The organism is Pseudomonas sp. NFACC24-1, from assembly GCF_900115235.1.
Taxonomy (GTDB): domain Bacteria; phylum Pseudomonadota; class Gammaproteobacteria; order Pseudomonadales; family Pseudomonadaceae; genus Aquipseudomonas; species Aquipseudomonas fluorescens_AA.
Genome location: NZ_FOVS01000011.1, coordinates 1 through 115,343, shown reverse-complemented (window position 1 = coordinate 115,343; position 115,343 = coordinate 1). Strand labels below are relative to the sequence as shown.

The 115,343-nt window shown below is 63.5% G+C and carries 70 protein-coding genes and 5 tRNA genes (1 of these 75 running past the window's edge); 32 read left to right on the top strand and 43 right to left on the bottom strand.

Features of this window, described 5'->3' with window-relative positions; all coding sequences use genetic code 11:
- Positions 1-1,493: the end of a PAS domain S-box protein gene (locus tag BM317_RS12625; protein WP_092167324.1), read on the top strand. 1,786 nt of this gene lie to the left of the window's left edge; only the last 1,493 of its 3,279 coding nucleotides appear in the window; its start codon lies off the left edge, out of view; it ends in the stop codon at positions 1,491-1,493.
- Between the two features lie 210 nt (positions 1,494-1,703).
- Here BM317_RS12625 and BM317_RS12620 read toward each other — a convergent pair whose 3' ends face one another.
- The 11 genes from BM317_RS12620 to uvrB all read right to left on the bottom strand — a co-directional run bounded on the left by BM317_RS12620 (position 1,704) and on the right by uvrB (position 9,947).
- On the bottom strand, positions 1,704-2,156 hold the full coding sequence (locus BM317_RS12620; RefSeq protein WP_053123476.1) for an Hsp20 family protein: 453 nt from the start codon (positions 2,154-2,156) through the stop codon (positions 1,704-1,706).
- 119 nt (positions 2,157-2,275) lie between these two features.
- Positions 2,276-3,235 carry a tRNA dihydrouridine synthase gene (locus tag BM317_RS12615; protein ID WP_092166931.1) on the bottom strand — a complete coding sequence of 320 codons (960 nt, stop codon included), beginning with the start codon at positions 3,233-3,235 and terminating at the stop codon, positions 2,276-2,278.
- 112 nt (positions 3,236-3,347) lie between these two features.
- Entirely contained in the window at positions 3,348-3,797 is a 450-nt protein-coding gene (locus BM317_RS12610; RefSeq protein ID WP_092474466.1) for an acyl-CoA thioesterase, read from the bottom strand.
- 85 nt (positions 3,798-3,882) lie between these two features.
- The gene (locus BM317_RS12605) at positions 3,883-4,716 is read right to left on the bottom strand and encodes an alpha/beta fold hydrolase (protein WP_092166926.1); all 834 of its coding nucleotides are present in this window, start codon (positions 4,714-4,716) and stop codon (positions 3,883-3,885) included.
- Between the two features lie 28 nt (positions 4,717-4,744).
- Positions 4,745-5,284: a TetR/AcrR family transcriptional regulator gene (locus tag BM317_RS12600; protein WP_058546579.1), complete on the bottom strand. Its 540-nt coding sequence runs from the start codon at positions 5,282-5,284 to the stop codon at positions 4,745-4,747.
- Between the two features lie 181 nt (positions 5,285-5,465).
- A tRNA-Glu gene (locus tag BM317_RS12595) sits at positions 5,466-5,541 on the bottom strand.
- A 75-nt stretch (positions 5,542-5,616) separates the two neighbouring features.
- Positions 5,617-5,692 (bottom strand) — tRNA-Ala (locus BM317_RS12590).
- Positions 5,693-5,745: 53 nt separating this feature from the next.
- Positions 5,746-5,821: transfer RNA gene (locus BM317_RS12585), tRNA-Glu, on the bottom strand.
- Between the two features lie 79 nt (positions 5,822-5,900).
- Positions 5,901-5,976 (bottom strand) — tRNA-Ala (locus tag BM317_RS12580).
- A gap of 248 nt (positions 5,977-6,224) precedes the next feature.
- On the bottom strand, positions 6,225-7,706 hold the full coding sequence (gene gltX, locus BM317_RS12575; RefSeq protein WP_041023763.1) for a glutamate--tRNA ligase: 1,482 nt from the start codon (positions 7,704-7,706) through the stop codon (positions 6,225-6,227).
- A 225-nt stretch (positions 7,707-7,931) separates the two neighbouring features.
- Positions 7,932-9,947 (bottom strand): excinuclease ABC subunit UvrB, encoded by a 2,016-nt coding sequence (gene uvrB, locus BM317_RS12570; RefSeq protein ID WP_092166923.1) that lies wholly within the window; start codon positions 9,945-9,947, stop codon positions 7,932-7,934.
- Between the two features lie 332 nt (positions 9,948-10,279).
- Here uvrB and BM317_RS12565 point away from each other — a divergent pair, with 332 nt between their 5' ends.
- Positions 10,280-11,476 (top strand): amino acid aminotransferase, encoded by a 1,197-nt coding sequence (locus BM317_RS12565; protein WP_092166921.1) that lies wholly within the window; start codon positions 10,280-10,282, stop codon positions 11,474-11,476.
- A gap of 257 nt (positions 11,477-11,733) precedes the next feature.
- Here the strand turns inward: BM317_RS12565 and BM317_RS12560 are convergent, their stop codons facing one another.
- Positions 11,734-11,961 carry a hypothetical protein gene (locus BM317_RS12560; protein ID WP_060741430.1) on the bottom strand — a complete coding sequence of 76 codons (228 nt, stop codon included), beginning with the start codon at positions 11,959-11,961 and terminating at the stop codon, positions 11,734-11,736.
- Positions 11,962-12,196: 235 nt separating this feature from the next.
- Here BM317_RS12560 and BM317_RS12555 point away from each other — a divergent pair.
- From BM317_RS12555 to BM317_RS12545, 3 genes are all read left to right on the top strand, one after another.
- Positions 12,197-12,272, top strand: a tRNA-Asn gene (locus BM317_RS12555).
- 247 nt (positions 12,273-12,519) lie between these two features.
- Positions 12,520-12,714, top strand: a complete 195-nt coding sequence (locus tag BM317_RS12550) for a hypothetical protein (protein WP_003203896.1) — start codon at positions 12,520-12,522, stop codon at positions 12,712-12,714.
- 89 nt (positions 12,715-12,803) lie between these two features.
- Positions 12,804-12,986 carry a hypothetical protein gene (locus BM317_RS12545; RefSeq protein WP_046063464.1) on the top strand — a complete coding sequence of 61 codons (183 nt, stop codon included), beginning with the start codon at positions 12,804-12,806 and terminating at the stop codon, positions 12,984-12,986.
- Here the strand turns inward: BM317_RS12545 and BM317_RS12540 are convergent.
- Positions 12,983-14,044, bottom strand: a complete 1,062-nt coding sequence (locus BM317_RS12540) for an AI-2E family transporter (RefSeq protein WP_060741429.1) — start codon at positions 14,042-14,044, stop codon at positions 12,983-12,985. The two genes, BM317_RS12545 and BM317_RS12540, sit on opposite strands and share 4 nt — an antisense overlap.
- 147 nt (positions 14,045-14,191) lie before the next feature.
- Between BM317_RS12540 and yegQ the strand changes: the two genes are divergently transcribed.
- Positions 14,192-15,529, top strand: coding sequence for a prephenate-dependent tRNA uridine(34) hydroxylase TrhP (gene yegQ, locus BM317_RS12535; protein ID WP_092166918.1), 1,338 nt, complete (start codon positions 14,192-14,194; stop codon positions 15,527-15,529).
- A gap of 283 nt (positions 15,530-15,812) precedes the next feature.
- Here yegQ and BM317_RS12530 read toward each other — a convergent pair whose 3' ends face one another.
- The 6 genes from BM317_RS12530 to BM317_RS12505 form a co-directional block, all read right to left on the bottom strand.
- The gene (locus BM317_RS12530) at positions 15,813-17,492 is read right to left on the bottom strand and encodes a methyl-accepting chemotaxis protein (protein ID WP_072407058.1); all 1,680 of its coding nucleotides are present in this window, start codon (positions 17,490-17,492) and stop codon (positions 15,813-15,815) included.
- 228 nt (positions 17,493-17,720) lie between these two features.
- Entirely contained in the window at positions 17,721-19,037 is a 1,317-nt protein-coding gene (locus BM317_RS12525) for a Na+/H+ antiporter family protein (RefSeq protein WP_170842294.1), read from the bottom strand.
- A 244-nt stretch (positions 19,038-19,281) separates the two neighbouring features.
- Complete coding sequence (locus BM317_RS12520) at positions 19,282-20,595, bottom strand: sensor histidine kinase (RefSeq protein ID WP_092166914.1); 1,314 nt, start codon at positions 20,593-20,595, stop codon at positions 19,282-19,284.
- Entirely contained in the window at positions 20,592-21,260 is a 669-nt protein-coding gene (locus BM317_RS12515) for a response regulator transcription factor (RefSeq protein ID WP_053123507.1), read from the bottom strand. Before BM317_RS12515 ends, BM317_RS12520 begins: the two co-directional genes overlap by 4 nt.
- Entirely contained in the window at positions 21,260-21,571 is a 312-nt protein-coding gene (locus tag BM317_RS12510) for a PepSY domain-containing protein (RefSeq protein ID WP_092166911.1), read from the bottom strand. Before BM317_RS12510 ends, BM317_RS12515 begins: the two co-directional genes overlap by 1 nt.
- Positions 21,571-21,879, bottom strand: coding sequence for a PepSY domain-containing protein (locus BM317_RS12505; protein ID WP_092166909.1), 309 nt, complete (start codon positions 21,877-21,879; stop codon positions 21,571-21,573). The genes BM317_RS12510 and BM317_RS12505 overlap by 1 nt, the downstream gene beginning before the upstream one ends.
- Before the next feature lie 233 nt (positions 21,880-22,112).
- Here BM317_RS12505 and BM317_RS12500 point away from each other — a divergent pair, with 233 nt between their 5' ends.
- The 5 genes from BM317_RS12500 (at position 22,113) to codA (ending at position 27,498) form a co-directional block, all read left to right on the top strand.
- Positions 22,113-23,192, top strand: a complete 1,080-nt coding sequence (locus BM317_RS12500; RefSeq protein WP_092166906.1) for a hypothetical protein — start codon at positions 22,113-22,115, stop codon at positions 23,190-23,192.
- Between the two features lie 84 nt (positions 23,193-23,276).
- Positions 23,277-23,633, top strand: a complete 357-nt coding sequence (gene queD, locus BM317_RS12495) for a 6-carboxytetrahydropterin synthase QueD (RefSeq protein WP_025212792.1) — start codon at positions 23,277-23,279, stop codon at positions 23,631-23,633.
- 229 nt (positions 23,634-23,862) lie between these two features.
- Positions 23,863-24,693: an alpha/beta fold hydrolase gene (locus BM317_RS12490; protein WP_092474464.1), complete on the top strand. Its 831-nt coding sequence runs from the start codon at positions 23,863-23,865 to the stop codon at positions 24,691-24,693.
- 273 nt (positions 24,694-24,966) lie between these two features.
- Entirely contained in the window at positions 24,967-26,238 is a 1,272-nt protein-coding gene (codB, locus tag BM317_RS12485; RefSeq protein ID WP_060741420.1) for a cytosine permease, read from the top strand.
- A 12-nt stretch (positions 26,239-26,250) separates the two neighbouring features.
- On the top strand, positions 26,251-27,498 hold the full coding sequence (gene codA / locus BM317_RS12480) for a cytosine deaminase (RefSeq protein WP_092166899.1): 1,248 nt from the start codon (positions 26,251-26,253) through the stop codon (positions 27,496-27,498).
- A gap of 200 nt (positions 27,499-27,698) precedes the next feature.
- On the opposite strand, the gene BM317_RS12475 is transcribed toward codA, so the two are convergent.
- The gene (locus BM317_RS12475) at positions 27,699-28,691 is read right to left on the bottom strand and encodes a diaminopimelate epimerase (RefSeq protein ID WP_092474462.1); all 993 of its coding nucleotides are present in this window, start codon (positions 28,689-28,691) and stop codon (positions 27,699-27,701) included.
- A 259-nt stretch (positions 28,692-28,950) separates the two neighbouring features.
- On the opposite strand from BM317_RS12475, the gene BM317_RS12470 reads away from it, so the two are divergent.
- The gene (locus BM317_RS12470; RefSeq protein WP_092474460.1) at positions 28,951-30,102 is read left to right on the top strand and encodes an MFS transporter; all 1,152 of its coding nucleotides are present in this window, start codon (positions 28,951-28,953) and stop codon (positions 30,100-30,102) included.
- A 216-nt stretch (positions 30,103-30,318) separates the two neighbouring features.
- Here the strand turns inward: BM317_RS12470 and BM317_RS12465 are convergent, their stop codons facing one another.
- The 4 genes from BM317_RS12465 to BM317_RS12450 all read right to left on the bottom strand — a co-directional run bounded on the left by BM317_RS12465 (position 30,319) and on the right by BM317_RS12450 (position 35,658).
- Positions 30,319-32,757, bottom strand: coding sequence for a TonB-dependent siderophore receptor (locus tag BM317_RS12465; RefSeq protein ID WP_092474457.1), 2,439 nt, complete (start codon positions 32,755-32,757; stop codon positions 30,319-30,321).
- 97 nt (positions 32,758-32,854) lie between these two features.
- Complete coding sequence (locus BM317_RS12460; RefSeq protein ID WP_092474455.1) at positions 32,855-33,838, bottom strand: FecR family protein; 984 nt, start codon at positions 33,836-33,838, stop codon at positions 32,855-32,857.
- A gap of 37 nt (positions 33,839-33,875) precedes the next feature.
- Entirely contained in the window at positions 33,876-34,376 is a 501-nt protein-coding gene (locus BM317_RS12455; protein ID WP_092166887.1) for a sigma-70 family RNA polymerase sigma factor, read from the bottom strand.
- Between the two features lie 136 nt (positions 34,377-34,512).
- Positions 34,513-35,658 (bottom strand): MFS transporter, encoded by a 1,146-nt coding sequence (locus BM317_RS12450; RefSeq protein ID WP_092474453.1) that lies wholly within the window; start codon positions 35,656-35,658, stop codon positions 34,513-34,515.
- 98 nt (positions 35,659-35,756) lie between these two features.
- Here BM317_RS12450 and BM317_RS12445 point away from each other — a divergent pair, with 98 nt between their 5' ends.
- Positions 35,757-36,521 (top strand): AraC family transcriptional regulator, encoded by a 765-nt coding sequence (locus tag BM317_RS12445; RefSeq protein ID WP_092166882.1) that lies wholly within the window; start codon positions 35,757-35,759, stop codon positions 36,519-36,521.
- Between the two features lie 12 nt (positions 36,522-36,533).
- Here BM317_RS12445 and BM317_RS12440 read toward each other — a convergent pair whose 3' ends face one another.
- The 8 genes from BM317_RS12440 to BM317_RS12405 form a co-directional block, all read right to left on the bottom strand.
- Complete coding sequence (locus tag BM317_RS12440; RefSeq protein ID WP_060741412.1) at positions 36,534-36,974, bottom strand: carboxymuconolactone decarboxylase family protein; 441 nt, start codon at positions 36,972-36,974, stop codon at positions 36,534-36,536.
- A gap of 177 nt (positions 36,975-37,151) precedes the next feature.
- Positions 37,152-38,594 (bottom strand): mechanosensitive ion channel family protein, encoded by a 1,443-nt coding sequence (locus tag BM317_RS12435; RefSeq protein WP_092166876.1) that lies wholly within the window; start codon positions 38,592-38,594, stop codon positions 37,152-37,154.
- A gap of 185 nt (positions 38,595-38,779) precedes the next feature.
- Positions 38,780-39,646: a pirin family protein gene (locus tag BM317_RS12430; RefSeq protein ID WP_092474451.1), complete on the bottom strand. Its 867-nt coding sequence runs from the start codon at positions 39,644-39,646 to the stop codon at positions 38,780-38,782.
- Between the two features lie 225 nt (positions 39,647-39,871).
- Positions 39,872-40,486, bottom strand: coding sequence for a response regulator transcription factor (locus BM317_RS12425; RefSeq protein ID WP_092474494.1), 615 nt, complete (start codon positions 40,484-40,486; stop codon positions 39,872-39,874).
- Positions 40,487-40,600: 114 nt separating this feature from the next.
- Complete coding sequence (locus BM317_RS12420; protein ID WP_092174170.1) at positions 40,601-41,035, bottom strand: PleD family two-component system response regulator; 435 nt, start codon at positions 41,033-41,035, stop codon at positions 40,601-40,603.
- Between the two features lie 285 nt (positions 41,036-41,320).
- Positions 41,321-44,527 (bottom strand): ATP-binding protein, encoded by a 3,207-nt coding sequence (locus BM317_RS12415; RefSeq protein WP_092474492.1) that lies wholly within the window; start codon positions 44,525-44,527, stop codon positions 41,321-41,323.
- Positions 44,528-44,849: 322 nt separating this feature from the next.
- Positions 44,850-46,184 (bottom strand): lysine N(6)-hydroxylase/L-ornithine N(5)-oxygenase family protein, encoded by a 1,335-nt coding sequence (locus BM317_RS12410; protein ID WP_092174167.1) that lies wholly within the window; start codon positions 46,182-46,184, stop codon positions 44,850-44,852.
- Positions 46,185-46,330: 146 nt separating this feature from the next.
- Positions 46,331-46,813: a sigma-70 family RNA polymerase sigma factor gene (locus tag BM317_RS12405; RefSeq protein ID WP_092174164.1), complete on the bottom strand. Its 483-nt coding sequence runs from the start codon at positions 46,811-46,813 to the stop codon at positions 46,331-46,333.
- 489 nt (positions 46,814-47,302) lie between these two features.
- Between BM317_RS12405 and BM317_RS12400 the strand changes: the two genes are divergently transcribed.
- From BM317_RS12400 to BM317_RS12385, 4 genes are all read left to right on the top strand, one after another.
- The gene (locus tag BM317_RS12400; protein WP_092474449.1) at positions 47,303-48,451 is read left to right on the top strand and encodes an efflux RND transporter periplasmic adaptor subunit; all 1,149 of its coding nucleotides are present in this window, start codon (positions 47,303-47,305) and stop codon (positions 48,449-48,451) included.
- Positions 48,452-50,422, top strand: a complete 1,971-nt coding sequence (locus tag BM317_RS12395) for a MacB family efflux pump subunit (protein ID WP_060741405.1) — start codon at positions 48,452-48,454, stop codon at positions 50,420-50,422.
- A 10-nt stretch (positions 50,423-50,432) separates the two neighbouring features.
- Positions 50,433-51,827: an efflux transporter outer membrane subunit gene (locus tag BM317_RS12390; RefSeq protein ID WP_092474447.1), complete on the top strand. Its 1,395-nt coding sequence runs from the start codon at positions 50,433-50,435 to the stop codon at positions 51,825-51,827.
- Positions 51,828-52,379: 552 nt separating this feature from the next.
- The gene (locus BM317_RS12385) at positions 52,380-52,706 is read left to right on the top strand and encodes a DUF6124 family protein (RefSeq protein WP_092474445.1); all 327 of its coding nucleotides are present in this window, start codon (positions 52,380-52,382) and stop codon (positions 52,704-52,706) included.
- Between the two features lie 190 nt (positions 52,707-52,896).
- Here the strand turns inward: BM317_RS12385 and BM317_RS12380 are convergent, their stop codons facing one another.
- Entirely contained in the window at positions 52,897-54,513 is a 1,617-nt protein-coding gene (locus tag BM317_RS12380) for a pyoverdine maturation tyrosinase PvdP (RefSeq protein ID WP_092474443.1), read from the bottom strand.
- 333 nt (positions 54,514-54,846) lie between these two features.
- Between BM317_RS12380 and pvdM the strand changes: the two genes are divergently transcribed.
- The 5 genes from pvdM to BM317_RS12355 all read left to right on the top strand — a co-directional run bounded on the left by pvdM (position 54,847) and on the right by BM317_RS12355 (position 63,015).
- On the top strand, positions 54,847-56,217 hold the full coding sequence (pvdM, locus tag BM317_RS12375) for a pyoverdine-tailoring dipeptidase-like protein PvdM (RefSeq protein WP_092474441.1): 1,371 nt from the start codon (positions 54,847-54,849) through the stop codon (positions 56,215-56,217).
- Positions 56,214-57,494, top strand: a complete 1,281-nt coding sequence (locus BM317_RS12370; RefSeq protein ID WP_092474439.1) for a pyoverdine-tailoring periplasmic protein PvdN — start codon at positions 56,214-56,216, stop codon at positions 57,492-57,494. Before pvdM ends, BM317_RS12370 begins: the two co-directional genes overlap by 4 nt.
- A gap of 33 nt (positions 57,495-57,527) precedes the next feature.
- Complete coding sequence (locus BM317_RS12365; RefSeq protein ID WP_092174142.1) at positions 57,528-58,403, top strand: dihydropyoverdine dehydrogenase; 876 nt, start codon at positions 57,528-57,530, stop codon at positions 58,401-58,403.
- Positions 58,404-58,810: 407 nt separating this feature from the next.
- A complete protein-coding gene (locus tag BM317_RS12360) occupies positions 58,811-60,460 on the top strand; it encodes a cyclic peptide export ABC transporter (RefSeq protein ID WP_092174139.1) in 1,650 nt (549 codons plus the stop codon).
- A gap of 104 nt (positions 60,461-60,564) precedes the next feature.
- Positions 60,565-63,015 (top strand): TonB-dependent siderophore receptor, encoded by a 2,451-nt coding sequence (locus BM317_RS12355; RefSeq protein ID WP_092174137.1) that lies wholly within the window; start codon positions 60,565-60,567, stop codon positions 63,013-63,015.
- 260 nt (positions 63,016-63,275) lie between these two features.
- Here the strand turns inward: BM317_RS12355 and BM317_RS12350 are convergent, their stop codons facing one another.
- The 5 genes from BM317_RS12350 to BM317_RS12330 form a co-directional block, all read right to left on the bottom strand.
- Positions 63,276-64,238 carry an alpha/beta hydrolase gene (locus BM317_RS12350; protein WP_092174135.1) on the bottom strand — a complete coding sequence of 321 codons (963 nt, stop codon included), beginning with the start codon at positions 64,236-64,238 and terminating at the stop codon, positions 63,276-63,278.
- A gap of 213 nt (positions 64,239-64,451) precedes the next feature.
- Positions 64,452-76,937, bottom strand: coding sequence for a non-ribosomal peptide synthase/polyketide synthase (locus BM317_RS12345; RefSeq protein WP_092474438.1), 12,486 nt, complete (start codon positions 76,935-76,937; stop codon positions 64,452-64,454).
- The gene (locus BM317_RS12340) at positions 76,937-88,015 is read right to left on the bottom strand and encodes a non-ribosomal peptide synthetase (protein ID WP_092474435.1); all 11,079 of its coding nucleotides are present in this window, start codon (positions 88,013-88,015) and stop codon (positions 76,937-76,939) included. The genes BM317_RS12345 and BM317_RS12340 overlap by 1 nt, the downstream gene beginning before the upstream one ends.
- A complete protein-coding gene (locus tag BM317_RS12335) occupies positions 88,016-100,576 on the bottom strand; it encodes a non-ribosomal peptide synthetase (protein WP_092474433.1) in 12,561 nt (4,186 codons plus the stop codon). It lies immediately after the preceding gene.
- Positions 100,577-100,867: 291 nt separating this feature from the next.
- Positions 100,868-101,602: a thioesterase II family protein gene (locus BM317_RS12330; RefSeq protein ID WP_060741391.1), complete on the bottom strand. Its 735-nt coding sequence runs from the start codon at positions 101,600-101,602 to the stop codon at positions 100,868-100,870.
- 143 nt (positions 101,603-101,745) lie between these two features.
- On the opposite strand from BM317_RS12330, the gene tam reads away from it, so the two are divergent.
- The 4 genes from tam (at position 101,746) to BM317_RS12310 (ending at position 106,635) form a co-directional block, all read left to right on the top strand.
- Positions 101,746-102,516 carry a trans-aconitate 2-methyltransferase gene (gene tam, locus BM317_RS12325; RefSeq protein ID WP_092474431.1) on the top strand — a complete coding sequence of 257 codons (771 nt, stop codon included), beginning with the start codon at positions 101,746-101,748 and terminating at the stop codon, positions 102,514-102,516.
- A 92-nt stretch (positions 102,517-102,608) separates the two neighbouring features.
- Positions 102,609-103,742 carry a cupin-like domain-containing protein gene (locus tag BM317_RS12320; protein ID WP_092174120.1) on the top strand — a complete coding sequence of 378 codons (1,134 nt, stop codon included), beginning with the start codon at positions 102,609-102,611 and terminating at the stop codon, positions 103,740-103,742.
- A gap of 276 nt (positions 103,743-104,018) precedes the next feature.
- Positions 104,019-104,819, top strand: a complete 801-nt coding sequence (locus tag BM317_RS12315) for an SDR family oxidoreductase (RefSeq protein ID WP_092474429.1) — start codon at positions 104,019-104,021, stop codon at positions 104,817-104,819.
- The gene (locus tag BM317_RS12310) at positions 104,812-106,635 is read left to right on the top strand and encodes a glycoside hydrolase family 15 protein (RefSeq protein WP_092474427.1); all 1,824 of its coding nucleotides are present in this window, start codon (positions 104,812-104,814) and stop codon (positions 106,633-106,635) included. Before BM317_RS12315 ends, BM317_RS12310 begins: the two co-directional genes overlap by 8 nt.
- Before the next feature lie 183 nt (positions 106,636-106,818).
- Here BM317_RS12310 and BM317_RS12305 read toward each other — a convergent pair whose 3' ends face one another.
- The gene (locus BM317_RS12305) at positions 106,819-107,184 is read right to left on the bottom strand and encodes a DUF6124 family protein (RefSeq protein WP_092174111.1); all 366 of its coding nucleotides are present in this window, start codon (positions 107,182-107,184) and stop codon (positions 106,819-106,821) included.
- A 622-nt stretch (positions 107,185-107,806) separates the two neighbouring features.
- Between BM317_RS12305 and BM317_RS12300 the strand changes: the two genes are divergently transcribed.
- Positions 107,807-108,184 (top strand): hypothetical protein, encoded by a 378-nt coding sequence (locus BM317_RS12300; RefSeq protein ID WP_092174108.1) that lies wholly within the window; start codon positions 107,807-107,809, stop codon positions 108,182-108,184.
- A gap of 28 nt (positions 108,185-108,212) precedes the next feature.
- Positions 108,213-109,115, top strand: a complete 903-nt coding sequence (locus BM317_RS12295; RefSeq protein ID WP_092174104.1) for an alpha/beta fold hydrolase — start codon at positions 108,213-108,215, stop codon at positions 109,113-109,115.
- Here BM317_RS12295 and BM317_RS12290 read toward each other — a convergent pair.
- Complete coding sequence (locus BM317_RS12290; RefSeq protein WP_092474425.1) at positions 109,084-110,076, bottom strand: GlxA family transcriptional regulator; 993 nt, start codon at positions 110,074-110,076, stop codon at positions 109,084-109,086. The two genes, BM317_RS12295 and BM317_RS12290, sit on opposite strands and share 32 nt — an antisense overlap.
- Before the next feature lie 98 nt (positions 110,077-110,174).
- Here BM317_RS12290 and inhA point away from each other — a divergent pair, with 98 nt between their 5' ends.
- Positions 110,175-110,861 (top strand): isonitrile hydratase, encoded by a 687-nt coding sequence (gene inhA / locus BM317_RS12285; RefSeq protein ID WP_092474423.1) that lies wholly within the window; start codon positions 110,175-110,177, stop codon positions 110,859-110,861.
- 71 nt (positions 110,862-110,932) lie between these two features.
- Here the strand turns inward: inhA and BM317_RS12280 are convergent, their stop codons facing one another.
- A complete protein-coding gene (locus BM317_RS12280) occupies positions 110,933-111,190 on the bottom strand; it encodes an Atu4866 domain-containing protein (RefSeq protein WP_060741379.1) in 258 nt (85 codons plus the stop codon).
- 26 nt (positions 111,191-111,216) lie between these two features.
- Positions 111,217-111,954: an SDR family oxidoreductase gene (locus BM317_RS12275; RefSeq protein WP_060741378.1), complete on the bottom strand. Its 738-nt coding sequence runs from the start codon at positions 111,952-111,954 to the stop codon at positions 111,217-111,219.
- A gap of 203 nt (positions 111,955-112,157) precedes the next feature.
- Between BM317_RS12275 and BM317_RS12270 the strand changes: the two genes are divergently transcribed.
- Both BM317_RS12270 and BM317_RS12265 read left to right on the top strand, forming a co-directional pair.
- Complete coding sequence (locus BM317_RS12270; RefSeq protein WP_092474421.1) at positions 112,158-113,105, top strand: AraC family transcriptional regulator; 948 nt, start codon at positions 112,158-112,160, stop codon at positions 113,103-113,105.
- 176 nt (positions 113,106-113,281) lie between these two features.
- The gene (locus BM317_RS12265) at positions 113,282-113,701 is read left to right on the top strand and encodes a hypothetical protein (protein ID WP_092474419.1); all 420 of its coding nucleotides are present in this window, start codon (positions 113,282-113,284) and stop codon (positions 113,699-113,701) included.
- Positions 113,702-114,166: 465 nt separating this feature from the next.
- On the opposite strand, the gene BM317_RS12260 is transcribed toward BM317_RS12265, so the two are convergent.
- On the bottom strand, positions 114,167-114,625 hold the full coding sequence (locus tag BM317_RS12260) for an SRPBCC family protein (protein WP_092174088.1): 459 nt from the start codon (positions 114,623-114,625) through the stop codon (positions 114,167-114,169).
- A gap of 153 nt (positions 114,626-114,778) precedes the next feature.
- On the opposite strand from BM317_RS12260, the gene BM317_RS12255 reads away from it, so the two are divergent.
- A complete protein-coding gene (locus tag BM317_RS12255; RefSeq protein WP_092174085.1) occupies positions 114,779-115,180 on the top strand; it encodes a lysozyme inhibitor LprI family protein in 402 nt (133 codons plus the stop codon).
- Positions 115,181-115,343 lie beyond the last annotated feature (163 nt).

The window sequence follows — 115,343 nt, the reverse complement described above, 5'->3', positions numbered from 1 at the left end:
CCGCCCTGCTGGCCGAATTGCAACTCAAGGGCCGCGTGCACCACCAGGAGATGCTCGGGCGCAATAAACGTGGGGAAATCCTCACGGTGGAGGTCTCGGTCGAGCCCATCACCCTCAATGAAACCGAGTGTCTGCTGCTGACAGCCCGAGACGTGAGCCTGCTGCGCAACGCCGAAGCCCAGATCCGCCACCTGGCCTACCACGACTCGCTGACCAACCTGCCCAACCGGGCCTTGCTGATGGACCGCCTGAGCCAGCAGATCGCCCTGCTCAAGCGTCACAACTTGCGTGGTGCCCTGCTGTTTCTCGACCTGGACCACTTCAAGCACATCAACGATTCCCTCGGTCACCCGGTGGGCGATACGGTGCTGAAAATCATCACCGCACGCCTGGAAGCCAGCGTACGCCTGGAAGACACCGTGGCGCGGCTGGGTGGCGATGAGTTCGTGGTGCTGCTCAGCGGCCTGGAGGGCTCGCGAAACGAGGTCAGCAAACAGGTTCAGGCCCTGGCCGACACCCTGCGCGAACTGCTCTCGGAACCGATGTTTCTCGATGGCCAGCGACTGCAGGTCACGCCGAGCATCGGTATCGCGTTGATCCCCGACCACGGTTCCACCCCTACCGATCTGCTCAAGCGCGCCGACATTGCGCTGTATCGCGCCAAGGACTCGGGACGCAACACCTCGCAGATGTTCCACACCACCATGCAAAAAGCCGCCAGCGAACGGTTGCGCATGGAAACCGACTTGCGCCTGGCCCTGGCCCGTGGCGAGTTCAGCGTGCATTTCCAGCCTCAGGTCGATGCCCGGGACAACCGCATCATCGGCGCCGAAGCCTTGGTGCGCTGGCATCACCCGGACCTCGGTGCCCAATCGCCCAACGAGTTCATCAAAGTGCTGGAGGACAGTGGCCTGATCCTCGAAGTCGGGACCTGGATCCTCGATGAAGCTTGCGACGGCTTCAAGCAACTGATCGCCAAGGGCAAGATCGATCCGCAGCGATTCAGCCTGTGCGTGAACATCAGCCCACGACAATTCCGCCAGAGCGACTTCGTCGAACGCATCGAAAGCAGCCTGGCCACCCACGGCCTGCCCTGCTCGCTGCTGAAACTGGAGATCACCGAAGGCATCGTGATCCAGAACCTGGACGACACCATCGCCAAGATGCGCCGGCTCAAGAAGCTGGGGGTGAGCTTCGCCATGGACGATTTCGGCACCGGTTATTCGTCGCTGACCTACCTCAAGCGCCTGCCGGTGGACACGCTGAAAATAGACCAGTCATTCGTGCGCGACGCCACCAGCGACCCCAACGACGCCGAAATCATCCGCGCCATCGTCGCCATGGCCCGCAGCCTCAACCTGGTGATGATCGCCGAAGGCGTGGAGACCCTGGAGCAGTTGCATTTTTTGCAAGGGCTTGATTGCCATTTGTACCAGGGTTACCTGCACAGCCGGCCGTTGCCGCTGGAGGCGTTTGAGCGGTTGTTGCCGTGACTGTGTGGCGAGGGGATTTATCCCCGCTGGGCTGCGAAGCAGCCCTAAAAGCAGTCGCCTCGGTGTGTCAGGCCTAAACAGCGTCGGCTGTTCTTTTTTGGGGCCGCTTCGCAGCCCAACGGGGATAAATCCCCTCGCCACAATGAGTCTTCCACTGATCTCCAGAATGAAGAAGGGCGCCATCTGGCGCCCTTCTTCAGTTGCGATGCATCAGTTTTGCAGCGCGGGTTGCTGCTGCGCACCGTTGATCGGGATGCGCTTGGCTTTCGCCTCTTCCGGAACCACTCGCAACAGGTCGATGCTCAACAGACCGTTACGCAGGCCGGCGGATTTGATCTCGATATGATCGGCCAACCGGAAGGACAGCTTGAACGCACGCTGGGCGATGCCCTGGTGCAGGAAGGTGACGCTGTCGTTGCTGGCTTCACGCTTGCCGCCACTGATGGTCAGCACACCTTTTTCCACTTGCAGGTCCAGGTCTTCTTCCTGGAACCCGGCGGCGGCGACCACGATGCGATACTCGTCATCACCATGTTTTTCCACGTTGTAGGGTGGATAGCTGCTGCCTGGTTCGTTGCGCAGGGCGGTTTCGAACAAGTCGTTGAAGCGATCGAAGCCTACCGAGGAACGGAACAGAGGGGCCAGCGAAAATGCAGTACTCATGATTCAAATCTCCTGAAAAATTCAGCAAGTTTTTTTGTCTCCGCGACCCGAATTCGGCATCGCGTAACCCCTATCTAGGGTCCGCCAAAAACTTTTCAAGAGGTTTTTTTGAATTTTTTTCAGGCCGCTTCGGTGCGCTGAACACCCAATAAATGCCCCACCGCGTCCAGGTCGGTTTCCCGGCGTAGCGCAGTAAACAGCTCCACCGCTTCGGGGTAATTGCGGGTCAGCATCGCCAGCCACTGCTTCAACCGGCCCGGGGCCTGGCGCGGTGTCAACTGCTCGACCACTTGCTGCCAAAAGTCATGGAGCATTGGCTGCAACTCGGCCCAAGACATCTCGACCACATCCTCGCCAGCCCGGGCGGCGGCGATCTGCCGGGCCAGATCAGGGCGGGAAACGAGGCCGCGACCGAGCATGATGTCTTCGACACCGCTGATTTCACGGCAACGGCGCCAGTCCTCCACACTCCAGATGTCGCCATTGGCGAACACCGGCACCTTGACCACCTCCTGCACACGGGGGATCCACTCCCAATGGGCCGGAGGCTTGTAGCCATCGACCTTGGTTCGCGCATGCACCACGATGTGCGCCGCGCCGCCTTCGGCCAACGCCGTGGCACAGACCAGCGCGCCGTCCGGGCTATCGAAACCCAGGCGCATCTTGGCGGTGACGGGGATGTGTTTCGGCACCGCGCGGCGCACGTGTTCGACGATTTCGTTGAGCAGTTCCGGTTCCTTGAGCAACACCGCCCCGCCCCGGGATTTATTCACGGTCTTGGCCGGGCAACCGAAATTGAGGTCGATCACCTCTGAGCCCAACTCGCACGCCAATGCCGCGTTTTCCGCCAGGCACACCGGATCGGAGCCGAGCAACTGCACCCGCAACGGCACACCGGCAGCGGTCTGGGCACCGGTCAGCAGCTCAGGGGCGAGCTTATGGAAATAGGCCGGCGTGAGCAGACGATCGTTGACGCGGATGAACTCGGTGACACACCAGTCGATACCGCCAACACGGGTCAGGACGTCCCGCAGGATGTTGTCGACCAACCCCTCCATGGGCGCCAGGGCAATTTGCATGGAAACACACACTCAACGAAAAAACGTGCGGCAGTTTACCGGATTTTGCCCCTGACATCGGAATTCACCATCAATCCCTGTGGGAGCTGAGCTTGCTCGCGATGGCGGTGGGTCAGTCCACGACGATGCCGGACGGCTCCAGGGCGGGGCCATACCCCTCGATGAACTCCTGCGGCATGCGCTTGGGCCGGCCAGTGGACAGTTCGATGCAGACGAAGGTGGTCTGGGCCCGCAGCAATGTGGCGTTGTCGCTGGGACGGACCAGCTGGAAATGCCGGGTCATTTTCAGGCGCTGGTCCCAGTCGACGATCCAGGTGGCCAATTGCAGTTCGTCGCCTTCATAGGCGGCCGCCAGGTAATCGATTTCATGCCGCACCACCGCCATGGCCCGGTCCAGGCGCCGATACTCCACCAGATCCAGGCCCAGGCGCTGGGAATGGCGCCAGGCACAGCGCTCGAGCCAGGTGACGTATACCGCGTTGTTGGCGTGGCCCAGCCCGTCGATGTCTTCGGCGTTGACCTGAAGATCAATGATGAATGGCGTTGCCCGATCCCAGCCCATGCCCCTCTCCCGGTCGAATTTGAATCGGGGCAGTGTAACGGATCCTAGCTCGACCGCCATCGCGGACAAGCCTTGCTCCCACAGGTCAAGCCGATTGCCGCGCTTGCAGACTGCGACCGGCCAACAGTGATAACACCCCATCAATGACACGAGGATCGGCCAGCACCCGCTGATGCCCGCCCTGTGGCAGTCGCAGCAGCCGACTGTCGAACCAGGCCTCATGAATCAATTGCGACTCCTTGACCGAGACCGATGTGTCGTCCTCGGCATGGACGATCAACCCCGGCACGTCCAGCTGGTAATGCGCCACATCCATCTTCGAGGCGGGCATGCCCACGTCGCTTTCCACCTGGCGAATGAAGGCCGAACGCGCCTTGGGCGGCAGGCCCATCATCCGGGAGAAACCGCGCAGCACTCCAAGAATGCGAGCGGGCGCGGCGATGCTGACCAGCGTCTCGGTACGCAACCCCAGCTGGACCGCCAGCATGGCGCTGGCGCCGCCCATGGAATGTCCGATCACCGCCTGCAACGGCGGCAGCTCGGCGGCGGCTTCGAGCATGGCCCTGGCGAACAACAGGACATTCGCCTCGCGACCCGGCGAACGACCGTGGGCCGGACCGTCCAGCGCCACGACCGTGTAACCAGCGCCCACCAGGGCCGTGATCAGCGCCGCGAACTGGGTCGGCCGCCCTTCCCAACCGTGCATCAACAAGACCGCCGGGCCTTTGCCCCAGCGCAAGGCCGAGAGACCGAAACGCAAGGTGATACGCTCGGACGTTGCCAGCATCGGCAGCTCCCAATCCCGCGGCGGCAAGTTTCGAGGACGCATGAACAGCGAACGCATCTGCTTCGCCACCAGGCGCGGAGCCACCCAGCCAAGCGTGCCATTGACACTACGTATCCAACTCAACCTGTCCATCGCTCATCTCCAGGGCTTGCGCCTCAGCTCAACGCACCGCCGACTTGGCGGCGCGCAACAAACGATCCGATAACTCTCCCGGGCCCAATGCCCGCGCCAGGGCCAAACCACCGACCATCAAGGCGATGTCGGCCAGGGCCTTGTCGGCGTCCTCCGGGCTGGCCGCCAATTGCGCGACCATCAACTCGATATGCTCATTGAGCACCTCACGAAACGCATCCGGCAGCCGCCCGAGCTCGCCGACCGACGCCGGAATCGGGCAGGCTTGCTCGGTGGAGTCGCGATGCTTTCGGGAAAGATAGAATGCGGCGACCAACGCACGCCGCTCTTCGCCTGTCAGCTCACCGTCCATATCGGCGATCAAGCCGCGGCGCCGATTGAGCAATTGCTTGAAGGCCTCCAGCATCAAGGCATCCTTGCTTTCGAAATGAGCGTAAAAGCCGCCTACCGTCAGCCCGGCCGCGCCCATCACCTCGCCCACACTCGGCTCCGCCGGCCCACGCTGGATCAACGCATCGCTGGCGGCCTTGAGAATGCGTTCACGGGTTTGTGCCTTTTTATCGCTCATCGTCGCCTCCGAATATTATGACTGAAATATTATCCATGTAATAATTTTCCGCAAGCGGAAAATTTCACCGCTGGTCAGAAGACTTTTTCAAAGGATAAGGGAATTGGCCAAACGCCAGACAAACAAAAGGGTCATTCAAGAATTGAATGACCCTTATAAAATCCCGCAGAGCGGGTAATCGTGGCGTCCCCTAGGGGACTCGAACCCCTGTTACCGCCGTGAAAGGGCGGTGTCCTAGGCCACTAGACGAAGGGGACACAAACCTTCTAACTTGATCAGCGCTGAGAACTGATCGATTCAAGGCCGGTGTGGCCAGACCTTGAACCTGTAATTGGTGGAGCTAGACGGGATCGAACCGTCGACCTCTTGCATGCCATGCAAGCGCTCTCCCAGCTGAGCTATAGCCCCGGATTTTTCGCCTCGCGGCGGAGCGACATTTTGCAACATCGCTTCTGTAAAACTGGCGTCCCCTAGGGGACTCGAACCCCTGTTACCGCCGTGAAAGGGCGGTGTCCTAGGCCACTAGACGAAGGGGACGCAAACCCTTCTATACAACTGATCAACGCTGAGTGTTGATCGCTTCAAGACCGGTGTGGCCAGGCCTTGAAGTGTAAATTGGTGGAGCTAGACGGGATCGAACCGTCGACCTCTTGCATGCCATGCAAGCGCTCTCCCAGCTGAGCTATAGCCCCTCATCGCTGAGGACGGGGCGAATCTTAAGGGCGTATCGGAGGTCTGTCAAATTTATTTTCAACAAATTTGAAAATTTTTTGCCGGGATAACAATCACTTACCACCCTCCCCAGTAAAACTGGGACTTCGCCTGTTTCGTAGGAGCTGACGAGCGAAGCGAGGCTGCGATCTTTTGATCTTTCGCTTGAGATTCAATTAGCTGGGGAAAGATCGCAGCCTCGCTTCGCTCGACAGCTCCTACAGGGCCATCAGGCGATCGCGCCCAACAGTTTTTCCCACTCCTTGTTCTCCTTCTTCGACACGCCACCGAGCAGATCGATGGCCTGGCGCAGGCGGAAACGGGTCAGGTCCGGCCCGAGAATTTCCATCGCATCAAGCACCGATACCGAGCTGGCCTGGCCGGTAATGGCGGCGAACATCAGCGGCATGGCGTCGCGCAGCTTCAACTCCAAGGACTCGACCACGGCCTGGATGGTCGCAGTGATGCTGTCCTTCTCCCACTGACGCAGGCTTTCGAGCTTCCAAAGGATCAGTTGCATCAACTGACGCACCTGGTCGCCGGAGAGCTTCTTGGACTCGAACAGCTTCGCGTCCGGCGTCACGCCACCGGCAAAGAAGAAGCCGGCCAGCGGGGCGATCTGACTGAAGGTCTCTACCCTGCCCTGCACATGGGGCGCGATCTTCATCATGTACTCAGGGTTCAACGCCCACTTCTGCACGCGTGCGGCGAACTCTTCCACCGGCAGGTCCCGCAGCCACTGGCCGTTGAGCCACGACAGCTTCTCGATGTCGAAGATCGGCCCCCCCAGGGAGACCCGCGACAGGTCGAAATGCTCGACCATTTCCTGCAGCGAGAACTTCTCGCGCTCGTCCGGCATCGACCAGCCCATGCGCCCCAGGTAATTGAGCATCGCCTCGGGCATGAAGCCCATGCGCTCGTAGAACGTCACCGAGGTCGGATTCTTGCGCTTGGACAGCTTGCTCTTGTCCGGGTTACGCAGCAGCGGCATGTAGCACAGCTGCGGTTGTTCCCAGCCGAAGTATTCGTAGAGCAGGATCAGTTTCGGCGCCGACGGCAGCCATTCCTCACCGCGCAATACGTGGGTGATGCCCATCAGATGATCGTCGACCACGTTGGCCAGGAAGTACGTCGGCAGGCCGTCGGTCTTCATCAGCACTTGCATGTCCATGCGATCCCACGGGATCTCGACATCGCCACGCAGCATGTCCGGCACCACGCAGACGCCTTCGCTCGGCACTTTCATGCGGATCACATGGGGCTCGCCGGCCGCCAGGCGACGGGCGACTTCTTCCTTGGACAGAAGCAGCGCCCGGCCGTCGTAGCGCGGGGTTTCGCCACGGGCCATTTGCTCGGCACGCATCTGGTCCAGCTCTTCGGCGGTGCAGAAACACGGGAACGCATGCCCCATGTCCACCAACTGCTGGCAATACTGCTTGTAGATGTCACCACGCTCGCTCTGGCGGTACGGACCGTGCGGGCCGCCGACGTCCGGGCCTTCGCTCCAGTCGATCCCCAACCAGCGCAAGGCATCGAAGATCTGTTGCTCGGACTCGCGAGTCGAACGCAACTGGTCGGTGTCCTCGATCCGCAGGATGAACTCGCCGCCATGCTGCTTGGCAAAGCAATAGTTGAACAAAGCGATGTAGGCGGTGCCGACATGGGGATCGCCAGTGGGCGAAGGCGCGATGCGGGTGCGGACGGTGGTCATGGCATGTCTCAAAAAGAATATGAAAAGCGAAGGTCAAACAGGGGGCGAATGGTAACAGGCGATGGCGGGCCGGCTCCAGTGAGAGCGGGATTTGTGTGGTCAGTCGTCAGACCGAGTTACCCCCATCGCGAGCAAGCTCGCTCCCACAGTTCGATCGAGCCACCCAATGATCCCCTGTGGGAGCGAGCTTGCTCGCGATGAGGCCCTTAAGGTCGCCACACAACCTCAGACGGTCAGCAACCGCTCCCGCAACTTGCCAATCTCATCACGCATTTGCGCTGCCGCTTCGAACTCCAGATCCCGGGCCAACTGGTACATCTTCTCTTCCAATTGACGGATACGCTTGGTGATCTCGCTCGGTGAGCGCAGTTCGGCCTCGTAGCGGGCGCTCTCTTCGGCCGCCTTGGCCATGCCCTTGCGTTTTTTGCTGCGTGAGCCTGGCACGGTGGCGCCTTCCATGATGTCGGCGACGTCCTTGAACACGCCCTTGGGGGTGATGCCATTGGCCAGGTTGAAAGCGATCTGCTTGTCGCGACGGCGCTCGGTCTCGCCGATGGCCCGCTCCATCGAGCCGGTGATGCGGTCAGCGTACAGAATCGCCCGACCGTTCAGGTTACGCGCCGCGCGACCGATGGTCTGGATCAACGAGCGTTCGGAGCGCAGGAAACCTTCCTTGTCGGCGTCGAGAATCGCCACCAGCGACACTTCCGGCATGTCCAGGCCTTCTCGCAGCAGGTTGATGCCCACCAGCACATCGAAGGTGCCCAGGCGCAGGTCGCGGATGATCTCGACCCGCTCCACCGTATCGATATCCGAATGCAGGTAACGCACTCGCACACCGTGGTCGGCCAGGTAATCGGTGAGGTCTTCGGCCATGCGCTTGGTCAGCGTGGTGACCAGCACCCGCTCCTCCACCGCCACGCGCTTGCTGATTTCCGAGAGCAGGTCATCGACCTGGGTCAGCGCCGGACGCACCTCGACTTGCGGGTCCACCAGCCCGGTCGGTCGCACCACTTGCTCGACCACCCGCCCGGCATGCTCGGCTTCGTAGTTGCCAGGGGTGGCCGAGACAAAAATCGTCTGCGGGCTCACGCTTTCCCATTCGTCGAAGCGCATCGGCCGGTTATCCAGCGCCGAGGGCAGGCGGAAGCCGTATTCCACCAGGGTTTCCTTGCGCGATCGGTCGCCTTTGTACATCGCGCCGACCTGGGGCACGCTGACGTGGGACTCGTCGATCACCAGCAAGGCATCGGCCGGCAGATAGTCATACAAGGTCGGCGGTGGCGCACCCGCCGGACGGCCCGACAGGTAGCGCGAGTAGTTTTCGATGCCGTTGCAGTAGCCCAGCTCCAGGATCATCTCCAGGTCGAAGCGGGTTCGCTGTTCCAGGCGCTGGGCTTCCACCAATTTGTTATTCGAACGCAGGTACTCCAGGCGCTCCTGCAACTCGGCCTTGATCCCCTCGATGGCGTCCAGCAGGGTTTCCCGGGGCGTCACGTAGTGGCTCTTGGGATAGAACGTAAAGCGCGGCAACTTGCGGATCACTTCGCCGGTCAGCGGATCGAACGCCGAGAGACTCTCCACCTCATCGTCGAACAGCTCGATGCGGATCGCTTCCAGGTCAGATTCCGCCGGGTAGATGTCGATCACATCGCCCCGCACCCGGAAGGTCGCCCGGGCGAAATCCATGTCGTTGCGGGTGTACTGCAAGTCCGCCAGGCGCCGCAGCAAGGCGCGCTGGTCGAGTTTGTCGCCGCGATCCACGTGCAGCACCATCTTCAGGTAGGTTTCCGGGCTGCCCAGGCCGTAGATGCACGACACCGTGGTGACGATGATCGCGTCCTTGCGCTCGAGCAGCGCCTTGGTCGCCGACAGTCGCATCTGTTCGATGTGGTCGTTGATCGAGGCGTCCTTCTCGATGAAGGTGTCCGACGATGGCACGTAGGCCTCGGGCTGGTAGTAGTCGTAGTAGGAAACGAAGTACTCCACGGCGTTGTTCGGGAAAAACGCCTTGAACTCACCGTACAACTGCGCCGCCAGGGTCTTGTTTGGCGCCAGGACCAGGGTCGGGCGCTGCACCTGGGCGATCACGTTGGCAATGCTGAAGGTCTTGCCCGAGCCGGTCACACCGAGCAACGTCTGGTGCGCCAGCCCGGCTTCGATGCCTTCGACCATCAGGCGGATGGCTTCCGGCTGATCGCCGGCGGGCTGGAAGCGGGTGACTAGCTGGAATTCAGACATGACATAACCTCTGGATTCACCCCTGTCGGCCAGCCGACAGGAACGAGAAAGACCGAAACGACTGATGTCGCCCGAGGAAAAAGCTGGGATGCACACAATGTGGAGGTGAATGCCTTCGCTTTCAAGACGAACGTCCTACACGCCTTGAAGGCTTTGACGCGGCGAAAGGACTAACGGTCGAAAAAAATCGAAAAAACTTAGCCTAAAAGCCGAATCGCCTGTCGCCGTGCCGGATGATGGCCTCTATACTAGCTCCCCGTTTGTGCACCGCTCTAGTGCATTCGGCTGGAGCGTCACACGTCCCCTCATTCTCCATTCAGAGCCGCGCACTAATGAGCCTGTTTTCCGCTGTCGAATTGGCACCCCGCGACCCCATCCTGGGCCTCAACGAAGCTTTCAACGCCGACACCCGTACCAATAAGGTCAACCTGGGTGTAGGTGTTTACTGCAACGAGGAGGGGCGCATTCCACTCCTGCGCGCCGTGGTCGAGGCCGAGACGATTCGCGTGGCTCAGCACGTTTCCCGTGGCTACCTGCCAATAGACGGCATTGCCGCCTACGACCAGGCTGTGCAGACCCTGCTGTTCGGCAAGGATTCGCCGCTGATCGCCTCCGGTCGCGTCATCACCACCCAGGCTGTGGGCGGCACAGGCGCACTGAAGATCGGTGCCGACTTCCTCAAGCAACTGCTGCCTGGCGCGGTCGTGGCCATCAGCGACCCGAGCTGGGAGAACCACCGCGCCCTGTTCGAAACCGCCGGCTTCCCGGTGCAGAACTACCGCTACTACGATGCCGCCACCCACGACGTGAACCGCAGCGGCCTGCTGGAAGACCTCAATGCCCTGCCCGATCGATCGATCGTTGTGCTGCACGCCTGCTGCCACAACCCGACCGGTGTGGACCTGAGCCCGGAAGACTGGAAAAACGTGCTGGCCGTGGTCAAGGCCAAGAACCACGTACCGTTCCTGGACATGGCCTACCAGGGCTTTGGCGCCGGTATCGACGAAGACGCGGCGGCCGTGCGCCTGTTCGCCGAATCGGGGCTGACCTTCTTTGCCTCCAGCTCGTTCTCCAAGTCGTTCTCGCTGTACGGCGAGCGCGTCGGCGCCCTGTCGATCGTCAGCGAATCGAAAGAAGAAAGCGCCCGTGTGCTGTCCCAGGTCAAGCGCGTGATCCGCACCAACTACTCCAACCCGCCCACCCATGGCGCCAGCATCGTCGCCGCCGTGCTCAACAGCCCGGAGCTGCGGGCGCAGTGGGAAGCCGAACTGGCCGAAATGCGCCTGCGCATTCGCGGCATGCGCGACCAGATGGTCGACATGCTGGCCAAGGCCGCCCCACAGCACGACTTCAGCTTCGTCGCCCGCCAGAGCGGGATGTTCTCCTACTCCGGCCTGAGCGTTGAACAAGTGACGCGCCTGCGCAACGAGTTCGGCATCTATGCCCTGGACACCGGCCGCATCTGCGTGGCCGCACTAAACCAGAACAACATCGATGCGGTGACCAAGGCCATCGTTCAGGTGATCTGAAGGTCGTTGGGATGAAGAACGGGAAGCCATGGCTTCCCGTTTTTTGTCTAAGCCTATGAAAACAGGCACACACCAGAACCTGTGGCGAGGGGATTTATCCCCGCCGGGTTGCGAAGCAGCCCCAAGGTGCTTGAAGTTATTAACCTGCTACATCCGTTGCTGATTTCAGGGCTGCTACGCAGCCCAGCGGGGATAAATCCCCTCGCCACAAAAAAGCATCCAGCCCCGCATTTCCTATACGAGCAAATGCATCGAGACTACAACTCCGTCGCCCGCTGGCTCGCCGCATCATCATAGATGACATACAACGACTCGGCCACCTGGCTCTTGATCGCCTTGGTACTTTCCAACCCCAGGACAAAACCCTCGGCCTTGCCCCCGGCACGGTTCAGTTCTTCGGCCGTGCTGGCCTGGGCGATGGCGTCGTACAGTTTCTCGGCGTGAGGCCCCACACCCTTGGGCAAACTGATCTGGGCGGTGCTCACAAACACACCTCGGCGCAACGGGCTGTGTGAAGTGGTAACAGGTGGTTCATGGCGCGTACCTCAATGTCGGCGAATGGCCGGCAGCGCATCCTGCCACTTCCGGGCAACCATGGTAGCCCTCTCCCGCCCTTGCGGTAACTGCCAATCGCTGATTGACCGTCAATGGGCACCGGGAATGCGCCGTCCGCCAATATACGCTTGACTTCTCTTTTCCAATCAGTAACATACGCGCCATTCCGCGATAGCTCAGTTGGTAGAGCAAGTGACTGTTAATCACTGGGTCCCTGGTTCGAGTCCAGGTCGTGGAGCCAGACAGCAACACCAAAAAGCCCCTGAATCGAAAGATCCAGGGGCTTTTTTGTGGGCGAAAAACAAGTGGATGGCCATATAAGTCTGGCCGAGGTCGCTGCCGGAACAATAATCCGGCGCCAAAAAGGCAATATGGTCCGGATCCTGCTTTCTTTTTCCGACAACCCAAGCTGTCACGTGAGCGTCATGACAGGGCCGCACACTCGCACTGTCCGCCAATAACAGCTTCAAAACAACAAGGACGAAGCTATGCCCACGCAAAATCCTCACCGCATTGTCGGCCTGTGCACCTCCAGCAAGGTGTACAACGTACTGACCGAACTCAAGCAACTGGAAGGCCACCGCAGCGCCAAGTTCCTTTCGCTGCTGGCGGAAAACCTGGTGCGCAAGGGCCTGCTCAACGAGCAGGAAGTGGTGCACATGCTCGATCTGGTCGTCGATTGAGCGGCATCGATTCCTACTATTGAGCCAGTTGATTTTCCGTCCCTCACCCTGAGCCGTAAGGTAGCCCCATCGATTGATGGAGGTTTCCCATGCCCAAGGTTCAAATCATGTCTGTCATTGGCAGCGCCGTCCCCGCCCCACTCCGGGAACTCGGGCTGCTGGCCTGCTGGTACCTGGTGCAGGACGGCGTGACCATCAGCGGTCCGCTGACTTCACTGCCCGCCGCCCAGGCACTGTCGCAACGCATCGGGCCCTATCTGTTGAGGGCCTAGGGCAACTGCACACGCGGCGTGCTTTCGACGAACAAGGCCCAGCAGGACATGAACAGCGCGGCGATCAGCGGCCCGATTACGAAGCCGTTGAGCCCGAACACCGCCAGCCCACCCAATGTCGAGACCAGCACCATGTAGTCGGGCATCTTGGTGTCCTTGCCCACCAGGATCGGCCGCAGGAAATTGTCCACCAGGCCGATCACGAACACCCCGAACAGCGTCAGCACCACGCCCTGCCAGATCGCCCCCGAGAGCAGGAAGTACACCGCCACCGGTGCCCAGACGAGGCCCGCCCCCACCGCCGGCAACAACGACAGGAACGCCATCAGCACCGCCCAGGGCAATACCGTCGGAATCCCCAGGATCCAGAAGATCAGCCCACCCAGCGCACCTTGGCTGATGGCGACCAGCAGGTTGCCTTTCACCGTGGCCCGTACCACCCGATTGAATTTCAACTGCAGGCGGCGCTTTTGATGTTCCCCCAAGGGAACGGCCATGCGCACTTTGCGCACCAGCTCCGCGCCGTCGCGCAGAAAGAAGAACAGCAGATAGATCATCACGAAGAAGCTGACCAGGAACTGAAAGGTGCCCTGGCCGAAACTGAAGGCCTGGGTGGCGAAGAACTCACTGCCCTGCATCGCGCTCTTGACGATCTTGTCGCGCAAGCCGTTCAGGTTGCCCAGGCCGAAGCGGTCCAGCAGGTGCTGGAAGTACGGCGGCAAGGCATCCTTGAAGCGGGCCAGGTAATCGGCAATGTCCAGCTCGCCGCTTTCCAGGCTCTTGTACAGCGCCGCGCCTTCCTGGACCAACAGCGTACTGATGATGATCACCGGCAAGATCGCGCAGACCACACAGATGCTCAACGTGACCAGCGAGGTGACATTGCGGTGCCAGCCGAACTTCAGCTGCAGGCGGCGCTGCATCGGCGCAAAGACGATACCCAGGATCACCGCCCAGAACACCGCACCGTAAAATGGCAGCAGAATCCAGATGAAGGCGACCGTGACCAGCACCAGGAGCAACATCTGGGCTTTGTTTTGCAACATCTTTCGATTCATCAGCTTTCCATGTCCAAAGGCGGGATACACATTAGTCCGCCAGGACTCGCCGGAGTGCCTTCACGTTTGCGCTGCACATTGATTCAGGTCAATAAGGCCCGGCCGGCCCTGGCGTACCCTCCCCGCTTTTTGCGACCTGACCCCACCATGACCCTTGCCGCCCCCGAACTGCTGGCGCCCGCCGGCACCCTGAAAAACATGCGCTATGCCTTCGCCTACGGTGCCGATGCAGTGTACGCCGGCCAGCCGCGCTACAGCCTGCGGGTGCGCAACAACGAATTCGACCACGCGAACCTGGCCTTGGGCATTGCCGAGGCCCAGGCCATGGGCAAGCGCTTCTACGTAGTGGTGAACATCGCCCCGCACAACGCCAAGCTGCGCACGTTCCTCAAGGACCTGGAGCCGGTGATTGCCATGGCGCCGGACGCATTGATCATGTCCGACCCGGGATTGATCATGCTGGTTCGCCGGCATTTCCCGCAGATGCCGATCCACCTGTCCGTGCAGGCCAACACCGTCAATTGGGCGAGCGTCGAGTTCTGGCAGCAGCAGGGCTTGAGCCGGATCATCTTGTCCCGGGAATTGTCCTTGGAGGAAATCGCCGAGATCCGCGAGCAGGTGCCGGCCATGGAGCTGGAAGTGTTCGTCCACGGCGCGCTGTGCATGGCCTACTCCGGGCGCTGCCTGCTTTCGGGCTATATGAACAAGCGTGATGCCAACCAGGGCAGTTGCACCAATGCCTGTCGCTGGAAGTACTCGGCGCAACCGGCGGTGGAAAACGCCGTGGGCGACATTGTGCAAACCTATCAACCCGAACCGACCCTGGGCCTCGGCGCGCCCACCGACCAGGTGTTCCTGCTCCAGGAAGCCAACCGCCCGGACGCCTCCCTGCCGGCCTTCGAGGACGAGCACGGCACCTACATCATGAATGCCAAGGACCTGCGGGCCGTGCAACACGTCGAACGCCTGGCCCGCATGGGCGTGCATTCGTTGAAGATCGAAGGCCGGACCAAGTCGCACTTCTATTGCGCCCGCACCACCCAGGTGTATCGCCGGGCCATCGATGACGCGGTGGCCGGTCGGGAATTCGATCGCAGCCTGATGACCGACCTGGAGTCCCTGGCCCAGCGCGGCTACACCGAAGGTTTTCTGAGGCGCCACGTGCACGACGAATACCAGAATTACCAGAACGGCAGCTCCGTCTCGGAGCGCCAGCAGTTCGTCGGCGAACTGACCGGCGAGCGGCGCGAACGCCTGGCCGAAGTACGGGTCAAGAACCGCTTCGGCCTGGGGGATCACATGGAACTGATGACCCCCAAGGGCAACTTTCACTTCGACCTGCACCAGTTGCAGAACATCAAGGGCCAGGGCATCGACGTGGCACCGGGGGATGGGCATGTGGTCTACCTGCCCATCCCGGATGCGGTGGATCTGCGGTTTGGGTTGTTGATGCGGGATGTGCGGGAGTTGCCTGCCGGATCATGAAACTGTGGCGAGGGGATTTATCCCCGTTGGGCTGCGAAGCAGCCCCAAAAAAAATCAAATACGGCTTACCTGATGCACAACGTAATCTACCTTGGGGCTACTTCGTAGCCCAACGGGGATAAATCCCCTCGCCACAATGGTGTATGACTTGAGTTGGCGGAACGACTTACCCGGCAGAAACTGCCGAAGGCTGCGATCCTTCTTTCCCGATAAGACCCGGTTGCCCAGGTGAAAACATCTGGATCGAGAGCGAAAGATCGCAGCCTTCGGCAGCTCCTGAGGGTCAGATCCGGAACTGCCCCACCAGTTGCCCCAGGCGCTGGCCCAGGTCGGCCAGGCTGCGGGAGGTCTGGGCGCCAAGTTGGGTTTCGTCGGCGACGCTGTCCACGGCCACGGCGATCTGATGCACGCTGCGGTTGATTTCCTCGGCCACCGCGGTCTGTTCTTCGGCGGCGCTGGCGATCTGGGCGTTCATCGAGTTGATGGTGCCGATCAGCTGCGCCATGGTGTCAAGGGAGGCGCCCGCCTCGTTGGCCCGCTCCGAGGTGCCATCGCCGGCCTCGCTGGAACGACGCATCGCTTCCACCGCCGCATGGGTGCCGGATTGCAGACGGTCGATCATGCCCTGGATTTCCTGGGTACTCTGCTGGGTCCGGCTGGCCAGAGCCCGCACTTCATCGGCTACCACCGCGAACCCACGCCCCGCCTCGCCGGCACGCGCGGCCTCGATGGCGGCGTTGAGGGCCAGCAGGTTGGTCTGCTCGGCGATCGAACGAATCACCCCGAGCACACTGACAATCGAGGCCACGTCCTGCTGCAGGCTGTCCAGAGACACGCCGCTGCTGCGGATATCGTTCACCAGCGCATGAATCTGCTGGATGCTGCCGGCCACCACACGCTTGGCGGACTGGCCTTCTTCGTCGGTCTGCTGGGCCGCGACGGCGGCGCCCTGGGCACTGCGGGCGACTTCCTGGGCAGCCGAGGACATCTCGTTGATCGCCGTGGCCACCTGATCGGTTTCGTGGCGCTGACGTTCCATGGCCTGCTCCGAGCGCTGGGCCTGCTCGGAAACTTGCGTCACCAGGCCGGTCAGTTGCGAAGTCATGTCGGTGATCTGCCGCACCAGGCCGTGGATCTTGTCGACGAAGCGGTTGAACGAACCGGCCAGTTGGCCCAGCTCGTCCTGGCTGGTGATGGTCAACCGACGGGTCAAGTCACCCTCGCCCGCGGCGATGTCGTCGAGGTTGTCCTTCATCAGGTGCAGGGGACGCAGGATCGTGTTGGCGAGCACCAGGCCCACCACCGCAATCACCAGCAACACCACCGCGGCGATCCCGACGATGCTCAAGATCACGCCTTGCAGGCGATCGTGGACCTTGGCCTCCACCAGTGCCACCTGGGCTTCGATACCGTCCAGGTTGACCGAGCTACCGACCGCGAGGTCCCACTTGGGCAGGTATTCGGTGTAGCCGAGCTTGGGCACCAAGTCCTTGCTGCCGGGCAGTGGCGAGCTGTATTCCAGATAATGCGTTCCGTCCTTGGCGACTTTCACCAGGTCACGGTTGACGTAGACACCGTTCGGGTCGCGGTTGTCCTTGAAACTCTTGCCCACGCCATCGGGGCTGTTGGCCTTGAACAGACGAATGGTCTCGGAGTCGTAACCGAAGAAGTAGCCATCCTTGCCATAGCTGATATTCGACAGCAGCTTGATCGCCTGGGCACGCGCTTCGTTATCGCCAGGCGCGGCGGCATCGTAGAGCGGCTTGATCGCGGTAAGGCCCACCGCCACGTAGTTCTGCAGCGTGGCCTTGGCCTCGCTGAGCAGGCGCTCACGGGTCTGCTGGACCTCTTTACCCGCTTGTTCCTTCAAGATGAAAGCCGTGGTCAGGCTGATGATCACGGCGGACAGCAATACCGGCAGTATCGCAAGGGACAGGACTTTAGCCTTCAGGCTCAGGCGCATGCTGTTCACTCTTGTTGGTTTTATTGGCGTGGTTAGCTGTATTAACGGCACCGCACGGCAAAACTGTAGGACAAGGTGAACGGTTCGTCGGCAGAGTCGTTGAATGCACGAGCCTCATCGCGAGCAAGCTCGCTCCCACAGTGGATCGGTGTGAACACAAGCATTGTGAACACCGCCGCACCCTGTGGGAGCGAGCTTGCTCGCGATTGAGGCGACTCGGTCTCGAGGCTACAACACCATCGCCGCCACCCAACCAAACGCCAGCAGCGGCAGGTTGTAGTGGATGAAGGTCGGGACCACAGTGTCCCAGATGTGATGGTGCTGGCCGTCGATGTTCAGGCCGGAGGTCGGGCCCAGGGTCGAGTCCGAGGCGGGCGAACCCGCATCGCCCAGGGCGCCGGCAGTGCCGACGATGCAGACGATCGCCAGCGGGCTGAAGCCCAGTTGCAGGCACAGCGGCACGAAAATCGTCGCCAGGATCGGCACCGTGGAAAACGACGAGCCGATGCCCATGGTCACCAGCAGCCCCACCAACAACATCATCAGCGCGCCGATGCCCTTGTTGTGGCCGATCCAGGCCGCCGAGGTCTCCACCAGGCTCTGGACTTCACCAGTGGCCTTCATCACTTCGGCGAAGCCTGAGGCGGCGATCATGATGAAACCGATCATCGCCATCATCTTCATGCCTTCGGTGAACAGGTCGTCGGTCTCACGCCAGCGCACCACACCCGATACCGAGAAAATCAGGAAGCCGGCCAGGGCGCCAATGATCATCGAGTCGACCAGGAGCTGGATGGCGAACGCCGCGACAATCGCCAGCCCCGCCACCAGCAGGGTCATGGGGTTGTAGCGCACCGCCACCTGCTCGACCCGGGCGATCCTCTTCAGGTCGTAGACGCGTTTCTTGCGGTAGCTGAACAACGACAGCAGCAGGCCGAACACCATGCCCAACGCCGGAATGCCCATGGCGTGGGTGACGTTGATGCCACTGACGTCCACGCCGCTGCGGGCGATGTTGGCCAGCAGGATCTCGTTGAGAAAGATATTGCCGAAGCCCACCGGCAGGAACATGTACGGCGTGATCAGGCCGAAGGTCATGACGCAGGCAATCAATCGACGGTCCAGTTGCAACTTGGTCAGCACATAGAGCAGCGGCGGCACCAGCAACGGGATAAAGGCGATATGGATTGGCAGGATGTTCTGCGAGGCGACCGCGACCGTTCCCAGCAGGCCGATCAGGACCCACTTGACGCCCGTGCCACCGGCGGCATCTTGGCGACCCACCAGGACCAGGGCTTTGTCCGCCAGGGCGTGGGCCATGCCGGACTTGGCGATCGCCACGGCGAACGCGCCGAGCAAGGCGTAGGAAAGCGCCACCGTCGCACCACCGCCAAGGCCGGCGTTGAACGCCTTGAGCGTCGCCTCGATGCCCAGGCCGCCGACCAGGCCACCCACCAATGCGCCGACAATCAGCGCGATTACCACATGCACGCGGGACAGGCTGAGCACCAGCATGACGCCAACCGCGGCAATTACTGCATTTATCATCGTTACCTCAAAGCACAGCGATGGAAAGCCACCGGACAAAAAGGTCGCGACTTTGCAGCAAGCGGCGGCAAGCTGCAAGGGCCGTGGGGCGGGTTTTCAAGTCTCGCAATATTGACTACCACCACCGCCCCCCTGTGGGAGCGAGCTTGCTCGCGATGGCGTCCGTTCAGCCACATAGATAGCCACCGATAGATTGTTGTCGCGAGCAAGCTCGCTCCCACAGGGGGGCGGTGCCATGAGATCAGCGTTTGGGCAGCTCGATGACGACCTTCAAGCCACCCCACTCGCTGTCGTCCAACGCCAGAATCCCGCCCCAGGTGTCGACGATGTCCCGCACGATGCCCAGGCCCAGGCCGTGTCCATCGGTCTGTTCATCCAACCGCGTGCCGCGGCTGAACACCTGGTCGCGGCGGTCCGCGGGGATGCCCGGGCCGTCGTCCTCCACGGCCAGGCTGAAACCCTCGGCCGTCTCGGTCATGGTCAGGCGGACCTCGGCATCGGCCCATTTGCAGGCGTTGTCCAGCAGGTTGCCCAACAATTCCAGCAAGTCTTCACGGTCCCAGGGCAGGTGCAGGCCTGGCGGGGCGACGTAGCTCAGGTGCAGGTGTTCACCGTGGATCATGTTCAGCGTGGCCAACAACCCCGGCAATTCGGCGTCGCAGTCCAGGTGCGCGCCGGGCAAGGCATCGCCGGACAGGCGGGCGCGGTTGAGTTCGCGGTTCAGGCGCTGGCGGACCTGCTCCAGTTGATCGAGCAACAGTTTGCGCAACTCGGGATACGGGTCGAGCTTCTCGTTCGACGCCAGGCTTTGCAGCACCGCCAGCGGGGTTTTCAAGGCATGGCCGAGGTTGCCCAAGGCATTGCGCGAACGCTTGAGGCTGTCTTCGGTGTGGGCCAGCAGATGGTTGATCTGCGTCACCAGCGGCTCCAACTCCCGTGGCACCTGCTCGTCGAGTTGCGAACGCTGCCCGCGCTGCAACTGGGCAATCTGCTCCCGGGCGCGGTCCAGGGGACGCAAGGCTCGGCGCACGGTGATGCGTTGCAGCAACAGAATCAGCAACAGCCCCGCCAACCCGAGCCCGAGGCCGATCTGTTGCATCCGGCGGAAGCTGTCACGCACGGGCGTGTAGTCCTGGGCCACGCTGATGGAAATCGCCTGGCCCAGGCGCCGATAGTCGGTGCGCAGTACCAGCAGCTTCTGGCCCTCTGGGCCCAGTTGCAGGTTGCTGTGCAGGCCGGGGTGGTCGAGCCGAGGCAATTCCTGGTCCCACAGGGAGCGGGAGCGCCAGTGCACATCGGCAAAATCGATGCGGAAATAATGCCCGGAAAACGGCCGCTGATAGGCCGGCGACAAGCGGCGCTCATCCAATTGCAAGCCCTGGGGGCCGCGCACCAGGGCCACCAGCAGGTTCTCGCTGTCGTTACGCAGCCCCGCTTCCAGGTAGCGCTGCAGGCCCAACTCGAACAACCACAGGCTGGTTTGCGCCAGGACCAGGCCGACCACCACCATCACACCGATCAGGCCCAGGCTCAGGCGCCGCTGGATGGATCTCACTGTGCCTGCCCGCCGAACAGGTAACCCTGGCCGCGACGGGTTTCGATCACGCTGCGCCCCAGCTTGCGCCGCAGGTGATTGACGTGGACTTCCAACACGTTGGAATCGCGCTCGGTCTCACCGTCGTACAGGTGTTCGGCGAGATGGCTTTTGGAAAGTATCTGCTCGGGATGCAGCATGAAATAGCGCAACAGGCGAAATTCGGCGGCCGTGAGCTGGATGTCGGTGCCGTCGCGGACCACGCATTGGCGGCTCTCGTCCAGGTGCAATCCGGCAGCCTTGAGCGTCGGCTGGTTGACCTGGCCATGGGAGCGGCGCAGCAGCGCCTGGATCCGCAGGTGCAGCTCCTCAGGATGAAAGGGTTTGGTCAGGTAGTCGTCGGCCCCGGCCTTGAGGCCTTCGATACGTTCGGCCCACGACCCGCGGGCAGTGAGGATCAGCACCGGCGTGGCCAGGCCGCCAGCGCGCCATTGGGCCAACACGTCGAGCCCCGGCACGCCCGGCAGGCCGAGATCGAGGATGATTAGGTCGTAGGGCTCGCTGCTGCCCTGGTACACCGCGTCGCGACCATCGGCCAGCCAGTCGACGGCATAGCCCTGGCGTGCAAGCCCGGCCATCAGTTCATCGGCCAGGGGCACGTGATCTTCCACCAGAAGCAGGCGCATCAGTCTTCCTTATCTTTGAGTAAACGGCCGGTCTTGGCCTCCAGGTCCAGTTCGCGCACGACGCCGTCGGTGTCCAGCAGCTCGACCTCATAAATATAGACGCCGTGTTTCTCCTCCAACTCGGCTTCCAGCAGTTTGGCGCCGGGGTGCAGGTCCAGCGCCTGTTGCAGCAGCTGTTCGAGCGGCAGGATCACGCCCTGCTGACGCAGTTGCAGGGCCTCGTCCTGATCCAGGTCCCGGGCCATGGCCAGAGAACAAAACGCCAGCAGCGCCAGCGCCCATCGACCATGGGCGCGTAGATTAAGCTTCATTACGTATCCTGATGATTCTTGAGTACCTCGCCGTTGACGGCATCCAATTCCAAGTCCCACTCGACGCCCTTGGCATCGCGCAAATCCACCTTGTAGAGGTACTTGCCGTACTCTTCCTCCAGCTCGGTGTCGGTTACGGTGGAACCGGGATGTTTGGCCAGGGCCTTGGCGTTGAGTTTTTCAAAGGACAGGATGGTACCAGCGTCTTGCAGTTTGCGGGCTTCGTCCGCGTTCAGGTCTCGTGCCTGAGCCAGGCTCGTACCTAGGGCCATGAGGGTCGCGATGAAAAAGGCAGTCAGGCGGTTCATGGGTTGTCTCCTTTTTTATAATCTTTCACGGGGGCGACTGTATCGGGGTGAACTTAACTGAAACTGAATCGCCATCATGGAACCCACATCAATAATGTGGGAGCGAGCTTGCTCGCGAAGGCGGTGGGCCAGCTTGCATCGATGCAGGATGTGCCGCCGCTATCGCGAGCAAGCTCGCTCCCACAGGGTTTTGTGTCGTTATAATCAGCCGCTTACCCGTATTCGAGACCGGTATGACCGCCATCCACATCAAGTTCCCCGCCCTCACCCTCAAGGCCGGCCCCCGTGCGTTCGGGCGGATTCGCCAGACCGGCCTGAACGCCGCCGACGTCGGTATCCTGCCCGGCGCCGCCGGTGGCCCCAAGGCCCTGGGCATCCAAGGGCTGGACCTGGCGCTGTTCGGCGAATGGCTGCCCGCCGCGCCCCGGGAACGCTCGCTGATCGGGGCCTCGGTGGGGGCCTGGCGCTTCGCCAGCGCCTGCCTGCCGGACGCCGCCGAAGGGATCCGGCGCCTGGGCACCTTGTACAACGAACAAAGCTTCGCCAAAGGCGTGACCATGGCCGGTGTCAGCCAGAGCTCGCAGCGCATGCTCGATGACTTGCTCGACGGCCGCGACACCTCGATCCTCGATAACCCGCGGTATCGGCTCAACATCATGGTCGTCAAGAGCCACGGCCTGCTCGCCCAGGATCATCGCGGCCGGCTGGGCCTGGGGCTGTCGTCGGTGATCGCCGACAACCTGCGGGGCCGTGCCCGGCTGTCGCGGCATTTCGAGCGGTTGATCATCCATGACCCGCGCCTGGCCCCGCCCCTGCATCCGCTGAATGACTTTCCGTCGCGTTTCGTGCCGTTGGCCGCCGGCAACCTGCGCCAGGCCCTGCTGGCGTCAGGCTCGATCCCGATGGTGATGGAAGGCGTGCGCGACCTGCCGGGCGCCGGTGCCGGCACCTACCGCGACGGCGGTCTGCTGGACTATCACCTCGACCTGCCCTACAGCGGCGAGGACATCGTGCTCTACCCGCATTTCACCGACCGGGTCATTCCCGGCTGGTTCGACAAGGGCCTGCCGTGGCGTCGGGGCAACGTCGACCGTCTGCAGGACGTGCTGTTGCTGGCACCGTCCCGGGAATACCTGGCACGCCTGCCCTACGGCAAACTGCCAGACCGCAACGACTTCAAGCGCTTCATGGGCGATGACCCGAGCCGCCGCAAATATTGGCGCACGGCGATGGACGAGAGCCGCCGGCTCGGCGACGAGTTCCTGGAGCTGACGGCCAACGGTGGCTTGGGCGAGCGTTTGCTGACCCTTTAGTCAGCACGGTCGCGCAACGCCGTTATCAAACTGATAAACTCCGCCGCCTGCCTCGCGACCGCTACCTTCAAAGAGCCCGAACCTGTGGAAATCTTCAAAGAATTTACCTTCGAATCCGCCCACCGCCTGCCCCACGTGCCGGAAGGCCACAAGTGCGGCCGCCTTCATGGCCACTCGTTCAAGGTGGCGATCCACCTGAGCGGCGATATCGACCCGCACACCGGCTGGATTCGCGACTTCTCGGAGATCAAGGCGATCTTCAAGCCCCTCTACGAGCGCCTGGACCACAACTACCTCAACGACATCCCCGGCCTGGAAAACCCCACCAGCGAAGTGTTGGCCAAGTGGATCTGGAACGAGTTGAAGCCGTTGCTGCCGGAGCTCAGTGCCATCCGCATCCATGAGACCTGCACCAGCGGTTGCATCTACCACGGCGAATAACCACTTTCCTTGCACCCGCTGGGCTGCGCTGTAGGAGCTGCCGAAGGCTGCGATCTTTTGATCTTTCGCTTGGGACTCAATTGTCTGGGGAAAGATCGCAGCCTCGCTTCGCTCGGCAGCTCCTACAGGTCCAGCGGGAGCAAGCTTCCTCGCAACAATCGGTTTTTCCAAAGTAAATGGCATTGGCCTATGCTTGCTCCCCTGAGCCATTTTCAGGGGAGTATCGAGCATGACCCACTGGCCGCTGGATCAAACCTACGACTTCAACGGACACCCCATCCGCTACGCCATCCACGGCGATGGTCCACCCTTGGTGTTTGTCCACGGCACGCCCTTCTCTTCCTACGTGTGGCACCGGATCGCCCCGCTGTTCTTCGCCACCCACCGGGTGCATTACTTCGACCTGCTGGGGTATGGCCAATCCGCGCAACCCGACGCCGACGTGTCCCTCGGCGTGCAAAACCTGTTGCTCGCACAATTGCTGGAGCATTGGCGCCTGGACTGCCCGGACGTGGTGGCCCATGACTTTGGCGGCGCCACGGCCCTGCGCACGCACCTGTTCAACGGCAAGAACTACCGCAGCCTGACCCTGATCGACCCTGTGGCGCTGTCGCCCTGGGGTTCGCCCTTTGTGCAGCATGTCCGCCAGCATGAAGCGGCCTTCAGCGGCCTGCCCGACTACATTCAGCGGGCCATCGTGCCCACCTATGTCCGCGGCGCGATCAAACGGGACATCCCGGACGACGAACTGGCGCCCTACGTGCGGCCATGGCTGGGCGAGACCGGCCAGGCGGCGTTCTACCGGCAGATCGCGCAGATGGACGAACGCTACACCCGTGAAGCCGAGGGCCTGTATCCGAACGTGCGCTGTCCGACCCAGATCCTGTGGGGCGAGGATGACCAGTGGATCCCCATCGAACGCGGCCGGGCCCTGCAACGGCTGATCCCGGGGGCACAATTTCACCCTGTTCCAAATGCCGGACACCTGGTTCAGGAAGACGCGCCGGAGGCCATCGTGGCGGCGCTGTTGCGGTTTCTGCCATTGTCCTCTTGCACCTGAAGAAACCGCATCCCTGTGGGAGCGGGCTTGCTCGCGAAGGGGGTGTATCAGCCAATATATTCGTACCTGACGCACCGCATTCGCGAGCAAGCCCGCTCCCACAGGGGATCTGCATGCGCAATGAGATCTGTGTTCCAACTTGAATCACTCGCGCACCGCTTTTGATCCCTGCGCCCACCCAATCCCCAGGATTGTCTATAAATAACCTCGCGATCACCCGCTTGGCACGGCCGCTGCACGCTTGCGACATCCCTCACCCGCAAGGACCGCCACATGACCCAGAACGATCCAGGCAATGACTATCCCCTGAGCGAAGTCCCGCTGCACGCCCGCAAGGGCCTGGCCTCCACGGCCATGGTGCTGCTGGGTTTCACCTTTTTCACCGCCACGATGTTTGCCGGAGGCAAGCTGGGGGTGGCGTTCGGTTTTGCCGAGATGCTCACCGTGATTGTGATTGGCAACCTGCTGTTGGGCCTCTATGCCGCCGGCCTGGGTTACATCGCTTTCAAGAGCGGGCTCAATTCGGTGTTGATGGGGCGTTTCTGTTTCGGCGAGGTGGGCAGCAAGCTCAGTGACTTGATCCTCGGGTTCACCCAGATCGGCTGGTACGCCTGGGGCACGGCGACCGCCGCCGTGGTGCTGGGCAAGTATTTCGAATTGAGCGAGAGCACCGTGCTCGGGTTGATGGTGCTGTTCGGCCTGGGGTTCTGCGCCACCGCCTACGTCGGTTATCGCGGGCTGGAAATCCTTTCGTACATCGCCGTACCAGCCATGATGTTGCTGCTGATGCTGTCGATGTGGGTGGCGACGGTGAAAGTCGGCGGCTTCGAAGGCTTGCTGGCGGTGGTGCCTACGAGCAGCCTCGATTGGTCCACCGCCATCACGCTGGTGTTCGGCACCTTCGTCAGCGGCGCGACCCAGGCCACCAATTGGACGCGGTTCTCCCGCTCGGCGAAGGTCGCGGTGCTGGCGAGCCTGATCGGCTTCTTCCTCGGCAACGGCCTGATGGTGCTGATCGGCGCCTACGGGGCCATCGTCTATCAGCAACCGGACGTGGTCGAAGTGTTGTTGCTGCAGGGCTTCGCCATGGCGGCGATGGCGATGCTGTTGCTCAACATCTGGAGCACCCAGGACAACACCATCTACAACTTCGCCGTGGCCGGTTGCAACCTGCTGCGCACCCGCCGGCGCAAGACCGTGACCCTCTGCGGCGCGGTGATCGGCACGCTGCTGGCCCTGTTGGGCATGTACGATCTGCTGGTGCCTTACCTGATTCTGCTGGGCACCGTCATCCCACCGATTGGCGGGGTGATCATGGCCGATTTCTTCTTCCGCTGGCGCGGCCGTTATCCACGCCTGGCCGAAGCCCGGTTGCCGGCGTTCAACTGGCCTGGGCTGTTTGCCTATGGGCTCGGCACGGTCGCCGCGTTCAATTCGCCGTGGGTCGCGCCACTGGTAGGAATCGCCACCGGCGCGCTAACGTATGTGCTATTGATCGGCGTAATGGGTATTCGCACCGCTGACGCACCTCTACAAGACCTATAAAGGATTTGCCCGATGCACATCATCAACGCCCGCCTGCGCAACCGCGAAGGCTTGCATGAACTGCACCTGGAAAACGGCCTGATCGCCAACATCGCCCGCCAGACCGAAGCCCCCAGCCTGGGCCCGGAAGACCTCGACGCCGGCGGCAACCTGGTGGTCCCGCCCTTCGTCGAACCGCACATCCACCTGGACGCCACCCTCACCGCCGGTGAACCGCGCTGGAACATGAGCGGCACGCTGTTCGAAGGCATCGAGTGCTGGGGCGAACGCAAGGCCACCATCACCCAGGAAGACACCAGCACCCGCGCCAAGAAAACCATCCAGGCCCTCGCCGCCCATGGCATCCAGCATGTGCGCACCCACGTCGACGTGACCGACCCAGAACTGACGGCCCTCAAGGCCATGCTGGAAGTGCGCGAGCAAAGCCGTCACCTGATCGACATGCAGATCGTTGCGTTTCCCCAGGAAGGCATCGAGTCCTACCGCAATGGCCGCGAACTGATGGAAGAGGCGATCCGCATGGGCGCCGACGTGGTGGGCGGCATTCCCCACTTCGAGTACACCCGCGACCAGGGCGTCAGCTCGGTGAAATTCCTCATGGACCTGGCCGAACGCACCGGTTGCCTGGTGGATGTGCATTGCGACGAAACCGACGACCCGCATTCGCGCTTTCTCGAAGTGCTCGCCGAAGAAGCCCGCAGCCGCGACATGGGCGCCCGCGTCACCGCCAGCCACACCACGGCCATGGGTTCCTACGACAACGCCTACTGCGCCAAGCTGTTCCGCCTGCTCGGGCATTCGGGCATCAGCTTTGTCTCTTGCCCGACCGAAAGCATTCACCTGCAGGGGCGTTTCGACACCTTCCCCAAACGCCGTGGGGTCACTCGGGTCAATGAACTGCTCGAAGCCGGGATGAACGTGTGTTTCGGCCAGGACTCCATCGTCGACCCGTGGTATCCCCTGGGCAACGGCAACATCCTGCGTGTGCTCGAAGCCGGGCTGCATATCTGCCACATGCTCGGCTACCGCAACCTGCAAAGCGCCCTGGACCTGGTCACCGACAACAGCGCCAAGGCCATGGCCCTGGGCGAGCGCTACGGGCTGGAGCCCGGCCGCCCGGCGAACCTGCTGATCCTGTCGGCGGACAGCGACTACGAAGTGATCCGCAGCCAGGGCTTGCCTCTCTACTCGATTCGCAATGGCGAAGTGCTGATGAAGCGGCAGATGCCGGTGGTGGAGTTTGCGCAGCAGCCCGGCTGATTTCCCTGTGGGCGAACTTGCTCGCGACGGCGGTGGGTCAGTTGCATTGATGTTGGATGTAGTGCCGCCATCGCGAGCAAGCTCGCTCCCACAAGGGGATCTTCAGCGGACATAAATGTTGAGTCCGACACAGGGCCCCTGTGGGAGCGAGCTTGCTCGCGATAGCGGTATAAGCCACACCACAAAACCTCCAGAAAGCCCTACGGCACAAGCCGCGCCGTACCAAACAACCTGACCCGCACCAACTCGCCCGCCGCTTCTTCCAGCAAAATCGGCGCCGTGCCGCCGGGCATCACCACCCTCACCACGCCCGCCTTCACCCAGCCCACCCGCCAGGCAGCACTGGCCACGGCGCTGGCGCTGGTGCCCGAGGATGCGGTGGGACCTTCGCCTCGCTCGAACACCCGGGCGGCGATTCGCCCTTCAGCTTCGAGCCAGGCCCATTGCAGGTTCACCCCCATCGGGCACGGCATTCCAGCCCCACCCGGAGGAGCATAAGCGATACGGGTCAGGCTCTGGCACAGCGCCGCAGCACGCATCTGCGAATTGCTCGGCAACGCCTCGGCTCCGTCCACCAGCGTCACGCAATGAGGGTTGCCAATGTTCACGAACTGGCTGTTGCCCCAGGCCGGGTTCAACCGTTCAAGCGCCGCCACACGGCTGACGTCGCACTGGTTGAACATCACACGCTTGACGTCCTGGGCACCGACGGCACCGGGCCCGAACAGCGGTTTGCCCAAGTCCAGCCAGAAGCCTTGGGCGCCTTCGAATTCAGCGGCGCGAACCGAGGTTTGCAGCGGTGACAAGCCGTCGGGTTTATCGTGATGGACCTGCAGCAAGCAATCACCGGTCCCTGCCATCAAGCCCTGCTCTTGCAAGGCCTGGGAGAAAATCGTCAGGCCATTGCCGCTGCGCTCGGCCAGTGTCCCATCGGTATTGACGATCAACAGATCAAAGGGCGGTTCACTCTGGAACGGGCCAATCAGCAACCCATCACTGCGATGCGCCTTGGCATCCGACGGCGCCTCATCCGGCGTCCAGGCGCAGAACGCGTGCACGGCCGCCGTTGCCCAGGCCTCGCGGGTCTGCGCGGCCTGGGCGGCCGACGGAGGCAGATCGATGCCATGGTCACGGACCTGCTGCGGTGAAACGACTCCATAGATATTGCCGCGCGCGTCGTAGAACGGTGCCATGCATCGGGTCCGGGGGAAGCCAGAAGGGCCGATAGTTTAGGCGAAGCCTGCTTCATACAGCCAAATCTTTGCGCCGTAACCTGTCAGGTTCGACAGATACGCAACTGTCTAGTGAACCCGTACAAGGACCAGTGACCCGCGGTGTCCAAGGAGGGGGCTGCAGGGCTTTGGCACCTTGGGGGTCGCGGTGCGGTCAGTGGATATGCAAGCATAGGCCCCTGCCTGCACCACCGCACTGCACGAAAGCCAAGGACGTTTCATGACTGCCATCACCCCCCCGCCCACCTTTGTCCCCGGACGCCTGGAACAGATGTCCACCCGCATCGCCTACCTCATCGCCGGCATCGGCATCGCCGCCTGGGCGCCGCTGGTGCCTTATGCCAAGGTGCGGGCGAACCTGGATGAGGGCACCCTCGGCTTGCTGCTGTTATGCCTGGGGGTCGGGTCGATCCTGGCGATGCCGATTTCCGGCGCGCTGGCGACGCGGTTCGGCTGCCGTCGGGTACTCAGCGGCGGCACGATTCTGATCTGCCTGGCATTGCCGTTGCTGGCGACGATGACTTCCCTGCCCTGGCTGGTGGCGGCGCTGTTCCTGTTTGGCGCCGGGCTCGGCACCGTGGACTCGACCGTGAACCTGCAGGCGGTGATCGTCGAGCGGGCCAGTGGCAAGACCATGATGTCGGGTTTCCACGGCATGTTCAGCCTCGGCGGGATCATTGGCGCGGCCGGCGTGAGCGCCCTGCTCGGCCTGGGGCTTTCGCCACTGGGGGCGACGCTGGTGGTCAATGGCGTGCTGCTGGTGGCGTTGTTCAAGGCGGCGCCGCACCTGTTGCCCTACGGCAGTGAAAGCTCGGGACCGGCGTTCGCCATTCCCCATGGCGTGGTGCTGTTTATCGGCATCCTCTGTTTCATCGTGTTCCTGGCCGAAGGCGCGGTGCTGGACTGGAGCGCCGTGTTCCTGACCACCGAGCGCGCGGTGGATACCGCCTATGCCGGGCTGGGTTATGCCGCCTTCGCGCTGACCATGACCGTCGGCCGCCTGACCGGCGACTCGGTGGTGCATCGCCTGGGTGCCAAACGCGTGATCATCTATGGCGGGTCGATCGCCACCGCGGGATTCCTGCTGGCGACCCTCGCCCCGATGTGGCAAGCGGCGCTGCTGGGGTATGCGTTGGTGGGTGCCGGGTGTTCGAACATCGTACCGGTGTTGTACACCGCCGTCGGCAAACAGACCCTGATGCCGGAAGCGATCGCCGTACCGGCCATCACCACCATCGGCTATGCCGGTATCCTCGCCGGTCCGGCGCTGATTGGCTTCGTCGCCCATGGCAGCAGCCTGAGCTTTGCGTTTGGGTTGATTGCGTTGTCGCTGGTGGCGGTTGCGGCCAGTGGCAAAGTGTTGAAGGTCTGATGCCTCCACACAACTCTTTGTAGGAAGGAGATTTATCTGTGACAAGGGGGGTTATCTGTGGCGAGGGGATTTATCCCCGCTGAGCTGCAAAGCAGCCCTGAAACCAGTCACCTCACTATGCCAGACAGACCGCATCGGCAGGATTTTGGGCTGCTGCGCAGCCCAGCGGGGATAAATCCCCTCGCCACAAGAATACGCGTCAACCCTGGGTTTTCATCAAAACCCCACACTCGCCTGCACAAAGAACGTACGCGGTGCGCCGACGTAAATGCCCGAGTTGTTGTCGCTGGAGCGGGTGTAGTACTGGTGATCGAACAGGTTTTTCACCCCGGCGCCGACCTTCAGGTTCGACAGCTGTGCACCGAAGTCATAGCCGGCGCGCACGTTCCAGAGCACGTAGCCCGGCATGTCGCCGTACTGTCCATCGGCGGTGCCATCGGTGATGTAGTCACCGCTGAAGCTGCCATCGGCGTTCACGTTGTTGCCCGGTGAACGCTGCTTGGACTGGGCAAAAGCGTCGAGGTTGTAGGTCCAGCGGTTGATCTCATAGCGCAGGCCCAGGTTGGCCACCTGGCGGGAATAGAACGGCAAGTCACGGCCCTTGAAGCTCGGGATCTCGCCTTCGTAAGTCGCGCGGGTGTAGGTAAAACCGGCGTTGGCGGTGAGGCCTTCGAGGCGTGGGTCGAGCGCGGCCATGTCGTAGTGCACCGAAGCCTCCAGCCCCTGGTGCTTGGTCGCGCCCATGTTGGTCCAACCCACGTCGTTGCTGATGTACTGCAACTCGTCGTCGAAGTCGATGTAGAACAGCGTCACTTCCCCGCCCCACACATCATCGTTGTACCGCGTGCCGATCTCATAGGTCTTGGCCTTTTCCGGGCTCAGGCCGTTGGCGGTGTTGTTGCCGTCGCCGCCCTGGCCGAGCTGGAAGTATTGCAGGCTGCCGAACGAGGTCTCGTAGTTGGCGAACAGCTTCCAGGCATCGGACAGGTGATACATCACGCTCAGGGCCGGCAGCGGTTCGTTGCTGTCGATGCTGCGGCGTTTCTCCTGCACGGGGCGGCCGGCGGTGTCGAGCACCGGGCGGTCGTGCCATTCGGTGCTGATGCTTTCGAAGCGGATGCCCGGGGTGATGGTCCACTGGCCGACATCGATCTTGTCATCGATATACACCGCGTGGGCTTCAGTGCCGCCGGTACGGTCCTGGTAGACGTGGCCATCGGCCCCCGGACGCACCACCGGTTCGTTATTGCGCAACGCCAGGCGGCTGGCCTCTTCGTGCATGCCTTCCTTGAGGTAGCGATAACCGACGCTGGCTTCCTGGGTGGTGGGGCCCAGGTCGAACACGTGGGACACCCGGGGTTCGATGCCGAAGGTGTAATAAGTGCGCGGGGAGGACACCAGGTTGCGCTGGTCCCGGGAGGCGATGGTGCTGCCACGGTAGCTGTCGGAGTAATAGGTCAGCACTTCGGCCTGGGTGCGCTCATTGATCTGGCGGATCCACTTGAACGACACATCCTTGCGCCGGCCACTGAAGTCGTCCCAATCGCGGTCGGACTGGTACGGGTCCGCGTCGTACTGGGCCTGGGTCAGGCCGCCGGGCATGTCGGCCTTGGCGTCGTAGTAGTGGAAGTTCAGCGAGAAGTCGTCGACATCGGTCGGCGCCCAATGGGTCTTGAGAATCACGTCGTCGATGTCGTTGCCGTTGTTGCTCTGGCGATACCCGTTGCCGTTGACGCCCGAATACAACAGTGCCACGCCCAGGCCGTTGTCAGCGGTGCCGCCGAGGAAGGCCGTGTCGATGTGCTTCCAGCCGCCGCGCTGGGAGGTTTCCAGGGTGGTGCCGATTTCACCGGTGGCTTTCTGCGGAATGGCACGGGTCACGAAGTTGATCACCCCACCGACGTTCTGCGGCCCATAGCGCACCGAGCCTGCGCCACGCACCACGTCGACGCTGTCCAGGTTGCCCATGGAAATCGGCGCCATGGACAGTTGCGGCTGGCCATAGGGCGCGAACGCCGCCGGTACGCCGTCGATCAACACCGTGGAGCGTGGCGACAAGCGCGAGGTCAGGCCGCGCACGCCGACGTTCAGGGAAATATCGCTGCCGCCGGTACCGTTGGCCTCTTGCACCTGCACCCCCGGCACCCGCCGCAGCACGTCGCCGACGTTCATGGCGCCCTGCTCCACCATCGCTTGGCGGCGGATCACCGTACGCGCACCGGGGTGGTTCTGCACCACTTCGGCGTTGGCATCGCCGAGCCAGTCACCGACCACCTGGATTTCAGTCGTCCCCAGCTCCAGCGGGCCGGCGTTGGACGCCGAAGGTGCTGGCAACACGGTCACCGAACCCTTATCGATCTGGTATTGCAGGCCGCTGCCCTGCAGCAATTGGCGCAAGGCCGCTTCCGGGGACAAGTTGCCGTCCACCGCCGACGCTTGTTTGCCGGCCACCGATTCGGCACTGAAGAACACTTGCAACGCGGTCTGCTGGGCGAGCTGGGTCAAGGCTTGCCCCAACGGTTGCGCCTGGATGTGAATGGCGGTGGCGGCCTGATCGGCGAACGCCTGGGGCACAGCGGCGCCGACCGCCAGGGTCAGGGCCCGGGCCAGCCAGCGTAAGTGGGTACGATTGTTGTTTTTGGCGGTTGTTTTCACGTCGAACCTTGTCCTGTTGATCGCAAGAATACGCGGCTGTTAATGCAAACCAGTTGCAGTTGGACAAGAAGACGAAGAACTCGGAAAAAACCTGAATCTATCGTGCGATTATTTCCTGGCTGCCGTCATCCAGGTTACGCACGGCCACCGGCAGGATGTTCGGCAGCGCCTTGAGCAGCGCCTCGGGGTCGTCGGCGCGGAACACGCTGGTCAGGCGCAGGTTGCCCACCGCCGCGCTGCCGACCCGCAGGGGCTGGGTGCGATAACGGGAGACTTCTTCAGCCACGTCCTTGAGCGGCGCGTCGTTGAACACCAGCTTGCCATGGCGCCAGGCGGTGAGCGCCTCGGTGTTGACCGTGTAAGGCGTGGCGACTTTGCCCTGGGCATCGATCTGGGTGCCTAGGCCTGCTGTCAGGCTGACCGACTGAGCCGGGGGCGCGGCGCGGCCCTGGACCTTGACGCCGCCCTGCGCCACCGCCACCCGGGTCTTGTCGGCATCGCGGCGCACATCGAAGCGCGTCCCGGTCACCGTCACCTGGCCGTTGCCCGCATTGACGGTGAATGGCCGGCCAGCATCGTGTTCGACGCTGAACAGGGCCTCGCCCTCGACCAGTTCCACCCGGCGCTGACGGTGTGCGAATTGAATACGCACCCGGCTGCGGCTGTTGAGGTCGATCACCGAACCGTCCGGCAAGGCGATATGCCGACGCTCGCCAAGGGCGGTGGCGTATTCGCCGCTGTAGTCGGTGGAAGAACTCAAACCGCTGAACAGCCCCAACCCCAGCGCCACCGCGAACAGTCCGGCGGCGACGGCATAGCGCAGCAGTGGCCGACGCCTGGGACGTTCGGCGGGAGGTTCGCACAGCGCTCGCAGGCGTTCCTTGGGCAGCAGGTCCGTGGCGCTCCAGATACCCTGGAGCAATTGAATTTCGTCACGGTGGTTGGCGTGTTCGTCCAGCCAGGCTTCGAAACGCTGGCGCTCCTCGACACTCATGGCGGGCGCTTGCAAACGCACGAACCATTGCGCCGCCGCATCGCGAACCCTGTCCTGCCCACACGGGCATTCACGGCTATCCATCATGGAAGGTCCTGTGGCTCAGGTGGAAGAAGACGATGGATCATTGGCCTGGTCCGTCCAGGCGATCGCGCAGATGCCGCAGGGTGCGGATCATATACTTTTCCACCATGTTTTTTGACAGGCCCAGGCGCTCGGCGATTTCCGCCTGGGTCAGGCCTTCGATCTTCTGCCAGACGAACACCGTGCGGCAGTTGGCCGGCAGCTCGGCAAGCGCCCGCTCGATCGAGTCCGCCAGTTGGATCGCGTGCATGAAGTGCTCCGGGTCGCCCGAAAACGACTGACCAGGTTCGATGACAGCCTCTTCCATGGCCCCCCGTCGATCTTCGCGCCGATAGCCATCCACTGCAATGTTGCGCGCGGTCTGATGCAAATAGGCCCGTGGCTGCTCGACCCCGCTCGAATCGGACTCAAGCACCCGCACGAAGGTGTCATGGGCCAGGTCCTCGGCCTGCTGGCGATTGCGCAGGCGACGGGTCCAGGTGCCGATCAACTCTTCGTAATGCTCGAAAAAGCCGGGTCTGCGGGGCAGCTTGGGGGTCATCGCGGCGCGCTGTGGAAACGGGGCATGAATAGTAATGGTTACTATTCATACGAAGCAAACCTATTACGGTGCCTGTCGTCCGAAGCTTTAAAGATGAGGATTAAGTCTATGTGGGAGCAAAGCTTGCTCCCACAGGTCAGATGGACTGGCCTCTAGCTGGACCAAGTCTGGCGCACGTCAAGCACACCGCCAGAACGCCACACAGGATCAAGGTCCAACCCAGCGCCTGAAACCAGGCGGCGAGCATCAACGCGCCGCCGATCAACAGGTAATAGAACAAGCCAAACAACGCACCAGCGGTGCCCATGCAGTCGCCATAGCGAACCAACGCGGCGCCCAGCACGTTGGGTATCGCCATGCCAAACGCCAGCACGATCAACAGCATCGCCACAACAAAACCACCACTGTCCAGCAAGACCTGAACGCTCGTCCCACCGATCAGCAGCGCCACTGCCGCCATCGCCGATAATCGGTCGCCGGCGACCCCCTGTGCCAGCAAGCGCTTGTTCAGCCAAGCCCCCAAGCCCGAGCCCAGTGCCAGGATCACGCCGCTGTAGCCAAACCACTCAGGGCTCAATCCAAGTCGTTCGAACTGGAACGGCGCGAGGTTGTAGTAACTGAACAGCGCGACGTTGAAGGCGGCGACCAGAAACGACGAGCGCCAGATGGATGGATCCTTGAGCACGCGCCATAGCGTCTTCAATAAGGGTTGTGCAGGGAGACGGGCCGGCAGGGTTTCGGGCAAGACTCGTGCGCACCACACCAGTAAAATCAATGACAACACCAATAGGCCGCCGAGTACGCCCTGGTAACCAAAGAGTCGTACCAGGCTGGCGCCACTGAACAAACCAATCGCCGGGCTGGCGGCGAGGGCAATACCGATCACTGAAAAAAACTGGCCCAGTTGCGCGCCTTGGTAGCGATCACGCAGGACCGTCTGGGTCACCACCGAACCGACTGCTGCCCCAAACGCGGCCAAGGCTTGAACGGCCAGCAGCGCATCGAAGGTGTCGACATTCAACCCCAGCGTCGTCGCTACAGTATACAAGGCCAACCCACTCAACATGGCGGGTCGACGACCGATGCGGTCACACAGCCGTCCCCACACCGCTACCCCCAGGGCGAACCCCAAGAAAAACGTGGATAACAACTGCGCGGCCATTTCTGCGCTGACGGCAAAACTCGCGCTGATGTCTGTCAACGCTGGGCTGTAGAGGGTCTGGGCAATTTGCGGAAACATCACCAAGGCAATCGCCAGGCAAAGGAAAGGTCGCGAAATCATGCAAGCCAAGCTCGTTCAAGGAAGGGCGACCAGTCTATGAAGACATGACTGTCGTATTATCCGAAGATCGACAAATAACCCTTGAAATCGGACAAGTTATGGCCTGGCTCGACGCTCATGCCCTATTCGACCCCGACCGCCACGACGCGCCGGTGATCGGTCTCGCGGCAACGCTGGATCACCATGACTCCGGCGTGCATCGACATCAGCGCGGGCAACTGCTGTTCACACGGCAGGGCTGCACACGTATTACCCTGGCGCAGCAGCTGTGCCTGCTGCCACCATCGCGAGCGGCCTGGATTCCGCCGTTGATCTCCCATCGTGCCGTGATGCAACAGAGCGTGGACTATCGATCGATTTACCTGACAGCATCGCTGTGCGCTGACTTGCCTTCACACGTGTGCATCATTGACGTATCACCATTGCTACGCGCCGTACTTGAGCCGATCACCGACGCAGCGTTCGACAGCGACTGGACACAAGGCCGTAACATGCATCTGCTGGGGTTGTGCCTGAATGAAATCCGCGAAGCACCTCAACAGCCGATGCTGCTGCCGCTGCCTCAGGACAAACGCCTGGCACCTCTGCTCGCGGCACTGCAGCATTTGCCGCCGACATTGAACGTACTGGAAGCGCAAATCGGGGCCAGTGGCCGGACCATTGGCCGAATCTTTCAAAGGGAAACCGGCATGGGTTATCAACAGTGGCGGCAACAATGGCGCCTGATGCGCGCCATTGAACTGCTCGCCACCGGCCGCAGCCTGAGTTACAGCGCTTTCGAATTAGGCTTTGCCAGCGACAGCGCCTTTATCGCCTTCTTCAAACAAATGACCGGCTTTACGCCAAAAGCCTACTTGGGTTGATTGCCGCCCGGCTTACGCCTCAGGCATCTTGCGAAAGCCCACCGCCAAGCGGTTCCAGCCATTGATGGCGTTGATCGCCACGGTCAGGTCGACCATTTCCTTGGGGCTGAAATGCTCGCTCAGCAGGGCATAGTCGGCGTCCGGCGCGTGGGTGTCGCTCAGGCGGGTCAGGGCTTCGGTCCAGGCCAGTGCGGCGCGTTCGCGGCCGGTGAAGAACGGCGCTTCGCGCCAGGCGGTCACGGCGTACAGGCGACGTTCGGTCTCGCCGCCCTTGCGGGCGTCGGCGGTGTGCATGTCGATGCAGAAGGCGCAGCCATTGATTTGCGAGGAACGCAGCTTGACCAGTTCCAGCAGGGACTTCTCCAGGCCCAGGTTCGAGGCGGCGTTTTCCAGGGCCAGCATGGCTTTGAAAGCGTCTGGGGAAGCGGTGTAGAAATCGATACGCGGTTGCATGGTGAACTCCAGAACAATGAGGTGTAGCGCTACGTTAGCCGTGCAGTGGCGCGGTACAAATAGCCAATTGTTGGGAAGTTCGGGTGGCCAATGGCGAACGCGTCGGGGTTTACCTGAAGGAGGGCTGGAGGCGCTTGCTCCCTCGCCACAGGGGACATGGGGACTTCAAGATAGGCTTCAGGCCCGGCTGCGCAGCCACTGCAGGAAGCGTTTCTTGGCGACGGGCTTGGGCAGTTCGCGGGTGAGGTTCTGGGCCAGGTGCATGCGCACGTCCAGCAGGTTTTTCATCGCGTCGTTGATGTCGCGACGGGCCTCGAGGCACGGCTTGAGGTAGCTGTTTTCGATGCGGTACAGGGTGCAGAACGTCTTGGCGGAAAAAGTCGCCAGGGCCGCCTGCTCGGCGACGATCCCGGCTTCGCCGATCACTTCCCCCGGCCCCATGCGTCCGCCCTCCAGTGGCTGGCCGTTGCGCATGAGGGTGACGCTGACCACCCCTGACTCGATGATGAACAGGTGATCGCTGACCTCCCCCGCCGCCAGGATCACATCGCCGGCGCGGAAGGTTTGCAGGGTCATGTTCTGGCTGAAGGTGTCTTTCTCATCCTGGCGCAGGGTGGAGAAAATGCTCGAGCTTTCCAGCAATGCCCGGGGCCGCGACACCGCCTGGGGCGTGGCGCTTTCACTGGTGGACAGCAGGCTCACGCCCGACGCCTGCAAATGCCGGAACGCCAGGTCGAACAACTGGTTGCGCACCGTGCGTTTCAGGGCCATGGAGGCGACAAACCCGCTGATTTCATATTCCGCCCCGCCGCTGCCGCTACTCTTGAGGGCAACGCTGGGGGCCGGGGTCGCGAGCAGGGAACGACAGCCGATCATGGCCCGTTCCAACGCGTCGATCACGGTTTGTGGCCGCGCGTGAGGGCTGACCTGGATGCTGATGGACAGGCCATGGACATCGCTGGGGCGACTGAAGTTGATGACCTTGGCCTTGGCCGCCAACGAGTTGGGAATCACCGCCATGCTGCCCTGGGCAGTCTGCAAGCGCGTGGCCCGCCAGTCGATGTCGGTGACCCGGCCTTCAGTGCCGTCGATGGAAATCCAATCATCGAGCTGATAGGGCTTGGTGGTGTTGAGCACAATCCCGGAGAACACGTCGCTGAGGGTGCTCTGCAAGGCCAGGCCGACGATGATCGCCATGGCGCCGGACGTGGCCAGCACGCCCTTGACCGGTAGATCCAGCACATAGGCCAATGCCGCGATAACGGCGATCAGGAAAATTACCGCACCGAGCAAATCCTGCAACAACCGCCCGGTGTGGCCGACCCGTTGCATCATCGCCGCCACGATCAGTACCGTCAGGGTTCGCGCGGCGAACAGCCACCAGGTGATCTGCAAACCGGTAGCGGCCAGGTGCCGCGGCACATCGTCGACCCACTGCGCCGGGACCATGGGGTTGAGGCCTTCGTTGAACAGCAGCACGCTGAACAACGAAAAAATCACCAGCCTTGCGCCGACTTTCCAATAGATCCGATCCGCACTGACCAGATGCCACATCAGTAGGTCGAACACCAGCAGCGCCAGGGCACAGAGCAGTGGGTGCTCGGAGATCAGAAACAGCATCGGGACAGCTCCAGGAGGGCGATTGGCGAAGATTGGCACAGATTGAACACGCTGTAGAGATCCCCGCAAAACTCCCTGTGGGAGCGGGCTTGCTCGCGAAGGCGGAGTGTCAGCGGGCATTTACTTCACTGACACACCGTCTTCGCGAGCAAGCCCGCTCCCACATTGGCCCTGCGTGACTAGCGTCAATCGTCCATCCGGCCAAAGCGCCCGGAGTGGAAATCATTGAAGGCCTGGTGGATTTCCTGTTCGCTGTTCATCACGAACGGACCATGGCCCACGATGGGTTCGTCGATCGGTTCGCCACTGAGCAGCAACACCACCGAGTCGTTATTGGCTTGCAGGCTCAATTGGTCGCCGGCCCGGTCGAACAGGGCCATCTGCCCGGCCTCGACCCGTTCGCGGCCATTGGCCTGGACCGAGCCCCGCAGCACCACCAAGGCGGTGTTGTGGCCTTCGTGCAGATCAAGGGTGAGGGTTTTCCCGGCATTCAAGCGGATGTCCCAAACGTCGATGGGGGTGAAGGTCCGTGCCGGGCCTTGATGCCCTTCGAAACTGCCGGCGATCAGGCGCAGGCTGCCGGCGCTGTCCTTCAGGGCAATGTTCGGAATGTCGCCCTTGAGGATCGTCTGGTAGCCGGCCGGGGCCATCTTGTCCTTGGCGGGCAGGTTGACCCACAGTTGGACCATTTCCATGAACCCGCCCTGGCGGGCAAACGCTTCGGAGTGGAACTCTTCGTGGATGATGCCGGAAGCGGCAGTCATCCATTGCACATCTCCGGGACCGATCTTGCCGCCGCTGCCGGTGGAATCACGGTGTTCCAGTTCGCCTTGGTAGACGATGGTTACGGTTTCGAACCCACGATGGGGATGCTGGCCGACGCCGCGACGCTCGCTGGTCGGCGTGAATTCGGTGGGAGCGGCATGGTCCAGTAGCAGGAACGGGCTGATGTGCTTGCCCAGGTTGTCGTAGGAAAACAGCGTGCGCACCTGGAAACCGTCGCCGACCCAATGGGGCCGTGGGCTGGTGTAGAGGCCGATGATTTTTTTCATGCCGTGTCTCCAAAATCAGGTACTGCGATTTAATGGACACAGCTTAAAACCCACCCCCTTGAAGCACTAGACGGCAAAAACCGGCCTTAGCGTTCCATTTGGAGAACGATCAAGAACCTGTGGGAGCGAGCTTGCTCGCGATGACAGTGTATCCGCCGAAGATGCATCGACAGGCGGACCGCTATCGCGAGCAAGCTCGCTCCCACAGGTTTGGGTGTCGCTCATTCAAAGGTGATTGCGCTTGGCAAACTCCGACAACCCCACCAAGGATTGCAGCCCCAGCTTTTCCAACAGACGGCTCTTGTAGGTGCTGACAGTTTTTGGACTCAGGAACAGGCTTTCAGCGATGTCCTTGCCGCGCATGCCCATGGCCAGCATGCGCAAGATGGACAGCTCGCGGGTGGAGAGGCTTTCCAGGGCTTGTTGTTCGCTGCGTTGCTGGAAATCCAGCCTGACGGGCATCTGGGGGAAATAGGCATAACCGGACTTCAACGCCTGGATGGCCTTGGTCAGTTCCTTGAGATCGCTTTTCTTGGTGACAAAGCCCCGGGCCCCGGCCGAGATGCAGCGGTTGCAGAAGTGCTGCGCATCCTGGGACGTGAACACCAGCACGCTGCATTCAGGAAACTGGGCCATGATCCAGACCAGCAGGTCCAGGCCATCGAAGCCGTTCATCACCAAATCCAGGATCACCAGGTCTGGTGCGCTCTCCTTGATAATGCCCCTGGCATCGGCCGCGCCGCTGGCGTCCCGGATGCGGGTGAACGCCTCATTCTGACAAATGAGCCGCAGCGCCCCTCTAATGACAGGGTGGTCATCCACGATCAACACGTCTTTCAAGGCAGCTCCCCAAAACAATACAAACGGCACCGGCGCCATGACCGCACCGGACTCTTGCACAAGTGCCAGGCCCTGCCACCTGTCAAACCTGACAGTACGGACCAACGGCCTGGTTCAGCGTCCATGACCCTGCCTGAGGGGGCGAACCCATGGTTGCAACGGCTCATGGATAGGAGGGTCGACCCGCTCCATCAGGCGTCTCAGTGACGCGAGATCAGGCAGTGGCGCCTGGCTCAGATGCACGTTTGATCGACTCGCCACAGGCACCGGCGACTGACTCGCCGGTTGCGCGTTGTAGATCATACCGTGACGAATCTGCGGGTTGTAGATCACAAAATCGTGCAGGTCCAACGCCCCACCCGCCAACGCCCCGTTGACGACAATCAGGTCGAACGGCTCGCTGCCGTACTCCACCAGCGTGAGCAGTTCCTGCAAATGGCTCACGGGGACAATCCGGTGGTAGCCCTGTTGGTTGAACAGACGCTCCAGCACGATTCGATAGGTCTGTTGTGGGTCGGCAATCAGGATACGAAGTGCTTTGTTCGGCATGGCAAGCTTTCCAATAGCAACGCGCCAGGTAGGCACCGGCTCAAGAACATTCAGGGCGCTCAGGCTAGAGGAAGCGTTTGAAGGGCGATGTAGGACTAATCCTAAAATAAGGACAGACACAGCCCCTATGGCGAGGGAATTTATCCCGCTCGGCGCTTTGGGCGTTGGCGAAGCCTGCGATCTTTTGATCGTTCGCTTGGGATTCAAGGGTCTTTGGAAAGATCGCAGCCTCGTTTCACTCGTCAGCTCCTACGGTTCATATAGTTCATATAGCTTCTATAGCGCCTATTCCTCCAGGTGGGTTTTCAGTCGTTCCGCCAGGTGCTCGATGGCTTGGCGAAGGTCTTCCACGGCTTCGGCGAGCAGCACCGTGTCGTTCCCTCGACAAGCGCTTTCCAGCGCCTCGCAGGCGGCGATCAGGCGTTGCGCCTGGATGATCCGCGCCCCGCCCTTGATCCGGTGCGCCAAGTCCGCCAGGCCCGGCAAGTCCTGTCGGGTGGCCAAGTCCAGCAGCCGCGCTTGATCTGCGGCATTGCTGCTGACCAGTTCCTCCAGCAACGCCCTGATAGCGCTCTTGTCGCCACCGGTCAGTTGCTCCAGCCCGGTCAGGTCGAGACCATCGCTGGACTGGGGCGCCCGCGCATCCGGCATGACCGAAGCCAGGCACGCATTGAGTGCCTTGAGGCCGATGGGCTTGAACAGGCAATCGTCCATCCCGGCTTCGGCGCAGCGCTGCTTTTCCTCGGGCTGGGCGTTGGCGGTGAACCCCAGGATCACCACCGGCGACAGGTTGCGATCGCGCTCTTCGGCGCGAATGGTACGGGCCAGTTCGTAGCCGCTCATCAAGGGCATGTTGCAGTCGGTGATGACCACATCGAAGTGTTCACTGCGCCAAGCCTGCAGACCCTCGACACCGTTCTGCGCCTCCCGGACACGATGGCCCAGGTAGCCCAATTGCTGGGACAGCAGCAAGCGGTTGGCCGGGTAGTCATCGACCACCAGGATACTCAGCGCCGGGACCGGCAGCAGCGCCTCGACCTCGGCAGGTGCCGCCGGCAGTGCATCGAGCAAGGGCAGGTCCAGCAGAACCTCGACCTGCGTACCCTCCCCCGGCACGCTGCGCAACACCAGGGTGCCGCCCATCATTTCGCACAACGTCCGGCTGATGACCAACCCCAGCCCGGAACCGCTGCGAGCCGATTGCGGGTGCTGGCCGGCCTGGGCAAAGGGGCTGAACAGGCGGCGCTGATCCTCGGGGGAAATACCGCAACCGGTGTCCTCCACCCGCAGGCAAAGTCCCAGGCGTTCGTGCCCAGGGGCCGGCTCGCCGCGCACACTCAGGCGCACTTCGCCCTGGTCGGTGAACTTGATGGCGTTGCTCAACAGATTCGAGACGATCTGCTTGAAACGCAATGGATCAATCAACACGTCGCGGTCGATCCCGGCATCCAGCCCCCAATGCAAGCGCAGGTGTTTCTGCCAGGCCAGGCCCTCGAAAATCCGCGCCACCGACTCGATCAACGTGTGCAGATTGGCCCGTTGCGGCGCCAGCGACAACTTGCCCGACTCGATGCGGGCGATGTCGAGGATGTCGCCGATCAGATCCAGCATGCCATGGGCCGCACCCGACGCGACTTCGATGGCGAATCGGTCGACGATGCCTTGGTCGGCTTTTTTCAGGGCCAGCTCCAGCAGGCCGATCACCGCATTCATCGGCGTGCGAATCTCATGGCTCATGGTCGCCACGAAGGTGGTCTTGGCCCGATTGGCCTCGTCGGCGCTTTCCTTGGCCACACGCAGCTGTTCCAACAGCCGTCGCAGATAAATGCCCCAGCCCAACGCTACCAGCAACAGCAACGCAGCAATGGCGAACCCCTGGAGAATCGTGGTGCGGTTGCGCAGCCAATAACTGTCGTCGATCACCACTTCACTGCGCCAGCGGTTGGTCAGCTCGTCCATTTCTTCCGGGGAAATACTCAACAGCGCCTTGTCCAGGATCGAGTAAAGCTCCAATGCGCCCCGGTTCGTCGCCAGGGCAATGTGCGCGGGCAAGGTGCCCACGGTGCTGGTGACTTGCAGCGTGTCGCGGTACTGACGAGAAATCATGTAGCGGGCGCTGATCAGCGGATTGATCGCAGCGTCTGCCGTGCCGGCGGCGACCATGGCCATGGCGTCCGCCGCATTCTGCGCCGCCACCAACTGCACGCGGGGGAACTGCTCCAGCAGGAACTCGCGCAGCACGTTGCCACGCACCAGCGCCACGCGCTTGCCCGCCATCTGGTCCAAGGTCAGCGCCTTGGCCCTGACCGGCACCACCAACACGAACGGATTCGTCAGGTACGGTCGGGTAAAGCGCAACTCGTCCTCGAGTTCGGCGCTGGGGATGGCGGTTGCCAGGACGTCGGCCTTGCCGCTCTTGATCTGCCCGATCAAATCATCAACCGAATCGCCCCGCTGCACATCGAATTTCAAACCGGTGCGCAAGCTGATCCGCGCCAGTACATCGGCGCCGATGCCGCGCAAATGGCCTTGCTCGTCGAAGAACGTCAGCGGCAGGAAGTTTTCATTGGCGGCGACTTTGATGCGTGGGTGGGCGTCCAGCCAACGCTGTTCGTTGACGCTGAAATGCAGCGCCTGCTGACCGGGCATGCTCGCCCCGCCGGCGCTCCAACGCCGCAGGATGATCATGCGTTCGCTGGCAGGAATGGCGTGCAGCGCGGCATTGACAATGCGCAACACGCGCCCATTGTCGCGACTGACCGCAAAGGCGAATGGCTGCACTTCCATACGCGAGAAATCGGCCAGTTGCACGTTGTTCAGGTAGTTCTTGCTGATCAGGTAGTTGGAACTGATCGAATCCCCCAGGTAGACGTCGGCCTGACCAAACGCCACGGCGCCGATGGCACTCAAGGTCGAGGGGAACAGTTGCAAGGAAGCCTCGGGATAAAACCCCTTGACCGTCTCTGGCGGCAAATAGTGATACAGCATGGCCACCCGCTTGCCCGCCAGGTCCGTGGGCAAGTCCTGGCTGTCGTCGATGCGCGCCACCAGGGTGGGCAGGTCATCGGCATAGGCCTGGGACATCGCCAGGTCCGGATCGGCAGCTTCGAAGCCGTTGGCGGTGCCGAGCAGGTCGATCTCACCGCCGCGCAGGGCCTGGAGCGCTTCGGCGTGGGACGGATAGCGCTGGACCTGCACCGTGACGTGCAAAAGTTGCCCCAGCAATTGCGCATAGTCGGCAGTCAGGCCTTCGTAGTCGCGACCATTGCCAGTGATGCTGAAAGGCGCATAGTCCGGCGCCGAGGCACCCAGCCGCAACGTGCCCTTCTGGCGCAGCCAGGCCCAGTCGGCAGCGTCCAGGGACACCGCATAGTCATCCACGTTGGAGCGCCCGAGCACCTGCAACGACTCAGGGGTCGCGCCTACCGGTAGCGCTACGCTCAATGAGCCCAGCAACAGCGCCACCAGGCCTGTGCGTAAAAGCAGCATCATCTGGTCAGGGTGTTTCGCTTGGCGTGGTCGGCCCGGCGCACCACCGACCTCAGTCAGGGTGACCGGTTGGGGGTTCAGACTGCCAATACGAGGGAACAGCGAACCGTCGATGCGCCTGTCCAACAGACGCATGACATGAGTGTAGGAAGTTTCTGAAGAATTTCCTGCGAGTGACCAGAGAGAGGACCTATGACCTGTGGGAGCGAGCTTGCTCGCGAAGGCGTAGTGTCAGCCACTTCAATATTGGCTGAACTGACGCCATCGCGAGCAAGCTCGCTCCCACAGGGGTTGCGTTGGCTGATGTGACTCGCTCCTACAGGGCCTATACAGCGGCCAACAGCATGTCGCGTACTGGACGAGCCTGTCCGCGATTGTTCCCATGCTCATAGAGCGAGCCGGCAATCTCATCGGCACGCACCGGCAGGATCGACAACAGCGTATCGCTCAGGCCATGGCTGGCCTGGCAGAAGCCCTGCATGTAGATCGCCGCCTTGCAGCGCTCGTCGGTAAGCAGCTTGTAGTTGCGATCCACCTCGAAATCCCCCAGGTACTGCGCCAGCGGCTCCAGCAGGGTGCGGTGCATCTGCCGCTCGTAACCGGTGGCCAGCACCACGGCGTCATAACGGCGTACCGTCAACTCGCCGGTGGCGTTGTTGCGCACCGCCAGTTCCACGCCGGCGGCGGTGGCCGTGGCCTTCTCCACCGTGGTGAGGGTGCGGAATGCATGACGGGCGATGCCAGAAACTTTCTGACGATAGAAAATCCCGTAGATACGCTCGATCAGGTCGATGTCCACCACCGAATAGTTGGTGTTGTGGTACTCGTTGACCAGGCGCTCGCGCTCGCTGTGGGGTTGCTGGAACACCAGGTCGGTGAACTCCGGCGAGAACACTTCGTTGACGAACGGGCTATCGTCCGCCGGCTTGAGGGCCGAGCCGCGCAGGATCATGTCGACCTGTACCGAAGGGAAGCTGTCGTTGAGGTCGATGAAGGCCTCGGCCGCGCTCTGCCCACCGCCGATGATGGCGATCTTCATCGGCTGGCCCTTCACGCACGGCTGACCCGCCATGCGTTCCAGGTACTGGGAATGGTGGAACACCCGCGCGTCATCCTTGAACGCCTTGAACGCGTCGGGAATGCGCGCGGTACCGCCGGCGCTGACCACCAGCGAGCGCGTGGTGCGGACCAACTCTTCGCCCTGGCCGTCGCGGGAAATCACCCGCAGCGCTTCGACCTGCTGGTTGTGCAGCACCGGTTCGATGCGCAGCACTTCCTCGCCATAGCGGCTCTGTGCGCTGAAGTGTCCGGCCACCCAGCGCAGATAGTCGTTGAACTCCATGCGGCACGGATAGAAGGTGCCGAGGTTGATGAAGTCCACCAGGCGGCCATGGTGCTTGAGGTAATTGACGAAGGAATACGGGCTGGTGGGGTTGCGCAGGGTCACCAGGTCCTTGAGGAAGGAAATCTGCAACTCGCTCTGGGTCACCAGGGTGTTGCCGTGCCAGCGATAGTCGGCCTGCTTGTCGAGGAACAGCACGTCCAGTTCACCCTGGACCGGCCCCCGCTCCTGCAGCGCGATGGCCAGCGCCAGGTTCGAAGGGCCGAAGCCAATGCCGATCAAGTCGTGAACGATGGGCGATGCAATTGCCTGTGTCATGTCCAGTGTCCTCTGGAAAAGCCCCTCAACAGGGCACGAAAAGCCTGGGGAACCTGACCGGCACTGAAGGCGCCGGCAAGTCGTCTGTTGAGAGGAACGAGGACAGTGAAAAAAAATTTACCGCCGGGTGACCGGCGACGATCGAATCAGGGCGCGTCCCACTGACGCACGCGAACGCGGCAGTGTTTCATGGCGTTGACGATGTGCTTTTCCACCAGTGCCCGGGAAATGCCCAGGCGCTCGGCGATTTGCGGGTGGGACAGGCCTTCGAGCTTGCGCAGCAGGAAACTCTCGCGGCACAGCGGCGGCAGCTCGGCCAGGGCCCGTTGCAGCATGTCCAGGCGCTGGCCATGGTCGAGACTGGTGTGGGGCGATGGCGTGAAGAAGCGCTCTTCGTTGTCCAGCACATCCAGGGATTCGACCTGGCGCAGGACGTTGCGTCGATGCCCGTCGATCACCAGGTTCAGCGCCGTGCGGTAGAGGAACGCCCGAGGCTGTTCGATGGGTGTGTCGCTGGCACGCTCCAGCACCCGCACATAGGCGTCATGCACCACATCCTCGGCCGCCTGGCGGTTGCCTAGCCTGGCGTTCAGGAAACACACCAGCTCGCGATAGTAGTTTTCCAACATGACTCCCGTGCGCAATGGCCGCGCCAGCTATCCCTGTGCCACTTCGGCATGCCTGAAAAGGGCATGGCACGATAATGGCAGATTCGATCGCGTAATTTATAGTAATTCTCATATAGATTTAAAGTGTTGGTTTGTATCGGGGTTGATTCGTTCAGTTGAAGAGGCGCCGGCCCTGGCTTTTGTGGCGAGGGGATTTATCCCCGCTGGGCTGCGAAGCGGCCCCAAACCAGTCCACTCAATACATCTGATACACCGAGGCGCTGGCTTTTTTTGGGGCTGCTTCGCAGCCCAACGGGGATAAATCCCCTCGCCACAGATAAATCCCCTCGCCACAACATCACCTGACTTGGCGATTGAGTTGTCCTCCCTTCAACCTGCTACCAAGTGTTTCAAGCCAGTAAATTCCCGTCCAAAGCGCTCGTTTACCAGAACAGCCCCCCGTCCCTGCCCTTCCTGGGACGGGCCCGATATCACCGGCCGGAACCCTGCATGAAACGTCCCCGCCCTACCCGACGCGCCTGGCTTCTCACCTTCGCCCTGCTTCCGGCCGTGGCCTTCGCCGCGTGGCAAGCGGTGGTGCCCAGCCGCGCGCCCCTGGTCACCGCGCCCGTCACCCGTGGCGATATCGAAAACAGCGTCACCGCCCTGGGCACCTTGCAACCGCGGCGTTATGTCGACGTCGGCGCCCAGGCGTCCGGGCAGATCCAGAAGATTCACGTGGAGGCCGGCGACGAGGTGCGCGAAGGCCAACTGCTGGTGGAAATCGACCCGTCCACGCAAAAGGCCAGGCTCGACGCCGGGCATTTTTCGATCGAGAACCTCAAGGCCCAGCTTCAGGAACAGCGCGCCCAGCACGACCTGGCGCAGCAAAAATTCCGCCGCCAGCAACAACTCAAGGCCGGCGGCGCCACCCGCGAGGAAGACGTGCAGACCGCCCAGGCCGAAGTGCGGGCGACCCAGGCGCGCATCGACATGTTCCAGGCCCAGATCCGCCAGGCCCAGGCCAGCCTGCGCAGTGACGAGGCCGAGCTGGGCTACACGCGCATCTACGCGCCCATGAGCGGCACCGTGGTCGCCGTCGGTGCCCGGGAAGGCCAGACCCTCAACGCCCAGCAGCAAACCCCACTGATCCTGCGCATCGCCCGGCTGTCGCCGATGACGGTCTGGGCCGAAGTCTCGGAAGCCGACATCGGCCACGTCAAGCCGGGCATGACCGCCTACTTCACCACCCTGGCCGGCGGCAGCCGGCGCTGGAGCAGTACGGTTCGCCAGATCCTCCCCGTGCCGCCGCGGCCGCTGGAGGCCAGCCAGGGCGGCAGCCCCACCGGAGGCCGCAGCGGCAGCGAGCGGGTGGTGCTCTACACCGTGTTGCTCGACGTCGACAACGCCGACCGCGCGCTGATGACCGACATGACCGCCCAGGTATTTTTCGTCGCCGCCCAGGCCAAGGACGTGCTGACCGTGCCCATCGCCGCCCTGCAGGAAGCCGGTCAGGTGCAGGTGCTGGCCGACAATGGCGACGTCCAGCCACGCACCGTTCGCACCGGCGTCAGCGATCGGCTGCGCACGCAGATTGTCGACGGCCTGCGCGAAGGCGACCGGGTGCTGATCGGCCCCGCCAGCGGCAGCGGAGGCTGAATGAGCACGCCCCTGATCGAACTGCGGGACATTCGCAAGGCCTACGGCGGTGGCGACAGCCCTCGGGTGGAGGTGCTGCGCGGCATCGATTTGTCCATTCACGCCGGGGAATTCCTGGCGATTGTCGGGGCGTCCGGCTCCGGTAAATCCACCCTGATGAACATCCTCGGCTGCCTCGACCGCCCCACCAGCGGTGAGTACCGTTTCGCCGGCGAAGACGTCGCCGGCCTGGGCAGTGACGAGCTGGCCTGGCTGCGGCGCGAAGCGTTCGGCTTCGTGTTCCAGGGCTATCACCTGATTCCTTCCGGCACCGCCCAGGAAAACGTCGAGATGCCGGCCATCTATGCCGGCACCTCGGCCGCTGAGCGCCACGCCCGGGCCAGCGCCCTGCTCGACCGCCTGGGCCTGGCCAGCCGCACTGGCAATCGTCCGCATCAGTTGTCCGGCGGCCAGCAGCAGCGGGTGTCGATTGCCCGGGCCTTGATGAACGGCGGCCACATCATCCTCGCCGACGAACCCACCGGCGCCCTCGACAGCCAGAGCGGCATCGAGGTCATGGCCTTGCTCGACGAACTGGCGAGCCAGGGCCACGTGGTGATCCTGATCACCCACGACCGCGAAGTGGCGGCCCGGGCCAAGCGCATCATCGAGATCCGCGATGGGCTGATCATCAGCGACAGCGCCCCCTCTTTGTCACACGAAGTGCACGCCAATCCCAAGGCCCTGCAAGCCGTGGACCTGCGCCAGCGCCTGAGCGCCGGCAGCGAACACAACGGCGCCTGGAAAGGCGAACTGGTGGACGCGGTACAGGCGGCGTGGCGGGTGATGTGGATCAATCGCTTTCGCACCGCCCTGACCTTGCTCGGCATTGTCATCGGCGTGGCCTCGGTGGTGGTGATGCTGGCCGTGGGCGAAGGCAGCAAACGCCAGGTCATGGCCCAGATGGGCGCGTTCGGCTCGAACATCATCTACCTCAACGGCAGCGCGCCCACGCCCCGAGCCGCCAAGGGCATCATCAGCGAATACGACCTGGCCGCCCTCGCCGACCTGCCCGAAGTGCAGCGCATCATGCCGGTCAACGGTGCCGAAGCCAGCGTGCGTTTCGGCAACCTCGACCACACCAGCTACGTCGGCGGCAACGACACGAATTTCCCGGCCATCTTCAATTGGCCGGTGGCCGAGGGCAGTTACTTCAGCGACGCCGATGAACGCGGCGCGGCGGCGGTGGCGGTGATCGGCCACAAGGTCCGGCAGAAACTGCTCAAGGACGTCGCCGACCCCATCGGCCGCTACATCCTGATCGAGAACATGCCATTCCAGGTGGTCGGCGTACTGGCGGAAAAAGGCGCCAGCTCCGGGGATTCGGACGCCGACAATCGCATCGCCGTGCCCTACTCCGCCGCCAGCGTGCGGTTGTTCGGCACGCGCCATCCCGAATACGTAGTGATCGCCGCCCGGGACGCGGGCAAGGTCAAGGAGGCCGAACAGGCGGTCTCCCGCACCCTGTTGCGCCTGCACGACGGCAAGCAGGATTTCGAGCTGACCAACAACGCCGCGATGATCCAGGCCGAGGCCCGCACCCAGGGCACGCTGTCGCTGATGCTCGGGGCCATTGCGGCGATTTCGCTGTTGGTGGGCGGCATCGGCGTGATGAACATCATGCTCATGACCGTGCGCGAGCGGACCCGGGAGATCGGTATCCGCATGGCCACCGGCGCCCGGCAGCGCGACATCCTGCGCCAGTTCCTCACCGAAGCGGTGATGCTCTCGGTGGTCGGCGGGCTCGCTGGTATCGGCCTGGCCCTGCTGGTGGGCGGTGCCTTATTGCTGGGCAAGATCGCCGTGGCCTTCGAATGGCTGGCAGTGTTCGGCGCCTTCGGCTGCGCCCTGGTCACCGGCGTTGTCTTCGGCTTCATGCCCGCCCGCAAGGCCGCCCGCCTCGACCCGGTCGCGGCCCTCACCAGTGAATGAACCCCACCCTATGAAAGCGCACCTGACCCTCCTGGCCGCCAGCCTGTTGCTGGCGGCCTGCGCCACCCCTGCGTCGGCACCGGACAGCGGCATCCAACCGCCACCGGCCTGGCAGCACCTCGATACGCCCAGCGCCCAAGCGGATAACCAGCAATGGTGGACGCACTTCGGCAGCCCGCCATTGAACCGCTTGATCGAACAGGCGCGCCGGGACAGCCACGACCTGGCCGCCGCCATGGCCCGGGTGCGCCAGGCCCAGGCCAGTGCGGTGATCGCCGGGGCGCCGTTGCTGCCAGCGGTCACGGCCGGGCTCAACGGCAATCGCCAGGAATTGTTGCACGGCAAAGGCTACAGCCAGCTGGACGTGGATCGGGACAACCGCACCATCGACTACTACGACGCCAACCTCAGCACCACCTATGAGCTGGACTTCTGGGGCGGCAAGCGGGCGGCCCGGGACAGCGCGCTGAGCACGTTGTCGGCCAGCCAGTTCGACCGGGCGACCGTGGAGTTGACCCTGCTCAGCGGCGTCGCCAACAGCTACACCCAGGCGCTGTCCCTGCGCGAACAACAGCGCATCGCCGAACAGAACCTGGACAACGCCCAGCGCGTGCTCGACCTGGTCCAGACCCGCTACGACGCCGGTAGCGCCACGGCCCTGGAACTGTCCCAGCAAAAAAGCCTGGTGGCGGCCCAACAACGCCGCGTGCCCCAAGTGCAGCAACAGGCCCGGGAGGCCGTGATCACCCTGGCAACGCTGCTGGGGCAACCGGTGCAGTCGATCAGGCTCGACGACGACAGCTTCGACCGCCTGAACTGGCCCGCCATCGACGCCGGCGTGCCCAGCGAACTGCTGCGCCGCCGCCCGGACATCGCCGCCGCCGAAGCGCGCCTCGCTGCCGCCCAGGCCGACATCACCGTGGCCCGCGCCGCCATGCTGCCCACCATGACCCTGGGCCTGAGCCTCGCCACCGGCGCCGACATCGCCGACCAGTTGCTACGCAACAACGTCTACAACCTCACCGCCGGCCTGGCCGCCCCGATCTTCAACAACGGCCGCCTGAGTGCCGAACGGGACAAAGCCACCGCCCGCCAGGAGGAACTGCTGGAGCTCTATCGCGCCGCCATCATCAACGGCTTCGCCGACGTCGAAAAAGCCCTGAACGGCATCCACGGCCTGGACCAGCAACGGCAATGGCAAAGCGAAGAACTGCACCAGGCCCAGACCGCCTTCGACATCGCCCAGCGCCGCTACCAGGCCGGCGCCGAAGATCTGCTCACCGTGCTGGAAACCCAACGCACGCTGTACGCCGCCCAGGACATGAACGTGCAGTTAAGGTTGGCGCGGGTACAGGCGAGCGTGGCGTTGTACAAGGCGTTGGGTGGGGGTTGGCGGGTGATGTAACGCCACCCCAGGTTCTCAAGCCAAGCCACACACACCTGTGGCGAGGGGATTTATCCCCGCTGGGCTGCGCAGCAGCCCCCAGAGCCGGCACCTCGGTGTATCAGGTGTATTGGGGGTAGCTGATTTGGGGCTGCTACGCAGCCCAGCGGGGATAAATCCCCTCGCCACAGATAATTCCCCGCCCAATAAAGGGTGTTCGGCTTTGGTTCTGTTTATCCGGCCATGTAGGACTCCCGAGTGAGGCTACATCGCCTTGCGCCGTTACCTACAACTGCGCCAGAATCCGCCGGCTTGTGCGCCTGGCTCGTGGCTTTTACTGTTTCCGGGTCGCTGATTTCAGCGATCGGGTTTGGTAGCCCGCGAGTCAACTAGGCGCAAGCGCCACCTCCTGCAGACGCTCTCTCGGTATATGTTTCATGGTGGCCGTGCGCAGGGCGTCTTCGGGCGCGCCGGGTTCCTAGTGCTCCGGTCTACCAACCCGCGTACGGCCGCCACCCAATCGTTTGGTAGCGATGGTGCCGGCTCCTGAAAATGAATACTAGGAGTTACGCCATGTTCAAGATCACCCCCAATCCTCCCGCAGACGATTCCAAAAAACTCGACGAAGCCGCCGACCGCGCCCTCGCCTTTTACCTCGACCCCAAACCCGAAAAACCCAACCCACCACCGGGCCAGTTGTTCACCGTGGCAGAAGGCGCGGACATGGAATGCCTGCTGGCCAACCTCAGCGAGACCCTCGCTTCGGTCAACGTCATGGCAAGCGAGCAGGCCTTTGAACTGGAAGGCCCGCGGCGCCATTTTGCGCTGGGCATCCAGCAAATGATCGAGCTGGCAGAACTGTTGGCAAACCGCGCCTTGGACATCGCCGCACCGCGCTAAACACCTTCATAACAACCTCAAGCCAAATGACACCTGTGGCGAGGGGATTTATCCCCGCTGGGCTGCGAAGCAGCCCCCAGAACCGGCACCTCGGTGTGTCAGGGGTATTGAGTGAGCCGGTTTGGGGCTGCTTCGCAGCCCAGCGGGGATAAATCCCCTCGCCACAACAGTGTTCATCCAGTCAGAAAGGTTAAACGGGCTTGCTCTTGAGATTGCGCGCATACCACGGCCGTTGCGGTACCCGGCGGAACAGTTCGGAGAGCTTTTTGTCATCGCTGCCAAAGGTAATGCGCAACGCCAGTTTCATGGTTTCCGGGTCCATCTCCACCGAGCGCCCGACCTGCAGTCCCGGCGTAGTGCTGCAACCGTGGGTGTCCGGGCCCAGCCAGGGGTCGGCGATTTCAACCCAGCGGCCCGGGGCGAACCAGGGCACGCCGTTGACCTCAAGCCGGCTCACTTCCCCCGGGTGGAAACGCTCGTGGGCGCGGAACCAGTCTTCGAGGCGGTCGTCGATCCAGCCGTGGAAGGCCCAGAACACCGGGCTCACGTGGGAAGAAAACGGATCGCCGAGAAAGTCATTCTCCGGGGCGTACCAGCGCTGGGCGAAGTCCGCCGGGTCGCGGGCGAACGGCACCGGGTGGCCGTTGGACGGGTCGCGCGGCACCGAGGCCCAGCGCATGTGCAGCCAGTCGTGCAGGCCCAGTTCCACTTCCGAACCAAACTGACCCAGGGTCAGTTTCGACAGGTAGCGCGGGTCGCGGTAGCGCGATTCCCAGACCTGGAAATTGCTGTGGTAGGTCTCGGCGGTCTTGATGTCGCTGACCCACTGGGCGTACTGCTCGTCGCCGTCGGCCAACCAGGTCGGCGGCAAGGACGTGCCATCGTGGTTATCGAGGTAGCGGGCGAACCCAAGGCGATCGCGTTCCAGCTCCGGTTGCGGCAAGGGAAAGCGCGGCCAAGACGGCAGCGCCTGGAACGATCGGGCGGTGCCGAGCATGTGCCGGTGCATGAAAAAGAAGTCCACGCCCGAGCCATTGCGATCCTTGCGCGGCCCGCGGGCATCACGCTCCCGGTCCCGTGGGCCGGGCTGCCAGCCGATGCCGCGCAGGGCATTGCGCTTGTCTTCGTTCAGGGTGTGCCATTTGTCCCGCGAGGCGTGCCAGAGCTGGTGGAACAGCCGATGCTCGGGCGACACCAGCCAGGCCAGCAGCGCCGGGCTCAGCGGCGTACGTTCCCGCGCCTCGGGGAAGCGCTGCTTGACGGCGATGAAGTGATTGTCCTGTTCAAGCAACGCCAAGGGACGGTCCAGGCGCAACACCCGGCCGCTGAGGGTGGCGCTGCCGGCATTGCCGAAACCGGCCCAGACTTCGTCCAGGGTCATGATGAATTCATAGTCCGGCGCGTCGTGCCGAGCCCCCATTAGCCGCCAGCTCAGTTGCTTCGGGTCGGTTCCGGCCAGGTCGCCCAACACCCGATAACGCGGCTCATCGGCACCGCGCAAACGTTCGGCGCTGTCGAGGTAACCCACCAGGCCACGGCCCCTCTGGCCGATATCGAGGAAGATCTGCAGATCGTCCTGCGGCAAGCCTTCGAGACCGGCGTCGCGGCCGGTGAAACGGATCGTCCAGATGCCCCGCAACGTATCGGCCCGGCGCTGGCCCGCCACGTCCGCCACGTCGAACGAGGCCTCGCCGGGGGTAATGGTCGGGTCCGGCCGGGTCAGTTCGCGATGCCCGTAATACACCGCAGGCACGGCGGCACCGGTCAGCGCCAGGCCTGCCATGAACCATCGTCGAGAAATCGTCATTGCCTTACCTGTGTCCAGCCCTGGAGCGGGCTTTATCCAAGCTAGAACGATGGGTGGGCTGACAAATTTATAGGGAGGCAGTGGAGGCCTCATCGCGAGCAGGCTCGCTCCCACAATGGATTTGAGTACATTCCCAAAAATCAGGTTGGTTTCAAGGCCGCCATCGCGAGCAAGCTCGCTCCCACAGGTTGAGCGCATTCCAAATTGTGGGAGCGAGCTTGCTCGCGATGGCAGCCTCGAGAGCGCCTAAATTTCCCGCCCGATCACTCGTTCTTCCCAGATAGCAAAGGCCCCGCGCCTGTCCTTCCAAGGCGAACCTGACTGAGATCGGCAATGACAACACCTCGTTCGAAAAAGGCTCTTTTCATCGGCCTGCCCCTGGCCCTGGCGTTGGCCGTCGGTGCGGGCGTCGCGGCCTGGGACCATTGGTGGCGGGACAACCCCGGCTACCCGGTCAAAGTGATGAAAGAGGCCAGGGAACTGCACGAACGCCTGCTGTCCTTCGACAGCCACATCACCGTGCCGCTGGATTTCGGCACCGCCGGCAATGAAGCCGACAAGGACGGCAGCGGCCAGTTCGACCTGGTGAAAGCCAACCGCGGCCATCTATCCGGCGCGGCCCTGACGGTGTTCGGCTGGCCGGAGTTGTGGAACGGGCCCAACGCGCCCCACAAGCCCACCGCCGGTTTTGTCGAGGAAGCGCGCAACCAGCAGGAAGTGCGCTACAAGATCATCACCGGCATGGTCCGGGACTTTCCCAACCAGGTCGCCATCGCCTACACCCCGGATGATTTCCGCCGTCTGCACGGCGAAGGCAAATTCGCGATTTTCATCAGCATGCTCAACGCCTATCCCCTGGGCCACGACCTGAGCCTGCTGGACCTGTGGACGGCGCGGGGCATGCGCATGTTCGGCTTCAGCTACATCGGCAACAACGACTGGGCCGACTCCTCCCGCCCGCTGCCGTTCTTCAACGACTCGCCCGATGCCCTGGGCGGCCTGTCGGACATCGGCAAGCAAGCGGTGACTCGCCTGAACGACCTGGGCGTGATCATCGACGTGTCGCAGATGTCGACCCTGGCCCTGGAGCAAGTCGCGCAACTGAGTCGCACGCCGCTGGTGGCCTCTCATTCGGCACCTCGGGCGATGGTGGACATACCGCGCAACCTCAGCGACAAGGAAATGCAACTGATCAAGGCCAGCGGCGGCGTGGTGCAGATCGTCGGTTTCTCCCAGTACCTGCGCCCGCTGACGCAAAAGACCCAGGACAGACTCAACGCCCTGCGCGAACGCTTCGACCTGCCGCCGCTGCCCAACCTGGCGATGGCGCTGATGCCCGGCGACCCGATCATCGCCGCCTGGCCGGAACAGAAGTTCGGCGAATACGCCGGCCAGCTCTACGGCATCCTCGAAGAAGAACCCAAGGCCAGCCTCAAGGACCTGGGGGACGCCATCGACTACACCGTGCGCAAGATCGGCATCGACCACGTCGGCATCAGCTCGGACTTCAACGAAGGCGGCGGCGTGAAAGGCTGGGAGAACGTCGGCGACATCCGCAACGTCACCGCCGAACTGCTGACCCGCGGCTACTCCGAAGCCGACATCGCCAAACTGTGGGGCGGCAATTTCCTGCGGGTCTGGGATCAGGTGCAGAAAGCCGCCTGCCCCGCCATCGCCTCGACCCAGAAGGCGGCCCAACCATGAATGAACGTCGCACCTTCCTGAAGCAGGCCGGGATCCTCGTCGCCGGCCTGCCCCTGGCCGCCAGCCTGCCCGCCACGGCCAGCACCGATCCACTGGCACCGCTGCCCAAGAACAAATGGGCGCAATTGCGCTCGCTGTTCAACCAGGACCCGGACTACCTGCACTTCTCCAACTTCCTCGTCACCACCCACCCGCGCCCGGTGCGCGAAGCCATCGACCGGCATCGCGCCGCCCTGGATAAAAACCCGGGGCTATTGATGGACTGGGACCTGGGCGTCACCGAAGAGCGAGAGGAAAACGTCCGCATCTGGGCCGGCCGCTACCTGCAAGCTTCGCCCAAGCAAATCGCCCTCACCGGCAGCACCACCGAAGGCCTGTCGATCATCTATGGCGGCGTCCACGTGGCGGCCGATCAGGAAATCCTCACCACCGCCCACGAACACTACGCCACCCACACCATTCTCGACCTGCGCACCCAACGCAGCGGCACCCGGGTGCGCAAGATCAAGCTGTTCGAGAACGCCCACGACGCCAGCCATGAACAGATCCTCACGGCCATCGACCGCAACATCCGCCCCGAAACCCGGGTGCTGGGCATGACCTGGGTGCATTCGGGCAGTGGCGTGAAGCTGCCGATCGACAAGATCGGCGCCCTGGTGGACAAGCACAACCAAGGCCGCAGCGATGAACAACGGATCATCTATGTGGTGGACGGCGTGCACGGTTTCGGCGTCGAAGACCTCAGCTTCCCCGCCATGAATTGCGACTTTTTCATTGCCGGCACCCACAAGTGGATGTTCGGCCCACGGGGCACCGGCTTGGTGTGCAGCCGCAGCGAAGAACTCAAGTACGTCACACCGATCATTCCGACCTTTTCCGAAGCCACGACGTTTTCCACCGTCATGACCCCGGGGGGCTATCACGCCTTCGAACATCGCTGGGCCGCCGACGAAGCGTTCAAGCTGCACCTGCAACTGGGCAAGGCCGAGGTGCAGGCACGGATCCACGCCCTCAACAGCTACCTGAAAAAACAGCTGGTGGCACAGCCACAGATCGAGCTGATCACCCCCATGAGCCCGGAGCTGTCCGCCGGCTTCACCTTCTTCCGGGTCAAGGGCCACGACAGCGACGAGGTCGCCGCCTACCTGATGAAGAACCGCGTGATCGCCGACGCCGTGCATCGCGATGCGGGACCGGTGGTGCGCACCGCGCCGGGGTTGCTCAACACCGAAGCCGAGATCGATCGCTTCATGGGGTTGCTGGGCAAAACGCTCTGAGCCGAACCTTTTTGACCTTATCGAGAGAGATGGATGAACAGTTTTTCGCTGAAGCTACTCCCGGCACTGACCCTCGCCGCCCTGCTGCCCTCCGGCGCCCAGGCATCACAACCGGGCCAGGTCTTTCGCGACTGCAAGGATTGCCCGGAAATGGTCGTGCTGCCCACCGGCACCTTCCAGATGGGCACCCCGGACGACGAAGTGGGACGCGAGCCCGACGAAGGCCCGCTGCACCCGGTGACGTTTGCCAAGCCCCTGGCGATCAGCCGCTTCCAGGTGCTCAAGGGCGAATGGTTCGCCTACCTGCGCGACACCGGCTACACCATGCCCGATGGCGATGAGCGTCCCGGTCGAGCGTGCAAGGCCGGCATCCCGGACTACCAGGGCAGCGACCCGCGCAAGCAATACACCGACCGGCACCCGGCGGTGTGCATGGACTTCGACGAAGCCAATGCCTACGTGGCGTGGCTGTCGAAAAAAACCGGCAAACAATACCGGCTGGTCAGCGAGTCCCTGCGCGAATACGCGGCACGCGGCGGCAGCACCGGGCCGTTCCCCTTCCCGTTCGATGAAGGCAAGGAGTACAGCATCGCCCAGCACGCCAACACCTACGGCGCGGCCGACGGCTACAACTTCACCGCCCCGGCCGGCAGCTTCGCGCCCAACGCCTTCGGCGTGTACGACATGCACGGCAACATCTACGAATGGACCGCCGATTGCTACAACGAAAACTATGTGGGCGCCCCGAGCGACGGCAGCGCCTGGCTGACCGGCAAGTGCGAATTCAAACGCATCCGCGGCAACGATTGGGGCGAGGCGCCGGTGTTCTCCCGCTCTGGCAACCGCAACGCGTTGGTGCCGGGCAATCGGGGGGACTGGATCGGTTTTCGGGTGGCGCGGGATATGTAATCAACGGACTCGCCCAAATACCTGTTTGGACCGGGGACATGGTTAACCCTGTGGTGAGGGGATTTAGCGAAACGTCGCACCGCCCCGCTGGGCTGCGAAGCAGCCCCCAAACAGGCAACACCGATCAGTCAGAAATAACGCGGTGGTTTCCATTGGGGCTGCTTCGCAGCCCAGCGGGGCGGTGCGACGTTTCGCTAAATCCCCTCGCCACAAGATGTGGTTCGACCCAGCGGGAGCAAGCTCCCTCGCCACAACGGCGCTCCTGAGGCAATCAGGTATTAAATCCCATCCCCCACCAATCGTTCTACAGGTGGGCGCGCCCCAACCCGGCGTGCCGCCGTCCTCCAGCCCATGCGGTGAATGCCCCGCGATGGCCTTCGCCCTTTTCATCTAGCAGGGAAACCTCCATGAGCCAACCAAAACGCGGGGTGATCAATGAATTGTTCACCCTGCTCAAACCCTTCCGGCTGATTGTCATCGGCGCCATCCTGCTGGGCATGGTCGGCGGCCTGAGCGTGACCGTGCTGCTGGCGACCATCAACCAGGTGCTGCACGCCGAAGGCGGGCTGAGCCCCACCGTGGTGGGCGTGTTCGCCGGGTTGTGCCTGCTGGCCCTGGTCAGTTCCATCTGTTCCGACATCGGCACCAACTACGTCGGCCAGAAGATCATCGCCAAACTGCGCAAGGAGCTGGGGGAAAAAGTCCTGTCGGCGCCCATCCAACAGATCGAACGCTACCGCAGCCATCGCCTGATCCCGGTGCTGACCCACGACGTCGACACCATCAGCGATTTCGCCTTCGCCTTCGCCCCCCTGGCCATTTCCCTGACCGTCACCCTCGGCTGCATGGGTTACCTGGCCATGCTGTCGTGGCCGATGTTCCTGATGATGGTCGTGGCGATTGTCATCGGCACCGTGGTCCAGTACATCGCCCGCGGTCGTGGGATCAAGGGCTTCATGGAGGCTCGCGATTCCGAGGACGAACTGCAGAAGCACTACAACGCCATCGCCGAAGGCGCCAAGGAACTGCGCATCCATCGCCCCCGGCGGCAACGCATGTTCGTCTCGGGCATCGAACACACCGCCGACAAGATCTGCGACACGCAGATTCGCTCGGTGAACATTTTCGTGATCGCCAAGACCTTCGGCTCGATGCTGTTCTTCGTGGTGATCGGCCTGGCCCTGGCCCTGCAATCGCTGTGGCCGAGCGCCGACAAGGCGGTGATGAGTGGTTTCGTACTGGTGTTGCTGTATATGAAAGGCCCGCTGGAACACCTGATCGGCACCCTGCCGATCGTCAGCCGCGCACAGATCGCCTTCCGCCGCATCGCCGAATTGTCGGCGCAGTTTTCATCCCCTGAACCGCACCTGTTGCTCAACGACCAGGGCCAGCCGAAAACCCCGGTGCAGACTCTGGAACTGAGCAATGTGGCCTACAGCTTCCCGGCGGTGGAAGGCGCCACGCCGTTCCGCCTGGGACCGGTGAACCTGAAGATCGACCAGGGCGACATCGTGTTCATCGTGGGTGAAAACGGTTGCGGCAAAACCACGCTGATCAAGCTGCTGTTGGGCCTGTACGCGCCGCAGCAAGGAGAAATCCGCCTCAACGACCACGTCGTGACAGCCGTGACCCGCGACGATTATCGCCAGTTGTTCACGACGATTTTTGCCGATTACTACCTGTTCGACGACATCGTCCAGGGCGACACCCATATCCCGGACGACGCCAATAAATACCTGCAACGCCTGGAGATCGCCCACAAGGTCAGCGTGCGCGACGGCGCCTTCACCACCACCGACCTGTCCACCGGCCAACGCAAGCGCCTGGCACTGGTCAATGCGTGGCTGGAAGAACGCCCGGTGCTGGTGTTCGACGAATGGGCCGCCGACCAGGACCCGACCTTCCGGCGGATTTTCTACACCGAGCTGCTGCCGGACCTCAAGCGCCTGGGCAAGACCATCATCGTGATTTCCCACGACGACCGTTACTTCGACGTGGCCGACCAATTGGTGCGCATGGAAGCCGGCCGGGTGGTCACCGAACTGCAATCGGCGTAAATAATCACGATTCTCATTCTGGTTTTTTCCGGGTCGTGCGTCCTAATTAAGAATTGATGACAACTACACCCCTATTAAAACTAAAACCTGCAAGAGTGAAACACATGCCAGCAACTCCGGGGATTCCACGTTTTACCAAGGCACTGATCATGCGCCGCCTGCTGCAACCAGGCTTCAGCGCCACCGCATTCAGCCTGGCCTTGGCCATGCCGTTCAGCGCACAGGTCCAGGCACAGGAAGTCGATCTCAACATTCCGGCGCAGTCGCTGGCGAGTGCCCTGCAGGCATTGAGCAATCAATCGAACATGCAAGTGCTCTACAGCGCCGATGATGTCCAGGGCCTGCGCAGCCAACCGGTCAGCGGCCGGTTGACACCAGCGCAAGCGTTGTCGCAGATGCTGGTGGGGACCGGCGTCATGTTCACCATCCAGGGCAACACGGTCAGCGTGCGCGCCAGGAAGGCAGGGGATTCGCTGGAACTGGGCGCTACGACCATCACCGGTAAATCCGCGGAAACCGCCTACGGCCCGGTGGACGGCTACGTCGCCACCCGCAGCGCCACCGGCACCAAGACCGACACGCCGATCCTGGAGATCCCGCAGACCATCAACGTGGTCACCGCCGAGCAGGTCGCCACCCAGGGCGCACGCAACCTGACCCAGGCCTTGCGCTACACGCCGGGCCTGAGCACCGGCGGCTTCACCGACCGCAACGCCATCGCCGACGAAATCACCAGCCGGGGTTTCTCGCCCACGCCGCTGTACCTCGACGGTGCCTACCTGCCCTATGCCGGCAGCCTCGGCGGCGCACCGCAAATCGACCCGTACACCCTGGAGCGCATCGAAGTGCTCAAGGGCCCGTCGTCGGTGCTGTACGGGCAGAACCAGCCCGGCGGCCTGATCAACATGGTCTCCAAGCGCCCGACCACGGAACAGCGCAGCCAGATCAAACTGGGCGCGGGCAGCTACAACCGGGTCAACGGCGCGTTCGACACCAGCGGCCCGATCGACGACCAGAAGGAATTCAGCTACCGCGTCATCGGCGTGGCGAAAAAAGGCAACCAACAGGTCGATCACACCCACAGCGAACGCATGCTGCTGGCTCCGAGCCTGACCTGGGCGCCCAACGACGACACCTCGCTGACCGTGCTGGCGCAGATCCAGCGCGACGACGGCCTGGAGGACTATCAGGCGCTGCCGCGGATCGGTTCCCTGGAGCGCGGCCCCAATGGCCAGCGGATCGACCGGGACTTCTTCTCCGGCGACACGCGGTGGAACGACTACAAGCGTGACCAGTTCATCCTGGGCTACGACTTCAGCCACAACATCACCGATGACCTGAAATTCCGCTCCACTGCGCGTTACACCGACGTGCGCGACCAGTACCGGGGCTTCTACCTGCGCAGCTTCGTCACCACTGGTGGCGTCACTGACCAGACCCAGGCCAACCGGGTAAAACTCGACTGGCAACAGCACAACACCGCGTACACCGTCGATAACAACGTGGAATACAAATTCAACACCGGCGCCCTGGAACACACCACCCTGGCGGGCGTGGACTATCGGCATTTCAACCGCAAGTACGATGGTTACAACGCCTACAACGTCGTGCCGATCGACCTGTACGGCAATAACAACAACTACGACACCGGCAGCGTAACCCCAACGCTGGACACCAAGTGGGACAACACCGTTCGCCAGACCGGCGTCTACCTGCAAGACCAGATCAAGCTGGACAAGTGGATCCTGACCGTGGGTGGCCGCCAGGACTGGGCCGAAGTGGACAACAAGGACCTGCTGGCGGGCACCGTTTCCTCACTGCGTGACAACAAGTTCACCGGCCGGATTGGCCTGACCTATGTCACCGATTTCGGCCTGGCGCCGTACATCAGCTACTCGGAATCCTTCCTGCCGACCACGGGCACGGACGCTAGCGGCGAAGCCTTCAAGCCGACAGAAGGCGAGCAATACGAAGTGGGTGTGAAGTACCAGCCGTTCGACAAGACGATGATTACCGCCTCGGTGTTCCAGATCAAACAGAAGAACCTGGTCACCGCCGACCCCGCCGATCCGCAGAACTCGATCCAGTCGGGCCAGGTGCGTTCACGGGGCGTTGAACTGGAAGTCAAATCCACCGTCGACAACATCGACGTCATGGCCGCCGCCACCTACCTCGACTCGTTCTACACCAAGGACAACTACGGCAACGAGGGCAACCGCAGCGAACAACAGGCGCCGTTCTCCGCCACGCTGTGGGTCGACTACCACTTCACCCAGGCCGTCCTCAATGGCCTGACCTTCGGCGCGGGCGCCCGTCACACCGGCCGCAAGCCGGGCGACGCGGCCAACTCGTTCGACGTACCGGCCTTCACCGTGTTCGACACCACCATCAGCTATGACATGGGCAAGGCCACCTCGAGCCTGCGTGGCGTCACCACCAGCCTGAACGTGCAGAACGTCTTCGACCGCGAGTATGTGTCCCACTGCAACTACTCGTTCGGCTGCTACTACGGCCAGGAACGCGTGGCGTCGCTGGACGTGACCTACGACTTCTAAACAACACCCCACAAAAAAACCGGGCCTGGCCCGGTTTTTTGTGCCTGCCAATCCTGAAACCCTGCCACAGAGGATGTGTGGCATGTGCAAATGCTGAGACCACCCCACAAGGGATCGGTGGCATGTGCAAATCCTGAGTCCCCCCTAAAACAACTGTGGGAGCGAGCTTGCTCGCGATGGCGGTGTATCAGTCACTTCACATGCTGGCTGACATACCGCTATCGCGAGCAAGCTCGCTCCCACAAGGGATTTGTGGTGACTCAGGCGGTGAGTGCAGTTCGCAAGGCTTGGCTCAATTGCGCGTACACCTCGTCAATCTCCGGCACCACGCTCTGCAAGCGCAGGTAGTCGTGGATCAGGCCGGTGTATTCGATCAGTTCCACGCTCACCCCCTGCGCCTGCATACGCCTGGCGTAGGCGCGGCCTTCGTCGAGCAGTGGGTCATGGCCGGCCAGGGCGATCAGGGCCGGGGCCAGGCCTGGGCAACCGGGCGCCAGCAATGGCGAGAAACGCCAGTCCAGGCGATCGGTGGGCTCATTGGCGTAATGCCGGTAGAACCACTCGAGGGTTTCGCTCTCCAGCAGATAGCCTTCGCCGAACAGCTCGGTGGACGGGCTGCTGGTGGACGCATCGGTCACCGGGTAACAGAGCAATTGAAAACACGGTTTGATCGCCAGGGAGGCCGGTTCCAGGGCCGCTTGCAGCGCAAGCACGGTCGCCAGTGTCGCGCCGACGCTGTCCCCGCCGAACGCCACGCGGCTGATGTCCAGGCCTTCGGCGCGGGCCTGTTGCGCAAGCCAGACCAGGGCGTCGGCGCCGTCGTTCAGCGGGGTCGGGAAGGTGTGCTCCGGGGCCAGGCGATAGCCCACCGACAACACCGCGCACGGTGTCCGGGCGCAGAATTCGCGGCAGACACCGTCGTGGGATGCCAGGCTGCCGACCACATAGCCGCCGCCGTGAAAATACACCAGCACCGGCAGCGCCTGGACCGAAGCCGTGGCGGGACGATACAGACGCAGCGCCAGCGTCGCGCCGTCACGGGCGGTGAATGCGTGAGTGGCGCACTGCACATCCGCCGGAGCATCCCAGCGCAATTGCCCGGTGGTGCGCTCGAACGCCTCGCGGGCCTGGGCCGGCGTCGACAGGTGAAACGGCCCGGGGCCGTCGGCCTGGCTTTCTTCGGCCAGGTCGAGGAAGGCGTTGAGTTCCGGATGCAAGGACATCGCAGGGGTTCCTTATGAAAAACCATGGGTAAAAGATGAGCCAGGACTGAAACCTCCCCCTGTGGCGAGGGGATTTATCCCCGCTGGGTCGCGAAGCGGCCCCAATCCTGTCGACTCGGTCAACCTGACATATCGCTTGTCAATTTATTGGGGCTGCTGCGCAGCCCAACGGGGATAAATCCCCTCGCCACAGGGCGATGCCCGGCTTGAGATTCAGGCCGCTTGCGCCACGCAGTGCTCGATCAACGCTTCGAGTTCCTCCTGGTACGCGCGCATCAATCCCTCGACGGTCTCGGCACGGTAGCGGCGGGTGCTGAAGATGCAGCGCAGCGCCAGCCGCCCGTCGTACACCTGCCCCACCACTTCCAGCCAGTTGCCCAGCGCGGCATGGGGGCTGTAGCAGCTGCCGTAGCTTTCCGCCGCCGGCACCAGCAACGCCTTGTCGTCGAAACTCTGGTCGAACTGCCCCAGGTAGTTGAACGTCACCCGTGCCTGGGGCGCGCGGCCCAGGGTGGCGGCCATCGGCTCGCCGCTCATGTAGCGCAACACGCCATAGCCCAATCCCTTGTTCGGCACCGCGGCCAACTGCCGTTGCACCGCCCGCACCGAGGTGCCGATGTCGGCTTCATGGCTCGGGGTCAGGCGCACCGGGAACATGCTGGTGAACCAGCCCAGGCTGCGGCTCAGGTCGATGTCCTTGACCAGGTCCTCGCGCCCATGCCCCTCCAGTTGGATCAGCACCGACGGCTGCTGGCTCCAGCGGCACAAGACCCGGCTCAGCGCCGCCAGCAGCACGTCGTTGATCTGCGTCTGGTAGACCGCCGGCACCTGTTTGAGCAACTGCTGGGTGTGCTGCTCCGACAGGCTCAAATGCGCCACCGATTGGTACTGCACCCGGTTCTTGCCCCGCAGGTTGTCACACGGCAACTCGCTGCCCGGCTGGTCGATCTGCTCCAGCCACCAGGCTTTTTCCGGCGCCGGATAGTCCCGCGCATAGGCTTGCAGGCCCTCGGCCCAGGCCCGGTAGCTGCTGGTGCGAATCGGCAGGTTCGGCGTCTGGCCGTCGCTGTAGGCCGCATAAGCCGTCTGCAAATCCTGCAGCAGCAAACGCCACGACACCGTGTCGATGACCAGGTGATGAATCACCATCAGCACACGAACTTCACCGCTGCCCAGGGTCACATGCGCCGTGCGCCACACGGGCCCGTTGTGCACATCAAGACTGCGTTGCACCTGTTCGGCGTACAACTCCAGTTCGGCTTCATCGGCCACGCTGTGCTGCCACAGCAAAGGCTCGTTGGCCCACTGGGCCTGCATCTCCTCCAGCGCCTGGTAATGCTGCAGGTGACGCCCGCCGACCTCACTGAAGCGCAGGCGCAAGGCATCGTGCTGCTGCATCATGCACCGCAAGGCCAATTCCAGTGCCGTCAGGTTCAACCCCTGGCGGGCCCGCAGCATCAACGCCTGGTTGTAATGATGGGGCTCGCTCATGCGCTGATCGAACCACCATTGCTGGATCGGAATCAGGTTGAACTGCCCTTCGGCGGCCACCTGGGTCAGGTCCTCGACCGTCACGGCATGGGTGTTCGAACGTTGGTCGAAAATCGCCTCGATGGTCTGGCCGCGCATCAGGTCCCGCAGCTTGAGCTCCATCTTCAGCTCCCCATGGTTGCGCACCCGCGAGACCACTTGCAGGCTGAGGATCGAGTCCCCACCCAACTCGAAGAAATTGTCGGTGATGCCCACCCGCTCGACTTGCAACACATCAGCCCAGACCTCGGCCAACAGTTGCTCATCGCGGTTACGCCCCGGCACATACTCGGCCCCCTTGAACTCCGGCTCCGGCAAGGCCTGGCGATCGAGCTTGCCGTTCGGGGTGACCGGCAACGCCTCCAGGCAGATGACCTGGGCCGGCACCATGTAATCCGGCAATTGCGCCCGCAGCTCGGCCTTGAGCCGATCGCCGATGGCCACGCCGTCGGGGGTGACCACGTAGCCGATCAGTTGCTTGCCCGACGCACTGTCGCGGGCGATCACCACCGCATCGCTGACGTCGTCCAGTTGCCGCAGGCTGGCCTCCACTTCTCCCAGTTCGATGCGGAAACCCCGCACCTTGATCTGGTGGTCGATACGGCCGACGTAATCGAGCACCCCGTCGACGCGCTGGCGTACCAGGTCGCCGCTGCGGTACAGGCGATCGCCCGGCTGGCCGAACGGGTCCGGCACGAAGCGCTCGGCACTCAGGTCCGGGCGGCGGTGATAACCACGGGCGATGCCCGCGCCACCGATGTACAACTCGCCGGCAATGCCCGGCGGCAACGGGTTGAGGTTGTCGTCCAGCACATACAAGGCGCGCTCACCCACCGCACGCCCGATCGGCGCGTAGGCGGCTTCGCAACGTTCGCTGGCCGGCACCTTCCACAGCATCGGCGTGACCACGGTTTCAGTCGGGCCGTAGCCGTTGGTGAAGAATTGCGGACGCAACGCCGCCTTCACTTGCTCGAAGGTCTGGTCCGGCACCGCATCGCCGCCGAAGCAGTACACCCGCACCGGCGGCGGTGCCAACTGGCTGTTGGCGGCGTATTCGGCCAGTTGCTTGAGGTAGGCCGGCGGGAAGCAGGCGATGGTAATGCCGTGGCGGTGCAAGGCGTCGAAGGTCTGCTCCGGCGTCCACAGCGCGCCGTCGCGAATCACCAGGGTGCCGCCGCTGAACAGCGTGCTCAGCCAGCGCTCATGGGCGCCGTCGAAGGCGAACGACATGAAATGCAGTTCGCGGGTGTGTTCGTCCATGTCGTACAGCCCGGCGATGGCCTGGCAATGCATGCTCATCGGCCCGTGCGCCACGGCGACGCCTTTGGGGCGACCGGTGGAGCCCGAGGTGTAGATCAGGTAGGCCAGGTTGCCGCCGAGCAAACCGCTGTGGGGCGGCAAATCACTGTAGCCGCGACTATCGAAACCGTCGATGACCAGGCGCGCCAGACCGTCGAGATCCGGCAGGCGCGCCTGCACCCGGCTGTGGGTCAGCAACAGCGCCATGGCCGAATCTTCGATCATGAACGCCAGGCGCTCGGGTGGATAATCGATGTCCAGCGGCACATACGCCGAACCGCTTTTCATCACCGCCAGCAGCGTCACGACCATGTCCACCGAACGCTCCAGGGCCACGCCGACCACCACTTCCGGGCCGGCGCCGAGCTCGATCAAACGGTGGGCCAGGCGGTTGGCCCGGCGCTCCAGTTCGCCATAGTCCAGCGAGTCGTCGCCACACACCAGCGCCGTGGCCTGCGGACGCGACTGGGCATGCCGGCCAATCAGCTCCGGCAGCAACTGCGCCTGATAGCAACCGTTCGGCGCCGCGCTCCAGTGTGCGAAGGCCCGCCACTGTTCCGGCGACAAGCGCTGCAGGTTGCCCAGGCACACGTGGGGCGCATCGATCATCGCTTCCAGGGTGTCTTCCAGGGTGCGGCGGATTCGCTCCACCGCGTCGACGCTGAAGGCATTGCGCAGGAACAGGTACTCGATGGACAGTGTTTCACCCAGGTTGACCGCCAGGTCCATCGGGAAGTTGGTCACGTCATGATTGCGTGACTCGCCGAAGCTCAGGCCGGTGTCCTGCTGGTCGCCCAGGCGTTCGTCGATGGGGTAGTTCTCGAACACGATGATACTGTCGAACAAGCCCTGCCCGCCCAGGCCCGACCAGCGCTGGATGTCCGCCAGTGGCGCATGGGAATGCTCACGCAGGTCCAGGTTGTAGGCCTGCAACTGTTGCAGCCATTGATCCAGCGGCTGCTCGGGGTCCAGGGTCTGGATCACCGGCAAGGTGTTGATGAACAGGCCGAGGATGTTGTCGGCGTTGACCAGCCCCGCCGGACGCCCGGCGACGGTGGCGCCGAAGACCACGGTGTTCTGCCCGGTGAAGCGTTGCAGCAACAGCAGCCACGCCCCTTGGATCAAGGTATTGGGTGTGATCTGCAAGGCGCGGCAGGCCTGTTGCAGGCGAGCGGTCTGTGCCACGTCCCAGCGCGAATACAGCGCCTCGTGCCCCGGCAATGCCTCGACATGCCGCGGGAACATCGCCTGGTTAAGGGAAGTCGCCTGTTCCAAGGTGTCGAGGCGGCTGCGCCAGAAACGTTCCAGCGCGCCCTGGTCCTGGCGTTGCAGCCATTCGATGAACTCGCGGTAGCGACCATTGCGGCTGGGCACCTGCCCATGGGCGTAGAACTGCAACACCTCACCGAACAACCGCGAACTGCTCCAGCCGTCCATGAGGATGTGATGGCAGGTCCAGATCATCTGGTAGCGATCGTCTTCCAGGCGCAGCAACAACACCCGTTGCAAAGGCGCGCGGCTCAGGTCGAAACCGGCCAGGTAGTCGGCGGTCGCCCGGGCGCTGATCGCCTGCTCGCTGATGTCCTGTCCACGCCAGTCTTCAATCTGCAACGGCAACTCAACCTGGCGATGGACGATTTGCACTGGCGCGCTCAAGCCATCCTGCCAGTGGAAACTGGTGCGCAGGATGTCTTCGCGCTCGATCACCGACGTCCAGGCCCGGGCGAAACGCTCGGAGTCCAGGCCATGCACCGGCAGGCTGATCTGGTTGATGTACAAGCCGGAGCTGTCGTCGGCCAGGGTGTGGAACAGCATGCCGTCCTGCATCGGCGACAGCGGATAGATGTCCTCCACCTGCGCCACGGGCACCGGCAGGCCATTGAGTTGCGCCTGGCTCAGGCGCGCCAGAGGGAAGTCCGAAGGTGTCAGGCCCAAGTGCCCGTCGGTGCAGCAGTGATCGATCAGTTGTTGCAACGCCACGGCGTAGGCATCGGCCAACGACTGGAGCGTGGCCGCGTCGAAAACATCGCCACTGAAGGTCCAGTCGAGGGACAACTGGCCGTTGAAGATCCGGCCGTCGATGGTCAGCCAGTTGCCCAGGGCCACGTCATCGCCGTGGCCTGCGCCACTGCCCTCCTCGCTCGGCACGAACAGCGCCTGCTCATCGAAGCTCTGGTCAAACTGCCCCAGGTAGTTGAAGGTGATGCGCGCTGGCGGCAGTTTTGCCAGGCGCTGCTGGACCGCTTCGGCCCCCAGGTAACGCAGGACGCCGTAGCCCAGGCCCTTGTTCGGCACCGCCCGCAGTTGTTCCTTGATCCGCTTGATCGACTCGGCGGGGTCGCCGGCCGGCGTCAGCAACACCGGGAACAGGCTGGTGAACCAACCGACGGTGCGGCTCAGGTCGATGCCCTCGAACAGTTCTTCGCGGCCATGGCCTTCGAGCTGCACCAGGCAGGCCGGTTGCCCGGTCCATTGGCAGACCACTTGCGCCAGGGCGCTGAGCAGCAAATCGTTGACCTGGGTGCGATAGGCCGTCGGCGCCTGCTTGAGCAAACGCTGGGTCTGGGTGGCATCCAGGCGTGTGCTCACCGAACGGCCATGGGCCGCGGCCTGGCTGCCCTCGGGACGGGCCCGTGGCAACGGCGGCAGGGGCTGGTCCAGTTGCCCGACCCAGTAATCCAGTTCCTTGTTCAGGGCTTCGCTGTGGGCGTAGTCCTGCAACTGAGCGGCCCAGGCCTTGAACGCCGTGGACTTGCCCGGCAAGGCCGGCGCCTGGTTCGCCCGCAGTTGGCGGTAGACGTTTTGCAGGTCTTCCAGCAGCACCCGCCACGACACGCCGTCCATGACCAGGTGATGAATCGCCAGGTGCAGGCGCGAACTGCCGTCCTGCACCGCGATCAGGCTGCAGCGCAGCAACGGGCCGTGTTGCAGGTCGAGGCTGCGTTGGGCCTGGTCGGCGATGGCGATGATCTCGGCGGCGTCCTGCGCGGTGCGCTGCCAGATCTCCAGCGGCTGTTTATCCACGGCCTGATGGCTGGCGTGCCAGCGACCATCGTCGGCCTCGGTGAACCGCAGGCGCAAGGCATCGTGATGGGCCACCACGTGCTGGAGGGCCTGTTGCAGGTGGGCAATGTCCAAGGGTTCGCGCGGGGTCAGCAGGACCGATTGGTTCCAGTGGTCGCGGTGCGGGATATCACTGGCGAAGAACCAATGCTGCATCGGCACCAGCAGGCTGTCGCCGGTGACCGGGCCTTGGTCGATCACGCCTTCATCGGTCGCCGTGGCGACCCGCGCCAGGGCCTGGATGTTCTGGTGCAGGAACAGGTCCTTGGGGGTCAGGCCGATGCCTTGGGCACGCGCCCGGCTGACCACCTGGATCGAGTTGATCGAGTCGCCACCCAGGGCGAAGAAGTTGTCGGCAGTGCCCACTCGCTCGACGCCGAGCACCCCTTGCCAGATGTCCACCAGTGCCCGCTCGATGGCGTTGACCGGTGCCGTGAAGGCTTCCTGGCGCTCGGCCAGGTCCGGTGCCGGCAGCGCCTTGCGGTCGAGTTTGCCGTTCGGGCTCAGCGGCATGTGTTCCAGGCGGGTCAGGTGCGTCGGCACCATGTGCTCCGGCAGGTTCAGGCGCAAATGGGCCAGCAGCGCTTCGCGCAACAGCGGCCAGTCGCTGGCCTCGCCGGCCTGGGCGACCACGTAGCCGCTCAGCACCTTGCCGCTGCGGCTGTCCTGGGCCACCACCACCGCTTCTCGCACCGCTGCATGTTCAAGCAGGCGCGCTTCGATCTCACCCAATTCGATACGGAACCCGCGGACCTTCACCTGGTGGTCGATCCGACCGACATAGTCGATCACCCCGTCCGGGCGATAGCGCGCCAGGTCACCGGTGCGGTACAGCCGCTCGCCGGCCACGAAAGGGCTGGCGACGAAACGCTCGGCAGTCAGTTCGGGACGGCGGTGATAACCGCGGGCCAGGCCCTGGCCGCTGAGGTACAGCTCGCCGTTGACGCCGCTCGGCACCGGGTTGAGTTCATCGTCGAGGATGTAGGTCATCAGGTTGGCAATCGGCTCGCCAATCGGCACCGCATCGCGCCCTTCGTCGCGGCAGGTCCAATGGGTCACGTCGATGGCCGCTTCGGTCGGACCGTACAGGTTATACAGCCGGGCATTGGGCAACTTGGCGAACACCTGCTGCTGGGCATCCACCGGCAGGGCTTCGCCGCTGCAGACGATGCGGGTCAGACGGGTGCACCGGCTGACGTTGGCATCCAGCACGAACGCCTGCAGCATCGACGGCACGAAATGCAGGGTGGTGATGCTTTCCCGTTCGATCAGGCTGACCAGCTTCTGCGGATCGCGATGATCGCCCGGTGCCGCGACGACCAGGCGCACGCCGGTCATCAACGGCCAGAAGAACTCCCAGACCGACACGTCGAAACTGAACGGCGTCTTCTGCAAGACACTGTCGCCGGCCTCCAGGCCATAGGCCTGTTGCATCCAGCACAAGCGGTTGGTCAGGGCGCCGTGGCTGTTGCCGGCGCCCTTGGGTTTGCCAGTGGAGCCGGAGGTGTAGATCACATAGGCCAGGTTCTGGGCAACGGCCCGGGCAGGCGGATTGTCGGTGGCCTTGTCCCGCAACCAGTCGTCATCCCCATCCAGCACCAACGTGGTGACACCGCCCCCTCCTGTGGGAGCGAGCTTGCTCGCGATGAGGCCCTCACCTTCAACATCAATATTGACTGAACCACCGCTATCGCGAGCAAGCTCGCTCCCACAGGTCAGCAGCAGCTCGATGCCGCTGTCCTCGATCATGTAGGCCAGGCGTTCCGGCGGGTATTCCGGGTCCAACGGCACGTAGGCGCCACCGGCCTTGAGGATCGCCAGCAGCCCGACCACCATTTCCACGCTGCGCTGCACCGAGATGCCCACCAGCACATCCGGGCCGACGCCGCGCTCGATCAAGGCGTGGGCCAACTGGTTGGCGCGGGCGTTGAGCTGGGCATAGCTCAGCGACTGCCCTGCGAACACCAGCGCCTCGGCGTGGGGGTCGCGCTCGACCTGGGCTTCGATCAAATGATGAACCGGAAGATGGTTCGGGTAGTCGGCGTAGGTGCGGTTCCAGTCCTCGACGATCAGGCGCCGCTGCGCCCCGTCCAGCATCGGCAGCTCGGCGATGCGCTGGGTCGGGTTGGCGACGATGGCGCGCAACAGGTTCAGCCAGTGCTCACCCAGGCGGGCGATGGTGCTCGGCTCGAACAGGTCGCTGGCGTAAGTCAGCGCGGCGCTGAGGCCATCGGCGTACTCGAAGGTGTCCAGGGTCAGGTCGAACTGGGCGGTGCCCGAGTCCCAGGTCAGTTGCTCCAGGCTCAGGCCCGGCAACGCCGACAGGTCCCGGCGGGCATCGCTGGCATGGTTGAACATCACCTGGAACAGTGGCGTGTGGCTCAGGTTGCGTGCCGGCTCTAGCCGTTCCACCAGTTGTTCGAACGGCAGGTCCTGATGGGCCTGGGCGCCGAGGGCCCGTTGCTTGACCTGATCGAGCAACTGGTCGAATCGCAGGTTGCCGTCGATGTCGGCCTTGAGCACTTGGGTGTTGACGAAGAAGCCCAGCAGACGCTCGGTTTCCACCCGGTTACGGTTGGCGATCGGCACGCCGACGCGGATGTCGTCCTGCCCGCTGTAGCGGTGCAGCAAGGTCTGGAAGCCGGCGAGCAAGAGCATGAACAGCGTGCTGTTGTGCTGCTGGGCCAGGCCCTTGAGGCCTTCGGCCAGGGCCGGTTCGATGACGATGGGCAGCCGTGCCCCACGATAGCTTTGCTGGGCCGGACGCGGATGGTCGGTCGGCAGTTCGAGAATCGGTTGCTCGCCGTCCAACTGCTCGATCCAGTAGTCGAGTTGACGCTGCTGCTCCCCTGCCGCCAGCCACTGCCGCTGCCAGTGGCCATAGTCGGCGTACTGGATCGGCAGTGGCGCCAGCGTCACCGGCTGGCCCTGGCTGAAACCTGCGTACAACTGCAGCAGGTCGTCGACCATGATCTGCATCGACCAGGCATCGGACACGATGTGGTGCTGGGTCAGGATCAGCACATGGTGCTCAGCGCCCAGTTGCAGCCACTTGACCCGCAGCAACGGACCGCGCTGCAAATCGAACGGTTGCCGGGTCTCGGCTTCGATCAAGCCGCGCAAGGCATGTTCATCGACGCCGGCTTCGAGCGATTCCACCGCCAGGGCCAACGGCGCTGGTTCGTCGATCACTTGCAGAGGACGCTCATGGTCGAGCACGAAGCGGGTACGCAGGCTCTCGTGACGCGCCACCAGTGCATCGAAGCTCTGTTGCAGCGCCGCACGGTCGAGGGCGCCGCGCAAACGCAGGGCCGCCGGAATGTGATAGGCGCTGCTGGTGGGGTCCAGTTGCCAGAGGAACCACTGCCGTTGCTGGGCGAACGAGAGCGCCAGCGGCTGGTCGCGAGGAATGCGTGGGATGCCCGGTTCATCGTGGGCCGATGCCGTGCCCATGGCCTCGACAAACGCCCGCAGGCTGTTATGGGCGAACAACAGGCGCAACGGCACCTGGATATTCAGTTGCTGGCGAATCCGCGACATCACCTGGGTGGCGAGCAAGGAATGGCCGCCCAGTTCAAAGAAATTGTCGTCCAGGCCCACCCGCGGCACCTTGAGGATGTCGGCCCAGATCGTCGCCACCGCCTGCTGCACGGGTGTCTGCGGCGCGACATAGGTTTTCTGCCACTGGCTGGCATCGGGCTTGGGCAACTGCTTGCGATCCAGCTTGCCGTTGGGCGTCAGCGGGAAGCGTGGCAACACCACCATGTGCGCCGGCACCATGTAGTCGGGCAGGTTGACCTTGAGCCGGGCCGTGAGGCTGTCGCGCAGGGCGCTCTGGGCGCCGGCGTCCAGGTCATTCAGTTCGGCGGTTGGAACGATGTACGCCACCAGCGCCTGGCCGCCCGGTGCCTCCTGGGCCAGCACCGCCGCTTCGCGCACGCTGTCCTGTTCCAGCAGGCGCGCTTCGATTTCGCCCAGCTCGATGCGGAACCCGCGAATCTTCACCTGATGGTCGATGCGCCCGAGGTATTCGAGGATGCCGTCGGCCCGCTGGCGCGCCAGGTCACCGGTGCGATACAGGCGCTCGCCGGCGACAAACGGATGGGGCACGAAACGTTCGGCGGTCAGCGCCGGACGCTGGAAATAACCACGGGCCAGACCCTGGCCGCCGATCAGCAATTCACCGGCCACGCCATAGGGCACCGGCATCAGGTCGGCGCCGACGATGTACAGCGCCGTGTTGTCGATGGGCCCGCCCAGCCAGGGTTGCGCGGCCTGGCTTTGCAACGGGTGCAAGGCCGACCAGATGGTGGTTTCCGTCGGGCCGTAGAGGTTCCACACTTCACCGCCGAGGGCGAGCATGCGCACGGCCAGTTCCTGGGGCAGCGCCTCGCCACCGCACAGGCATTTGCAGCCGCGCAAACCCTGGGCGTGCTCGTTGTCCAGCAACATGCGCCAGGTCGACGGCGTGGCCTGCACCACGTTGACCTGCTCGGCCGCGATCAGCGCCAACACCGCGTACGGGTCCTGGGCGACGTGCTGGCCGGTCAGCACGATGCACGCGCCGACCATCAGCGGCACGTAGATTTCCAGGCCGAAAATATCGAACGAGAACGTGGTCAGCGACAACGCCCGGTCCTGGGCCGTCATGCCCGGCGCCTGGGCCATGCTCGCGACGAAGTTGGTCAGCGCGCCGTGGCGCACCATCACACCCTTGGGCTTGCCGGTGGAGCCGGAGGTGTAGATCGCGTAGGCCAGGTGCTCCGCATCCAGGCGCGGCGCCGGCGCGTCGCAGGCATAGCCGTCGAGCCAGTCACCCTCCTGGTCCAACACCAACGTATTCACACCACCGCCCCCTGTAGGAGCGAGCTTGCTCGCGATGAGGCCCTCACCGCCAACATCAATATTGACTGAACCACCGCTATCGCGAGCAAGCTCGCTCCCACAGGACAGCGGTAGCTGGTCGAGCAGCGAACTTTGGGTCAGCAGCAGCTCGATGCCGCTGTCTTCGATCATGTAGGCCAGGCGGTCCTGGGGGAACGCCGGGTCCAGCGGCAGGTAGGCGCCGCCGGCCTTGAGGATCGCCAGCAGGCCTACCAGCATGTGCGCGCTGCGTTCCACGGCAATGCCGACCAGGACATCCGGGCCCACGCCGAGGCTTTGCAGCTTGCCCGCCAACTGATTGGCCCGGGCATTGAGTTGGCCGTAGCTCCAGCGCTCGCCGTCGATCACCAGCGCCGGGGCGTCCGGGGTGCAGGCCGCTTGTCTTTCGAACAGTTGATGAACAAAACCCGCCTCGGGCGCCGGCGTCGGGCTGCGCTGGCCGTTGTCGAGCTGGGCCTGGCGCTCGACCGCGTCGAGCAACGGCAATTCACCGATGCGCTGCGCCGGGTCGGCCACGATCGCCCGCAACAGGTTCTGCCAATGCCCGGCCAGGCGCGCAATCGTCTCGGCGCCAAACAGGTCGGTGGCATAGATCAGCCCTGCCGAAAGCCCTTCACTGTGCTCCACGGTTTCCAGGGTCAGGTCGAATTGCGCCGTGTGCGAATCCCAGCGCAGTTCCTCGACTTTCAACGCTCCGACCGGCCCCTCGCCCGCCGGGCCTTGGGTCCGGTGGTTGAACATCACTTGGAACAGCGGGCTGTGGCTCAGGTTGCGCTCAGGCTGCAACGCCTCGACCAGTTGCTCGAACGGCAGCTCCTGATGAGCCTGGGCGCCCAGGGCTGTCTGCTTCACTTGTTGCAGCAAGGCGCCAAACGAATCCTGGCTCTGGACATCGCTGTCCAGTACCTGGGTGTTGACGAAAAAGCCGATCAGGCGCTCGGTCTCGACCCGGTTGCGGTTGGCCGTCGGCACGCCGACGCGAATATCGTTCTGGCCGCTGTAGCGATGCAGCAGCGCCTGGAACGAGGCCAGCAGGAGCATGAACAGGCTGACGCCTTCACGCTGGGCCATGTGCTTGAGATCGCCGGCCAGTACCGCGTCGATGGCCAGTTCCAGCCGCGCGCCGCGATAGCTCATCACCGCCGGACGCGGGAAGTCGGTCGGCAGTTCCAACACGGGTTGCTGGCCGCCCAGGCGTGCGGTCCAGTATGCCAACTGACGCTCGCGCTCACCCGCTTCCATCCAGTGCCGCTGCCAGATGGCGTAGTCGGTGTACTGGATCGGCAGCGCCGGCAATTGCGGCGCGCGGCCCTGGCTGAAGGCGGCGTAGCCGTTGACCAGTTCCTCGACCATCACCTGCATCGACCAGCCATCGGCCACGATGTGGTGCAAGGTCACGATCAGCACATGATCATCCGCCGCCAACCGCAGCAGGCGCGTGCGCAGCAGCGGCCCCTGTTGCAGGTCGAAGAGCTGGCGGGTTTCCCCTTCGATCAACTGGCGCAGCTGCGTCTCGTCCGGCAACCGTTCCAGGGTGTCTGCCTGCAAACGCACCGGCGCCGCCGCGTGCACCTGCTGCACCACCTGCTCGCCATGGGTCTGGAAGGTGGTGCGCAGGCTCTCGTGCCGGGCCACCAACGCGGTGAAACTCTGCTCCAGCGCAGCGATGTCCAGCGGCCCGCGCAAGCGCAGGGCCGTGGGCATGTGGTAGGCCGCGCTCTCGGGGTCCAACTGCCACAGGAACCATTGGCGCTCCTGGGCAAACGACAACGACAGTGTGTCGAACTCGGCACTGACAGGCGGGATCGGCAGGTTCGCCGGGGAAACGTTCTCTTCGAGCATCTTCTGCAAGTACAAGCGACGTTTTTCCAGCGGCAGCGTTATGAAGCGCCTGGCAATACGTTGTGCGACAGCGGTGTCCATCAAACCTCCTCAAATTCATCGAGCAGCGCTTCAAGCTTGCTCAATTTCGACGTACTCATGGGTTCGCCGGCAGGCTCGAGTTGCGCCACGAACGCGCCGAGTACCGGGAATTGGAAAATCAGTTGCGGGGTCAAGGTCAGGCCCAGCTCCAGTTGCAGGCGCGAGACCACGCTCACCACCAGCAGCGAATGCCCGCCCAGCTCGAAGAAGTCGTCGCCCAGCCCGACCTGCTCGACCTTGAGCACGTCTTGCCAGATGGCCGCGACCCGGCATTCGAGGTCGCTCTGCGGTGCCAGGTATGCCGGCTGCAGGGCACGGGTGTCCGGTGCCGGCAAGGCCTTGCGATCAAGCTTGCCGTTGGGGGTCAGCGGCAAGCGGTCGAGGAACACCCAATGGGTCGGCACCATGAAGTCCGGCACCTGGGCCGCCAGTCGCGCCTTGAGCCGGTCGCCCAGGCTGCCCTGGTCAAGAGGGCTGTCCTGGCCGACCAGATAGGCCACCAGGTTCGGCCCGCTCACGTCGTCCCGCGCCAGCACCACCGCATCGCGCACATCGGCATCGGCCTGCAGGCGCGCTTCGATTTCCCCCAGTTCGATACGCAGGCCACGGATCTTCACTTGATGGTCGATCCGGCCGAGGTACTCGATCACCCCGTCGGCGCCATAACGGGCCAGGTCACCGGTGCGATACAGGCGGCCGCCCGGGGCTGGCGCGAACGGATCGGGAATGAAGCGCTCGGCGCTCAGTGCCGGTCGTTGGTGGTAACCACGGGCCAGGGAATCACCGGCGATGTGCAACTCGCCGACGGCGCCCACGGCGCAAGGCTGTAGCGCCGCGTCCAGCACGTAGGTGCGCACGTTATCGATGGGACGGCCAATGGCGATGATCCGCTCGGCGTCGTCTTCGCTGCCGCGCACCACCGCATGGCTGCTGGTGTCGATGGTCGCTTCGGTCGGGCCATACAGGTTGCGCAGTTCGCCATCGAACAGCGCCATGACCTGGCGCGACAGGTGCACGCTGAGGGCTTCGCCACCGCACAGCAGCAGGCGCAAGGAGGCCAGTTGCGCGCGGGTCGCCAGTGGCAGCAAGGCCTGCAACAGCGAGGGCGCCATTTGCAGCACGCTGATGCGCCACCGCGCCACGTCGGCCCAGAGGGTGGTCAGGTCGAGGTTCAGGTGCGGGCTGGCGAGCACCAGTTGCGCGCCACTCATCAACGGCAGCCAGAACTCCCAGACCGAGGCATCGAAACTGATCGCGGTTTTTTGCAGGACGCGGTCGGCGGCCGTCAGTTTCAGGCAACCCTGCATCCACGCCATGTGGTTGCTCAGGGCGGCATGGCGAAGGGTCACGCCCTTGGGCTTGCCGGTGGAGCCGGAGGTGTAGATCACATAAGCGAGGTGATCGCCGTCGATGGCCACGCCAGGGTCGCGCTCGCTGTAGCCGGCCAGCCATTGCCCGGGCTGATCCAACAGCAGCGCGGCCACGGCAGCGTCGCCGAACAGCGGCAGCACATCGGTCTCGGTGAGCAGCAAGGCGATGCCGCTGTCCTCGACCATGTACGCCAGGCGATCCCGGGGATAGGCCGGGTCCAGTGGCACGTAGGCGCCGCCGGCCTTGAGCACCGCCAGCAAGCCGACGACCATCTGCACGCTGCGCGACAGCGCCAGGCCCACCAGCACGTCGGGGCCGATGCCGCGCTCGATCAAGCCATGGGCCAGGCGATTGGCCCGGGCATTGAGCTGGGCGTAGGTGAGCGTCTCCTGCTCGCTGACCAGGGCGACCGCGTCGGGGGTGCTTCGGACCTGGGCCTCGATCCATTGATGGATCGGGCGCCGAGGCGGCTCCAACACCGAGGTGGCGTTCCAGTCGTGCAGCAGCCTCGCGCGGGCCACCGTGTCCAGCAATTGGATGTCGCCCACGCAACCGCCGGCCGGCAGGCTCACCATCTGCGCGAGCACGTGTGCCACCTGCTCAGCCAGGCGCTCGACGGTGTGTGTAGGGAAAGCAGCATGGGCATAGGTGAAGTGCAGGCTCAGGATGTCAGTTAGATTGACGGCCAGGGTCAACGGGAAATTAGTCTGTTCCTGGCTGGCCACGCTGCCGAAGCTCAAGCCCGAGGGCGCCTGCTCTTGCAGGGCTTGGGACACGGGGTAGTTTTCGAACACCAGCAAGGTGTCGAACAGACCGTCACCGCCCTGCCCGGCCCAGCGCTGGATCTCGAACAGCGGCGTGTGCTCGTGCTCGCGCAAGGCCACGTTCTGGCCCTGGATCTGTTGCAGCAGTGCGCTCAGCGCTTGCTCCGGGCGCGGGCTGGCGATCACCGGCAAGGTGTTGATGAACAGGCCGATCTGCTGCTCAACCCCCTTGAGCTCGCTCGGACGTCCCGACACGGTGGCGCCGAAGGCCACGGTGGCGTGCCCGGTGTAGTGCTGCAGCAGCAACAGCCAGGTCGCCTGGACGACGGTGTTGAGGGTGACTTTCTGCTGGCGGGCGAACTCGCTCAAGCGTTGGGTCTGCTGGGGCGTCAGGTCGTGATAGTGGCTGGCGTGGCTGCTTTCCGACGTCGATTGCAGCGGCGCGACACGGGGCTCGGCCAGACGGGTCGGCGCCTCCAGGCTGTGCAATTGCCCCAGCCAGAAGGTTTCGCTGGCCTGGGCGTCGCGGCCTTGCAGCCAGGCGATGTAGTCCCGATAGCGCCCGGCCGGGCGTGGCAAGGCCTGGCCGTCGTAGCGTTGCAGCACCTCGCCGAGCAACTGGGAGTTGCTCCAGCCGTCCATCAAGATGTGGTGATGGGTGTAGATCAGGTGATATCGCTGCTCAGCGGTACGCACCAGCACCAGGCGCAGCAACGGTGCGCAGGCCAGATCGAAACCCTGCTCGCGTTCGGCGTCCGCCAGTTCGGCCAGGGCCTGGCCGACATCGGTGCGGGCGCTCCAGTCCAGCGAGGTGAACGGCACGCGCACCTGCTTGTGCACCACTTGCACCGGGCGCTCGCTGCCCTGCCAGATAAAACTGCTGCGCAGGCTGTCATGGGCATCGACCGCCGCTTGCCAGGCCGCCTCGAAACGCCGTGGGTCGAGGCCTTCGATGTCCAGGCACATCTGGTTGATGTACTGGCCGCTGCCCGCTTCGTACAGGCTGTGGAACAACATGCCCTGCTGCATCGGCGCCAGCGGGTAAAGGTCTTCCACCCCGCGTGCCGACAACGCCAGGCCATCGAGTTGTGCCTGGGTCAAGCCGGCCAGGGGGAAATCCGCCGGCGTCATGCCCTGGCTCGTCGGGTCGCAGCAATGGGCGATCAACAGCGCCAGCTCACGTGCGTAGTCATCGGCCAAGCCCTGGATGGTCGCCGGCTCGAACTGTTGCGCACTGAACGTCCAGCCCAACCGCAGTGCGCCATCGAACACCTGGCCATTGAGCGTCAGCCAATTGCCCAGGGCGGTCAGCGGGCTCTGCTCGTCGCCGGCGCTTTCGCTGGCCGGGCTGAACAAGGCGCCTTGGGCCTGATCGAAACTGCCGTCGAACTGACCAAGGTAATTGAAGGTGATGCGCGGCACCGGCAACGCCTCCAGGGCCGCCCGACTGGCGTCGTCGCCCAGGTAACGCAGGGCACCGAAGCCCACGCCTTTGTCGGGAATCGTCCGCAGCCCTTGCTTGATCGACTTGATCGAATCCGCCAGTTCCACCGCCGGCGACAACCGGACCGGGAACAGGCTGGTGAACCACCCCACCGTGCGGGTCAGGTCGACATTGGCGAATAGCTCTTCGCGACCATGGCCTTCGAGCTGGAGCAACAGGCTGTCGTGGCCGGTCCAGCGGCAGATCACCCGGGCCAGGGCCGTGAGCAACAGGTCGTTGACCTGGGTGCGATAGGCCGCTGGCGCCTCTTGCAGCAACTGCCGGGTCAAGTGCGCATCCAGCCGCGTGTGAACGGTGACGGCCTCGCGATTTTGCCCGATCGCCTCGGGGTCGAGGCACGGCAGGTCGGTCGGCGCGTCGCGCAGCTGCCCTTGCCAGTAGGTCAATTGCCGCTGCAGTTGCGCGCTGCGCGCATGGGCCTGCAACTGCTCGGCAAACACCTTGACCGAACTGGTCTTGGCCGGCAGTTGCAGCGCTTGGCCGGCGAGCAGTTGCTGGTAGGCAGTTTGCAGGTCGTCGAACAGAATCCGCCACGACACGCCGTCCACCGCCAGGTGATGAACCACCAGCAACAGGCGCTGGCTGCCATCGGCCAAGGTCGCCAGGACGCCGCGCAACAGCGGCCCGGCGTGCAGGTCGAGACTGCGCTGGGCCTGATTGGCGAGGGTTTCCAGCGCCCTGGCATCGGCCACCTCACGCTGCCACAGCAAACCCTTGCCCGCCCAAGCCTGTTGTTGCGCCGCCACCTCACGGTGCTCGGCGCGCCAACCTTCGGCGGTTTCATTGAAGGACAAACGCAAGGCGTCGTGGTGCAGCACCAACGCCTGCAAGGCCTGCTCCACCACGGACGCTTGCAACGGGCTGGCCGGTTTCAGCAGCACCGACTGGTTGTAGTGGTGACGCTCGGCAATCGCCTCGGCGAAAAACGCCTGCTGGATCGGCAACAGTGGCGTCGACCCTTGGCTCGGCGCCTGATCGATGCCCGGTGCCTGTCCCCCGGTCTGGGCGACGCTCGCCAGCGTCTGTACGGTCTGGTGCTGGAACAAATCCTTGGGAGTAAAACGGATGCCCGCCTGACGGGCGCGGCTGACCACCTGGATGGAGACAATCGAGTCGCCGCCCAGCTCGAAGAAGTTATCGCTAAGCCCTACCCGCTCCACCTTGAGCACGTCCTGCCAGATCGCCGCGATCTGTTGCTCCAGCTCACTTTGCGGCGCCACGTAGTCCTGCTGGACCTGGCTGGCGTCGGCGGTCGGCAAGGCCTTGCGGTCGAGCTTGCCGTTGGCGGTCAGTGGCCATTGCTCGAGGAACAGCAGGTGCGTCGGCACCATGTAGTCCGGCAGGTCGGCCTTGAGCTGGGCCTTGATCTGCTCACGCAGGCCGGCGGCGTCTTCGGTGGCGTGGGCCGGGATGACGTAAGCCACCAGTTGCTGGCCGCTCGGCCCTTCCTGGGCCAATACCAGCGTTTCGCGCACCGACGCCAGGGCGTTCAGGCGCGCTTCGATTTCGCCCAGTTCGATGCGGAACCCGCGGATCTTCACTTGATGGTCGATGCGACCGACGTACTCGATCACGCCATCGCTGCGGTACTGCGCCAGGTCGCCGGTGCGGTACAAGCGTGCGCCGCTTGCGCCGAACGGATCGGGGATGAACCGCAACGCAGTGAGGTCGCCACGGTTCAAATAGCCACGGGCCAGACCGGCACGACCGACGTACAGCTCACCGATGCAGCCTTTCGGCACCGGATTCAAATCACCGTCCAGCAGGTACCACGACAGGTCGGCAATCGGCTCGCCAATCGGGCTGCTGGCGTCCTGTTCCAGGTCCGCCAGCGACAGCGGACGGTAGGTCACGTGCACGGTGGTTTCGGTGATGCCGTACATGTTGATCAATTGCGGGGCTGCGTCGCCGTACTTGTCGAACCACGGGCGCAGAGTCTTGACGTCGAGCGCCTCGCCGCCGAACACCACGTAGCGCAGGGCGTTGGCCCGATCATCGGCGCAAGCCTCGTGCATCAATTGCTTGAATGCCGAGGGCGTCTGGTTGAGTACCGTCACCCCGGCCTCACAGAGCAGTTCGTGGAACTGCTGCGGTGAACGGCTGATGTCGTAGGGCACGATCAACAACTCGCCGCCGTGCAGCAACGCACCAAAAATTTCCCAGACCGAGAAGTCGAACGCGTAGGAATGGAACAGGCTCCAGACATCTTCCGCGCCAAAGTTGAACCACGGCTCGGTGGCCTCGAACAGGCGCAGCACGTTGTGGTGCGGCAGCAAGGTGCCCTTCGGGTTGCCGGTGGAACCGGAGGTGTAGATCACGTAGGCGAGGTTCGCCGCGTCCATCACTACGTGCGGATCACTGTCGGTGAAGGCGCTGACGTCGGCGTCCAACAGCAGCGTCTGCACGCCATCCGGCACCGGCAACTGATCGACCAGGGCCGCTTGGGTCAGCAACAGTTGAATGCCGCTGTCCTGCATCATGTAGGCCAAACGATCCTGGGGATAAGTCGGGTCCAGTGGCACATAGGCACCGCCAGCCTTGAGGATCGCCAGCAGGCCCACCAGCATGTCGAAACCGCGCTCGGCGGCCAATCCCACCAGCACATCCGGGCCAACACCGTGGGCGATCAACTGATGGGCGCGGCGGTTGGCCTGGGCGTTGAGCTCGCCGTAGGTCAGGGTTTGGGCGTTGCAACGCAGAGCAACGGCATCAGGACGCAAGCGCGCCTGTTCGGCAATGCGCTGATGCAGGCAGGCCTCGCCTGGGAAGCTGTTCGGCGCCGGGTTCCATTGGGCGATGTGTTGCTGTTGCTCGGCAGCCGTCAGCAGCGGCAGTTCACCGATGCGCTGGCGCGGATCGGCGACGATGCCGTGCAGCAGGTTCAGCCAGTGATCGGCCAGGCGTTGCACAGTACTGGCGTCGAACAAGTCAGTGGCATAGGTCAGCGCCGCACCGAGTTCACCCTCGGCTTCCAGGGTGTCGAGGGTCAGGTCGAACTGGGCGGTCTGGCTTTCCCAGTCCTGGGCCTTGATGACCAGCCCGGGCAACGCCGGCAATGCCTGGCGAGCAACGCTCTGGTGGTTGTACAGCACCTGGAACAACGGGCTGTGGCTCAAGTTTCGCTCAGGCCGCAGCGCCTCGACCAGTTGCTCGAACGGCAGGTCCTGATGGGCCTCGGCGCCGATGGCCGCCTGTTTGACCTGCGCCAGCAACGCACTGAAGCGCTGCTGCGGATCGACCTCGGCCTTGAGCACCTGGGTGTTGACGAAAAAGCCGATCAGCCCTTCGGTTTCCACCCGGTTGCGGTTGGCGATGGGCACGCCGACACGAATGTCCGACTGGCCGCTGTAGCGATGCAGCAAGGCCTGGAACGACGCCAGCAAGACCATGAACAACGTGCTGCCTTCGCGCTGGGCCAGTTGTCGCAGCTGTTGGCCCAGGGCCTGGGGCAGGTCGATAGCCAGGCGTGCACCGGCAAAGCTCTGCCGGGTCGGGCGCGGCCGGTCGGTGGGCAGCGCCAGCAACGGCTGCTCGCCCCCCAGCACATCGGTCCAGTACGCCAGTTGCCGTTCCCGTTCGCCGGCGTCCATCCACTGACGCTGCCACACCGCGTAATCGGCATACTGGATCGGCAGCTCGGCCAATGCCGGGGACTCACCCTGGCTGTACGCGGCATAACCCTGGATCAGTTCCTGCACCAGCAATTGCATCGACCAGCCATCGGAGACGATGTGGTGTTGGGTCAGCACCAGCACATGCTCGTCGGCCGCCACCCGCAGCAGGCCGACCCGCAGCAGCGGGCCGTTTTGCAGGTCGAATGGCTGGGCGATCTGCTGGCGGACAAAGGCCTGGATCTGTTCATTGCCGCCGTCGAGAATCTGCGGAATCACCACCGGGTTCATCTGCCCGTGAATGACTTGGAACGCTTGCTCATCGACCTGGACGAAGGTGGTGCGCAGGCTCTCATGGCGCTGCACCAGGGCGGCGAAACTCTGTTGCAAGGCCTGCAGGTCCAGGGCGCCCTGAATCCGCAGCGCCGTCGGAATGTGGTACGCCGCGCTGTGGGGCTCCATCTGCCAGAGGAACCACTGACGTTGCTGAGCGTAGGACAGTGGCCGTTGCGCCGGGTCCCGGGAAAGACGCGGGATGCTCGCCGGCCGCGCCACGTCGCTGTCCACCAGAGCGGCCACACAGGCCTCAAGGCTGGCGTTCTCGAACAGCTGGCGCAGTTGCAGGTTCAGGCCGAGGGCCTGGCGAATGCGCGAGACCATCTGTGTCGCCAGCAGCGAATGGCCGCCCAGCTCGAAGAAGTTATCGCTAAGCCCTACCCGCTCCACCTTGAGCACGTCCTGCCAGATCGCCGCGATCTGTTGCTCCAGCTCACTTTGCGGCGCCACGTAGTCCTGCTGGACCTGGCTGGCGTCGGCGGTCGGCAAGGCCTTGCGGTCGAGCTTGCCGTTGGCGGTCAGTGGCCATTGCTCGAGGAACAGCAGGTGCGTCGGCACCATGTAGTCCGGCAGGTCGGCCTTGAGCTGGGCCTTGATCCGGTCACGCAAACCGGCTTGCCCCTCGCGGGGATCTGCCGGGATCACATAGCCCACCAGTTGCTGGCCGCTCGGCCCTTCCTGGGCCAATACCAGCGTTTCGCGCACCGACGCCAGGGCGTTCAGGCGCGCTTCGATTTCGCCCAGTTCGATGCGGAACCCGCGGATTTTCACTTGATGGTCGATGCGACCGACGTACTCGATCACGCCATCGCTGCGGTACTGCGCCAGGTCGCCGGTGCGGTACAAGCGTGCGCCGCTGTCGCCGAACGGATCGGGGATGAAGCGCAACGCAGTGAGGTCGCCACGGTTCAAATAGCCACGGGCCAGGCCGGCGCGACCGACGTACAGCTCACCGATGCAGCCTTTCGGCACGGGGTTGAGGTCGCCATCCAGCAGGTACCACGACAGGTCGGCAATCGGCTCGCCGATGGGGCTGCTGGCGTCCTGTTCCAGGTCCGCCAGCGACAGCGGACGGTAGGTCACGTGCACGGTGGTTTCGGTGATGCCGTACATGTTGATCAGTTGCGGAGCCGCGTCGCCGTACTTGTCGAACCACGGGCGCAGGACCTTGACATCCAGGGCCTCGCCGCCGAACACCACGTAGCGCAGGGCGTTGGCTCGGTCATCAGCGCAAGCCTCGTGCATCAATTGCTTGAATGCCGACGGCGTCTGGTTGAGCACGGTCACCCCGGCCTCACAGAGCAGTTCGTGGAACTGCTGCGGCGAACGGCTGATGTCGTAGGGCACGATCAACAGTTCGCCGCCGTGGAGCAGCGCACCAAAAATCTCCCACACCGAGAAGTCGAACGCGTAGGAATGGAACAGGCTCCAGACATCTTCCGCGCCAAAGTTGAACCACGGCTCGGTGGCCTCGAACAGGCGCAGCACGTTGTGGTGCGGCAGCAAGGTGCCCTTGGGGTTGCCGGTGGAACCGGAGGTGTAGATCACGTAGGCGAGGTTCGCCGCGTCCATCACTACGTGCGGATCACTGTCGGCAAAGGCGCTGACATCGGCGTCCAGCAGCAGCGTCTGCACGCCATCCGGCACCGGCAATTGATGGACCAGGGCCGCTTGGGTCAGCAGCAAGCGGATGCCGCTGTCCTGCATCATGTAGGCCAGACGATCCTGGGGATAAGTCGGGTCCAGCGGCACATAGGCACCGCCGGCCTTGAGGATCGCCAGCAAGCCCACCAGCATGTCGAAACCGCGCTCGGCGGCCAGCCCCACCAGCACATCCGGGCCAACACCGTGGGCGATCAACTGATGGGCGCGGCGGTTGGCCTGGGCGTTGAGCTCGCCGTAGGTCAGGGTTTGGGCGTTGCAACGCAGAGCAACGGCATCAGGACGCAAGCGCGCCTGTTCGGCAATGCGCTGATGCAGGCAGGCCTCGCCCGGGAAGCTGCGCGGCGCCGGGTTCCATTGGGCGATGTGTTGCTGTTGCTCGGCGGCCGTCAGCAGCGGCAGTTCACCGATACGTTGGCGGGGATCGGCGACGATGCCGTGCAGCAGGTTCAGCCAGTGTTCGGCCATGTGTTGCACGGTGCTGGCGTCGAACAGGTCGGTGGCGTAGCTCAGGGACGCGGCCAGCTCACCGTCGGTCTCGTGGGTGTCGAGGGTCAAGTCGAACTGGGCGGTGTGGGAACGCCAATCCAGGCTCTCGACCTGCAACCCCGGCAGTTGCAGGGCTTGAGCCACGCCGCTGCTCTGGTGGTTGAACATCACTTGGAACAGCGGGCTGTGGCTCGCCTGTCGCTGCGGTGCCAGTGCCTGCACCAGTTGCTCGAACGGCAGGTCTTGATGGGCTTGCGCCCCCAGCGAAGCCTGCTTGACCTGGGCCAGCAATTGCTCGAACGGCAAGTCGCCCCGCACCTGGGCATTGAGCACCTGGGTGTTGACGAAAAAGCCGATCAGGCCCTCGGTTTCTGGGCGGTTGCGGTTGGCGACCGGTACACCGACGCGGATGTCCGACTGGCCGCTATAGCGGTGCAACAAGGCCTGGAACGAAGCCAGCAAGACCATGAACAACGTCGAGGCTTCGCGCTGGGCCAGGTGTTTCAGGCCCTGGGTCAGCCCGGCGTCGAAGCGCAGGTCCAGGCGTGCGCCGCGATGGCTCTGCACCGCCGGGCGCGGGCGGTCCGTCGGCAACGGCAGGACTTCGCCGCCATCGCCCAGCCGTTCGGTCCAGTAGGCCAGTTGCCGCTCCAGCTCACCGGCCTCCATCCATTTGCGCTGCCAGATCGCATAGTCGGCGTACTGGATCGGCAAGGCTGCCAGGGTCGGCGCCTGACCGCTGCGGTGGGCGGCATAGAGCTGGACCAGGTCGTTGACCATGATCCGAGCGGACGCGCCATCGCAAATGATGTGGTGCTGGGTCAGCACCAGCACATGGTCGTCGGCGGCCAGTTGCAGCAGCTTGACCCGCAGCAGTGGCCCTTGCTGCAGGTCGAACAGCCCGGCGATTTCGTCATCGATCAGGGCTGTGAGCGCGGACTCGTCCAACACCACCACCGGTTCGATCGCCAGGCTCAAACGCCCCTGCACCACTTGTCGGGGCCCTTGTGCGCTGTCGACGAACACCGTGCGCAGCACGTCGTGACGGGCCAGCAAGGCGTCGAAGCTGCGTTGCAGCGCAGGCAGGTCGAGGGCGCCGCGCAGGCGCAGCGCCGTGGGCACATGGTAGGCGGCGCTGTGGCGGTCCAGTTGCCAGAGGAACCACTGGCGTTCCTGGGCGCAGGACAGGTCGAGGGTCTCGAACTCGTCGCGCATCGCCGGGATCGGCAACGTCGCCAGGCTCATGTTTTTGCTGTGCAGCTTGTGCAGGAACGCTTGCCGTTGGGCGAGCGGTAAACGGATGAATCGCTGAACCAGAGACAGGTTATCGAGCTGAGTCATTCAAAGGGTCTCCAGGTCTGCCAGGAAGTCATGCATCTCACTCAGGTCTGCACTGGAGTGAGGCGTCAGGTGGGCCGCCAGTTGTGCGGCGTAGTCGGCCAGGGACGTGGTGCTGAACAGCAAGTCCAGGGGCACCGCGGCGCCCTGTTCCATTTGCAGGCGCGCCGTCGCTTGCGTCGCCAGCAGGGAATGCCCACCCAGTTCAAAGAAGTTGTCGTCGCGCCCTACCCGTTCGAGCTTGAGCACGTCTTGCCAGATGTCGGCGATGCCCTGTTCGAGCGTGCCCTGTGGCGCCACGTAGGCACGCAGCAGTTTCTGGGCGTCCGGCAGCGGCAGGGCCTTGCGGTCGAGCTTGCCGTTGGGGGTCAACGGGAAACGTTCGAGCAGCAGCCAGTGCGCCGGCATCATGTAGTCGGGCAGCAAGGGCGCGAGCTGCGCCTTGAGGGCTTCGCGCAGGGCCGTGGGTTCGGCAGTCTCTGGATCGGTGGCCACCAGGTACGCCACCAACTGCAGGCCGCCCGGCCCGGGTTGTGGCACCACCACGGCTTCGCGGATCGCTTCCTGGGCCAGCAGGCAGGCTTCGATTTCCCCCAATTCGATGCGGAAGCCGCGGATCTTCACCTGATGGTCGACCCGACCGATGTACTCGATCACGCCGTCGCCACGCTGGCGCGCCAGGTCGCCGGTGCGGTACACCCGCGCGCCATTGCCGAACGGGTCCGGCAGGAATCGCTCGGCGGTCAGCGCCGCCCGGTGGTGGTAACCCCGGGCCAGGCCGTCGCCGCCAATCAACAGTTCGCCGATCAGCCCGACCGGGTTCGGCGCGAAGTGATCGCCGACGATGTACAGCGACGTGTTGGCGATCGGTCGGCCGAGGTACGGCACGCGTTGCTCTTGAGTCAAGCGGTAGGCCGCCGACCAGATGGTGGTTTCGGTCGGGCCATACAGGTTCCAGACCTCGCCGGCGACGTCGAGCAACCGCTCGGCCAGATCCTCGGCCAACGCCTCGCCACCGCACAGGCATTTGCGCCCGGCCAACAAACCGGACGCCGGGTGGTCGAGCAACATGCGCCAGGTCGAGGGCGTGGCCTGGACCACACTGACCTGTTGCCGGTCGATGGTCTTGAGCAGCGCTTCGGGGTCGTGGGCACTCTGCTTGTCCACCAGCACCACGCAGGCACCGCTCAACAGCGCGCCGTAGAGTTCCAGGCCGAAGATGTCGAACGAGAACGTGGTCAGCGACAGCACCCGGTCACGGGCGGCGATGCCCGGTTCACGGGCCATGCTGGCGACAAAGTTCACCAGCGCTTCATGACGCACCATCACGCCCTTGGGCTTGCCGGTGGAACCCGAGGTGTAGATGGCGTAGGCCAGGTGCTCCGCATCCAAGCGCGTCGCCGGCGCCTCGCCGGCATAACCGCCGAGCCAGCCCCTCTCCTGATCCAACACCAATGTCTTGACGCCAACCCCACCCCCTGTGGGAGCGAGCTTGCTCGCGATAGCGTCGGCACACTCGACATCATCATCGACTGAACCACCGCCATCGCGAGCAAGCTCGCTCCCACAGGACAGTGGTAGCTGGTTGAGCAGCGAACTTTGGGTCAGCAGCAGCTCGATGCCGCTGTCTTCGATCATGTAGGCCAAGCGATCCTGGGGGAACGCCGGGTCCAGCGGCAGGTAGGCGCCACCGGCCTTGAGGATCGCCAGCAAGGCGACAATCATGTCCACCCCACGCTCCAGCGCCACACCGACCAACCGATCGGGCCCCACGCCCTGTTCGATCAAGCGATGGGCCAGGCGGTTGGCCCGGACATCGAGTTCGGCATAGCTCAGCACCTGATCGGCGAACACCAGCGCCGTGGCATCCGGCGTCTGCCGGGCCTGGGCCTCGAACAGCCGATGGACGCAACGCGCCTGGGGATATTCCGCCGTGGTGGCGTTCCAGCCTTGCACGTGCTGGCGGGTTTCGCCCTCGTCGAGCACGCTCAGTTCGCCCAGGGGCCGTTGCCCGGCGTCGATCATTTGCAGCAGCAAGCGTTGCAGGTGCACGCCGATCTGCTCGACCGAGGCCTCGGTGAAACGCGCGCACTGGTAGCTGAACTGCACTGCCAGCTCGGCACCGAGGCTGACCAGCAGGGTCAGCGGGTAGTTGGTCTGTTCCAGGTTGTCCACTGCACCGAAACGCAAGCCTTCAGGCGCACCGTGTGCCAAGGCTTCGGAAATCGGGTAGTTCTCGAATACCAGGATGTTGTCGAACAAGGCTTCGCCGCCCAGTCCGGCCCAGCGCTGGATGTCGAACAGCGCCGTGTGCTCGAACTCGCGCAAGGCCAGGTTCTGCGCCTGGACGCTGTGCAGCCAGTCGCCCAGGTCCTGTTCCGGACGCGGGCTTGCAATGACCGGCAAGGTGTTGATGAACAGGCCGATCTGGCCCTCGACGCCCACCAGGTCCGCCGGCCGCCCCGCTACCGTCGCGCCGAACGCCACACTGGCCTTGCCGGTGTAGCGTTGCAACAGCAACAGCCAGGCCGCTTGCACCAGGGTGTTGACGGTGACTTTAGCCTGGCGGGCGAACTCGGCCAGGCGTTGGGTCTGCATCCCATCCAACTGCATGCGGTGATGGCCGTACAGCTTCGCCGAGACGTCCTGTGCCGGGCGCGCAAAAACCTGGGCCAGGCGCACCGGCTCATCCAGCGTGCGCAACTGTTGCGTCCAGAATCCTTCGCCGAGGCTCGCGTCCTGGCGTTGCAGCCAGGCGATGTAATCGCGATAACGGCCAGTCGGGCGGGCCACGCTGTCGCCGCGGTAATGCTGCAACACTTCGCCGAGCAACTGCGCGCTGCTCCAGCCATCCATCAGGATGTGATGGTTGGTGTAGATCAGGTGATGCCGATCCGTGCCGGTGCGCACCAGCACCAGGCGCATCAACGGCGCCTGGGTCAGGTCCACACCTTGGGCCCGTTCTTCATCGGCGAGGGTTTGCAAGGCGTCGTCGATATCCGTCCGCCCGCTCCAGTCGAGCACACGGAACGGCACCTCGACCTGACGCTGGACGATTTGCACCGGCTGCTCCAGGTCGCCCTGCCAGAAAAACCCGGTACGCAGAATGTCGTGGACATCGACCACCGCCTGCCAGGCGGCGCGGAAACGCTGGGGATCGACGCCCTCCACGTCGAGGCGCATCTGGTTGATGTAATCGCCACTGCCCTGGCCGAGCAAGGAATGAAACAGCATGCCCTGTTGCATCGGCGACAGCGGGTAGATGTCGTCGACAGCCTGAGGGTCTCGGACCAATGTGTCCAATTGCGCCTGGGACAGCCGCGCCAGCGGGAAGTCCGACGGCGTCACGCCACGGTGCTGGCTGTCGCAGCAATGGTGGATGAGCGCGGTGAGTTCTTGCAGGTAGTCATCGGCCAGGCGCTGGATGGTCGCGACGTTGAACAGGTCGCCGCTGAAGGTCCAGCTCAAGTCCAGCTCGCCGCCGAAGACTTTGCCGTCCAGCGCCAGTGGACTGCCCAGCGGGCCCTGCATGTTCAGCTCTTCACCGCCATGCTCGGCGGTGGGCACGAACAGGGCATCGTCAGCCGCCGCGAAACTGCCGTCGAACTGGCCGAGGTAGTTGAAGGTCAGTTGCGGCGTCGGCAAGGCCTGCAACGCTTGCCGCGCCGGCGCATCGCCCAGGTGCGCCAGGGCGCCGAAACCGATGCCCTTGTGGGGGATGGCGCGCAGTTGTTCCTTGATCTGCTTCAGCGAAGCACCGAGCTCGGCAGCGGGTGTCAAACGGGCCGGGAACAGGCTGGTGAACCAGCCGACCGTGCGGGTCAGGTCGATGTGTTCGAACAGTTCTTCACGACCGTGGCCTTCGAGTTGCACCAGCACACTGTCGCCGCCGGTCCAGCGCACCATCACCCGCGCCAGGGCGGTGAGCAACAGGTCATTGACCTGGGTGCGATAGGCCGCCGGGGCTTGCTGCAACAGTTGCCGGGTGAGGGACTTGTCCAGTGACGTGCGGACAGTCATGGCCTGAGCCTGTTGCTGACCGCCCTGGGGGTTATCCCATGGCAACGCCGTGGAGGCGCCTTGCAACTGCTGCTGCCAGAAACCCAGTTCGGCCTGCAGGGATGCGCTGTGGGCATAGCCCTGCAACGCTTCGGTCCAGGCCTGGATCGCGCTGGTCTTGGCCGGCAACTGCACGGTGGCGCCGATCAGTGCCTGCCGATAGGCCGTCTGCAAGTCTTCGACGAGGATCCGCCAGGACACCCCGTCGACCACCAGGTGATGCACGATCAGCAGCAAACGCTGGGTGCCATCGGCGAGGTTCGCCAGCACCGCGCGGATCAGCGAGCCGCCGTCCAGTTGCAGGCTGCGCTGGGCCTGATCGCCCAGGACTTGCAGCGCGGCGAGATCGGCGACGTCGGCTTGCCAGACAATCCCGTCGGCCACCCCGTCACGGTAGCGCGCCGTCCAGCCTGCGGCCTGCTCGATGAAGGCCAGGCGCAGGCTGTCGTGGTGCGCGACCAGGGCATCCAAGGCCTGCTCCAGCGCCTGGGCATCCAGCGCTTGGGTCGGCTTGAGCATCACCGACTGGTTCCAGTGATGACGGTCAGGAATCGCCTGGGCGAAGAACCACTGGTGAATCGGCAGCAGCGCCGTTTCGCCGGTGACCGGTCGTTGGTCGATCGCTTGTAGCGCTGCGCCCGTCTGGGCCACCGCCGCCAGCGCCTCGATGGTCTGGTGCTGGAACAAGTCCTTGGGAGTGAAGTGGATACCGGCCTGGCGAGCGCGGCTGACCACCTGGATCGAGACGATGGAATCGCCGCCCAGTTCGAAGAAGTTATCCCGCAGGCCCACTTGCGCGAGCTTGAGCACGTCCTGCCAGATCGACACCAGTTGCTGTTCCAACGGGCTGCGCGGTGCCACGTAGGTTCGCTGCAATTGGCTGACGTCGGGCTTGGGCAGGTTCTTGCGGTCGAGCTTGCCGTTGGGGGTCAGCGGCAGGCGTTCGAGCAGCAGCAGATAGGCCGGAACCATGTGCGCCGGCAAAGTCGCCTTGAGCTGGTCACGCAAGTGCTCGGCGAAAGCCTCACCCACGGACTCATCGGCCACCACATAGGCAACCAGACGCTTGCCGCTGCCAGCAGCCCCTTCCTGGGCCACCACCACCGCTTCGCGAACGCCGTCGAGGGCTTGCAGGCTGGCTTCGACTTCACCCAGTTCGATGCGGAAGCCGCGGATCTTCACCTGGTTGTCGATACGGTCCAGGTAATCGAAGGTGCCATCGACGCGTTGGCGCACCAGATCGCCGGTACGGTAGAGCAAGCCGCCACTGCGGCTGAACGGGTCGGCGACAAACCGTTCGGCCGTCAGGCCCGGACGGTTCAGGTAGCCCCGCGCCAGCCCGGTGCCGCCCAGGTAAAGTTCTCCGGCCATGCCCTGGGGCAACAGGTTCAAGTCAGCGTCGAGCACGTAGGCGCTGCGGTCGCCGATGCGGCTGCCGATGGGTGCATAGGCGGCGCCACATGCCACGTCGCGGCCGGCCTTCCAGATCAACGGGGTGACCACGGTTTCGGTCGGGCCGTAACCGTTGATGATGAAGTCCGGATCGAGGGCGCGCTTGACCCGTTCGAAACTGGCGTTGGGCACCGCATCGCCGCCGAAGCAGTAGATGCGCACTTTCGGCGGGTGGCCCTCGCGCTCGGCGTGCTCGGCCAGTTGTTGCAGGTACACCGGCGGGAACGCCACCACGGTCACGCCGTGCTCGCGCATCGCGTTGTAGGTCTGCTCCGGCGTCCACAGGCTGTCGTCGCGAATCAGCAGTGAAGCACCATGGGTCAGGCTGGTGAGCCAGCGCTCATGGGCACCGTCGAAGGCGAAGGACATGAAGTGGAACTCGCAATCGCTGCCCTGCATTTCATAGCGCTCACCGATGGCCTGGCAGTGCATCGCCAGCGGACCGTGGGCCACGCTCACGCCTTTGGGGTTGCCGGTGGAACCGGAGGTGTAGATCACGTAGGCCAGGTTCTGCGGATCGACCTGAACGGACGGCGCCTCCAGAGGTTGCCGGCTCAAGTCCAGACGATCGAGTTCCAGCACCTGGGCGGCGCCGTCCAGGGGCAACTGCGCCGACACCCGGGAGTCGGTGAGCAACAACGCCAGCCCCGAATCCTCGATCAGGTACGCCAGGCGTTCCCGTGGGTAACTGGTGTCCAGCGGCACATAGGCCGCGCCGGCCTTGAGCACCGCCAACAGCGCGACGATCACCCCTTCGCTGCGCGGCAGGGCCACGCCAACCCGGGTTTCCGGGGCCACGCCACGGGCAATCAAGGCGTGGGCCAACTGGTTGGCGCGTCGGTCGAGGTCGCCATAGCTGAAACGCTGGCCGTCGAAGATCACCGCCGTGGCGTGGGGCTTGAGCGCCGCCAGATCGGCGATGCGCTGATGCACCGCGATGTCGGTCGGGTACGGCTGCGGATGGTTGGCGGCTTGTTGCCGGGCCTGTTCCTCGGCACTGACCAAGGCGATTTGCCCGAGGTTGCGCGCCGCCGACTCGGCGAAGCGTTCCAACAACTGCAACAGCTGCGTGCTGATGCCGTCGATGGCCGCCGGGCTGAAATGCGCCCGGTCGAAACTGTAGTGCAGCGCCAGCGTCTCGCCGAGGGTCACCGCCACGCTCAACGGGTAATGGGTTTGCTCCAGGTGGCTGACTTCACCAAACACCGCGCCCTGATCGACGCCTTCTGCCAGGGCCTGGGCAATCGGGTAGTTCTCGAATACCAGAATGTTGTCGAACAGCGCGTCGCCGCCCTGGCCGGCCCAGCGCTGGATGTCCGCCAACGGCGTGTGCTCGAACTCCCGCAGGCTCAGGTTCTGTGCCTGCACGGCTTGCAGCCAGGCACCGACCGACTGGTCCGGACGTGGCGCGGCGATCACCGGCAAGGTGTTGATGAACAGGCCAACCTGTTGCTCGATGCCCGGCAGATCCGCCGGACGCCCGGCCACGGTGGCACCGAAGGCGACGCTGTCATGGCCGGTGTAGCGTTGCAGCAGCAACAGCCACGCCGCTTGCACCAGGGTGTTGAGGGTGACTTTCTGTTGGCGGGCGAACTGCTCCAGGGCCTGGGTGCGGGTCGCGTCCAGGGTCTGGAAGTGATCGCCATGGCCGCTGTGGATTTCGCTGGCGGACATGACGCGCGCCAACCGCGTCGGCTCTTGCAGGGTGGCCAACTGACCGATCCAGAACGTCTCGCTCAGTTGAGCGTCCTGGCGTTGCAGCCAGGCGATATAGTCGCGGTAACGTCCGACATTGGCCTTGGGCAAGCGACCGCTGTAGCGCTGCAAGACTTCACCCAGCAATTGGGCATTGCTCCAGCCGTCCATCAGGATGTGGTGATGGGTGTAGATCAAGTGCCAGCGCTCGGCCTCGGTCTGCACCAGCACCAGGCGCAGCAACGGTGCCCGGGCCAGGTCGAAGCCCTGACGGCGCTCGGCGTCGGCACATTCATTCAGGGCCTCGGCGAGGTGATCGTGCCCGCGCCAATCGAGGACCGTGAAGGGCAACTCGACCTGGCGATGGACGATCTGCAACGGTTGCTCGAGATCGCCCTGCCAGACAAAACCACTGCGCAGGATGTCCTGGGCGTCGAGGGTGGCCTGCCAGGCGTCGGCGAAGCGCTGTGGATCGAGGCCCTGCACGTCCACGCGCAACTGGTTGATGTATTCCCCTGCCGCCTGCTCGTACAAGGTGTGGAACAGCAAGCCCTGCTGCATGGGTGACAGCGGATAGAGGTCGTCCAACTGCCCGGCGGCCACCGGCAGGCTGTCGAGTTGCGCCTGGCTGATGCGGGCCAGGGGGAAATCCGATGGCGTGGCCTGTGGCGTTTCCTGCGCGCAGCAGTGTTCGATCAACGCCCTCAGTTCAGCGAGGTAGTCAGCGGCCAATGTCTCGATGGTCTGCTGTTTGAACATCCGCTCGCTGAATCCCCAGTTCAGGGACAGCTCGCCGCCATAGACCTGGCCTTCCACCGTCAACCAATTCGCCAGCGGTGCCCGGGCATGTTGCGCCGCGCCACTGCCTTCGCCAGAGGGAACAAACAGCGCGCCGTCGTCGAACTGCCGATCGAACTGGCCCAGGTAGTTGAAGGTGATGCGCGGCGCCGGCATGGCCGCCAGTTCGGCACGCACCGCCGGTTCGCCGAGGTAGCGCAGCACGCCATAACCCAGGCCCTTGTCCGGCACGGCGCGCAGTTGTTCCTTGATGGCCTTGACCGACGCACTCAATGCCGGCGCCGGGCTGAGGCTGACCGGGAACAGGCTGGTGAACCAGCCGACGGTGCGGGTCAGATCAACGCCATCGAACAGCGCTTCACGGCCATGGCCTTCGAGCTGGATCAGCGTGCTGTCCTGGCCGGTCCAGCGGCACACCGTACGAGCCAGGGCCGTCAGCAGCAGGTCATTGACCTGGGTGCGGTAGGCCTTGGGCGCCTGTTGCAGCAGTTGGCGGGTCTGTTCGGCGTCCAGCCGCACTTGCACCTTGCGCTCGTCACACGCCAGCAGCAGGCGCTCGGGGTAATCGCACGGCAAGCCGTTGCCGGCCGGCGCATGACCCTGGGCACGCCAGTAATCGAGACTGCCCATGAACGTTTGCAGATGCCCGTGCAGGTGCGCGGCCCATTGTCCATAAGCGCTGGTCTTGGCCGGCACCTGGATCGCCTGGCCGGCCTGCAGTTGGCGGTAGAACTGCTGCAGATCGTCCAGCAGCACGCGCCAGGAAACACCGTCCACCACCAGGTGATGGATCGCCAGCAACAAGCGCTGGCTGCCGTCGACCATGTCCACCAGCAACGCCCGCAACAGTGGCCCGTCTTCCAGGTCGAGGCTGCGCTGGGCGTCGTCGCACAGAGCGTTGAGTTGTTCGAGCGACGTCGCCTGGCGCTGCCACAACACACTGGCCGCCGACGGCTCGGCATAGGCTTGCTGCCATTGGCCGTTCACCTGGGTAAAGCGCAAGCGCAGGCTGTCATGATGCTCGGCCAAGCGGGCCAGAGCCGAGGCCAATGCCACGGCATCGAGGTGTTCGCCCGGCACCAGCAGCAGTGACTGGTTCCAGTGTTGCCGCTCGGGAATGTCGCGCTCGAAGAACCACTGCTGCACCGGCGTCAACGGCACCGCGCCGCGTGCCAGGCCCTGATCGATCGCCTGGCTGTCGCCGTGGCGCGCTACGAGCGCCAGGCTGCGCAGGGTCTGGTGCTGGAACAGGGCCTTGGGATTGAGCACGATCCCGGCTTGCCGCGCACGGCTGACCACTTGCATGGCGACGATGGAATCACCGCCCAGCTCGAAGAAGTTGTCTTCCAGGCCGATGCTGTCGAGGTTCAGCACGTCCTGCCAGATCGCCGCCAGGGCTTTTTCCATGGGGCTGTGGGGCGCAACGAATTCACGCTGCTGCTCGCTGCCGTCAATGGCCGGCAACGCCTTGCGGTCGAGCTTGCCGTTGGGGGTCAGCGGCAGTTGCGGGAGGAACACCAGATAGGCCGGCACCATGTAGTCCGGCAGGTGTTCGCGCAGGGCAGCCTTGAGGGTTTCGCGCAACTGCACCTGGGCGTCGGCCTCGGTCAGCACCGCGGCCTCGCGCGGGACGATGAAAGCCACCAGTTGCTGGCCGTGCTCGCCATCCTGGGCCAGCACCGCCAATTCGCGCACCTGGGGTTGTTGCAGCAGGCGCGCTTCGATTTCCCCCAGTTCGATACGGAAGCCGCGGACCTTGACCTGATGGTCGATGCGACCGACGTATTGCAAGGCTCCGTCGGCCTGGTAGCGGGTCAGGTCGCCGGTGCGGTACAGGCGTTCGCCGGTTGTGGAAAACGGGTTGGGCACGTATTTCTCGGCGGTCATCGCGGCACGGCCGAGGTAACCACGGGTGATGCCCGCGCCACTCAGGTACAGCTCCGCCGAGACGCCTTGGGGCACCGGTTGCAGGTCGGCGTCCAGCAGATAGCTGGCGGTGTGCTTGAGGGGCCGACCGATGTTCGCCGTGCCGCCGGCGGTGCGCCGGGTCCAGGTGGAATAGGTGGTGTCTTCCGAGGGGCCGTAGAGGTCGTAGACATGCTCTATCCCTTGTGGGAGCGAGCTTGCTCGCGATGGCGCCCCGTCAGTTGGTCCATGGGGGGCTGACCCGCCGCTATCGCGAGCAAGCTCGCTCCCACAGGAAGGGTGTTGTGGGTAAAGCGCATCCACCAGGCTTTGCTTCAGTGGCTCACCAGCGAGGTTGATGATGCGCACGCTGGCCGGGATCTCGCCGCTGCGCTGCAACGCGGCAATCGCCGAGGGCACCGTGTTGATCAGTCGCACCTGATCCCGGGCCGGCAATTGCGGCAACTCCAGGGCATTGCGGGCGATGATCAGCGAGCCGCCGTTGGCCAGGGTCACGAACAGTTCCCACACCGACAAATCGAAGCACACCGACGTGGAGGCGAGTACGCCCTGGATGTCGTCGCGGCTGTAGACCGATCGGGACCAATCGATCAGCGCCAGCACGTTGCGATGGGCAATCGCCACGCCCTTGGGTTGACCGGTAGAGCCGGAGGTGTAGATCACGTAGGCGAGGTTGTCTGGCGTGACGTGGGTGCTCGGTGCATCGAGTGGGTACTGCCCCAGCTCGATCCGATCCAGCATCAGCACGGCGGTTTCGGCCGGCACGTCCAGCGTCGCCGCCACTGCCTGTTCGGTCAGCAAGACCCGGGCGCGGCTGTCGTCGAGCATGTAGGCCACGCGCTCGGCCGGGTAGTCCGGGTCCAGCGGCACGTAGGCGCCGCCGGCCTTGAGCACCGCCAGCAAGGCGATCAGCAGGTGCTCGGAGCGCGGCATCGCCACGCCCACGCGCACTTCCGGGCCCACGCCCAATTCGATGAGTTTATGGGCCAGGCGATTGGCGCGGCCGTCGAGTTCGCTGTAGCTCAGTCGGATGTTGGCGAAGGTCACCGCCAGTGCATTCGGCGCAGCCTGGGCCTGGCGGGCGATCATCTGGTGGATGCACAGCGCCTGGTCGAACGGCGCATCCACCGGGTTCCAGTCATGGATCAGGCGCTGGTACTCATCGGCTTCCAGCAGTGGCAACTCACCGACGAGCGCGTGGCTGTCGGCGACCATGCCGTGCAGCAGCCGTGTCCAGTGCCGGGCCATGCGCTCGACCGTGGCGGCATCAAACAGATCGTTGGCGTAGGTCAGCGCCGCATGCAGTTTGCCGGCCTTTTCCCAGGTGTCGAGAGTCAGGTCGAACTGCGTGGTGCGGCTCTGCCATTCCAGCATCGACAACTCCAGCCCCGACGCCGTGCGGAGGCTGGCGATGTCGGCCACTTGTGGCTGGTGGTTGTACATCACCTGGAACAGCGGTGTATGGCTGAGGCTGCGCTCCAGTTTCAGGGCTTCCACCAACCGTTCGAACGGCAGGTCCTGATGGGCCTGGGCACCTAGGGCGGCTTCCTTGACCGTGCGTAGCAACTCATCGACACGGGTCTGGCCGCCGAGCTCGGTGCGCAATACCTGGGTGTTGACGAAGAAGCCGATCAGCCCTTCGGTTTCGGCGCGGTTGCGGTTGGCGATGGGCACGCCGACGCGGATATCGGTGTGGCCGGTGTAGCGATGCAGCAGCACGTTGAAGGCGCCAAGCAGGAGCATGAACAGGGTGATGTTGTGCTGCTGGGCGGTGGCGCGCAGTTGCTCGGCCAGTGCCGGCTCCACCGCGAACTCAAAGCGCGTGCCGCGATAGCTGGGCATCGCCGGGCGTGGGTGATCGATGGGCAGTTCCAGCACGGGATGCTCATCGCCCAATTGCGCCTGCCAGTATTCGAGTTGACGCGCCTGCTCGCCAGCTTCCAGCCAGCGGCGTTGCCACAGGGCGTAGTCGCTGTACTGGATCGGCAAATCGGCCAGTTGCGGCGCCACGCCTGCTTCATGGGCGTCGTAGCAGCGGATGAACTCGTCGATCAGTACGTTCATCGACCAGCCGTCGGAGACGATGTGGTGCAAGGTCAGCAGCAGCACATGTTCCTGCTCATCGAGGGTGAGCAATTCAACCCTCAGCAACGGACCGCTGGACAGGTCGAAAGGCTGCATCGATTGCGCTTCGGCAGCCTGGCGCACCGCCTGCTCGCGCTCGGCCGCCGGCAAGGCGCTGAAGTCCTGGCGCTTGATCGCCAGCGCTGCGTTGGACGGGACTTGCAGCAGGCTGTCATCGGCCTGGCGCTGAAACACTGTGCGCAGGGTTTCATGACGGGCCACCAGGCTGGCGAAGGCTTGCTCCAGGGCCGGCAGGCTCAACGCACCCTTGAGCCGCACCGCGCCCGGCAGGTTGTAGGCGCCGCTGCCCGGCTCCAGTTGCCAGAGAAACCACATGCGCTGCTGGGCATAGGACAACGCTTGGCGATCCTCGGCCTCGACACCCCGGGGAATGGGGAAATCGCTGAACTCCACGCCCTCCTTGTCCAACGCGGCCAGGAACATCCGGCGCTTTTCCAGGGGCAACCCGATAAACCGGCGAGCAAGTTTCAAGGCGTCTTCAGCATTCATTTCTGGGGTATCCGGAATCAGTGGGCACAAGGCACAAAGGCAAGTCGTCCCTATGAAACGAATGCAAACCGGAAAAATTAGCGTTTGGGAATTTGTGTCAGGAAGAGCATCCCGACATGCAATAGACCGCCCACAGTGTGGCGAGGGGATTTATCCCCGCTGGGCTGCGCAGCAGCCCTAAAGGCTGCCAACTCGCTGTGCCAGGTTAATTGAGTTGTCTTCTTGGGCGGGGGCTGCTGCGCAGCTCAGCGGGGATAAATCCCCTCGCCACAACAGCAGGTTATTTGTGCCTCAGGCGCTGATGGCCAACCCATGCCGCCGATGATGCACGCTCAACTGATCCTTGATCAGCCGCAGCACCTTGGCCTCGTGCTCATGAATGAAGAAGTGCCCGCCCGCCAGCATGTCCACCGAGAAGCTGCCCGTGGTTTCCTGGCGCCAGCCCATCAGTTGCTCCGTGGTGGCCTTGTCGGTCGTGCCGCCGAACACGTGCACCGGGCAGTCGAGCAGTGGCCGTTGCCGCGGCTGGAAACGTCCGCACAGCAAAAAGTCGGCCCGCAGGATCGGCAGGGTCAGGGCCATCAGCTCTTCATTGGCCAGGATCTCCTCGCTCGTGCCGTTGAGGGTGCGCAACTGCTCGATCAACTCAGCGTCGGTTTTCGCCTTGGCGAAACCGCGGTCGTAGTCGGCCCGCATCGTCGGCGCCGCAGTGCCGGAAGCAAACAGCGCCACCGGTTCCGGACTGCCGAGTTCACGCAGGGCATGGGCGATTTCGCAGGCCAGCAGCGCGCCCAGGCTGTGGCCGAACAAGGCGTACGGGGCCTGGAGCGTCGGGTACAGCTCCCGCGCCAATTGCATCGCCAACGGGCCCATGTCGGTGTGCAGCGGCTCGTCGAAGCGCGCCCCGCGTCCCGGCAACTCCACCGGTTGCACATGCAGCCATTGCGGCAACTTGCGCCGCCAGCGGCTGTACACCATCGCGCTGGCGCCGGAATAAGGCAGGCACAGCAGGGTCAGTTGGGTCACTGCGGTTTTCTCCGATCGGTCGTGTAGGAAAGATAACGAGATCGTAACCCACAAAATTAGTCAAAACCGTTACGTTCGCTCCATCTTCCCCGTCCGACCTTATACTGGCGACCTCGACTCACTCCACCGCACAGGAGAACGCCATGGGCTGGTCCGCCAAGCAATACGTCACCTTCGAACAGGAACGCACCCGTCCGTCCCGGGACCTGCTCGCCGCCATTCCCCCCACACAGGCCCGTTCGGTGATCGACCTGGGGTGTGGCCCGGGCAACTCCACCGAACTGTTGGTGGAACATTTCAGCGGCGCCACGGTGCGCGGCCTGGACAGTTCCAGCGACATGGTCGACGCCGCCCGCAAACGCTTGCCCGCCGTGGCGTTCGACACTGCGGACATCGGCCAATGGGATGAACCCGGGCCGTTCGACGTGATCTTCGCCAACGCCGTGCTGCAATGGCTGCCCGACCACGCCACCCTGCTGCCCTCGCTGATCGGCAAGCTCGCCCCCGGTGGCAGCCTGGCGATCCAGATGCCCGACACCCTGCACCAACCCTCCCACCGCTTGATGCGGGAAATCGCCGCCAACGGTCCCTGGGCCAGCCAACTGGCCGGGGCGGCGGATTCGCGTACCGAGGTGGAGGATCCCAGCACCTATTACTCGATCCTCAAGCCCCATTGCAGCCGCGTCGATGTGTGGCGCACCACCTACCATCACCCCTTGGCCGGCGGCGCCGCAGGCGTGGTGGAATGGTTCAAGGGCAGCGGCTTGCGGCCGTTTCTCGAGCCGCTGGACCAGGCGCAACGCGAGCAGTACCTGGCGCACTATCTCAAGGCGATCGAGCAGGCTTATCCAGCCCTGGACGATGGGACCGTGCTGCTGCCGTTTCCCCGGGTGTTCATGGTCGCGACGCGCTAGGGCGAGGGTCGATGACGCAGCGACGAGGGCCTAAATTTCTGCTCCGGGCCCTCGTTACCTGCTAAGACCAAAAACCCGCAAGAGTGACCGCCGTGGACCTGCAAACCATCCTGGGCAAGCTGTTCGCCAATGCCGGCGCCGTTGGTATCGAAGGCGTCTTCCAATTCGTGTTCGGCCCGCACCAGGCGTACTGGTCCGAGGTCAAGGCCAGCAGCCGCACCGAGGCTGGCCGCCACACCAGCCCCGACGTCACCATCGAGGTGGCGGAGAAGGACTTCCTCGGGATCATGGCCGGCATGGCCAATGTGGAAGAACTGTTCGCCAGCGGTCGCCTGAAGATCGGCGGCAACATGGGCCTGGCGACGTTACTGCCGCAGATCATCGACCATGCCCGGCATGGCGGTGGCGTGGTGGAAAAGGTCGACATGAACAAACGCTACCCCACCCCGCCGCGCTTCAGCGAAAAACTCACCGCCAGCCTGCCGACCCAACGCAGCGTGCAACGACGGCCTCGCAGCGGGCTGTCGGTGCAGGAATTTCGTGCCCAGTACCTGCCCCACGGCATTCCGCTGGTCATCAGCGATGCCTTGCAGGACTGGCCGTTGTTCAAGCTCAGCCGCGAAGAATCCCTGGTGCATTTTGCCGAACTGCAAGGCATCACCCGCCACGGCGACTACGTGAAAAAGACCTTCTCCACCGAGCGGGACTTTCGCTCCACGTCCATGGCCGACTTCATCGCCTCCCTCGACAGCCCGGCGGCCAAAGGCGCCGACGGCGAACCACCGGCCTACATGGGCAACAACATCCTGCCGGCGCGGCTGATGGAGCAGATCAAGCTTCCGCCCTACTTCGACCCGTCGCTGTTCATCCCTCCGCGCATCTGGATCGGCCCCAAGGGCACCTTGACGCCGCTGCACCGCGACGACACCGACAACCTGTTCGCCCAGGTCTGGGGCCAGAAAATCTTCACCCTCGCCGCGCCTCACCACCGCGAAGCCCTGGGCACCTGGTCCACGGCCCCCCAAGGCGGGCTGGACGGCTGCGATTTCAACCCGGACGCGCCGGACTACCAACGCTTCCCCCACGCCCGGGACGTGACCTTCATGCGCGTGACATTGGAGGCTGGGGATTTGCTGTTTTTGCCGGAAGGCTGGTTCCATCAGGTGGAGTCGGTGTCGACGTCGTTGTCGGTGAATTTCTGGGTGAATTCAGGGCGCGGGTGGTAAGAGCCGAACATCGCGCTCGCGGCGAGGGATTTATCTGTGGCGAGGGGATTTATCCCCGCTGGGCTGCGCAGCAGCCCCAAAACCTGGCAACGGTGGTGTGTCAGGCGGTTTGAGGGGGCCGCTTCGCGCCACAGCGGGGATAAATCCCCTCGCCACAGATTTTGTGTTCGACATGGGTGGCGTGTTCAGTGGATTGTGAAGATCGCTTCACCCAAATGAACTCTGCGCAACTCACGCCAGTCAGCAGGTAAGGCCCTCCATTCAAGGTGCTAGACCATGCAGATATCCCTCGCCCGACAGGTTGCCCTGGTCACCGGCGCCAGCTCCGGCATTGGCGCAGGCTCGGCCAGGGCGTTGGCCGACGCGGGTGCCGCAGTGGTGCTCAACTACCACTCCAGCGCCGGCCCGGCGCAAGACCTGGCCCGTGAAATCAACGCCAACGGCGGCCGCGCCATCGCCGTGGGTGCCGATGTGTCGAAGGAACACGAGGTCGAGCAGTTGTTCGCCCAAACCCTCGAAGCCTTTGGCACGCTGGACATTCTGGTGGCCAATTCCGGCCTGCAAAAAGACGCCGCCGCCGTCGACATGAGCCTGGAGGACTGGAACACCGTGATCGGCACCAACCTCACCGGCCAGTTCCTCTGTGCCCGCGCCGCCCTGCGGATCTTCAATCGCCAGGGCATTCGCCAGGGCGTGTCCCGGGCCGCGGGCAAGATCATCCACATGAGTTCGGTGCACCAGCGCATTCCCTGGGCCGGCCACGTCAATTACGCCGCGTCCAAGGGCGGTGTCGATCTGCTGATGCAGAGCCTGGCCCAGGAAACCAGCCACCAGCGCATCCGCATCAACAGCATCGCCCCCGGTGCCATCCGCACGGCGATCAATCGCGAAGCCACCGAGGGCGAGCAGGAGCAAAAGCTGCTGGAGCTGATTCCCTACGGTCGCGTCGGCAATGTGGAGGACGTTGCCAACGCGGTGGTCTGGCTGGCCTCGGACTTGTCCGATTATGTGGTGGGCACCACGCTGTTCATCGATGGCGGGATGAGCCTTTATCCGGGGTTTCGTGGCAATGGCTGATCATGACGAACCGCAAAGCCCCATCGAGAACCACGGCATCATTGGCGACATGCGCACCGCCGCGCTGGTCAATGATCGCGGCAGTGTCGATTTTTTCTGCTGGCCGGAATTCGACAGCCCGTCGATCTTCTGCTCGCTGCTGGACACTGCGCAAGCAGGCATCTTCCAGCTCGCGCCAGACCTGCCGGATGCCCGTCGCCAACAAATCTACCTGCCCGACACCAACGTCCTGCAAACCCGCTGGCTGAGCGACGGCGCCGTGGTGGAAATCACCGACCTGCTGCCCATCGGCGACAGCGAGGATGATCTGCCGGTGTTGATCCGCCGTGTGGGCATGACCATCGGCAGCGCGACGTTTCGCCTGCGCTGTGCGGTACGCCACGACTATGCCCGGGCCGCCACCACGGCGCGCCAGGACGGTGCCCACATCTGTTTCGAGGCGCCGGGACAACCGAGCCTGCGCTTGTGCGCCGACCAACCCATGACGCTGGACGGGAACGCAGCGGTGGCCGAGTTCACCCTTACGCAAGGCCAGAGCGCCGAGTTCCTGCTGGGTGGCATCGACGACCCACGCCTTCAGGACGACGTCAGCACGATCTGCCTGGAGCGGACCCTGGCGTTCTGGCGCGGCTGGATCGGCCAATCCAACTATCGCGGACGCTGGCGGGAAATGGTCAATCGCTCGGCCCTGGCGCTGAAACTGCTGACCTCACGCAAGCACGGCGCCATCCTGGCCGCCGCCACCTTCGGCCTGCCGGAAACCCGCGGCGGCGAGCGCAACTGGGATTATCGCTACACCTGGATCCGCGACGCTTCGTTCACGGTCTACGCGTTCATGCGCCTGGGCTTCGTCGAAGAAGCCAACGCCTATATGCGCTGGTTGCGCGGGCGGGTCAGCGACTGCTGTGACCAGCCGACCAAGCTCAACATCCTCTACGGCCTGGACGGCAGGCTGGAGCTGCCGGAAACCGAGCTGCCGCACCTGAGCGGTTTCGGTGGTGCGCAGCCAGTGCGTATCGGCAACCTGGCCTACCAGCAGGTGCAATTGGATATTTTCGGCGAACTGATGGATGCGGTGTACCTGGTCAACAAATACGGCGAAGCCATCTCCCATCAAGGCTGGAAACACACCGTCGACGTGGTCGACCAGGTGTGCGAGGTCTGGCAGGACAAAGACGTGGGCATCTGGGAAATGCGCGGCGACACGCAGCACTTCCTGCATTCGCGACTGATGTGCTGGGTCGCCGTGGACCGCGCCATCCGCCTGGCCGAAAAGCGCTCCCTGCCCGCCCCGTTCGCCCGCTGGGACGAGACTCGCCAGGCCATCTACCAAGACATCTGGACGAATTTCTGGAACGAGGAGCACCAGCATTTCGTCCAGCGCCTGGGCAGCACCGCCCTCGACGGCTCGATGCTGTTGATGCCCCTGGTGCGTTTCGTCAGCGCCCGCGACCCGCGCTGGCTCTCGACGCTCGATGCCATCGAAAAACACCTGGTGCGCGACGGCATGGTCTATCGCTACCGCAACGACGACAGCCCCGTCGACGGCCTCAGCGGCATCGAAGGCTCATTCGCGGCCTGCTCGTTCTGGTACGTCGAATGCCTGGCCCGCGCCGGCCGCGTGGAAAAAGCCCAGCTGGAATTCGAACAACTGCTGCGTTACGCCAACCCGCTGGGGCTGTACGCCGAAGAATTCGACAGCCACGGCTACCACCTGGGCAACACGCCCCAGGCCTTGACCCATCTGGCGTTGATCAGCGCGGCGAGTTTTCTGGACCGCAAGTTGAGCGGGGAGAAGAATCATTGGCAGCCGTGAGTCGGGCTGCCCTGGTTTTAGAGAGAACAGATCCTTGTGGCGAGGGGATTTATCCCCGCTGGGCTGCGCAGCAGGCCCAAAAACCAACACCCAGTGTGTCAGGTTATTGGGTTGTCTGTTTGGGGGCCGCTTCGCAGCCGAGCGGGGATAAATCCCCTCGCCACAGGGAAAGCGGTGTGCTGGCTACCGCGCTGAGTCGGCCAATTCGATGTCATCCAACGCACGGTTTGCCAGCAACCTGGCCAGCTCGATCAACTGCTGAATCCCCAGTGCCACATGCCGCCGGGAACCCTCCAGCTCGAATCCCAGGTCACTGACCAGCGCATCGGCCGAGGCCAGGGTTTCGCTGAGGCTGGTCAGCACCGACTCGGTGTTTAGCCCGGGGACCACGGTGAACACCTGGCCGTCCTGGGTATCGGGTTTGGCTGGGGTGGGAGACAAGTGAATGTTCAACGCCCGGTCGGCGGCTTCGCGGAGTTTTTTTGTGTCGAGGGTGGTGTAGGCAGAAAGGTCTTCGGCGCGTGGGGGGTTGGGGGTGATCTTGACCATTGTGAAACTCCTGACTTGAAGTTGAGCTCACTCACCTCGTGACCAAACGAGGGTGGTGGGCGGTACGCAGGTTGGTCAACCGGGAAGTCAGGCACCCGGCGCACTCGAAAGTGCCCCGCGCACAGCCCACCGCAAAGCATACCGACAAGCACACAAAAAAGCGCCGACATGCTGAGGTTGGCGCGTGTGCGCCTGACATTGGACGGGTGACCAAACCCGGTCGCTGATTTTGCAGCGACGAGCAAAGCCTATCCCCACCCCTTCCGAACCGACAACCGACGCGACTCGTCGGAAAATTCCGGTTCACTTATTTTTTTGTAGGAACATCGCACCACTGTGTTGGGGGATTTATCTGTGGCGAGGGGATTTATCCCCGCTGGGCTGCGCAGCAGCCCCTCAAAAGAACAACCTCAATTAACCTGACAGACCGAGTTGCCAGATTTTGGGGCTGCTTCGCAGCCCAGCGGGGATAAATCCCCTCGCCACAGAAGCAATCGCCACAATTCGCCCATTTATCGTTACGCCCCCTTTCGAGTTGCCAGCCCCGCCAACCCCTCCTAAGATCGATGCTCTCACGGGTGCAGCGGAGCTGCCCGATAAAAACCCGACTCAAGGACCTGACATGACCCATATCAAACGCCCCATCACCACCCCACCCCGAACAGGCCTGACCCGCGAGGACCTCTGGGAAGGCCAGGACCGGGGCCTGATCAAGTGCTGGGAGATCGGCCGCGACCGGGCGATGAAGTTTCCCGAACTGGCGCAACGTTGCCTGGCCGGTGAATTGCCGGTGCTGGGTTGGAAAGGTGGCGTCAGCCGCAGCCTGAAGAAAAACGAAAAATTCGGTTGCCTCAAGTACCTCGCCCAATGGCAGGGTCTGCGCGGTGAGGACCTGGACATCGACATGACCCAGGAGCGCACCTTGACCTGTTCCAACACGAACATGATCGTGACGTTTACCCCGGATCGGGCCAAATACGTCAACCAGGAACCTGCCTGAACGCAACCGCACACTGCCGGAGGCCGACATGAACCTTGAGCCCAGGATCGACTTCGCCGTCACGCCGTTGCTGCGCATCGCCTACGAAGAACACGGCCCCGCCGGCGGCGCCCCCATCATCCTGCTGCACGGTTTTCCTTACGACCCCAGGGCGTTCGATGAAGTCGCGCCGGCCCTGGCCCAGCGTGGCTACCGGGTCATCGTGCCCTACCTGCGCGGCTACGGCCCGACCCACTTCAACAACCCGGCCATCATGCGTTCCGGCCAGCAAGCGGCGTTGGCCCAGGACCTGCTGGACCTGATGCACGTACTCTCCATCCCCCAAGCGGCGCTGTGCGGCTACGACTGGGGCGGTCGGGCGGCGTGTATCGTCGCGGCCCTGTGGCCCGAGCGCGTGCGCTGCCTGGTGACCGGCGATGGCTACAACTTGCAGGACATTCCGCGCTCCACACAACCGCTGGACCCGGAAACCGAACATCGCCTGTGGTACCAGTATTACTTCCACACGGCCCGGGGCGTCGAGGGCCTGACCCGGAACCGGCGCGAACTGTGTGGCTTGCTCTGGCGCCTGTGGTCACCGACCTGGACACGGGGCGCCGAACTGTACCCCCTCAGCGCCGCGTCGTTCGATAACCCGGACTTCGTCGACGTGGTGATCCACTCCTACCGTCATCGCTTCATGTACGCGCCGGGCGACCCGACGCTGGAGTGGATGGAGGAACGGCTGGCGGCACAACCGGCCATCAGCGTGCCGAGCATTTCCCTGTGCGGCGCCGATGACGGCGTGGGGCCCGCGTCGGAACACGATGAAGACGTCGAGCATTTCACGGGGTTCTATGAGCGCCGAGTGCTGCCCGGTGTTGGCCACAACATTCCCCAGGAAGCCCCCGCGGCCACGCTCAAGGCATTGCTGGATCTGCTTGAGGGCTGACGGCGAATCGCTCGCGATAGGCCTGGGGCGTCACGCCCATGGCCCGCAGGAAACTGCGGCGCAGGGTTTCTTCGCTGCCGAAGCCACATTGCACCGCCACCCGCTTGATCGACACCGCCGTGTCGGCCAGCAGGCGGCGAGCGGTTTCCACGCGAATCAACTCCACGGCCCGCGCCGGGGTCTGACCGGTCTCGGCGCGGTAGTGCCGTACAAAGCTGCGTTCGCTCATACCCACCTCGGCGGCCAGGCTCGACAGGGCCAGGTCGCGGGTGAGGTTTTCGGCGATCCAGGCATGCAGGTCATCAAAGCGACTGCCTTGCTTTTGTAGCGACAAGGTCACGCTGAACTGCGATTGGCCGCCAGGGCGCTTGAGGAACACCACCAGGTGCCGGGCGACCTCCAGCGCCACCGCACGGCCCAGGTCCTCCTCGACCAGCGCCAGGGCCAGGTCGATGCCGGCCGTGACCCCGGCCGAGGTCCAGACCGGACCGTCGTTGATGAAAATCGGGTTGGGTTCGACCCGCAATTGCGGATGCTCCTCGGCCAGTTGTTCGCAGCGGGTCCAGTGCGTCACCACGCGCCGTCCATCCAGCCAACCGCTGGCGGCCAGCAGGAACGCCCCGGTGCACACCGACGCCACCCGGCGCGAACGCAGGCCATGATCCTTGACCCAGGCCACCAGCGCCGGGTCCTTCGCCGCTTCGTACACGCCCCAGCCTCCGGCGATCAACAGCGTGTCGCTGCCTTCGCTCGGCAGCGGCTCGGCCATCAGCGCCAAGCCTGCCGAGGACATCACCGCCCCACCGCCCACGGCGATGACCGTCGGCGTGTACGGCAGCGGCAGGCCTTGCTGGCGGGCCAGGTCGTTGGCCGATGCGAAGACCTGCAAGGGCCCGGTGACATCGAGCACTTGCACATTGGCGAAGGCCAGGACATGAACGGTTTTCGGTGGCTTGGGCATATTGGCGTGATTCGTGGGCTTATTGGCGTATACGCCAGAGCCTACGGATCTAAAGTAAAACCGTCCACCCCTCGGGCATCATCAAAGGAGAACGCGACATGACGTTGCAGATCGGTTTGCTGTTATTCCCCCAAGTCCAGCAGTTGGACCTGACCGGGCCTTATGACGTGCTGGCCTCGTTGCCGGACGTGAAGGTCCATTTGGTCTGGAAGGACCTGGCGCCGGTCACCGCCAGCACCGGGCTGGTGCTGCTGCCCACCATCACGTTCGAGGACTGCCCGAAGCTCGACGTGATCTGCGTCCCCGGCGGGACCGGCGTCGGCCCCCTGATGGAAGACGAACAAACACTGGCCTTCATCAAGCGGCAAGCCGCCGACGCGAAATACATCACCTCGGTGTGTACCGGTGCGCTGGTGCTCGGTGCCGCGGGCCTGTTGCAAGGCAAGCGCGCCACCACCCACTGGGCCTATCACAGCCTGCTGCAAACCCTGGGCGCGACGCCGATCAAGGAGCGCGTGGTCCGCGACGGCAACCTGCTCACCGGTGGCGGCATCACGGCCGGGATCGATTTCGCCTTGACCCTGGCGGCCGAACTGTTCGACCAGGACACCGCCGAGCTGGTCCAGCTGCAGCTCGAATACGCCCCTGCCCCTCCGTTCAACGCCGGCCGCCCGGAAACCGCACCGACGCGCGTGCTGGAAGAGGCGAACCGGCGTGCGGCCGAGTCGTTCCGGGTGCGCTCGCAAATCACCCAGCGTGCTGCGGCGCGGTTGGAAAAGGCGTAACGATCAGTCCCGATGGAAATGAAATCCGTGGTGAGGGGAGTTGTCCCCTCACCACAAAGGTCATCGGTTCATCATCCCTCCTGGCGATACAACACCATCCCCGCGTGGTAGAGCACGCCTTCGCGAAAATCCCCATCGGCGGTGAAACCGGTGTCGTCGTGGTATTCGATATGGTCATCCTGCAGCCAGTAGTCGCCCTGATATGCGCTCTCACGTACACCTCGTGCTTCGTCATAGCGTCCGCCCGGCAGCAGCCGATGGCGAATCACGCCATCAGCCGTTACCCATAGGCCGACGAATTTATCCTGGTCTCCAAATGCCTTTCTCATGGGACATCTCCTGTCGGTCAAGTCGGTCAGAATGGACTGGCGGTTGGCCGCACAATCAGTTCGCTGACGTCTACGTCTGCCGGTTGTTCGATGGCGTAGGCGATCGCCCGGGCGATGGCTTCGGCCGGAATGGCGATCCTGCGGAACTCACGCATTTCGGCACGTCCACCTTCATCGGAAATGCTATCGGCCAGTTCCGATTCGGTCACACCGGGGGAAATCACCGTCACCCGCACATCACCCCCGACTTCCTGGCGCAAGCCCTCGGAAATCGCGCGCACGGCGTACTTGGTGGCGCAGTACACGGCGGCCGTCGGGCTGACCGCGTAGGCACCGATGGAGGCGATGTTGATGAACTGGCCGCTGCGCTGACGCTGCATCAACGGCAGGCCGGCGGCGATGCCGTGGAGCACGCCGCGGATGTTGACGTCGATCATGCGGTCCCACTCCTCGACTTTCAGCGCCTCGAGCTTGGAGAGCGGCATGACCCCGGCATTGTTGATGATCACGTCGACCCGGCCGAACCGCTCGACAGCGAAATCGACGAAGTCCTGGACATCCTCACGACGGGTCACGTCCACGGCCTTGCAGACCGCCTGCTGACCGGCGGTTTCGAGTTCCTGCACCAGTGTTTGCAAACGATCGATGCGCCGCGCGCCAAGTACGACACGAGCACCGCGAGCCGCAAGCAACCGCGCCGCGGCTTCACCAATCCCGCTGCTGGCGCCGGTGATGACCACAACTTTGTTTTGAATATCGGACATGATGGTTTCCTCGTCTGGCTGTATTGGCCCCCGGTGGGAGCGTTTTGACAGGTCCAGATTAGGGAACCGACCGAGGCCAGGGTTAGCTGGATCCTCCTGCGCACTTGCACAATCCTGTAGCGATAGATCCGACTCTGGCCGACAGCCGCGCAATCGGTTTTACTAGCGCGGTCTATTCATTTTGGCCAGGGAGGTTGCTTGGTATGTCGGTATCCACGTCCATCCACATTGCGCCAGACGACGGCGTCAATCAGCGTCGCGCCGAAATAGCGAGCCTGATGATGCGCTTCGCCCCGGAATTCGGCGTCCACGCCACGGCCATCGAAGCGTTGCACCTGATCCGCAGCGACCAGCCGACCGAAGCCCTGCACGTCGTGCATAAGCCCGGCCTGTGCGTGATCATCGAGGGGCGCAAGGAAGTGCACCTGGCGGACGAACGCTACGTGTATGACCCGCTCAATTACCTTGTCGTCTCGGTGACCCTGCCGTTGGCCGGGCAGGTGATCGAAGCCAGTCCCGAGCGCCCCTATTTATGTATTCGCCTGGACATCGATCCGGCACAGATCTGCCGCCTGATCGCCGACGCCAGTCCCATCGGCGTGCCGACCGAAAGAACCGATCGTGGATTGTTCCTGGATCGCATCGATGCGCCATTACTCGACGCGATGTTGCGCTTGCTGCGGCTGCTGGACAGCCCGGATGATATCGGCACCCTCGCGCCGCTGGCCCAGCAGGAGATTTTCTACCGGCTGCTGCGTGGCGCCCAAGGCCAGCGCTTGCACGAAATCGCCATTCCCGACACCCAGACCCATCGCATCAGCCGCGCCATCGAGTGGCTCAATACTCATTACGCCAAGCCACTGAGCATCGACAGCCTGGCACAAATGATCAATCTCAGCCCTTCGGCCCTGCATCACCGCTTCAAAGCCGTGACCGCCATGAGCCCGCTGCAATACCAGAAGCAGTTGCGCCTGCAAGAAGCCCGACGGTTATTGTTGGCGGAGAACAGCGACGTTTCGTCAATTGGCTACAAGGTGGGATATGAAAGCCCGTCGCAGTTCAGCCGTGAATACAGCCGTCTATTTGGCGCCTCCCCGAGCAAGGACATCGCGCGTTTGCGTGCCCAGGCGCTGCAAGCCAGTAGCGCCTGATCCCGCACACAGACAGGATCAGGCAAAACCAGGGCAGTATCCGTCTAACGCCCGCCCCCGCCTCGCCCCTAATCTGAACCCATGCAGCAAGACAACCGTCCCGACTGCAACGGGTTCAGCAGATCACGACATCTGAACGACCCGGCACTCAACCTGATATGACCGGAGTCTTTACCATGAAAACGTTCAACACCTTGATCGCCGTTACCACCTTCGCCCTGAGCGCCAGTGCGTTTGCCCTGCCGAGCCAGCAGCAAGACCGTTTCTTTACCTGGGCGGGCGATTATCAGCAGCCGGTGGCCGCTGATGGCGCGGATCGGACGCCTGGAGGGCAGACAGTCGCTGCCGATGGTGCCGAGCGGACGCCAGGGGGTCAGACCTTGGCCGCTGATGGGGCCGAGCGTACCCCCGGAGGGCAGACGCTCGCAGCCGATGGTGGTGACCGCACCCCTGGGGGTCAGACCTTGGCCGCTGATGGGGCCGAGCGTACCCCTGGAGGGCAAACGCTCGCAGCCGATGGTGGTGACCGCACCCCTGGGGGCCAGGCCTTGGCTGCTGATGGGGCTGACCGTACCATGACCCAACGCCTGGGATGATCAGGCCACTTTTCCACAGACGAAAAAAAACCCGCCTAGGCGGGTTTTTTGAGGACCAATTTGACTCCCTGTCCGGCATTCCATGCCTGGTCCAATCATCCATGACCCCAAGCACTCCCTGTACTCAGTGGATGAACATAGATTAGGCCCACCGGTGACTTGGAGAAAGACGAGAAAGCAGCAACGGCGTGTAAGCGTTTCGCTATAGGACTCTTTCCTGGCTTTTCAGCGGGCGAAAAAAAACCCGCCGAAGCGGGTTTTTCCAAGACCATTACGACTCCCTGTCGATAGCTAATCCTTGCATGGTCGATCGTCCCTGATCCTGAGCACTTCCTGTGCTTCAGTGGATGAGTCCAGATTACGCCTCGGATCCAAAATGAAATAGACGACATAGCTACCATCTCGTGTAAGACATTCGCTATACCTGCCCCCTCCGAAAACCCTTAGCTCTGCCAGCCGGCCAACTCAAGGCTTGTGCAGGAACGCTTCAATATTGGCCATCTGTTCGTCCCAGCCACGGCTGTCCATGCGAAAAGCTTTGAGTCGGCGTGCCTCGGGAATGTTGTTGAAACCTGACTCCACGACTTTGAGCAAGGTACCGCCATCCATGTCTTCGAGTTCGAATTGCACTCGGGTCTCGGACTCTTGGGAATAATCTACCTGCGGCTCGACAGCGTAAGGATGCCAGCGAAACGAGAAGACCCGCTCGGGTTCCACCCGCTCCACCGCTACGTCCCAGATAAGGTGTTCGTAACCTGGATAAGTAATTTGCCCTTGGGTACGCTCGCCTGCCACAAACCGTTTCCCCTCAAGGGCGACACCGAACCATTGGCCAAAGGCTTCGGCATTGGCCAGTGCGCGCCAGACTTGGGAGCGCGGGGCCTTGAGCAGGATCTTTCTTTCAATGCGGTCGGATGAATGCATGAGTCACCTCCTGTGTTTCAACAGTAGGCTTGTAAGACCGCAAGGCCAACCGGAAAGTTGTATCGGACCGTCGTTTAGCGCCCGCCAACTTTAAAACAGCACGGCGCGATGTAAACTCCCTCGGCGCTTTCACCCCCTCAAGGAGAGACCCACATGTCCCTACGCTTGCTTCTGGCCCTGACGCCACTGTTTTTTGTCGCCGTTGCCCAGGCCGACGACTGCGCCGACGCCACGACTCAAGGCGAAATGAACCAATGCGCAGCCAAAGAAAACAAGGCCGCCGACAATGAGCTGAACAGTTTGTACAAGCAAATCACCGCACGCCTGAAGGACAATCCCGAGGCCAAGAAAATGCTGGTCAAGGCGCAGCGTGCCTGGATAGGCTTCCGTGATGCCGAATGCGAATTCTCCGCCTCTGGGGTTGAGGGCGGCAGTGTCTATCCACTGATCTATGACAATTGCATCACCGCCCAGACCAAAGCCCGGGTCGAGGCGTTCAAGACCTATCTCAAGTGCGAGGAAGGGGATTTGAGCTGCCCCGTACCCGAGGCTTAGCAGCCAGGATGAAAAAAGGATGACCTCTGCAGGTCATCCTTTTTTTGGCCCAACGCTTTTATAGCGGGAAAAACAAAACCCCTACCTGCATCAGCAGATAGGGGTTTCGGAATTTAATCTTGACGATGACCTACTCTCACATGGGGAAACCCCACACTACCAT

Coding starts and splice junctions, on each gene's coding strand:
- BM317_RS12620 (WP_053123476.1), bottom strand. CDS start 2,156: ATGAGTACTGCATTTTCGCTGGCCCCTCTGTTCCGTTCCTCGGTAGGC.
- BM317_RS12615 (WP_092166931.1), bottom strand. CDS start 3,235: ATGCAAATTGCCCTGGCGCCCATGGAGGGGTTGGTCGACAACATCCTG.
- BM317_RS12610 (WP_092474466.1), bottom strand. CDS start 3,797: ATGGGCTGGGATCGGGCAACGCCATTCATCATTGATCTTCAGGTCAAC.
- BM317_RS12605 (WP_092166926.1), bottom strand. CDS start 4,716: ATGGACAGGTTGAGTTGGATACGTAGTGTCAATGGCACGCTTGGCTGG.
- BM317_RS12600 (WP_058546579.1), bottom strand. CDS start 5,284: ATGAGCGATAAAAAGGCACAAACCCGTGAACGCATTCTCAAGGCCGCC.
- gltX (WP_041023763.1), bottom strand. CDS start 7,706: ATGACCACCGTCCGCACCCGCATCGCGCCTTCGCCCACTGGCGATCCC.
- uvrB (WP_092166923.1), bottom strand. CDS start 9,947: ATGTCTGAATTCCAGCTAGTCACCCGCTTCCAGCCCGCCGGCGATCAG.
- BM317_RS12565 (WP_092166921.1), top strand. CDS start 10,280: ATGAGCCTGTTTTCCGCTGTCGAATTGGCACCCCGCGACCCCATCCTG.
- BM317_RS12550 (WP_003203896.1), top strand. CDS start 12,520: ATGCCCACGCAAAATCCTCACCGCATTGTCGGCCTGTGCACCTCCAGC.
- BM317_RS12545 (WP_046063464.1), top strand. CDS start 12,804: ATGCCCAAGGTTCAAATCATGTCTGTCATTGGCAGCGCCGTCCCCGCC.
- BM317_RS12540 (WP_060741429.1), bottom strand. CDS start 14,044: ATGAATCGAAAGATGTTGCAAAACAAAGCCCAGATGTTGCTCCTGGTG.
- yegQ (WP_092166918.1), top strand. CDS start 14,192: ATGACCCTTGCCGCCCCCGAACTGCTGGCGCCCGCCGGCACCCTGAAA.
- BM317_RS12530 (WP_072407058.1), bottom strand. CDS start 17,492: ATGCGCCTGAGCCTGAAGGCTAAAGTCCTGTCCCTTGCGATACTGCCG.
- BM317_RS12515 (WP_053123507.1), bottom strand. CDS start 21,260: ATGCGCCTGCTTCTGGTGGAAGATCACGTGCCCCTGGCCGATGAACTG.
- BM317_RS12510 (WP_092166911.1), bottom strand. CDS start 21,571: ATGAAGCTTAATCTACGCGCCCATGGTCGATGGGCGCTGGCGCTGCTG.
- BM317_RS12505 (WP_092166909.1), bottom strand. CDS start 21,879: ATGAACCGCCTGACTGCCTTTTTCATCGCGACCCTCATGGCCCTAGGT.
- BM317_RS12500 (WP_092166906.1), top strand. CDS start 22,113: ATGACCGCCATCCACATCAAGTTCCCCGCCCTCACCCTCAAGGCCGGC.
- BM317_RS12490 (WP_092474464.1), top strand. CDS start 23,863: ATGACCCACTGGCCGCTGGATCAAACCTACGACTTCAACGGACACCCC.
- codB (WP_060741420.1), top strand. CDS start 24,967: ATGACCCAGAACGATCCAGGCAATGACTATCCCCTGAGCGAAGTCCCG.
- codA (WP_092166899.1), top strand. CDS start 26,251: ATGCACATCATCAACGCCCGCCTGCGCAACCGCGAAGGCTTGCATGAA.
- BM317_RS12475 (WP_092474462.1), bottom strand. CDS start 28,691: ATGGCACCGTTCTACGACGCGCGCGGCAATATCTATGGAGTCGTTTCA.
- BM317_RS12470 (WP_092474460.1), top strand. CDS start 28,951: ATGACTGCCATCACCCCCCCGCCCACCTTTGTCCCCGGACGCCTGGAA.
- BM317_RS12460 (WP_092474455.1), bottom strand. CDS start 33,838: ATGATGGATAGCCGTGAATGCCCGTGTGGGCAGGACAGGGTTCGCGAT.
- BM317_RS12455 (WP_092166887.1), bottom strand. CDS start 34,376: ATGACCCCCAAGCTGCCCCGCAGACCCGGCTTTTTCGAGCATTACGAA.
- BM317_RS12450 (WP_092474453.1), bottom strand. CDS start 35,658: ATGATTTCGCGACCTTTCCTTTGCCTGGCGATTGCCTTGGTGATGTTT.
- BM317_RS12445 (WP_092166882.1), top strand. CDS start 35,757: ATGGCCTGGCTCGACGCTCATGCCCTATTCGACCCCGACCGCCACGAC.
- BM317_RS12440 (WP_060741412.1), bottom strand. CDS start 36,974: ATGCAACCGCGTATCGATTTCTACACCGCTTCCCCAGACGCTTTCAAA.
- BM317_RS12435 (WP_092166876.1), bottom strand. CDS start 38,594: ATGCTGTTTCTGATCTCCGAGCACCCACTGCTCTGTGCCCTGGCGCTG.
- BM317_RS12430 (WP_092474451.1), bottom strand. CDS start 39,646: ATGAAAAAAATCATCGGCCTCTACACCAGCCCACGGCCCCATTGGGTC.
- BM317_RS12420 (WP_092174170.1), bottom strand. CDS start 41,035: ATGCCGAACAAAGCACTTCGTATCCTGATTGCCGACCCACAACAGACC.
- BM317_RS12415 (WP_092474492.1), bottom strand. CDS start 44,527: ATGATGCTGCTTTTACGCACAGGCCTGGTGGCGCTGTTGCTGGGCTCA.
- BM317_RS12410 (WP_092174167.1), bottom strand. CDS start 46,184: ATGACACAGGCAATTGCATCGCCCATCGTTCACGACTTGATCGGCATT.
- BM317_RS12405 (WP_092174164.1), bottom strand. CDS start 46,813: ATGTTGGAAAACTACTATCGCGAGCTGGTGTGTTTCCTGAACGCCAGG.
- BM317_RS12400 (WP_092474449.1), top strand. CDS start 47,303: ATGAAACGTCCCCGCCCTACCCGACGCGCCTGGCTTCTCACCTTCGCC.
- BM317_RS12395 (WP_060741405.1), top strand. CDS start 48,452: ATGAGCACGCCCCTGATCGAACTGCGGGACATTCGCAAGGCCTACGGC.
- BM317_RS12390 (WP_092474447.1), top strand. CDS start 50,433: ATGAAAGCGCACCTGACCCTCCTGGCCGCCAGCCTGTTGCTGGCGGCC.
- BM317_RS12385 (WP_092474445.1), top strand. CDS start 52,380: ATGTTCAAGATCACCCCCAATCCTCCCGCAGACGATTCCAAAAAACTC.
- BM317_RS12380 (WP_092474443.1), bottom strand. CDS start 54,513: ATGACGATTTCTCGACGATGGTTCATGGCAGGCCTGGCGCTGACCGGT.
- pvdM (WP_092474441.1), top strand. CDS start 54,847: ATGACAACACCTCGTTCGAAAAAGGCTCTTTTCATCGGCCTGCCCCTG.
- BM317_RS12370 (WP_092474439.1), top strand. CDS start 56,214: ATGAATGAACGTCGCACCTTCCTGAAGCAGGCCGGGATCCTCGTCGCC.
- BM317_RS12365 (WP_092174142.1), top strand. CDS start 57,528: ATGAACAGTTTTTCGCTGAAGCTACTCCCGGCACTGACCCTCGCCGCC.
- BM317_RS12360 (WP_092174139.1), top strand. CDS start 58,811: ATGAGCCAACCAAAACGCGGGGTGATCAATGAATTGTTCACCCTGCTC.
- BM317_RS12355 (WP_092174137.1), top strand. CDS start 60,565: ATGCCAGCAACTCCGGGGATTCCACGTTTTACCAAGGCACTGATCATG.
- BM317_RS12350 (WP_092174135.1), bottom strand. CDS start 64,238: ATGTCCTTGCATCCGGAACTCAACGCCTTCCTCGACCTGGCCGAAGAA.
- BM317_RS12345 (WP_092474438.1), bottom strand. CDS start 76,937: ATGGACACCGCTGTCGCACAACGTATTGCCAGGCGCTTCATAACGCTG.
- BM317_RS12340 (WP_092474435.1), bottom strand. CDS start 88,015: ATGACTCAGCTCGATAACCTGTCTCTGGTTCAGCGATTCATCCGTTTA.
- BM317_RS12335 (WP_092474433.1), bottom strand. CDS start 100,576: ATGAATGCTGAAGACGCCTTGAAACTTGCTCGCCGGTTTATCGGGTTG.
- tam (WP_092474431.1), top strand. CDS start 101,746: ATGGGCTGGTCCGCCAAGCAATACGTCACCTTCGAACAGGAACGCACC.
- BM317_RS12315 (WP_092474429.1), top strand. CDS start 104,019: ATGCAGATATCCCTCGCCCGACAGGTTGCCCTGGTCACCGGCGCCAGC.
- BM317_RS12310 (WP_092474427.1), top strand. CDS start 104,812: ATGGCTGATCATGACGAACCGCAAAGCCCCATCGAGAACCACGGCATC.
- BM317_RS12305 (WP_092174111.1), bottom strand. CDS start 107,184: ATGGTCAAGATCACCCCCAACCCCCCACGCGCCGAAGACCTTTCTGCC.
- BM317_RS12300 (WP_092174108.1), top strand. CDS start 107,807: ATGACCCATATCAAACGCCCCATCACCACCCCACCCCGAACAGGCCTG.
- BM317_RS12295 (WP_092174104.1), top strand. CDS start 108,213: ATGAACCTTGAGCCCAGGATCGACTTCGCCGTCACGCCGTTGCTGCGC.
- BM317_RS12290 (WP_092474425.1), bottom strand. CDS start 110,076: ATGCCCAAGCCACCGAAAACCGTTCATGTCCTGGCCTTCGCCAATGTG.
- inhA (WP_092474423.1), top strand. CDS start 110,175: ATGACGTTGCAGATCGGTTTGCTGTTATTCCCCCAAGTCCAGCAGTTG.
- BM317_RS12280 (WP_060741379.1), bottom strand. CDS start 111,190: ATGAGAAAGGCATTTGGAGACCAGGATAAATTCGTCGGCCTATGGGTA.
- BM317_RS12275 (WP_060741378.1), bottom strand. CDS start 111,954: ATGTCCGATATTCAAAACAAAGTTGTGGTCATCACCGGCGCCAGCAGC.
- BM317_RS12270 (WP_092474421.1), top strand. CDS start 112,158: ATGTCGGTATCCACGTCCATCCACATTGCGCCAGACGACGGCGTCAAT.
- BM317_RS12265 (WP_092474419.1), top strand. CDS start 113,282: ATGAAAACGTTCAACACCTTGATCGCCGTTACCACCTTCGCCCTGAGC.
- BM317_RS12260 (WP_092174088.1), bottom strand. CDS start 114,625: ATGCATTCATCCGACCGCATTGAAAGAAAGATCCTGCTCAAGGCCCCG.
- BM317_RS12255 (WP_092174085.1), top strand. CDS start 114,779: ATGTCCCTACGCTTGCTTCTGGCCCTGACGCCACTGTTTTTTGTCGCC.